Annotated in this window: 101 protein-coding genes and 1 riboswitch (2 of these 102 running past the window's edge); of the genes, 65 read left to right on the plus strand and 36 right to left on the minus strand. The window is 37.1% G+C overall.

Translation table 11 applies throughout. From position 1 onward, the window contains the following. The 5 genes in view from rpsM to rplQ are tightly spaced (at most 33 nt apart) and all read left to right on the plus strand, a layout consistent with a single transcriptional unit that may run on beyond the window. Positions 1-16: the final stretch of a 30S ribosomal protein S13 gene (gene rpsM / locus DRF61_RS11490; protein WP_040993540.1), read on the plus strand. Its footprint begins 362 nt before the window's first position; 16 of the gene's 378 nt are visible here — the last part of the coding sequence; its start codon lies off the left edge, out of view; its stop codon occupies positions 14-16. 12 nt (positions 17-28) lie between these two features. Beyond that, complete coding sequence (gene rpsK, locus DRF61_RS11495; protein WP_027387198.1) at positions 29-418, plus strand: 30S ribosomal protein S11; 390 nt, start codon at positions 29-31, stop codon at positions 416-418. Between the two features lie 19 nt (positions 419-437). Further along, positions 438-1046 (plus strand): 30S ribosomal protein S4, encoded by a 609-nt coding sequence (gene rpsD / locus DRF61_RS11500; RefSeq protein ID WP_111957101.1) that lies wholly within the window; start codon positions 438-440, stop codon positions 1044-1046. Positions 1047-1079: 33 nt separating this feature from the next. Continuing rightward, complete coding sequence (locus DRF61_RS11505) at positions 1080-2075, plus strand: DNA-directed RNA polymerase subunit alpha (protein ID WP_034725969.1); 996 nt, start codon at positions 1080-1082, stop codon at positions 2073-2075. A 6-nt stretch (positions 2076-2081) separates the two neighbouring features. Next, positions 2082-2609: a 50S ribosomal protein L17 gene (gene rplQ, locus DRF61_RS11510; protein WP_111957103.1), complete on the plus strand. Its 528-nt coding sequence runs from the start codon at positions 2082-2084 to the stop codon at positions 2607-2609. A gap of 179 nt (positions 2610-2788) precedes the next feature. On the opposite strand, the gene DRF61_RS11515 is transcribed toward rplQ, so the two are convergent. Continuing rightward, a complete protein-coding gene (locus DRF61_RS11515; protein ID WP_111957105.1) occupies positions 2789-3223 on the minus strand; it encodes a hypothetical protein in 435 nt (144 codons plus the stop codon). A gap of 176 nt (positions 3224-3399) precedes the next feature. Here DRF61_RS11515 and DRF61_RS11520 point away from each other — a divergent pair, with 176 nt between their 5' ends. From DRF61_RS11520 to DRF61_RS11545, 6 genes are all read left to right on the plus strand, one after another. Then, positions 3400-4032: a response regulator transcription factor gene (locus tag DRF61_RS11520; protein ID WP_111957107.1), complete on the plus strand. Its 633-nt coding sequence runs from the start codon at positions 3400-3402 to the stop codon at positions 4030-4032. A gap of 5 nt (positions 4033-4037) precedes the next feature. After that, positions 4038-4853, plus strand: coding sequence for a hypothetical protein (locus tag DRF61_RS11525; protein WP_111957109.1), 816 nt, complete (start codon positions 4038-4040; stop codon positions 4851-4853). Between the two features lie 128 nt (positions 4854-4981). Beyond that, the gene (locus DRF61_RS11530; RefSeq protein WP_111957111.1) at positions 4982-5428 is read left to right on the plus strand and encodes a hypothetical protein; all 447 of its coding nucleotides are present in this window, start codon (positions 4982-4984) and stop codon (positions 5426-5428) included. 26 nt (positions 5429-5454) lie between these two features. Next, positions 5455-6240: a sensor histidine kinase gene (locus tag DRF61_RS11535; protein WP_111957113.1), complete on the plus strand. Its 786-nt coding sequence runs from the start codon at positions 5455-5457 to the stop codon at positions 6238-6240. 290 nt (positions 6241-6530) lie between these two features. Next, complete coding sequence (eno, locus tag DRF61_RS11540; RefSeq protein ID WP_111957115.1) at positions 6531-7823, plus strand: phosphopyruvate hydratase; 1293 nt, start codon at positions 6531-6533, stop codon at positions 7821-7823. Between the two features lie 82 nt (positions 7824-7905). Continuing rightward, positions 7906-9192 carry a citrate synthase gene (locus DRF61_RS11545; RefSeq protein ID WP_111957117.1) on the plus strand — a complete coding sequence of 429 codons (1287 nt, stop codon included), beginning with the start codon at positions 7906-7908 and terminating at the stop codon, positions 9190-9192. Between the two features lie 70 nt (positions 9193-9262). On the opposite strand, the gene DRF61_RS11550 is transcribed toward DRF61_RS11545, so the two are convergent. Continuing rightward, a complete protein-coding gene (locus tag DRF61_RS11550; RefSeq protein ID WP_111957119.1) occupies positions 9263-9700 on the minus strand; it encodes a hypothetical protein in 438 nt (145 codons plus the stop codon). A gap of 168 nt (positions 9701-9868) precedes the next feature. Between DRF61_RS11550 and DRF61_RS11555 the strand changes: the two genes are divergently transcribed. Together DRF61_RS11555 and DRF61_RS11560 are read left to right on the plus strand one after the other, a co-directional pair. Beyond that, on the plus strand, positions 9869-10930 hold the full coding sequence (locus tag DRF61_RS11555; RefSeq protein WP_111957121.1) for a helix-turn-helix domain-containing protein: 1062 nt from the start codon (positions 9869-9871) through the stop codon (positions 10928-10930). Positions 10931-11009: 79 nt separating this feature from the next. Then, the gene (locus DRF61_RS11560; RefSeq protein WP_111957123.1) at positions 11010-13373 is read left to right on the plus strand and encodes a TonB-dependent receptor domain-containing protein; all 2364 of its coding nucleotides are present in this window, start codon (positions 11010-11012) and stop codon (positions 13371-13373) included. Positions 13374-13416: 43 nt separating this feature from the next. Here DRF61_RS11560 and DRF61_RS22640 read toward each other — a convergent pair whose 3' ends face one another. Continuing rightward, the gene (locus DRF61_RS22640; RefSeq protein ID WP_157963380.1) at positions 13417-13578 is read right to left on the minus strand and encodes a hypothetical protein; all 162 of its coding nucleotides are present in this window, start codon (positions 13576-13578) and stop codon (positions 13417-13419) included. Positions 13579-13890: 312 nt separating this feature from the next. Between DRF61_RS22640 and DRF61_RS11565 the strand changes: the two genes are divergently transcribed. From DRF61_RS11565 to DRF61_RS11610, 10 genes are all read left to right on the plus strand, one after another. Beyond that, positions 13891-14805, plus strand: coding sequence for a dimethylarginine dimethylaminohydrolase family protein (locus DRF61_RS11565; protein WP_111957125.1), 915 nt, complete (start codon positions 13891-13893; stop codon positions 14803-14805). 72 nt (positions 14806-14877) lie between these two features. After that, positions 14878-15801: a citrulline utilization hydrolase CtlX gene (gene ctlX, locus DRF61_RS11570; RefSeq protein ID WP_111957419.1), complete on the plus strand. Its 924-nt coding sequence runs from the start codon at positions 14878-14880 to the stop codon at positions 15799-15801. A 20-nt stretch (positions 15802-15821) separates the two neighbouring features. Continuing rightward, positions 15822-16181 (plus strand): S-adenosylmethionine decarboxylase family protein, encoded by a 360-nt coding sequence (locus DRF61_RS11575; RefSeq protein WP_111957127.1) that lies wholly within the window; start codon positions 15822-15824, stop codon positions 16179-16181. A gap of 3 nt (positions 16182-16184) precedes the next feature. Beyond that, on the plus strand, positions 16185-17648 hold the full coding sequence (locus DRF61_RS11580) for a DUF4178 domain-containing protein (protein WP_111957129.1): 1464 nt from the start codon (positions 16185-16187) through the stop codon (positions 17646-17648). Between the two features lie 3 nt (positions 17649-17651). Next, positions 17652-17846: a hypothetical protein gene (locus DRF61_RS11585; RefSeq protein ID WP_223558244.1), complete on the plus strand. Its 195-nt coding sequence runs from the start codon at positions 17652-17654 to the stop codon at positions 17844-17846. A 12-nt stretch (positions 17847-17858) separates the two neighbouring features. Beyond that, on the plus strand, positions 17859-18074 hold the full coding sequence (locus DRF61_RS11590; protein WP_111957131.1) for a DUF350 domain-containing protein: 216 nt from the start codon (positions 17859-17861) through the stop codon (positions 18072-18074). Next, positions 18067-19581: a polyamine aminopropyltransferase gene (locus DRF61_RS11595; RefSeq protein ID WP_111957133.1), complete on the plus strand. Its 1515-nt coding sequence runs from the start codon at positions 18067-18069 to the stop codon at positions 19579-19581. Before DRF61_RS11590 ends, DRF61_RS11595 begins: the two co-directional genes overlap by 8 nt. Then, a complete protein-coding gene (locus DRF61_RS11600; RefSeq protein WP_111957135.1) occupies positions 19556-21145 on the plus strand; it encodes an NAD(P)/FAD-dependent oxidoreductase in 1590 nt (529 codons plus the stop codon). The genes DRF61_RS11595 and DRF61_RS11600 overlap by 26 nt, the downstream gene beginning before the upstream one ends. Further along, complete coding sequence (locus tag DRF61_RS11605) at positions 21142-22167, plus strand: hypothetical protein (RefSeq protein WP_111957137.1); 1026 nt, start codon at positions 21142-21144, stop codon at positions 22165-22167. Before DRF61_RS11600 ends, DRF61_RS11605 begins: the two co-directional genes overlap by 4 nt. Positions 22168-22190: 23 nt before the next feature. Next, the gene (locus DRF61_RS11610; protein ID WP_111957139.1) at positions 22191-23951 is read left to right on the plus strand and encodes a discoidin domain-containing protein; all 1761 of its coding nucleotides are present in this window, start codon (positions 22191-22193) and stop codon (positions 23949-23951) included. Positions 23952-23982: 31 nt separating this feature from the next. Here DRF61_RS11610 and DRF61_RS11615 read toward each other — a convergent pair whose 3' ends face one another. The 3 genes from DRF61_RS11615 to DRF61_RS11625 all read right to left on the minus strand — a co-directional run bounded on the left by DRF61_RS11615 (position 23983) and on the right by DRF61_RS11625 (position 29550). Beyond that, the gene (locus tag DRF61_RS11615; RefSeq protein ID WP_228452653.1) at positions 23983-24789 is read right to left on the minus strand and encodes an alpha/beta hydrolase; all 807 of its coding nucleotides are present in this window, start codon (positions 24787-24789) and stop codon (positions 23983-23985) included. A 153-nt stretch (positions 24790-24942) separates the two neighbouring features. Next, positions 24943-27243: an outer membrane beta-barrel family protein gene (locus DRF61_RS11620; protein ID WP_111957144.1), complete on the minus strand. Its 2301-nt coding sequence runs from the start codon at positions 27241-27243 to the stop codon at positions 24943-24945. Between the two features lie 75 nt (positions 27244-27318). Further along, positions 27319-29550 carry an outer membrane beta-barrel family protein gene (locus tag DRF61_RS11625; protein ID WP_111957423.1) on the minus strand — a complete coding sequence of 744 codons (2232 nt, stop codon included), beginning with the start codon at positions 29548-29550 and terminating at the stop codon, positions 27319-27321. 326 nt (positions 29551-29876) lie between these two features. Between DRF61_RS11625 and DRF61_RS11630 the strand changes: the two genes are divergently transcribed. After that, positions 29877-31655 carry a carboxypeptidase-like regulatory domain-containing protein gene (locus DRF61_RS11630; protein ID WP_111957146.1) on the plus strand — a complete coding sequence of 593 codons (1779 nt, stop codon included), beginning with the start codon at positions 29877-29879 and terminating at the stop codon, positions 31653-31655. 60 nt (positions 31656-31715) lie between these two features. On the opposite strand, the gene DRF61_RS11635 is transcribed toward DRF61_RS11630, so the two are convergent. The 3 genes from DRF61_RS11635 to recJ all read right to left on the minus strand — a co-directional run bounded on the left by DRF61_RS11635 (position 31716) and on the right by recJ (position 34491). Further along, on the minus strand, positions 31716-32054 hold the full coding sequence (locus tag DRF61_RS11635) for a DUF3817 domain-containing protein (RefSeq protein WP_111957148.1): 339 nt from the start codon (positions 32052-32054) through the stop codon (positions 31716-31718). A 96-nt stretch (positions 32055-32150) separates the two neighbouring features. Then, positions 32151-32735 carry a nicotinate (nicotinamide) nucleotide adenylyltransferase gene (nadD, locus tag DRF61_RS11640; protein WP_111957150.1) on the minus strand — a complete coding sequence of 195 codons (585 nt, stop codon included), beginning with the start codon at positions 32733-32735 and terminating at the stop codon, positions 32151-32153. A gap of 43 nt (positions 32736-32778) precedes the next feature. After that, the gene (gene recJ, locus DRF61_RS11645) at positions 32779-34491 is read right to left on the minus strand and encodes a single-stranded-DNA-specific exonuclease RecJ (RefSeq protein ID WP_111957152.1); all 1713 of its coding nucleotides are present in this window, start codon (positions 34489-34491) and stop codon (positions 32779-32781) included. A 108-nt stretch (positions 34492-34599) separates the two neighbouring features. On the opposite strand from recJ, the gene DRF61_RS11650 reads away from it, so the two are divergent. Further along, positions 34600-35412 carry a M48 family metallopeptidase gene (locus tag DRF61_RS11650; RefSeq protein WP_111957154.1) on the plus strand — a complete coding sequence of 271 codons (813 nt, stop codon included), beginning with the start codon at positions 34600-34602 and terminating at the stop codon, positions 35410-35412. A gap of 85 nt (positions 35413-35497) precedes the next feature. Here DRF61_RS11650 and DRF61_RS11655 read toward each other — a convergent pair whose 3' ends face one another. Next, positions 35498-37120, minus strand: coding sequence for an ABC-F family ATP-binding cassette domain-containing protein (locus DRF61_RS11655; RefSeq protein ID WP_111957156.1), 1623 nt, complete (start codon positions 37118-37120; stop codon positions 35498-35500). Between the two features lie 191 nt (positions 37121-37311). On the opposite strand from DRF61_RS11655, the gene smpB reads away from it, so the two are divergent. From smpB to DRF61_RS11680, 5 genes are all read left to right on the plus strand, one after another. Continuing rightward, entirely contained in the window at positions 37312-37770 is a 459-nt protein-coding gene (smpB, locus tag DRF61_RS11660; protein ID WP_111957158.1) for an SsrA-binding protein SmpB, read from the plus strand. Between the two features lie 77 nt (positions 37771-37847). Further along, positions 37848-39335 carry an OmpA family protein gene (locus tag DRF61_RS11665; RefSeq protein WP_111957160.1) on the plus strand — a complete coding sequence of 496 codons (1488 nt, stop codon included), beginning with the start codon at positions 37848-37850 and terminating at the stop codon, positions 39333-39335. A gap of 93 nt (positions 39336-39428) precedes the next feature. After that, positions 39429-40169, plus strand: coding sequence for a YebC/PmpR family DNA-binding transcriptional regulator (locus tag DRF61_RS11670; protein WP_111957162.1), 741 nt, complete (start codon positions 39429-39431; stop codon positions 40167-40169). A 56-nt stretch (positions 40170-40225) separates the two neighbouring features. Then, positions 40226-41050 carry a UDP-2,3-diacylglucosamine diphosphatase gene (locus DRF61_RS11675; RefSeq protein WP_111957164.1) on the plus strand — a complete coding sequence of 275 codons (825 nt, stop codon included), beginning with the start codon at positions 40226-40228 and terminating at the stop codon, positions 41048-41050. After that, positions 41051-42022: a glycosyltransferase family protein gene (locus DRF61_RS11680; RefSeq protein ID WP_111957166.1), complete on the plus strand. Its 972-nt coding sequence runs from the start codon at positions 41051-41053 to the stop codon at positions 42020-42022. On the opposite strand, the gene DRF61_RS11685 is transcribed toward DRF61_RS11680, so the two are convergent. Next, positions 42011-42301 carry a GNAT family N-acetyltransferase gene (locus tag DRF61_RS11685; RefSeq protein ID WP_111957169.1) on the minus strand — a complete coding sequence of 97 codons (291 nt, stop codon included), beginning with the start codon at positions 42299-42301 and terminating at the stop codon, positions 42011-42013. The genes DRF61_RS11680 and DRF61_RS11685 overlap by 12 nt on opposite strands. A gap of 180 nt (positions 42302-42481) precedes the next feature. Further along, positions 42482-43231, minus strand: coding sequence for an RDD family protein (locus tag DRF61_RS11690; RefSeq protein ID WP_111957171.1), 750 nt, complete (start codon positions 43229-43231; stop codon positions 42482-42484). 27 nt (positions 43232-43258) lie between these two features. Here DRF61_RS11690 and DRF61_RS11695 point away from each other — a divergent pair, with 27 nt between their 5' ends. The 8 genes from DRF61_RS11695 to DRF61_RS11730 all read left to right on the plus strand — a co-directional run bounded on the left by DRF61_RS11695 (position 43259) and on the right by DRF61_RS11730 (position 51185). After that, positions 43259-44242: a stage II sporulation protein M gene (locus DRF61_RS11695; RefSeq protein WP_111957173.1), complete on the plus strand. Its 984-nt coding sequence runs from the start codon at positions 43259-43261 to the stop codon at positions 44240-44242. Further along, the gene (locus DRF61_RS11700) at positions 44226-45188 is read left to right on the plus strand and encodes a DUF4013 domain-containing protein (protein ID WP_111957175.1); all 963 of its coding nucleotides are present in this window, start codon (positions 44226-44228) and stop codon (positions 45186-45188) included. Before DRF61_RS11695 ends, DRF61_RS11700 begins: the two co-directional genes overlap by 17 nt. Then, complete coding sequence (locus DRF61_RS11705; protein WP_111957177.1) at positions 45181-45978, plus strand: DUF4129 domain-containing protein; 798 nt, start codon at positions 45181-45183, stop codon at positions 45976-45978. Before DRF61_RS11700 ends, DRF61_RS11705 begins: the two co-directional genes overlap by 8 nt. A 14-nt stretch (positions 45979-45992) precedes the next feature. Further along, a complete protein-coding gene (locus tag DRF61_RS11710) occupies positions 45993-47150 on the plus strand; it encodes a hypothetical protein (protein ID WP_111957179.1) in 1158 nt (385 codons plus the stop codon). A gap of 114 nt (positions 47151-47264) precedes the next feature. Then, entirely contained in the window at positions 47265-48296 is a 1032-nt protein-coding gene (locus DRF61_RS11715) for an AAA family ATPase (protein ID WP_373865968.1), read from the plus strand. 99 nt (positions 48297-48395) lie between these two features. Further along, the gene (locus DRF61_RS11720) at positions 48396-49718 is read left to right on the plus strand and encodes a DUF58 domain-containing protein (RefSeq protein WP_111957181.1); all 1323 of its coding nucleotides are present in this window, start codon (positions 48396-48398) and stop codon (positions 49716-49718) included. Between the two features lie 28 nt (positions 49719-49746). After that, positions 49747-50691, plus strand: a complete 945-nt coding sequence (locus DRF61_RS11725) for a proline dehydrogenase family protein (RefSeq protein ID WP_111957183.1) — start codon at positions 49747-49749, stop codon at positions 50689-50691. Between the two features lie 74 nt (positions 50692-50765). Continuing rightward, entirely contained in the window at positions 50766-51185 is a 420-nt protein-coding gene (locus DRF61_RS11730) for an OsmC family protein (protein ID WP_111957185.1), read from the plus strand. A gap of 53 nt (positions 51186-51238) precedes the next feature. Here DRF61_RS11730 and DRF61_RS11735 read toward each other — a convergent pair whose 3' ends face one another. After that, a complete protein-coding gene (locus DRF61_RS11735; protein ID WP_111957187.1) occupies positions 51239-53854 on the minus strand; it encodes an MGH1-like glycoside hydrolase domain-containing protein in 2616 nt (871 codons plus the stop codon). 187 nt (positions 53855-54041) lie between these two features. Continuing rightward, positions 54042-54148, plus strand: a riboswitch (SAM riboswitch). A 57-nt stretch (positions 54149-54205) separates the two neighbouring features. Between DRF61_RS11735 and DRF61_RS11740 the strand changes: the two genes are divergently transcribed. The 7 genes from DRF61_RS11740 to metF all read left to right on the plus strand — a co-directional run bounded on the left by DRF61_RS11740 (position 54206) and on the right by metF (position 63855). Further along, entirely contained in the window at positions 54206-55144 is a 939-nt protein-coding gene (locus tag DRF61_RS11740) for an alpha/beta fold hydrolase (RefSeq protein WP_111957189.1), read from the plus strand. A gap of 1 nt (position 55145) precedes the next feature. Continuing rightward, a complete protein-coding gene (locus DRF61_RS11745) occupies positions 55146-56684 on the plus strand; it encodes an ACT domain-containing protein (RefSeq protein WP_111957192.1) in 1539 nt (512 codons plus the stop codon). A gap of 92 nt (positions 56685-56776) precedes the next feature. Further along, positions 56777-57937 carry an O-succinylhomoserine sulfhydrylase gene (locus DRF61_RS11750; protein ID WP_111957194.1) on the plus strand — a complete coding sequence of 387 codons (1161 nt, stop codon included), beginning with the start codon at positions 56777-56779 and terminating at the stop codon, positions 57935-57937. A 53-nt stretch (positions 57938-57990) separates the two neighbouring features. Then, the gene (locus tag DRF61_RS11755) at positions 57991-59001 is read left to right on the plus strand and encodes a homocysteine S-methyltransferase family protein (protein WP_111957427.1); all 1011 of its coding nucleotides are present in this window, start codon (positions 57991-57993) and stop codon (positions 58999-59001) included. A gap of 83 nt (positions 59002-59084) precedes the next feature. Further along, the gene (locus DRF61_RS11760) at positions 59085-60176 is read left to right on the plus strand and encodes a fatty acid desaturase family protein (RefSeq protein WP_111957196.1); all 1092 of its coding nucleotides are present in this window, start codon (positions 59085-59087) and stop codon (positions 60174-60176) included. Between the two features lie 6 nt (positions 60177-60182). Then, positions 60183-62843 carry a methionine synthase gene (gene metH / locus DRF61_RS11765; protein ID WP_111957200.1) on the plus strand — a complete coding sequence of 887 codons (2661 nt, stop codon included), beginning with the start codon at positions 60183-60185 and terminating at the stop codon, positions 62841-62843. Between the two features lie 52 nt (positions 62844-62895). After that, positions 62896-63855, plus strand: coding sequence for a methylenetetrahydrofolate reductase [NAD(P)H] (gene metF / locus DRF61_RS11770; RefSeq protein WP_111957203.1), 960 nt, complete (start codon positions 62896-62898; stop codon positions 63853-63855). 51 nt (positions 63856-63906) lie between these two features. On the opposite strand, the gene DRF61_RS11775 is transcribed toward metF, so the two are convergent. Continuing rightward, positions 63907-65061, minus strand: a complete 1155-nt coding sequence (locus tag DRF61_RS11775) for a hypothetical protein (protein WP_111957206.1) — start codon at positions 65059-65061, stop codon at positions 63907-63909. Positions 65062-65151: 90 nt separating this feature from the next. On the opposite strand from DRF61_RS11775, the gene folE reads away from it, so the two are divergent. The 8 genes from folE to DRF61_RS11815 all read left to right on the plus strand — a co-directional run bounded on the left by folE (position 65152) and on the right by DRF61_RS11815 (position 74762). Further along, positions 65152-65820: a GTP cyclohydrolase I FolE gene (gene folE, locus DRF61_RS11780; protein ID WP_034725871.1), complete on the plus strand. Its 669-nt coding sequence runs from the start codon at positions 65152-65154 to the stop codon at positions 65818-65820. 3 nt (positions 65821-65823) lie between these two features. Beyond that, positions 65824-66255, plus strand: coding sequence for a DinB family protein (locus DRF61_RS11785; RefSeq protein WP_111957208.1), 432 nt, complete (start codon positions 65824-65826; stop codon positions 66253-66255). A gap of 121 nt (positions 66256-66376) precedes the next feature. Then, the gene (gene cysS / locus DRF61_RS11790; protein ID WP_111957211.1) at positions 66377-67843 is read left to right on the plus strand and encodes a cysteine--tRNA ligase; all 1467 of its coding nucleotides are present in this window, start codon (positions 66377-66379) and stop codon (positions 67841-67843) included. 488 nt (positions 67844-68331) lie between these two features. Further along, a complete protein-coding gene (locus DRF61_RS11795; protein ID WP_111957215.1) occupies positions 68332-69498 on the plus strand; it encodes a T9SS type A sorting domain-containing protein in 1167 nt (388 codons plus the stop codon). A 149-nt stretch (positions 69499-69647) separates the two neighbouring features. After that, positions 69648-72302, plus strand: a complete 2655-nt coding sequence (locus DRF61_RS11800) for a 4-alpha-glucanotransferase (protein ID WP_111957219.1) — start codon at positions 69648-69650, stop codon at positions 72300-72302. A gap of 137 nt (positions 72303-72439) precedes the next feature. Next, positions 72440-73498: a hypothetical protein gene (locus DRF61_RS11805; RefSeq protein WP_111957222.1), complete on the plus strand. Its 1059-nt coding sequence runs from the start codon at positions 72440-72442 to the stop codon at positions 73496-73498. A 175-nt stretch (positions 73499-73673) separates the two neighbouring features. Further along, complete coding sequence (locus DRF61_RS11810; RefSeq protein WP_111957225.1) at positions 73674-74126, plus strand: hypothetical protein; 453 nt, start codon at positions 73674-73676, stop codon at positions 74124-74126. Positions 74127-74252: 126 nt separating this feature from the next. Continuing rightward, positions 74253-74762, plus strand: coding sequence for a ferritin (locus DRF61_RS11815; RefSeq protein WP_111957429.1), 510 nt, complete (start codon positions 74253-74255; stop codon positions 74760-74762). A gap of 228 nt (positions 74763-74990) precedes the next feature. On the opposite strand, the gene DRF61_RS11820 is transcribed toward DRF61_RS11815, so the two are convergent. After that, entirely contained in the window at positions 74991-78146 is a 3156-nt protein-coding gene (locus tag DRF61_RS11820) for a UvrD-helicase domain-containing protein (protein ID WP_338065567.1), read from the minus strand. A 168-nt stretch (positions 78147-78314) separates the two neighbouring features. Between DRF61_RS11820 and DRF61_RS11825 the strand changes: the two genes are divergently transcribed. The 4 genes from DRF61_RS11825 to DRF61_RS11840 all read left to right on the plus strand — a co-directional run bounded on the left by DRF61_RS11825 (position 78315) and on the right by DRF61_RS11840 (position 81513). Beyond that, complete coding sequence (locus DRF61_RS11825; protein WP_111957231.1) at positions 78315-79061, plus strand: carboxypeptidase-like regulatory domain-containing protein; 747 nt, start codon at positions 78315-78317, stop codon at positions 79059-79061. A 6-nt stretch (positions 79062-79067) separates the two neighbouring features. Further along, complete coding sequence (locus DRF61_RS11830; RefSeq protein ID WP_111957234.1) at positions 79068-79874, plus strand: hypothetical protein; 807 nt, start codon at positions 79068-79070, stop codon at positions 79872-79874. Positions 79875-79891: 17 nt separating this feature from the next. Then, positions 79892-80707, plus strand: coding sequence for a carboxypeptidase regulatory-like domain-containing protein (locus tag DRF61_RS11835; RefSeq protein ID WP_111957237.1), 816 nt, complete (start codon positions 79892-79894; stop codon positions 80705-80707). 71 nt (positions 80708-80778) lie between these two features. Then, on the plus strand, positions 80779-81513 hold the full coding sequence (locus tag DRF61_RS11840; RefSeq protein ID WP_111957240.1) for an SIMPL domain-containing protein: 735 nt from the start codon (positions 80779-80781) through the stop codon (positions 81511-81513). 117 nt (positions 81514-81630) lie between these two features. On the opposite strand, the gene DRF61_RS11845 is transcribed toward DRF61_RS11840, so the two are convergent. The 5 genes from DRF61_RS11845 to DRF61_RS11865 are packed head-to-tail and all read right to left on the minus strand — an operon-like array spanning position 81631 to position 86537. Next, positions 81631-82143, minus strand: coding sequence for a GNAT family N-acetyltransferase (locus tag DRF61_RS11845; RefSeq protein ID WP_111957242.1), 513 nt, complete (start codon positions 82141-82143; stop codon positions 81631-81633). 2 nt (positions 82144-82145) lie between these two features. Beyond that, complete coding sequence (locus DRF61_RS11850) at positions 82146-82367, minus strand: PspC family transcriptional regulator (protein ID WP_034702977.1); 222 nt, start codon at positions 82365-82367, stop codon at positions 82146-82148. After that, complete coding sequence (locus DRF61_RS11855; protein ID WP_111957244.1) at positions 82360-83631, minus strand: DUF2851 family protein; 1272 nt, start codon at positions 83629-83631, stop codon at positions 82360-82362. Before DRF61_RS11855 ends, DRF61_RS11850 begins: the two co-directional genes overlap by 8 nt. 25 nt (positions 83632-83656) lie before the next feature. Further along, complete coding sequence (bshA, locus tag DRF61_RS11860; protein WP_111957246.1) at positions 83657-84805, minus strand: N-acetyl-alpha-D-glucosaminyl L-malate synthase BshA; 1149 nt, start codon at positions 84803-84805, stop codon at positions 83657-83659. A 4-nt stretch (positions 84806-84809) separates the two neighbouring features. Continuing rightward, the gene (locus DRF61_RS11865; RefSeq protein WP_111957248.1) at positions 84810-86537 is read right to left on the minus strand and encodes a glycoside hydrolase family 3 protein; all 1728 of its coding nucleotides are present in this window, start codon (positions 86535-86537) and stop codon (positions 84810-84812) included. 115 nt (positions 86538-86652) lie between these two features. Between DRF61_RS11865 and DRF61_RS11870 the strand changes: the two genes are divergently transcribed. Further along, complete coding sequence (locus DRF61_RS11870; protein ID WP_111957250.1) at positions 86653-87207, plus strand: hypothetical protein; 555 nt, start codon at positions 86653-86655, stop codon at positions 87205-87207. Positions 87208-87547: 340 nt separating this feature from the next. Here DRF61_RS11870 and ribA read toward each other — a convergent pair whose 3' ends face one another. The 8 genes from ribA to DRF61_RS11910 form a co-directional block, all read right to left on the minus strand. Continuing rightward, complete coding sequence (gene ribA / locus DRF61_RS11875) at positions 87548-88144, minus strand: GTP cyclohydrolase II (protein ID WP_111957252.1); 597 nt, start codon at positions 88142-88144, stop codon at positions 87548-87550. Between the two features lie 17 nt (positions 88145-88161). Further along, positions 88162-88620 (minus strand): hypothetical protein, encoded by a 459-nt coding sequence (locus tag DRF61_RS11880; RefSeq protein ID WP_111957253.1) that lies wholly within the window; start codon positions 88618-88620, stop codon positions 88162-88164. Then, entirely contained in the window at positions 88617-89231 is a 615-nt protein-coding gene (locus DRF61_RS11885) for a DUF4254 domain-containing protein (protein WP_111957254.1), read from the minus strand. The genes DRF61_RS11880 and DRF61_RS11885 overlap by 4 nt, the downstream gene beginning before the upstream one ends. A 15-nt stretch (positions 89232-89246) precedes the next feature. Further along, complete coding sequence (locus tag DRF61_RS11890) at positions 89247-89459, minus strand: twin-arginine translocase TatA/TatE family subunit (protein ID WP_111957255.1); 213 nt, start codon at positions 89457-89459, stop codon at positions 89247-89249. A 31-nt stretch (positions 89460-89490) separates the two neighbouring features. Beyond that, complete coding sequence (locus DRF61_RS11895) at positions 89491-91053, minus strand: peptidoglycan DD-metalloendopeptidase family protein (protein WP_111957256.1); 1563 nt, start codon at positions 91051-91053, stop codon at positions 89491-89493. Beyond that, a complete protein-coding gene (lolB1, locus tag DRF61_RS11900; RefSeq protein ID WP_111957257.1) occupies positions 91050-91892 on the minus strand; it encodes a lipoprotein insertase outer membrane protein LolB1 in 843 nt (280 codons plus the stop codon). Before lolB1 ends, DRF61_RS11895 begins: the two co-directional genes overlap by 4 nt. Before the next feature lie 109 nt (positions 91893-92001). Beyond that, positions 92002-93018, minus strand: a complete 1017-nt coding sequence (locus DRF61_RS11905; RefSeq protein WP_111957258.1) for a sugar phosphate nucleotidyltransferase — start codon at positions 93016-93018, stop codon at positions 92002-92004. Positions 93019-93172: 154 nt separating this feature from the next. Continuing rightward, positions 93173-94594: a lipopolysaccharide biosynthesis protein gene (locus DRF61_RS11910; protein ID WP_111957259.1), complete on the minus strand. Its 1422-nt coding sequence runs from the start codon at positions 94592-94594 to the stop codon at positions 93173-93175. A gap of 212 nt (positions 94595-94806) precedes the next feature. Between DRF61_RS11910 and DRF61_RS11915 the strand changes: the two genes are divergently transcribed. Further along, complete coding sequence (locus DRF61_RS11915) at positions 94807-96144, plus strand: dihydroorotase (RefSeq protein ID WP_111957260.1); 1338 nt, start codon at positions 94807-94809, stop codon at positions 96142-96144. Between the two features lie 228 nt (positions 96145-96372). On the opposite strand, the gene DRF61_RS11920 is transcribed toward DRF61_RS11915, so the two are convergent. The 5 genes from DRF61_RS11920 to DRF61_RS11940 form a co-directional block, all read right to left on the minus strand. Continuing rightward, positions 96373-97269 carry a helix-turn-helix domain-containing protein gene (locus tag DRF61_RS11920; protein ID WP_111957261.1) on the minus strand — a complete coding sequence of 299 codons (897 nt, stop codon included), beginning with the start codon at positions 97267-97269 and terminating at the stop codon, positions 96373-96375. Between the two features lie 16 nt (positions 97270-97285). Next, on the minus strand, positions 97286-98287 hold the full coding sequence (locus DRF61_RS11925) for an aldo/keto reductase (protein WP_111957263.1): 1002 nt from the start codon (positions 98285-98287) through the stop codon (positions 97286-97288). 131 nt (positions 98288-98418) lie between these two features. Continuing rightward, positions 98419-100716 carry a GH92 family glycosyl hydrolase gene (locus tag DRF61_RS11930; RefSeq protein ID WP_111957265.1) on the minus strand — a complete coding sequence of 766 codons (2298 nt, stop codon included), beginning with the start codon at positions 100714-100716 and terminating at the stop codon, positions 98419-98421. 180 nt (positions 100717-100896) lie between these two features. Continuing rightward, positions 100897-101577: a response regulator transcription factor gene (locus DRF61_RS11935; RefSeq protein ID WP_111957267.1), complete on the minus strand. Its 681-nt coding sequence runs from the start codon at positions 101575-101577 to the stop codon at positions 100897-100899. Then, positions 101564-102841, minus strand: coding sequence for a sensor histidine kinase (locus DRF61_RS11940; RefSeq protein WP_111957269.1), 1278 nt, complete (start codon positions 102839-102841; stop codon positions 101564-101566). The genes DRF61_RS11935 and DRF61_RS11940 overlap by 14 nt, the downstream gene beginning before the upstream one ends. Positions 102842-103011: 170 nt before the next feature. On the opposite strand from DRF61_RS11940, the gene DRF61_RS11945 reads away from it, so the two are divergent. From DRF61_RS11945 to DRF61_RS11960, 4 genes are all read left to right on the plus strand, one after another. Continuing rightward, positions 103012-103419, plus strand: coding sequence for a DUF1573 domain-containing protein (locus DRF61_RS11945; protein WP_111957271.1), 408 nt, complete (start codon positions 103012-103014; stop codon positions 103417-103419). A gap of 173 nt (positions 103420-103592) precedes the next feature. After that, positions 103593-104474: an SDR family oxidoreductase gene (locus DRF61_RS11950; protein WP_111957273.1), complete on the plus strand. Its 882-nt coding sequence runs from the start codon at positions 103593-103595 to the stop codon at positions 104472-104474. A gap of 85 nt (positions 104475-104559) precedes the next feature. After that, positions 104560-106758 carry a M1 family metallopeptidase gene (locus DRF61_RS11955; protein WP_111957275.1) on the plus strand — a complete coding sequence of 733 codons (2199 nt, stop codon included), beginning with the start codon at positions 104560-104562 and terminating at the stop codon, positions 106756-106758. Positions 106759-107046: 288 nt separating this feature from the next. Continuing rightward, positions 107047-107874, plus strand: a complete 828-nt coding sequence (locus DRF61_RS11960) for an endonuclease/exonuclease/phosphatase family protein (RefSeq protein ID WP_111957277.1) — start codon at positions 107047-107049, stop codon at positions 107872-107874. A 7-nt stretch (positions 107875-107881) separates the two neighbouring features. Here DRF61_RS11960 and DRF61_RS11965 read toward each other — a convergent pair whose 3' ends face one another. After that, on the minus strand, positions 107882-108565 hold the full coding sequence (locus DRF61_RS11965) for a response regulator transcription factor (RefSeq protein WP_111957279.1): 684 nt from the start codon (positions 108563-108565) through the stop codon (positions 107882-107884). Next, positions 108555-109871: a sensor histidine kinase gene (locus DRF61_RS11970; protein ID WP_111957281.1), complete on the minus strand. Its 1317-nt coding sequence runs from the start codon at positions 109869-109871 to the stop codon at positions 108555-108557. Before DRF61_RS11970 ends, DRF61_RS11965 begins: the two co-directional genes overlap by 11 nt. A 139-nt stretch (positions 109872-110010) precedes the next feature. Between DRF61_RS11970 and DRF61_RS11975 the strand changes: the two genes are divergently transcribed. Both DRF61_RS11975 and DRF61_RS11980 read left to right on the plus strand, forming a co-directional pair. Beyond that, positions 110011-112383, plus strand: coding sequence for an outer membrane beta-barrel family protein (locus DRF61_RS11975; protein ID WP_111957283.1), 2373 nt, complete (start codon positions 110011-110013; stop codon positions 112381-112383). 181 nt (positions 112384-112564) lie between these two features. Next, complete coding sequence (locus DRF61_RS11980; protein WP_111957285.1) at positions 112565-114430, plus strand: M1 family metallopeptidase; 1866 nt, start codon at positions 112565-112567, stop codon at positions 114428-114430. Between the two features lie 52 nt (positions 114431-114482). On the opposite strand, the gene DRF61_RS11985 is transcribed toward DRF61_RS11980, so the two are convergent. Beyond that, positions 114483-115343: the 3' portion of a zinc metalloprotease gene (locus DRF61_RS11985; RefSeq protein ID WP_111957287.1), read on the minus strand. The gene runs 129 nt beyond the window's last position; 861 of the gene's 990 nt are visible here — the last part of the coding sequence; the start codon falls outside the window, past its right edge — the gene reads right to left on this strand; it ends in the stop codon at positions 114483-114485.

Consider the following 115343-nt stretch of genomic DNA (forward strand, 5'->3'; position numbering starts at 1 on the left):
AAAGGCAAGTAAATAATCGTTAGGAATTATGGCAAAACAAACTAAAGTAGTTAAAAAAAGAAAAGTAAAAGTTGAAGCTATTGGTGAAGCGCACATTCAGGCTTCTTTCAATAACATCATCATTTCTTTAACAAATAAAAGCGGAGAAGTTATCTCTTGGGCTTCTGCCGGTAAAATGGGTTTCAGAGGTTCTAAAAAGAATACTCCATTTGCTGCTCAAATGGCGGCTGAAAATTGCTCTAATGTTGCTCACGAAGCTGGATTAAGAAGAGTAAAGGTGTATGTGAAAGGTCCTGGTGCAGGTAGAGAATCTGCAATCAGAACAATCCACAATTCAGGTATTGAAGTTAGCGAAATCATTGATGTGACTCCTATGCCGCACAATGGATGTAGACCACCGAAAAGAAGAAGAGTTTAATTTTTAGAATTTACCCATTATGGCAAGATATATTGGACCTAAAACTAAGATTGCTAGAAAGTTTGGTGCTGCAATCTACGGAGATGACAAAAACTTCGAAAGAAGAAAAAACCAACCGCCAGGACAACACGGTCCTAACAAAAGAAGAGGTGCTAAAAAATCTGAATATGCAATTCAGCTAGCTGAAAAGCAAAAAGCTAAATATACTTACGGTATTTTAGAAAAGCAGTTTGCTAACTTATTTGAAAAAGCACACAGAAGTAAAGGTGTAACAGGTGAAGTTCTATTACAGCTTTGTGAATCAAGATTGGATAACGTAGTATTCAGATTAGGTTTTGCTAAAACAAGATCTGCTGCTAGACAGTTAACTTCTCACAGACACATCACTGTGAATGGGGAGATCCTTAACATTCCTTCTTATTTAGTAAAAGCAGGTGATGTGATCGCTGTAAGAGAGAAATCTAAATCTCTTGAGGTTGTTACTGATTCATTAGCTTCTAAAGCTAATTATGAGTGGTTACAATTCAACGATGAGAAGAAAGAAGGTACTTTCGTTTCTGCTCCTGAAAGAATCCAGATTCCGGAGGACATCAAGGAACAGCTTATCGTCGAACTTTACTCTAAATAATTTTTTAATCAAATTTTTGCTCAACCCAATAATATGGCAATTTTACAATTCATAAAACCCGATAAAGTAATTTTACTTAACTCTGATGAATTTAAAGGTCAATTCGAATTCAGACCATTAGAACCAGGTTTCGGGCTTACAATCGGTAATGCTTTGAGAAGAGTGTTGCTTTCTTCTCTGGAAGGATATGCTATTTCATCTATCAAAATAGAAGGTGTAGAGCACGAATTTTCAACTATTCCAGGAGTAATCGAAGACGTTACCGAAATTATTCTTAACCTTAAGCAGGTAAGATTAAAAGCTTCAGCAGAAGGCCAGGCCAACGAGCAGGTAATTGCTAAAGTTTCAGGTCAAACAGTTATTACTGCTGGTGATTTAGGAAAGTCTATCAACGGATTTGAGGTGCTGAACCCGGACCTTTTGATCTGCAACCTAAACAGTGATGTAACTTTCGAAATTACTTTCAATATAGAAAAAGGAAGAGGGTATGTTCCTTCAGAACAGAATAAGTCAAACAATGCACCCGTAGGTACTATTGCTATTGACTCTATTTTCACGCCAATTAAGAAAGTACAATACAGCATTGAAAATTATCGTGTAGAGCAAAAAACAGACTACGAAAAACTTGTATTAGATATAGAAACTGATGGTTCCATCAGTCCTCAAAATGCTTTAACTGAAGCTTCTAAGATATTAATTTATCACTTCATGTTGTTCTCTGATGAGAGAATAACTCTTGAAACAGAAGCTGTAAAAGCATCTATCCAATATGACGAAGAAACACTTCATACAAGACAATTACTTAAGTCTAAATTAGCAGATATGGATCTTTCTGTAAGAGCCCTTAACTGTCTGAAAGCAGCTGAAGTAGAAACTCTTGGAGAACTGGTTTCTTACAGTAAGTCTGATTTGATGAAATTCAGAAATTTTGGTAAAAAATCTTTGACAGAACTAGAAGAATTAGTGCATTCAAAAGGTCTTAACTTCGGTTTCGACGTTGCAAAATATAAGTTAGACGCTGATAAATAATTAATAATGAGACACGGTAAAAAATTCAATCACTTAGGAAGAACAGCTTCTCATAGAAGTGCTTTACTTTCTAATATGGCTTGTTCTCTAATTGAGCATAAAAGAATCAACACTACTGTAGCTAAAGCTAAGGCTTTAAGAGTATATGTTGAACCTCTATTAACAAAGGCAAAAGAAGATACTACACACAATAGAAGAATTGTTTTTTCATATCTTCAAAGTAAAGAGGCGGTTGCTGAACTTTTCAGATCAGTAGCTCCTAAAATCGCAGAAAGAAACGGCGGTTATACAAGAATCATCAAGACTGGTTTCAGACAAGGTGATGCTGCTGACATGGCTCTTATTGAGCTGGTTGATTTCAACGAACTTTACAATCCTAATGCTGAGGAGAAAAAAGCTACAAGAAGAAGCAGAAGATCTGCAACTGCAAAAAAAGCTGAAGCTGTAGTAGCTGAAGCTCCAAAAGCAGAAGAGAAAACTGAAGAGCCTAAGGCTCAGGCAGCTGACTCTGCAGAAGAGAAAACTGAAGAATAATATTCATTCAGATATAATTGAAAAGCCATCCAGATTCTGGATGGCTTTTTTATTTGCCGGCTTCTGCGAAGAACAGTAAATTTATTTCAGCAATGAAGTGAGTTTAATATTCACCATTGACAATTCAGTATCACATTCACCATTATTTTCTAAACCCCGATTCCGGAATTTATCTCGGTTTAAATTTTCGTTCTCTTCAATTCAATCACATTATTTCCTTGTTCCAGATGAAGACTATCACCTTTTACCCTGGCAGTCATATCATCCTTTTTGTAGATGACCTCACCGTCTTTTGTGTCTGTTTTAGGTAATGTAAATGTCTTTTTGTTGCTGGTGATCGCTACAGTATTTTCCTTAGAATCATTTTTGAATACTACTTTTACTAATGTTCCGTCTGTAGCCTTGTAAACGAAATCTGTTTTCTCTGTCTTCTGACCGTTCACTTCAGTTGTTGAAGAACTTTGGGTTACAGAATCAATTTTCCCATTGTTGTCGGTGATCACCGTTTCTGAACTGTCAATTTTAATTACGCTTTTGTTTCCGCTTTCACTTTTTTTACAGCTGGTTAATAATAATGCCAGAGCTGAAACTGCTATTAAAAGGCTTTTTCTCATGATATTTATTTTTTTATTATGTAGGGTTAATTGTTTTTCTATTGTAATAGAATTTTAACTAAATTTAATAGAAACAAAAAACAAACCAATAACCCTGAACTCAAGCCACTAAATTACACAAAAGTGTAATTGATTCCGCCTTGTTTTCTTGCGAAATTTGTCTTAAACAAAAAACAATGAGCATTTCTATCGCCATAGTAGAAGACGAAAAGAACTACAACAACGCGTTGAAGAAGGTCATCAATTACCAGCAGGATATGCACGTGACTGCCCAGTTCTTTAATGGAAAGGAAGCCCTGAATAATCTTCCCGGTATTTCCCCAGATGTTGTTATGATGGATATCCAACTGCAGGATATGCTGGGTATCGAAATCATTGAAAAGCTCAGAAAAGAAATGACAAAGACACAGTTCATCATGTGTACCAGTTTTGAAGATGATGAAAAGATCTTTAATTCATTAAAAGCAGGAGCCATGGGATATCTCATCAAAGGTGAAAGCATGGACAAGATCCTTTCTTCCATCCGCGATGTATATAACGGCGGTGCCCCCATGAGCCTGTCCATCGCCCGCAGAGTCTTAAGTCATTTTGAAAAAAAACTTCCCGAAATTAAAGATTTTGATGACCTCACAGAACGTGAAAAAGAAATTCTCGAGCTCCTTTCACAGGGACTCCTTTACAAAGAAATTGCCGACAGAAAGTTCATCAGTATAGACACTGTAAAAAAACATGTAGGAAATATCTACAGAAAGCTGCACGTGAGCAATAAGGTAGAAGCAATAAATAAATTTAACCATTTTAAAAACTAAGAGACATGAGAACAATTAAACTATTAAGAATTATTTATCTAATAACTTTAATGTTGTTTTTGATAAGTTGCAGGAAGGATAAGACCGGAGAAATAAAGGATAGAGCTTTAGACCAGCCGGATCAAAAAGCTAATGCTGCTCCTGTTGATTCTAATGGAGATAGTATATATATAAAGAAATTCGATTTTCTAAGCTTACAAACCATATTAACAACAATACCGGATACGGATGTAGATAAGTATTATGGGAAATATTCAACTACATATAAACCACATTTAGGATTGGGAAAAAAATACCCATATTCTTTTGATATAGCTCCCAGTGTAGGAGAGGAAATGAAAAAGATGGTGAAGAATAATGACTCGATACGGCTAATTCTTACTACAAGAGAAAATCATTTGGAAATTCTTTTTGCCGACTCAAATAATAACAAATACATTATTACAGAAAATGCTATTAAGCAGGTTGATGAGAAAGTATTTAAAGAAATGGATAATGTCTTCAAAACCGGTATTTATGATGAAATGACAAAAGCTAAGATAGGATTGGTAGACTCTGAACAGTCAGGGGATAAAACGTATGGTAATACTACTGAAATATTAATACCGTATGCTGACTTTAGCCAATATGAGCCAACAAAACATACTTTATCTTTTTTACCTGGGGTATTAACGAATAACAATGTTAACAGCAATAAGAAAAGTAAAATGCACCATCTAACCTTAATTATGTGTTTGATGGAATTAAGTCCCAACAAAGCTCTTAAAAATCCTCCAATCGTTTTTTCTGATGATTTTTGTTTAAAGCCGCCAGGCTGCTAAATATGTATATATTCTATTTAATTCTAACTTTTCTTTGTCTTGCTTTTTCAGTTATAAATAAAGCAGCAAGACAAAGATTCTTGTATTTATACTTTGTGATTGTTTTTTTATCAGAAATTCTGATATTCATGGGAATATTTGATGGTGGCATTTATAAATACACTAAGATTTTTTATATTCTGTTCTTTATATTTTATTATAAAGAACTTTTTACATTACATTATAATAGATACATTCTTTTATTTATAGTCATTACCTGCCTGCTTATAAAGAATAGTATTGGAGATGAAAATTTATTACCGGTGATACAAAGTTTTGTTTATGTTTTTCTTAGCTTAGGATGGATGATGTGGCAAATTAAAAATCCTAATGAAATTTCAATCTACAATAAACAGAAATTCTGGTTTTGTGCTGGACTTTTATTGTGGAGTGCTGTATTTTTAATGCGAATTATCCCATCATTATTTTTTGCCGAAAAAGACAGTGTTTTTTTCCAAGGTATAAATTATTTTTATCAAGGAATTACTATTTTTTGCTATGCATTATTCCTGAGAGGTATTTTTTGCAGAAAATAAACGTTTGGAATTGAATTAAGATAGAAATGAATGATTTGGATAGAATAAAACTCACTTACATTATTGCAGTTATTGTAATAATGCTATTCATTGCTTTCATTATTTTTGTTGTTTTAATGTATAATAAAAAACAGCTTTTGTATCTTAAAGAACAGCAACTTAAAGAAGCAGAGCATCAAAACCAGCTTCTTCAAAAAGAACTCGAAAAGCAAAAATCTATAGAACAGGAAAGGGAACGTATTTCCCACGATATGCATGACGATCTCGGAGCCGGAATTTCAGCATTAAAACTTCAGGCAGAATTTCTGAAGCAGAAAGCGGAAGACGGAGATCTGCAGAATGATATCGATGAGCTGCTGAAAACCTCAGAAGAAATGAACCTATCCATGCGCGAAATGCTCTGGAGCCTGAACTCAGGAAATGATACTCTGGGAAGCTTTATAGACTATGCCATACAATATACTGGTAACTTTCTGAAAAAAACAAAAATTAAGCTTTCGTCAGAAAGCGAAGATATTATATCAGAAACACCAATTTCTACAGAACTGAGACGGAATATGTTTTTATGCTTAAAAGAGGCTCTGAATAACGCTTATAAACACAGTCAGTCCAATCAGCTGAAACTTTCTTTTGTTCAAAAAGATAAAGAATTTATCATGAAAATCTCTGATAACGGAGTCGGGATTAGTCATGAAAATGCAGAAGGAAACGGGCTTCGGAATATGAAACGGCGGATGCAGGAACAGAATGGCGAATGTCAAATTTTATCTGAAGGATCAGGAACACAGATACTTTTCAGAACTACAGTATAAGATCCGGAAAACATACATAGAACCTTTGTCTTCAAGAAGGCAAAAAAACAATAAAAAAAATATTGCAGAACAAAGAAAACATACTGTTTCTGACAGGTAAAATTTCATTTAAATGGAAAATTAAACTATAATTTCTCAATGTCATAAAAAACGTTGATAAATTTGGATGTATTACCAAATATTAAAGCCTACTTTTTTCATCAGGTTAGTTTTTTCATTAAATTTGTAATAAGTATAATTTTAATAATAAACAACTTGAAGCTTTTGCGGATGGTTCAAAACTAAACAATATGAGTGCAATTTCTTTCATAGAAGCGAGACAAATTTTGGATTCCAGAGGTAATCCTACCATTGAAGTAGATGTATTTACAGAAAGCGGGGCCATGGGACGTGCTGCCGTACCTTCAGGAGCATCTACAGGTGAACATGAGGCAGTGGAATTACGTGACGGTGGTTCAGATTATATGGGTAAAGGAGTCCTGAAAGCTGTTGAAAATGTAAAAGAAGTAATTGCAGAAAACTTAATCGGACAGCCGGTTTTTGAGCAGAACTTTATTGATCAGATCATGATTGATCTTGACGGAACCGCCAACAAAGGAAACCTTGGGGCCAATGCAATTTTAGGAGTTTCTTTGGCTGTAGCTAAAGCTGCTGCTGCTGAACTAAGAATACCGTTATACAAATATGTAGGAGGAGTTAATGCCAATACACTTCCTGTTCCAATGATGAATGTCATCAACGGAGGATCTCACTCCGATGCTCCTATCGCGTTCCAGGAATTTATGGTAATGCCGGTAAAAGCAGAATCTTTCTCTGATGCATTGAGAAAAGGAACTGAAATTTTCCACAACCTGAAATCTATTCTTCATTCAAGAGGTCTTTCTACAGCAGTAGGGGACGAAGGAGGTTTCGCACCTACTTTCAAAGGAACTGAAGATGCTTTGGATACATTGCTTCAGGCTATTGAAAAAGCAGGCTATAAGCCAGGTGACGATATCATGTTGGCGCTTGACTGTGCCGCTTCAGAATTTTACAAAGACGGAATTTATGACTACAGAAAATTCCAGACTCCGGATGCCGCTCAGTTCTCCAGCAGCGAGCAGGTTTCTTACCTTGCTGAATTAGCAGCTAAATATCCTATCATCTCCATCGAAGACGGAATGCAGGAAAACGACTGGGAAGGATGGAAAATGCTTACTGATAAAATCGGAGACAGAGTACAGCTTGTGGGTGACGATTTATTCGTAACCAATGTAGAAAGATTGTCAAGAGGAGTAAAAGAAGGTATTGCCAACTCAATCCTTGTAAAAGTAAACCAGATTGGTTCTCTTTCCGAAACAATGGATGCTGTACAAATGGCTCAGAATAACAAATTTACTTCAGTAATGTCTCACAGATCAGGAGAAACCGAAGATTCCACAATTGCTGATTTGGCAGTAGCTATGAATTGCGGACAGATCAAAACCGGATCTGCTTCAAGATCAGACAGAATGGCGAAGTATAACCAGCTTTTAAGAATTGAGGAAGCATTGGGTGATACGGCTTTTTTCCCAGGTTTAGATGCATTTAAAATTAAAAGATAATTGAATTTATAAATAACGGCAAGCGATAATTTTTGTTTGCCGTATTTTGTAATAAGTAGTATATTTAAAAAAAAATAAATAAATGTCAGACAACAAAGTAATATTGAATTATGACGGTAATTCATATGAATATCCAATTGTGGATAGTACTATCGGAGACAGAGGAATTGATATTTCAAAATTAAGAGACCAGACAGGTTTAATCACTCTGGATTTAGGGTACAAAAATACCGGAGCTACTATTAGCGACATCACTTACTTAGACGGAGATAAAGGAGAATTATTCTACAGAGGTTATCCAATCGAGCAGATTGCTGAGAAATCTAACTTTTCAGAGGTAATGTACCTTTTATTACATGGTGAATTACCTACTCAGGACCAATTTGTTTCCTTCAACAATAATATTAAAAAATATAATTTTATAGCAGATGAAATGAAAAAGATCATTGATGTTTTTCCTCGTTCTGCTCATCCTATGGGAGTTTTGTCTTCTTTAACTTCCGCTTTAACAGCTTTTAACCCTAAAGCCGTTAATGTAAACTCTAAAGAAGAAATGGACCACGCGGCAGAATTGATGATTGCTAAATTCTCTCACCTTTGCGCATGGACCTACAGAAAAACTCAGGGGCTTCCGCTTAACCACGGAGACAACAGTCTGAACTATGTAGAAAACTTCTATAAAATGGCATTCAGATTACCTAACGAGGAATTTGAAGTAAATCCAGTTATTGTAGACGCTCTTGATAAATTATTAATCCTTCATGCTGACCACGAACAAAACTGTTCTACTTCTACAGTAAGAATGGTAGGATCTGCTCATACAGGTCTTTTTGCTTCTATTTCTGCCGGTGTTTCTGCACTTTGGGGACCTCTTCACGGAGGTGCTAACCAGGCTGTTATCGAAATGCTTGAGTTGATCGACAAAGATGGAGGAGATGTTAATAAATGGGTAGCGAAAGCAAAAGATAAAAACGACAGCTTCCGTCTAATGGGCTTCGGACACAGAGTGTATAAAAACTTTGATCCAAGAGCGAAGATCATTAAAAAAGCTGCTGACGATATCCTTAATGCATTAGGTATCCAGGATAAAGCTCTTGACATTGCAATGCAGTTAGAAAAAGTAGCACTTGAAGATGAGTACTTCGTAGAAAGAAAACTATATCCAAACGTAGACTTCTATTCAGGTATTATCTACAGAGCACTAGGAATTCCTACAGAAATGTTCACCGTAATGTTTGCTTTGGGAAGACTTCCGGGATGGATTTCTCAGTGGAAAGAAATGAGACTGAAAGGAGATCCTATCGGAAGACCAAGACAGGTTTATCAGGGTGCTCAAAAAAGAGATTACATCGATATTACAAACAGATAACCCCTGTTTTTATCATAAACAAAATCCCAAAGCTTGCTTTGGGATTTTTATTTTAATCGCTGATTTGCTATTAAGGTTCCTTAGTAATATCTATTAAAGTATTTATGCCATAAATCATAATCATGGATGCTTTGTCTGTTTCTATAAAATAGGGTAATCTTTCGCCTGTCACTAGTTCCACTTCACCTAAAGCATATTGATCAGTTTTGCTTTTGAATTCTCCATACCATTTGTTTTTAGCGTTTATCAGGTTTCCGAATTCTATATTTCCTTTATTGTTTGTTACTAGTTTTCGTGTTGTTAAAATACTGTAGTTGTCAGAATCAATAATAACAGAACAAATGATTAGTTCTTCTTTCTCAAAATCAATTGGAAAATTTTGAAATAATAATTTTGGATTGGAATCTGAATCATAAAACTGAGCCCATTTGAAATCGTAAGGTTTTATTGTCTTTCTTTTTATTGAAGCAATACATATATTGTAAAGAGATTGATCAGATTTTTTCATTAATTTAAGAAGAGTTTAAAAATACAAAATTTAAAGTGAATCTTTTGTTATATATATCAATTTGAAGACAATATTTTTATTAAATTTACCTTCATAAAGTGATCACTTTCAATTAGTTTTGGTTTAAGCCGGAATGATAGGAATTTATCAAGAAAATAAATCAATACAATGACTTTCGGACAGCAGATGTTATTTTTCTTCAGTGCGGTAGGAGCCTTTAATGGGTTGCTGCTCGGGGTCTATCTTCTGTTTGTCAAAAAACTTAAAAACATTCCGGATTTCTTTTTAGGCTTGATTTTATTGACTTTAAGCATCAGAGTGGGGATTTCTGTTTGTATCTATTTCTATCCGGACTGGCCGCGAATCATTCCGCACCTTGGGATGTCTGCGCTATTTTTCACAGGGCCGGCTTTATATTATTACATCAGATCATCATTCCAGAAAGAAGAATTTGATTTAAAGCAATGCAGAGCGTTTTTCGGAGTATTGACATTGGTTCTTGGAGGTGTAGGATTGCTGTATTTGTTTTTTCCGGTTAGTTGGGATAAATATTTCGGAACCTTTATTTATACAGTTTGGTCAGTGTTTGTCTTGCTTGCTGTATATCAGTATTATATTTCTTCAAAACAGACAGCGAGAAATCCCAATAAATTTATCCTTCCGGTACTTATCAGCAATGTGATCATTTTCCTGGCGTATCAGTTAATTTCTACAGGTTGGGTACAGGTGTATTGTGCAGGCGGAAGTCTTGTATTCTCATTTGTGCTGTACGCGAATTTTTTAATTCTTTTCAGTAAAAAGAATAATGATAATTCTGTAAAAGAGATTCCTAAATATACCAATAAAAAGATTTCAGAAGAACTTGCAGACAGTTTTGTTTCAAAACTTGAACGGCTGATGAATTCCGAAGAATTATACAAAAATCCAAACCTGAAACTAAGCGATCTGGCGGCTAAAATGAATATGTCTGCCCATCAGCTTTCCCAATTGCTGAATGATAATCTCGGTAAAAGCTTTTCAACTTACATCAATGAATACAGGATCAACGAAGCCTGTCAAAAAATAGAAATCGGCTCCTTCCTCAAGATCGAAGAGATTGGTTATGAAGTTGGATTTAATTCTAAGTCTACTTTCTTTTCCACATTCAAAAAAATTAAAAATACCACACCGCTTTTATACAAGCAGTCACAAACCCCTTCTGAAGCTAGGTTTCAAAGTTCAGAATTATAATTTCGTACTGCGGAATTTAAACTTCAAAACCTTATTTTTTCAATAGCCTGCTACTTTTGGTTTCATAAAATTAAAATTTATGAATATCAGATTATGGTTTTTTCTGTTGCTATTATTCCTTTCCTTCTTTGGAAAAGCTCAGGAAACAATACAGGGGAAAATTTTGGATTCAGAGACCAAGACAGCTGTTTCTCAGGCTGAAGTTTCTATGTTAAATAAATCAGACCGGAGCATCATTCAAAAAGTTCAGACGGATTCCTTAGGTTTTTTCCGGCTTGATAATGTAGCTCCTGATGCTTACTTTGTGGTCCGGAAAAATGAATATGAAACGGAAGAATTTAAGACTGTAGAAGATATTTCTTTGATTGAATTGAAACCTGTTTCTGAAAATATTTCTGAAGTAGTGATCCGTTCAACGGCCAGAAGTATCAGGCTCAACGACGGAAATGTCGTAATGAGTGTTTCCGGAAATAAAGATTTCAAGACCTCTGCGAACCTTCTTGAGGTTTTAAGAAAAACACCGGGCGTTTCCATAGATCAGGAAGGCGGTATTTTTATTGGCGGAAGAATTACTCCTGCCATATTTATTGACGGGAAGCCAGTCACCATGAGCAGCCAGGAACTTCAGGCCTATCTTCGTTCATTACCGCCGGAAATGGTAGAATCTGTTGAAGTGAATGCCAATCCTTCTTCCAAATTTGATGCAGAGTTTAAAGGAATTATCGATATCAGACTAAAAAGAAACGGAAACCTTGGCTGGAAAGGAAATTACAGTGGAAATACCTATGCCAATAAGTTCAGTTATAGAGAAAACTCTTTAAACCTTTCTTATAATACAGAAAAGACAGCATACAGCTTGCAGGCCAGTTACAATAATGGTATTTCTACCTATCGCTATAATGCACTACAGAAGCTTGCCAATACCAATGTCATGCAAACCAATACGTACCAGGAAGATGAAGGGAAGGTATATGGCATTCAGACCGGAGCAGATTTCAGGGTCAATGATAAGAATAGATTAGGCATCAGTTTAAGAGGGAATTTCAGAACCAGTGACCGGGTTCGTTCAGGTTCACTATACACTACCAATAAAGAAGGTTCACAGCTGATCTTTAACACCGAAAGTGAAAACCCTACAAATTATTCCCAGGAAAATTATGGGGTAACTGCAGATTATTCATTTCAAAATAAAGGTTTTAAACTGAATTTTTTAGGTAATTATCTTTCCGTCAAGAACAAGCAGAAGGACGATTTTATCAATAAAGATAAACCAATCTCTCAACTCTTGTCCTACTGGAAATCTGACCTGCTTAATAAAATTGATATCCAGACCGCACAAATCGACATTTCCCAAAAGATAGGAAATGCTGACCTCGAGGCCGGAATGAAATACAGCTATTCCAATACCCATAATAATATCCGCTACGATACGCTGTCTGTTGATGACCGTTTTATCTTTGATCCGGAGCGTAGCAATATGTTTTCTTACAAAGAGCAAATATGGGCCGGCTATGTTTCATACAGACAGAAATTTGGAAAGCTTCAGGTGAATGCAGGACTAAGGTTTGAAAATACCGAGAGTATTTCGGATGCTGTTACCAAAGATTCTGTGGTGTCAAGAAATTATCTCGAATGGCTGCCGTCTTTTAGTACAACCTATACATTCAATAAATCTAATGAACTGTCACTTTCGTACAGCAGAAAAATAACACGACCTGTGTTTTCCCAGCTCAATCCGTTCCGGGTTTATTTCAGCCCGCTGAATTACTGGATCGGGAATCCTTATCTGCAGCCTTCTTTCACCAGCCAGATCAAACTTACATACCGCTATAAGAATTGGGTGACCAGTTTTTCAGCAGGAAAAGAAAAAGATGTGATGACCCGGTATCCGCTTTACAATCCGAAAACCAACGTTCTGGAATATCTTGGAACCAATCTTCCTTACCGCAAATTTGCTTCTATAGAAACCAGTTTTCCTGTGAAACTGACAAACTGGTGGAATATCACCAGCCAGCTTGCGGGATACTATAATGATGAGTTCAGACCGTATCTGGGTGAGGTGTTTGCTTTAAAAGTGTATAATTATGAAATACGGATAAATCAGGTTTTCTCATTGCCAAAAGGTTATACCGTTAATCTATTTGCAAATTATGAATCCAAAACCGGAAACAGCCTATACATTATCAAACCAAGGTATACAGTAGATCTGTCTGTGCAGAAGTCATGGTTTAACAACACATTGAATACAAAAATAAGCTATAACAATATTTTTGATTCTTATGATCAGCGTTTGGAATTCAGGCATAAGCAGATTATGGACAACCGTCTTACTCATTGGTGGGACAGCAGCCGTCTGATTTTTTCGGTAGGATACAGCTTTGGAAGTTCAAAATACCAAGCCAAAGAACTTCTGAAAACAGAAGAAGAAAACAGGACACGATAAAAAGAAACCCTGCTTATCAAAAGCAGGGTTGTTATTTCTTTAATTATGGACAAACACAGTTACCACACGTCCAAATGGTACAGTTTCCGTTGTCATCCCACTCGCAGCAGTATCTGGGTCTGGTTATCCCTCCTCCTGTGATTAATTTCTGCTCGTTTCTTCCTAATTTTTGTGCATTTTTAAGCACCGGGCTTTTCTTGTTCATGATTTTGATTTTTGATGTTAATAGTTAAATTTTAATTTTTATAATTCCATTGAAATTATATCACTAAGATATGAATTTATTTTATAAAATATATTGTTTTTTGTTTCTTATGTAGATGAAAAATAGTCAGTTGTAGATGAATTATGTTGGAAATATAAAGGGACTATTGGGTTGTATTTACAATTTAATACAGGAATATAAGGCATAAGGCTGAATATAAGTAGCATTAAAATCAAATTTGATGCATAAAACAAATCAAAAGTTTTCCAGATAGAGACCTTTACTTATATTTGTAGTATTGCATAAATCTTTATGAAACTAAACATTAAAAACGAAACGGGCAGGCTGAAATCAGTTGTTCTAGGACAGCCTAATTCAATGGGAGCCGTTCCCACACTGGAGGAGAGTTATGACGCCAAGTCATATTACTCCATCGAACACAATATGTATCCTAAAGAAAAGGATATTATCAACGAAATGAATGCTTTTGAAGCTGTATTGAAGAAATATGATGTAGAAGTCCTTCGTCCAAGCATTATCAAAGATTATAACCAGGTTTTCGCAAGAGATGTGGCTTTTGTGATTGACGATAAAATGATTATCTCAAATGTGATCGCTGACAGAGCTGATGAGCAGGATGCTTACAAGAAAGTTTTTGAAAAAGTAGCGTGGAGAAAAATTATCAATCTTCCAGAAACTGCACACATTGAAGGCGGTGACGTTATTGTATGGGATGATTTCCTTTTTATAGGAACCTGTTTCAGCGAAGATTACAGAAACTATAAAACAGCGAGAACCAATGAATATGCTATTGAAATTCTGAAAGAATATTTTCCGAAGAAAAGAATCATCGACCTGGAATTAAAGAAAAATGATAAAATTCCGTTTGAAGGGATCCTACATTTGGACTGCACATTCAATCCGGTGGGAAAAGATAAATGCCTGATCTATAAAAACGGATTCGTGGACGAAAGCGATTACCGCCTGATCATTGATATCTTCGGAGAAGAAAACTGTTTCCACCTTAATGATGAAGAAATGTTTGAAATGTTCCCGAATATCTTTTCTATTTCTCCCGAAGTTGTTGTCTCAGACAAAACATTTACAAGAATGAACAATCACCTGAGAAACGAGTGGGGAATGACCGTAGAAGAAATTCCTTACAGAGAGATTTCTAAAATGGGTGGCCTCTTGAGGTGCTCCACAATGCCACTGGTAAGAGAGTAGATTGATGTGAAGATTAGAATGGTTTCTGAATCTTTTAATCTTTTCAATGTTTTAATTTTTAAATCAAAAACAATGCAAACAACAGATACAGTATTAATGATAGAGCCGATTGCGTTCGGCTATAATGCGGAAACGGCAGAAAATAATTACTTTCAGGTTGAACAGAAAGGGGCTGATATTCAGTCTAAAGCTTTGGCAGAATTCAACACTTTTGTTGGAACACTGAGAAACAAAGGGATAAATGTGATCACTATAAAAGATACCCTGGATCCTCATACTCCCGATTCTATTTTTCCGAATAACTGGGTAAGCTTCCATAAAGATGGCAAAGTTGTCTTATATCCGATGTTCGCTTCAAACAGAAGAGTAGAGAGAAGGGAGGATATTATTGAGAGTATCAAAAATCAAGGCTTTGAAGTTGCTGAAATTGACGACTGGTCATTGCCTGAAACTCAGGGTCACTTCCTGGAAGGGACAGGAAGTATGATCTTTGACCACGATAATAAAATCGCTTATGGTTCGGTTTCTCTAAGACTTGACGAAAATTTATTCAGAGAATTTTGTGAGAAATATGGATTTACCCCTATAGTTTTCCATTCTTATCAAACTGTAGGCACAGAGAGGCTGCCAATTTACCATACCAATGTTATGATGTGTGTGGCAGATAAATTTGTAGTCATATGCCTTGATTGTATCGATAATGAGCTGGAAAGAGAAAAGGTTATTGAAACCATCAAAAATTCCGGAAAAGAGATCATCGAAATTTCAGAAGAGCAGATGCAGCAGTTTGCAGGAAATATGCTTCAGGTTCAGAATAAAGACGGCCAGAAGTTTTTGGTGATGAGCCAGACGGCCTATCAGTCCTTAACACCTGAACAGGTTGCTGCCATAGAAAAATACTGTGAGATCATTTACTCAGATTTGAATACCATCGAAGTGAATGGAGGAGGAAGTGCCAGATGTATGCTTGCTGAGGTTTTCCTTCCGAAAAAATAATATATTTACGAAAAAAATAATTGAAACCATTATCAAGCAAAGGTCTGCATATTCTTCTGACTTTGGAAACACAGTCAGAAGATTTGTTATTAGACTGCAGTCGCTTTTTGAAATATACAGAATCCATTTTAGAAACTAAAGAAGTGGAAATTGTTGGAATTACAGATCATGTCTTTGACAACCAGAGCTTCACTGCTGCCGTGTGTCTTAAGGAATCCCATCTCTGTATACATACCTGGCCAGAGTTTAAACAGCTTACATTTGATGTTTTTCTGTGCAACTATACCCAGGATAATACCCAGAAAGTAGAGCAGATCGCAGATGAAATTGTTCAGTATTTCAATGCTGATGTCATTCAAAAACACAAAATTCACCGTTAAAAAATGTATTACGTTTGTCCCGTCTGTGAAAAAAATAATGAACTGGCAATAGATTTTTCTGTTGAAGAATACATATGCCATTCATGTGCTTCCCTTATCGGAATAGAAAAAAATGCTTCTCGGAAAATCATTAAAAAGCCTGTAGAAAATGTAGTCCTGGAAGTCGGACAGAAAGGAACGATCTATGGGACAGAATACTATGTAATTAATATTGTTGTTAAAAAATATGGAGAAAATATTTTCTGGCGGGAATATGCACTGAAAGGTCCATCCGGAAATAATGTATACTTAAGCGAAAATGATGGACATTGGGTACTTCTCCACTTACTGGATTCAGCATTTAAAGACTTTAAGCATTATGCAGAAACTGCTGATGGGCGGAAATATAGATGGTATGAAACCACACCCTGCAGTATTCATTCCGCAGCTGGTTTTTTTGAAGATAAAATAGATTTTAAACTTGCCAAATATAAAGAATACGTAAACGGCACCGAGATGATCTCACGGGAAGAATGTGGAAATTCAGTACAGTTCTTTAAGGGAAATCATATCTCAAAATACACCATCAAAAAAGCTTTCGGCTTAAAAGAACTCCCCGATTATTCAGGGATAGGAATTGTAGAGCCTTTTTTCTTTGATGTAAGGCAAGGGATCAACATTATCGGAGTTTCAGCTTTACTAATCTGTCTGATCCAGCTGTATGTGGTGATGTCAAGAACTAATCAGACCCTTTTTGAACAGGAAATCAAATTTGCTGATTTAAATGAAAAAGAGCTGGTAAGCAAAAGTTTCAACCTTTCAGGAGCTTCCGCTCCGTTAGAAGTGAATGCCTACTCTGAAGTAGACAACTCCTGGGCAAATGTAGGCGTAAGCCTTGTTAATGAAAAGACTAATGAAATAGCTTATACCTCTAAAGATATAGAAAGATATTCCGGCTATGAAGACGGAGAAAGCTGGAGCGAAGGAAGCCAGAGTGAAGAATTTAATTTTTGCGGTGTAGCGCCCGGAAACTACCATTTCCTGATTTCTGCAGAAAAAGAAGGAGGAGCGGCAGATCCTTTCAAATCAGGCTATCAGCTACAGAATGGAGATTTTTCAGTGATTAAAAATGACCTGGGAAATTTCTATATGCGGAACAATAAAGACAAAAGCATCAGCATCTATACCGAAAAAGAAATACTGAAAAACGAAATTAGCGGAATAAATAAGCTGACAGAAAAGCCGTTGGAAATTAAAAAATTGGACTCTGTCCTTACCAATATGAGCCTGGAAACCGGCTACCCGGAAAAATATGAAAGAAACAGCTCTGTGAAAATCAAGGCCGCATGGCAACCGGTATCATTTTGGAATTTCGCTATTGTAATCATTTTGTCACTAACCTTCATAGCGGTCAGCTTTGTGGGAAGACGCATTTTTGAACTCAATAAATGGAAAAACAGTTCCAATTCACCTTATCCTACCCATTAAGACATGGACAAAATAACCCACTACATCAGGACCAATTGGATACTGTTACTTATCGGAGGCTTTTTTCTGAGCTGGTTTGTTTATCTTACTTTTACAGGAAATAAGTTCTGCGACTGTGCCAAAACAGAAACCTACCGGGACGGAACAACCAGAAATCACTCCACAGGAAGAGGATTTTACAGATACTACCACAAATAAAAAATATAAACTATGGATAACATTAATCTACTGCCGATATTCAACTCTGTGTTATACTCAATTTTAGGAATAGCCATTCTTTTGGTTTGCTATTTCATTATCGAAAAACTGACCCCGGAAAAAACATGGCATGAGATCTCACAAAATAAAAATATCGCGTTAGCGATTGTTTTCGGAGCATTTATCATAGGAATTTCAATGATCATAAGTGCTGCGATTCATGGATAAGAAGAGGATTCCTCTTGAGCTGCTTTTAATGTTCTCGGTTTTTGTCATTGCAACGTGCGGGCTCATCTATGAACTGGTGGCAGGGGCATTGGCAAGTTATCTTTTGGGAGATTCTGTCAAACAGTTTTCTTTCATTATTGGCGTTTATCTCTTTTCAATGGGGGTAGGGTCATATTTTGCCAAATTTATCAAAGGAAATCTCATCGATAAATTTGTAGAGATCGAAATCCTTGTGGGAATTGTCGGTGGGGTAAGTTCAGTTGTTTTATTTATCCTGTTTAATACCCTGGCCCATTTTGAGGCAGTGCTTTACCTTTTTGTTTTCTTTACCGGATGTCTGGTCGGGGTGGAAATTCCACTCTTGATGAATATCCTAAAAGACAGAATAGGGTTTAAAGACTTAGTATCAAACGTTTTTGCCTTTGATTATATTGGAGCATTACTGGCCTCAATACTGTTTCCTCTCGTGCTTATTCCGAACCTGGGAATTGTAAAAACACCTTTGTTTTTTGGATTGATTAATGTTTCTATCGCCATATTCTTATGTTTTTATATTAAAAAAGAACTTTCGAAACCACTTTCTTTAAAGATAAAATCCATTGGGGCTTTTACATTTCTTCTTGCCCTTTTTATCTTTTCAGATAAGATTTTGTCGTATTCAGAAGAAAAACTCTACGGTGAAAATGTGGTCTATACCAAAAGCTCGCCCTACCAGAGAATTGTTCTCACGAGAAATAACCATGAATTTCGGCTGTACCTGAATAATAACCTTCAGTTTTCCTCCACAGATGAATACCGTTATCATGAAGCGTTGGTGCACCCAGCGATGTCTATGGCAAAAAATATTGAGAATATCCTGATCTTGGGTGGTGGGGATGGGTTTGCTGCACGTGAAGTCCTGAAATATAGAGAAGTAAAAAATATTACCCTTGTTGACCTTGACGGAGAAATGACCGATTTCTTCCAAACCAATGAAACCATGCGTACCTTAAACCATAGTTCTTTATCTGATCCGAAAATCAAAATCATCAACAAAGATGCATACGTTTGGGTCAAAGAGAACAGACAGAAGTTCAATGTGATCATTATTGATTTTCCTGATCCTTCCAATTACAGTTTAGGAAAACTCTATTCATTGCAGTTTTACAAAGAACTGGAAAGACTGGCTGGTTCCGATACGAAAATTGTTGTCCAGACCACATCTCCATATTTTGCTCCGAAATCTTTCTGGTGTATAGAAAAAACGATCAATCAGATATTTCCATTTACTTCAGCATACCATACCTATGTGCCGTCATTTGGAGAATGGGGTTTTTCAATGGCTTCATTTGAACCTGTAAATAATAGGATCTATAGAAAGATTCCCAATTTAAAATATTACGATTATAATTTTTCCCAGCTTTCTTATTTCAGCAAAGACATGAAAGTGAATGATGTAGAAGTTAACCGTCTGGATAACCAGATATTAGTCCGTTATTTCGATGAAGAGTGGAGGAAAGTACAATAGGAAAGATTTTCTTACAACAGTTTTTCTAGGCAGCCTTATGCTTCCTTTTCTGCAGTACTGCGGAAAGAAAGGAAGATCTCTGATGCTTAAAATTACTGGAACCAATCATGTTCTCGGACACAAGCTGTGGGCCAAAGATTTTCCAAAATTTTCAGAAGAAATCTACACGAAATATCTCATCGTCGGAGGCGGAATCTCCGGGCTTTCTGCATGCCGGTTTTTAAGCCAGAACAATCAAAATGATTATCTTCTGCTTGAAATGGAGAACAGGTTGGGCGGAAATTCTTCAAACGGGCAGAATCAATTTTCAAAATTTCCTCTGGGTGCACATTATCTGCCCCTTCCCAATAAAGAAAATACTGAACTCATTGATTTTTTAAAGGACTGTGGAATCTACCAGGGAGATGACGAAAACGGAGACCCTGTTCTGGATGAATATCAGATGACTTTTCCACAGCAGGAAAGACTGTTTTACAAAAATGTATGGCAGAATGATATTGTTCCGCAGAAAGGAACTGATGCAGAAGTACAGAAAGAATTTGACCGTTTCTTTAAAACAATAGATGATTTCCGCCAGAAAAAAGATGCACATGGAAAATACTGGTTTGCTATTCCCGTCCATGACTCAAGCATAGAAAATGATGCTGTAAAACTAGAAAAGATCATTTTTAAAGACTGGCTGAAAGAGCATCATTATACATCGGAAGAATTGCTTTGGCTGTTGGATTATTCCTGCAGAGACGATTATGGATTAGGAATTGATTTTGTTTCTGCCTGGGCAGGAATCCATTATTTTGCGGGAAGAAAAAATAACTGGAGTAGAAAATATAAAGATCAGGTCTTTACATGGCCGGAGGGAAATGCAAGACTAGCCAAACATCTCTCAAAATTTACGGACGGGAAACATAAGTCCGGTCATTTGGTTTTTGAAGTCAATCTAAATGATAAAGTTGAGGTTTTAAGCTTTGATAACCTTAAAAAAAAGACAGTGAAAATCACTGCTGAAAAAGTACTGTTTACAGGCCCTCAGTTTATTGCTGAGAGAATTTTTAGCAGTAAAAAAGTAGCATCATTCAATTATGTTCCCTGGCTTTTGACGACCATTACGTTAAAGAATGAGTTTGGAGGTGATGAAGAACTGGCGTGGGATAATGTCATCTATGGTTCTGCGGGACTGGGCTATATTTTTGACCAGCATCAGAACGTTGAGCAGATCATAGGAGAGAAAGTGATCACCTATTACAGGAGTTTTTCCAGCAGCGACTGTAGAAAAGCAAGGCGTAAGCTGTATTCCATGAAAGAAAGTGAGCTTAAAAATTTAGTTTTAGATGATTTAAAGAAAGCCCATCCGCTGATTGAAGATTTTATTTTAGAAATGGATTTCCATAAAATAGGGCATGCTATGATAGCTCCGGTTCCGGGCCAGATTTTTGGTGAAGAAACCCAAAGGGCAAAAGAACCCATTGATGGGAAAATTTTCTTTGCCCATACAGATCTATCAGGGATTTCTATTTTTGAAGAAGCTTTTTATCAGGGACTAAGAACAGCACAACAGATGATATGAAACAGCCTTGGATACATAATGCAAAAACAGACTGGTGGTTCATTTTATCTCCGCCTTTCCTGATCCTGGTCGTTATTTTTCTCTTTCAGAAACAGATTCAGGGGCTTGAAAACAATCATTCCTTTTACACATGGCTTTTTCTTATTGTTTTTGTAGATGTAGCGCATGTTTATTCCACTTTGTTCAAAACCTATTTTGTAAAGGGAGAAGTGCAGAAGAGGAAACTTCTGTATTGGGGAATTCCTGTCCTGAGCTGGCTTTTGGGGGTGGCCCTGTTCCAGTTCGGCAGTCTGGTGTTCTGGTCTGGCCTTGCGTTGGCAGCTGTTTTTCATTTTATCCGTCAACAGTACGGTTTTATGAGGATTTACGCCCGTTTTGAACTTAATAACTGGAGCAAAAGGATAGATGAGGTCGCTGTTTATTCTGCTACAGTTTATCCTATGCTGTATTGGTTTAAGACTCCACGTGCTTTTACATGGTTTGTAGAAAATGAATTTGACTGGCTTAAAAATCTGCCGGATTATACCGAACCCATTACTATAATTTACGTTGTCATATTAATGGTTTGGATTTTAAAAACGGTTTTTGAAGTCTTTAAAACTGGAAATTTCAATATTCCTAAAATAGCTCTGATAGCGGGAACCTATCTTTCATGGTACTTTGGAATCGTCTATTTCAACAATGATTTGGTCTTTACTTTTCTGAACGTCATTTCGCATGGGATTCCATACATTGCACTGGTCTACATCCGGGAAATCCGGCAGAAAGAAAACCATCAGCTGGACAAGCTTTCTATTTTTAAATCGGTCCTCGGAATATTTCTATTTATTGGAGTAATCCTGGGATTTGCATTCTTCGAAGAATTTTTGTGGGAAGTGCTGGTCTGGAATGAACATTTTTCACTGGATTTCCGGGTTTCGGAAAATTTCCTTCAGTTTTTGGTTCCTATTCTGGTTATTCCTCAGCTGTCTCATTATCTCCTTGACGGTTTTATTTGGAGGAAACCAAAAAAAGTTACCTAAATTTGTCGCTTAAGCAAAAAGCTATGAAGATACAGCAGTACTTTTTATCATTCACTGTTCTGTTGGGAATATTCGTTGGTGCCCAGCAGAAAACATTCTGTAACCCCATTAACATTGATTATGGTTATACACCATTTGAAGCTTTCTCAAAACAGGGAAAACACCGTGCTACCGCTGATCCGGTGATTGTTAATTTTAAAAATAAGTTATTTCTTTTTTCTACCAACCAGGAAGGATACTGGTACAGCGATGATATGCTGGACTGGAAGTTTGTGAAGAGGAAATTCCTGAGAGACAATAAATATATTCATGACCTGAATGCTCCGGCTGTTTGGGCAATGAAAGACACTCTTTACGTTTACGGATCTACCTGGGAACAGGATTTCCCGATCTGGAAAAGTACCAATCCTACCAAAGACGACTGGAAAATTGCTGTAGATACTTTGAAAGTAGGCGCTTGGGATCCTGCATTCCATTATGATGAGGACAAAAATAAGCTGTATCTCTACTGGGGATCCAGCAACGAGTGGCCGCTTCTGGGGACTGAAGTGAAGGTTAAAAATCTGCAGTCAGAAGGCTTTGTAAAACCTATTATAAAACTGAAGCCTGAAGATCACGGTTGGGAAAGGTTCGGGGAATATAATGACAATGTTTTCCTGCAGCCATTTGTAGAAGGAGCATGGATGACTAAACACAACGGAAAATATTATATGCAGTATGGGGCTCCGGCTACCGAATTCAGCGGATATTCCGATGGCGTTTATGTCAGCAAAAACCCTCTGGAAGGCTTTGAGTACCAGCAGCACAATCCTTTTTCCTATAAACCCGGAGGTTTTGCAAGAGGAGCAGGACACGGAGCTACTTTTGAGGACAATTACAAAAATTGGTGGCATGTGTCAACCATCTTTATTTCCACTAAAAATAATTTTGAAAGGCGCCTAGGAATCTGGCCGGCAGGATTTGATAAGGATGATGTAATGTACACGAATACCGCTTACGGAGATTACCCAACCTATCTTCCGCAGTATGCGCAGGGTAAAGATTTCTCAAAGGGCCTTTTCGCAGGCTGGATGCTGCTGAATTATAATAAGCCAGTTCAGGTTTCATCTACTTTAGGCGGTTATCAGCCGAATCTAGCGGTAGATGAAGATATCAAGACGTATTGGAGTGCAAAAACAGGAAACTCCGGAGAATGGTTTCAGACAGATCTTGGTGAAGTTTCCACAATCAATGCGATCCAGATCAATTACGCAGATCAGGATGTTGAATTTTTAGGGAAAACATTGGGCAAAATGCATCAATATAAAATCTATGGCTCGCATGACGGAAAGAAGTGGAATGTTGTTGTAGATAAAAGTAAAAATACCAAGGATGTTCCCCACGATTATGTAGAGCTTGAAAAACCAGTTAAGGCAAGGTTCCTTAAAATGGAAAACCTGAAAATGCCTACCGGAAAATTTGCATTAAGTGGTTTCAGAGTATTTGGAAAAGGAGCAGGTGAAAGACCAAAGAAAGTGGAAGGATTTGTTCCTTTAAGAGCTGATCCTAAAAAATACGGTGAAAGAAGAAGTATCTGGATGAAATGGCAGCAGAATCAGGATGCAGACGGATATGTGATCTATTGGGGAAAATCTCCGGATAAATTGTATGGAAGCATTATGGTTTATGGAAAGAATGAATATTTCTTCACCGGAGCCGACCGGACCGATTCATATTATTTTCAGATCGAAGCTTTCAATTCGAATGGAGTTTCGGAAAGAACAGAAATTGTAAAGTCTGAATAGAAAAATAAACGCTTTGAAATTCTCAAAGCGTTTATTTTTTATCAGTTTGTTTAAGAAAAGCGGCAATTTTATTAATCAAGAACTCATCATTCGGAGCCTTGTCCCAGTCCAGATGACCGCCATTGAATTCATAAGTTTCATATTTTACTTTATTCTGAATCAAAGCAGAATCTAATTTTCTCTCTTGAGATATAGGAATGACCTGATCCCTGTTTCCATAATAAGAAATGGTAGGTGGAGAGGTTTCATTAATCCAGAAAATAGGATTCGGAATATCTTGATGGGTAATATCTGTTGGAGTTGGCTTTGAGGAATCTATCATATGTTTTTCGACAAAAGAATAGTCGGAATATTTCCTGAAATCTGCACTATTTAAATCTGCAGGTCCTACAATATTGACAATTGCCTTCACTTTTTTTCTATGTTTATGGTCGAAAATCCTATTGTAACCGTATAACATTGATAAATGGGCACCTGCGCTGTTTCCAAGCAAAATAAATTCAGGCGTAAACTTCATTTCCACAGATTTTTTAACTAATAAATCTAAGGCATTATCAATGTCTTTTGTTTGATTAGGAAGGATAAAGGAATGATTGTCTGCCAATCTGTAATTCATATTGGCAAAGGCATAATCAGGAAATTTTTTCATCATAGAAAGGGTAAAGAAAGTAAGCTGGGATTTATCTCCGCCTCGCCAGCCACCACCATGAATGATGACAAAGATCCCCTTTATTGAGCCTCTATTTTTAGGAGTATAAAGATCCAGCTTCTGTTCAGGATCATTTCCGTACCGGATATTTTCTTCTTTTTCAAAACTGATATCTTTAGCCAAAGTCACTGTTTTTTCTTTGCAGCCGGTCCAAAGAAGGGATATCGAAAAAAAATACAGAATAATCACAAAACTTTTATCCATAATCATAAAGATAGAAAAACCCGCCGGAAATTCCGACGGATCTTACCACAAAATAATTGATATGAAGAAATGATAGTTCTATCTTGTTCTGCTTTTAATGGCGTCAGAAGCTCCTTCGATGTCTCTTACCTTTTTCACTTTCTGGTTTCCGAAATTGTAGGTAATGCTTAACGTCATGCCTCTGTTGTATCGGTTCTGGTGGATATAGTTGTAGTTTCCGTTGTCCTGGTAATCTTCAATTTCAATGATATTTGTATTTAAGACATCATTTACATTCAGGGCAAATGTCCAGTCGTTCCAGATTTTTTTAAGACTCAAATCCAGGCTCATAAGATTTCGCAATACTCCAAGCTCGATCTGCTGCTTATCTACAAAGAAGTAATTAACTCCGGCAAACCATGTTTTCTTTTTATCCAGACGAATCGTGTTGTTGGTTTGAATAACAATGCTCGTTGATTTTCTTTTGTTTTCATAAGTTGGGAAAACATCTCCCGAAGTAGGATCTATACTTAAACTTCCGTTGTTGATATTATGCTGTACGCCAATATTAAAGTTAGTTGTCCAGTATTGTTTGAAAAGGGATTTTTGTATTCCCACCATTGCAGACATCTCCTGCTTATCTCCAAAATTGGTACGGATGTACCTCAATTGGGTGTAAGGATCCATAATTGGCTGTCCATTTGGGCCAGGGACAGGATTTCCCTGTGCGTCAATTCTCGGTTTCAGAATGTCTCTCTGCAGCGGAACCTGTGTAATTACATCTTTAAAGTAGGAATGATTTAAAATCAGGAAATATGAATTTTTATACATATACGTAAGTTCCTGGTTGTAAGTGGAAGATGCTTTTACAAAAGGATTGTTCTGTGTATAATTATCCTCAGTCAAAATATTCCTTACCGGGTTTATTTCCCAGAAGCTCGGTCTTCTCATTCTGCTTGAAAATGCATATGAAATATTGTTTTTATCATTGATGGCATAATTCAGGCTCAGATAAGGTAAAAGATTGTTGTAGTTTCTCTCAATTCTTTTCAGATCGGCAGTAGGAGCGTTATCAGAAGTTCCTAAACTGTGTGTGATTTCATATCTGGTTCCTACTTTTCCCGAAAACTTATCAGAGAACTTTTTTTCAAGTGTTAAATAAACACCGTAAATACTTTCATCATAGATAAAATGATTCGGTTCCGGTTTTTGTTTTACCAGTTGACCCTTTTTATCGAATTCGTAGGTGTAATTTTTAGTATCGTTGTCTGTTTTGGTTTTGTTATAATTACCTCCCACGGATACAGTGAAATCATTCTTGAACTTTTGAATATAATCGGCCATTCCCGAAAAATTATTAATAATCTGAGGCAGATCCTGGATCACCTGCTTGCCCGGCAAAGAATAATTTCCGGAAGCATCTGGAAGAAGAGTCCTGTTATTAGTATACTGGAATCTCTTATAATTCAGGTAGGCTGCATTAAGGTTTAACTTACTTCCCAAAGAATCTGTTTTAAGCTCATAGTTCAGATTTAATGAATTGTTATAAGAACGGGTATTCTCGTTATTTTTTGAATTGCTGTAATTAAAAATATAATCTTTGCTGTCTGCATCATAGGAACGAACCGTATTGTACAGATCTACAGTAGAATTATAGCTTCTGTTGGCCCAGGTATTCCATGTTAGTGCCAGATTGCTGTTTTCTGTAAGCTGATAATCAACGTTGAGGTAACCGCCTAAATTTTTATTCGGGTCATTGATGTCTCCTTTAGATTCGTTGGAAGAAAGGCTGTTTCCGTTTCTTAAAGTATAGGTCTGAGCCTCTATATTTTCACCGCCGTTAAGATTGGCGCTGATTCCCAGCTTATCCTTCCTGTAATTGATGGAAAAGGCTGCAGAGCTTGCATTGTATTTGTTTTGTGAATTGGCCATTCTCATATTTCCGCTCAAGCCGTCGCTCATTTTTTTCTTTAAAACGATATTGATGATCCCATCTGAAGATTCCACCTGAAACTCACTTCCGGGCACCGTAATCACTTCTATTTTCTGGATATTTTCTGCCGGCGTATTTTTCAGGAACTGAACCAGGGATTCAGAATCCATATTGGTTTTTCTTCCGTTGATATAGATCAGGGCATTGTTTTTTCCTGCAATCTTTAACGTCTTATCATCCGTTGAAGACAGAAGCGGAGTCTGCTTTAGCAGATCAAAAGTGGTGTTTCCTTTGGCAACCGGAGATGCTGCAACATCATATACAAAACGGTCACTCTGTTTCTTAAAAACCTGTTTTGTAAGTGTAATGCCTTCTATAGATTTCGTTTTTACCGTATCGGATTTCTTTTCCTGGGCAAAGACTATGCTTCCTGAGATAGCTGCTGCCAGTATAATGATCTTTTTCATGATTCTTCTATTTAAATACCGTTTTGAAACGGAGTGGTTGTGGTGGTTTGTGGTAATTGTAATTTTTTATAAAACTTAAGTTCTTGACTTTATCGCATCGTTGGCCGATTTCATTTCTCTTGCCTTTTTCAGTTTCTGGTTTCCGAAATTGTAGGTTACCCCGATGTTCAGGATTCTTGGATATTCGAAATTGACTACATTATTATAGCTGCCGTTAGGCTGTATTCCCTGTATGCTGTTATAGTTTTGGTTAAATACATCATACACTTCCGCTACGAAGGTCCAGTTGCCCATGATCTTTTTTAAGCTCACATCAAAGCTCTGTCTTACGCCTAATGTTCCGCTTTCAATTTTTACTTTGCTGCCGTAGTAATAATTAACTCCTAAAAACCAGTCCTTATTTGAAGAAAGACGTACCGTATTATTGATATTACCGGATATGTTGAAGTTTTTGAAATTGATTACATAAGGTTCAACTACTTCTGTCTGGCCTGCAACCGGAACCGAGGTAGGATCTTCCGTTACCGAGCCTTTATAGATGTTATATCCCAGGTTTACCGAATAATTGGTTGTCCAGATTTCCTTGAACCAGGATTTGTTCATTCCTAAGGTCAGTCCAAACTGTTTGTTGTCACCATAGTTCGTTCTTATATATCTTAAAAACCTTCTGGTAACAATTACCGTGTTTCCATTTTCATCCTTTTCCGGTCCGGTTACAGTTCCCTGCAGTGGTATTTGGTTGGAAGCATCTTTTACATAATTGAAGCTCAGGTTGGCAAAAAAAGCATTTTTGTACATATAGCTGAGTTCCTGATTGTAAAATTTAGAAGCCAGTACGAAAGGATTGTTCTGTGTATAGTTATTAGGCGTGAAATATGTTCTAGATGGATTCAGTTCCCAAAACCTTGGCCTTCTGATCCTGCTTGAAAAACTATAGGTAAGATTATGATCTGAACTGATGGCATAATTTAAATTAAGATAGGGAAGCAGATTGTTATAATTTCTGTCAAAACTTGTTTTACCAAGAATCTCGCCACTGCTTCTGGTCATTTCATAACGCGTTCCTATTTTCCCTGAAAATTTTTCGCTTAGCTTTCTTTCATACGTAAGATACGCACCCAGGATTCTTTCTTTATAAATGAAATGATTGGTCTGATTCTCATTATTGATGATCACTCCATTTTCAATATCATCCTGTCTCGTATCATTATCCGTATTGGTGTGGTTGTAGCTTACTCCCATCAGCCATGTGTTGCCTTTTGCCGTCTTTTTCAGGTAGTCGATGTTCGCAGCATAATTATTAATGATCTGAGGAACTGACTGCTGCAGTGCACTGTACTTATTCTTCTTATCATTATTGAGTGGGAAACTTTCATTTGTACTCATTTTGTCCCTGTTGAACCATAAATAAGAAACATTCGAAGTAAGTTTGCTTCCGATGGAATCCGTTTTGATTTCATAATTCAGATTGAAAGAGTGATTTCTTGTCTGTGCGTTCTCATTGTTGACGGTTCTGTTAACAAGTGCGCCGTTTTGCCAGTTCGTTACATCAAGAATTGAATTGAAACTCTTATTATATCTCATGTTGTAGGTAAAACCTAAACTGTGATTCTTATTGATCTCGTAATCGATATTCACACTTCCACCCACATTCTTATTCGGATCATCATTATATCCCAAAGATTCATTTCTGAAAGTGGAATCTCCGTTCGATAAAGTATACCTTTCGCGGTCTGTCCAGCTTCCCGTATTGAAATTTGAATTCACAGACCATTTGTTTTTTCTGAAATTGAAAGAAGCACCTGCAGAAGGATTATTGTAGTAAGCCTGTTCATTGTTCATTTTCAGGGTTCCGTTGTAGCCGTCATTTTTCTTCTTTTTCATCACAATATTGATCACCCCTTCATTGGATTCTACCTGGTATTCACTTCCCGGTGTTGTAATTACTTCAATTTTCTGGATATCTTCAGATGGAGTTCCCTTCAGCATTTCGATCAGAGCCTCAGCATCCATATTGGACTTTTTATTGTTGATGTAGATCACCACATCAGATTTTCCCATAATCTTAAGAGATTTTCCGTCAATGCTTGAGATCATTGGAGTTTGTTTCAAAAGATTGAACGTATTGGTTCCCTTTGCAATAGGAGAAGAAGCTACATCATATATGAAACGGTCACTTTGCTTTTTGAAAACCTGCTTCTTGATATTCACAGCTTCAATATTTTTTACTTTCAGAGTATCCTTTGATTGCTGGGCAGCTGCTAGTCCGCTGAAAAATAAGGCGGCAATTAGAATATGAGTTTTCATGGTCATTATTTTTTTTGTGGTTTAATAGCTTGTATCTGTTATTATTTAACATAGCAAAGATATATAATAAAAACAGTATCATGCAATACAAAGTACTTAAAATATCTTTAACTTACATTTAACTTATTGATTTACAGTGATTAAAATTTGAATTAAAATTTAAATACTTTTGAGTTTCTACATAATTAGACAATTCAATATGGAATTTTGTTACATCAGAGATTGAAAATTAATCAGATTTAAAAAAAAGTATGATGAAAAATTTAATAAAAGATGGATGTGTCTATTTTATGATTAATTTAGTGTAAACTAAAAATTAATAGCATATGAGAAAATTTTATCCTTTATTGTTGTTATTATTGTTGCTATTTTCATGTAAAAATGAAACATATATAGACGTTGATGACAACAACCCAACCCCTGAATCTAATTTTAATTTTGGAAGTACAGTACAGAGAAACTTTCAGGGAGTAGTGCTTGATACAGGCGGAAATCCTGTAAGCGGAGCAACGGTAACAATCGGATCGAGTACGGTTCAAACCAATTTCAAAGGTTTTTTTACTTTTAAAAATGCAGAGGTGAAGGAAAACTTTGCCCTGGTGAAAGTAACAAAATCCGGATTTGTAGACGGCTCAAGAGTAATGGTTCCTACGAGTGGAATAAACCGTGTAAATATTATGATGATCCCTGCAACCATAAAGGCAAGTATTAATTCAGGAACCACTTCTGCGGTTTCTTTACCTAACGGAACAAAAGTAAAATTCGACGGAAGTTTCAAAGATACGAACGGAAATGCTTACAGTGGAAGTGTAAATGTTGCATTGTATCATTTAGCATCATCCAATCAGTATCTGACCGAATTAATGCCCGGTTCTCTCCTGGCAACCAACTCCGGAGGAAATGCAAGAATCATGGAAACCTTTGGAATGGTGCATGTTCAGCTTACAGGAAGTTCAGGACAAAAATTACAGATTGCAAACGGGCATACTGCTGAAATGACAGTTCCCATTGATGCTTCACAAACTTCAATGTCTCCGAACACAATACCGCTATGGTCATACGATGAAAATACGGGAATGTGGAAGGAAGAAGGTTCTGCAACGAAGGTTGGGAATACTTATGTAGGAACAGTAAGTCATTTCTCCTGGTGGAATTGCGATGCGCAGTTTCCCCAGGCTATCCTGAAAGTAACGGTGAAAAATCCTGCGGGGTTGCCAATGGTTAATACAAAGGTGAGTTTAAAAAGAAGCAGCCAGACCTATGAAACCTATGGAATGACAGATAATTTAGGTACAGTTACAGGAATTATTCCTGCAAATGAAACTCTTATTCTTAAAGTGTATGATGTATGTAGCACGGTGGTTTATACTGCAAATGTAGCACCAGTAGTAGCGGGAAGTACCATGACGCTGCCTGATATTACAGTAACATCTACAGGAAATCAGTATATAATACAGGGAAATTTGAAAACCTGTGCCAATACTGATGTTACGGATGGTTATGTGCTTTTGAGACCTGCGGCCGGAACCAACTATTTTCAGTACACGTCAGTTCCGGTAAGCAGTACAGGTACTTTTTCATTTAATGTTTACTCATGTACAGCTAATCCACAATTTATTTTGGAAGGCTATGATTATACTAATTTGCAGACTTCAGGAGAAATTCCTTTTACAGCCAATTTACCGGTTATGAATTTTAGCAATCTTTCGGTTTGTAATTCGGTTAATGAATTTATCAGTTATAAAATTGATAATCAAAATGTGAGGTACGTTTTGGGAAGTATGTATGCTCAATGGTCTGGTCTTACTCCAACTTCTCCCAATATGCCGGCAAAACAATTACGAATTAATTCTGCATCACCTGCCGGAAATTCTTTCTATATGATTCAAAATAATATGCTTGGAGTTCCGGGAAGCTTTACTACAGATTATACTTTTGAGTTTTCAGGAGGATATTTCAATCCTACTACAGGAAATGTAGTGGTTCAGGTGACTAATTTCGGAGCAGTAGGAGCGTATATTGATTTTACGGTTAACGGAACTTATACGGATACGAACGGAAGCCATACTTTCATAGCAAACGGACATGTTCTAAGAGATCTTTAATCATCTAAAAGTAACTTAAATAAAAAAGGGCCATTTTGGTCCTTTTTTTATATCACACTGTTATTCTCTGTCAAAACGGGCTAGTTTTTTGTCTATCCAGATGGTAGCAAAAGGGAAAAACGCGGAAATTAATGCAAAGACACTGTCTTCGTCATCCCACGTGTATATTTTTCTTATTACAGGTAGAAAGATCAGGTAAAGTGTAAAAAATAATCCGTGAATACTACCAATAGTACTGATATATACGATTGGGACAACACCTTCAGGATCAATACGTATCCAGGTCATTGCGGTAAATAGAAAAAACCATGAAACGGCTTCTGCCAAACAGATTTGCTTAAACCATTTAATGACTTTTTCCTGAGGATATTTTGAGAAAAACTTTTCGATGAAATTCATATGGTAAGTATAAGGTAAGAATTAAAAGTCGAGAACTAGATTGTATTGTACCTAAATAACTTCTAAAGTCTGGCTTTTAACTTCTTAATTGCAAAATTACTTATAAAAACTGCTTCCGTCCAAATATTCAAACACTTCCGGAGGGAGCATTGGGCGTACATTTTTTCCCTCCTTGATCATATTTCTGATCTCAGTAGCAGAAAGTTCAATAACCGGAGCCTTAATAACCGAAATGTTTTCATGCTGAAGATATTCAGAATCTTTCTTTTCTCCTTCAAAAACCCTTGGATAAACAATAATATGGTGATTTTTGATCAAAATATCGGAATTTTTCCATTTATGAAGACTGTCCAGGTTATCTTCACCCATAATCAGGCTGAAGGAACAGTTTGGATACTTTTCATGAAGATAGGTAAGCGTATCTATGGTATAACTTGGCTTAGGAAGTGAAAACTCTACGTTTGAAGCCCTCATCTTCGGATAGCTTTTTACGGCAAGCTGCACCATATCCAGTCTGTTGTGATCTTTCAGCAGCGATTTTTTATCTTTAAAAGGATTCTGCGGACTTACAACGAACCACAGTTCATCCATGTCGGAATTTTCCAGAATGTAATTAGCCAGAATTAAATGTCCGATATGGATCGGATTGAAAGAACCAAAAAATAAGCCGATTTTTTTCATGGATTGCAGGTAGCAGATGGTAAGTAACAGATAGCAGCTGTGGCTAGTCCCTGAACTTTACATCTTTTATATTCAAATAATGGGTTACATTTCCTTTCCAATGGTTTTCTTCTAAGGTAAAGGCAAGATCAAACTTTTTATTTTTAAAATCTTCTACATATTGACCAAGCTTAAAGCCTACACATTCTATATTTCTACCCGTAGATTCCTGCTTGATGTAAAATTTCAGGTGATTGTTGTCTTTTCCCATTGTTTTTACATATCCGGACAGTTTTTGGTCAGTCAGGGTAAGAATAGGCTTCATATTGTGAGGGCCGAATGGTGCCAGTTTTCTATGGAAGTTGATGAATTCCCTGTTAATCTCATCCACTTTGATCTCAGAATCTATCGTGATAGAAGGTTCCTGCTGGTGTTCCTGAATCTTTTCAGAAACTATTTTCTCAAATTTTATTTTGAAAGCCTCAAATTTATCCTTTTCCATCGAAAGTCCTGCAGCGGCATGATGTCCACCGAATTTCAGGAAATATTCAGAACACATATCAAGCGCTTCATGAACATCAAAATCAGAAACCGATCTTGCAGACGCTACCATTTCCCCATTGTTGCCGTCAGTAAATACCAAAGTAGGCTTATAATAAGTCTCAATAAGTCTTGATGCCACAATACCGATCACACCTTTATTCCATTCAGGATGATAAACAATGGTGGAATATTTTGTTTGCTGCTGGGATTCAATAATCTGGTTCAAAGCAGAAAGCGTGGAATTCATATCAAGCTCACGTCTTTCGTCATTAAGGTCCATAATATCGCTGACGATCTGATTGGCATGTTTCAGGTTATCAGAAACCATCAACTCTACCGCAGCTTTTCCCTGGGAAATTCTTCCAGCAGCATTGATTTTCGGAGCAATTTCAAAGACAATATTTGAAATTTCAAAATGAGAAAGCTTATCTTCAGGAATCAATAATCTTAATCCAAGATTTCTTGTTTTTCTGAGAACTTTTAATCCCATTTTAGCTAAAACCCGGTTTTCTCCGGTCATTGAGACAATATCTGCTGCTATAGAAATAGCCAGAAGATCAGTTAGCTCAAACAGTTCGGCTTCAGGAATTTTATAGATGGTATTCAGTCCCTGGCAGAGCTTAAAGCCCACACCACATCCCGAAAGTTCTTTAAACGGATATCTGCAGTCGTTTCTTTTCGGATCCAGAACAGCTACTGCATTAGGGATCTCTTCACCAGGCAGGTGATGGTCACAGATGATAAAATCAATACCCTTATCCTGGGCATATTGTACCATATCGGTCGCTTTAATACCGCAGTCTAGAGCGATGATCAGGGAAAAACCGTTTTCTTTGGCGAAATCAATACCCTCGGTAGAAATTCCGTATCCTTCAGAATTCCTGTCGGGAATATAATAATCTAGATATTTCTTCTCAACAATTTTGCTGAGGTAAAGGTACATCAAAGCAACAGCCGTAGTTCCGTCTACATCATAATCTCCATACACCAGTATTTTCTCGCCATTTTCAATTGCAGTTGCGATACGTTCTACAGCTTTCTGCATATCTGCCATTAAAAATGGGCTGTGTATATCGTTGAGGTTGGGCTTAAAAAATTCTCTGGCCTTTTGATAATTGTCAATTCCCCTTAGAACGAGGAGTTTAGATTCAAAAGTACCAAAACCAAGTGACGAACTTAATCTGTCCACAACTTCCTCATCGGGTTCGGGCTTGTAAATCCATTTCTGACTCATTTCACAAAAATAAGGAAAAAAAATAGCATTTTGAAATGATTAAGGTTGAACTTGACTTACTGATTGTTGAAAAAAATATCTATCTTCGCGGTCCAAATTAAAATAATCATGAAAAAAATTACACTCTGCCTTTTATTCTTAGGCGCTATGAATGCTGTATCGGCACAGAAAATTAATCTTGGAAAGGCTGCAGGCGTTGTTTCTAAAGGAGCAAAAGCCCTTACCTTTACCAATGAAGACGCAGTAAAACTGTCAAAAGAATCGGTTGACTGGATGGATAAGAACAATCCGGTTGCAGGACCTAAAGATCCTTATACAGTAAGACTTAACAAGCTTTTCGGAAAACATAAATCTCAGGATGGACTTGCTTTAAACTATAAAGTTTATAAAGTAAAGGATATCAATGCTTTTGCCTGTGCAGACGGAAGTGTTCGTGTATTTTCTTCATTAATGGATATCATGACGGATGATGAATTATTAGCAGTGATCGGACATGAAATAGGACACGTAAAGAATCAGGACACCAAAGACGCTATTAAATCTGCCTACCTGAAGGCAGCAGCACTGGATGCGGCATCATCAGCATCAGGAGCTGTAGCAACGTTAAATGATAGTCAGATAGGGCAGATGGCCAACGCTTTTCTGGATGCTTCACACAGCAAGAAACAGGAATCAGAGGCAGATACTTACTCTTATGATTTTATGAAAACTAATAACTATAACGTAGTAGGGGCGTATTCAGCATTCAAAAAACTGGCTTTGCTTTCGGAAGGAAGTACTCAGACTGGTTTTCAGAAAATGTTCAACTCTCACCCTGACAGTGAAAAAAGAGCCCAGGCGATTAAGAAGAGAGCTGAAAAAGACGGTTTATGGAAGGATCCGGGAACAATTGCTATTCCTAAAACGAAGCTTACCAAATAATACAATCTTCAGTTAAAATAAAAATTCCTCAAAGACAACTTTGAGGAATTTTAATTATATTGAGTTTTAATATGGTCTTAAAGAATTAAGAATACATTTTTTCTCTGATTTCTTTTACTTTTTTGTCTGCAAGATATTCATCGTAAGTCATTTCTCTGTCAATAATTCCTGAAGGAGTCAGTTCAATGATTCTGTTACAGACTGTCTGAAGCATTTCGTGGTCATGGGATGCTAATAAAAGATTTCCTTTGAAGTTAGACAATGAGTTGTTCAAGGTCGTGATACTTTCAAGATCAAGGTGGTTGGTAGGTTCATCCAATAATAAAACATTGGCTTTCTGAAGCATCATTCTGCTGAACATACATCTCATTTTTTCCCCTCCTGAAAGTACTTTACAAGACTTTAAAGCTTCATCACCAGAGAAAAGCATTCTTCCTAAGAATCCTCTTACAAATTCTTCATGACGCTCTTCATCATTTTTGGTGAATTGTCTTAACCAGTCAACCAGGCTTAAATCTTCCTGGAAGAAATTGGTGTTATCTAAAGGCATATGAGATTGGTTTGTGGTAACTCCCCAAGCCACTGTTCCTTTATCTGCCTGAACATTTCCTGCAAGAATCTCAAAAAATTCTGTGATCGCTAAAGAGTTTTTAGACAACACAGCAACTTTATCACCTTTCTTAAGGTTTAAATCAATGTTTGAGAATAGAAGTTCTCCGTCTTTTGTTTTCTCAAGACCTTTTACATCTAGAATCTGATCACCTGCCTCTCTTTCCATTTCGAAAATAATGGCCGGATATCTTCTTGAAGAAGGTTTGATATCATCGATATTCAGTTTATCGATCATTTTCTTTCTGGCTGTAGCCTGTTTTGCCTTTGCAACGTTAGAGCTGAATCTTGCGATGAAGTCCTGAAGTTCTTTCTTCTTTTCTTCTGCTTTCTTATTAGCCTGAGCTCTCTGTCTTGTGGCAAGCTGAGAAGCCTGGTACCAGAAAGTATAGTTACCTGTATAAAGGTTAAGTTTTGCATAATCCAAATCTCCGATGTGCGTACAAACCGTATCCAGGAAGTGACGGTCGTGAGAAACAACGATTACCGTGTTCTCATAATCGGCAAGGAAATCTTCCAACCAAGAGATCGTATCAATGTCAAGGTCATTCGTAGGTTCATCCAGGATCAGTACATCCGGATTTCCGAAAAGAGCCTGAGCCAAAAGAACCTTTACCTTGTCCTTGTTCTCAAGTTCGCTCATCATCTGCCAGTGCATATCATCTTTAATCCCAACATTTGAAAGCATCGTCTGCGCATCAGATTCTGCAGTCCATCCACCCATTTCATCATAGATTACACCAAGCTCACCTGCTTTGATTCCGTCTTCATCAGAAAAGTCTTCTTTAGCATATAAAGAATCCATTTCTTCTTTTATTTCGTATAATTTCTTATTTCCTCTTAAAACAGCCTCAAGAACAGTAAATTGATCATAAGCAAAGTGATCCTGCTCCAAAACTGACATTCTTTTCCCCGGCTCCAAAGATACATGCCCTGTAGTAGGATCCTGCTTTCCTGTTAATATTTTAAGGAATGTAGATTTCCCCGCACCGTTTGCTCCGATAATCCCGTAGCAGTTTCCTTTGGTAAACATAATATTTACCTCGTCAAAAAGAACTCTTTTCCCGAATTGTAAAGATAAGTTAGATACTGTTAACATATAGTTTTGTAAATTTGGCGCAAAATTACGAAAAGAATTTGGGTATTTCGTAATAATGTAATAGTCAAGTTTTTAAATATGGGGTATTTTTTCTATATTTCATTAACAAAATAAATAGGGAGAAGTCCCAAAGGGGCGATTTAATGAGAAGATTGAACGTAACCCATCAGTATAATCACGAATTTTTTACAATGAAGATCGAAAAAACAGTAAGTATATTAAACAGAAGAGCCCGTTTTGAATACGAAATCCTTGAAGAATTTGAAGCAGGGATGGTTCTGACGGGTACAGAAATAAAATCTTTGCGCTCATCCAAAGCATCCATTACAGAATCTTTCTGTCAGTTTATTGATGGGGAATTATACATTATTAATATGATGATTGATGAGTATAAATTGGGAACTTTTTATAATCACAAAACAAAAAGGGAACGGAAATTGCTGTTGCACAAAAAAGAATTGCAGAAACTTGAAAAAAAGTTAAAGGATGCTGGTAACACAATTATACCTCTTAAGCTATATATCACAGACAAGGGTAAAGCAAAGGTGCTCATTGCGCTTGCTAGAGGAAAAAAACTCTTTGATAAAAGGGAGGCGATAAAAGATAGAGAAAATAAACGTAACCTGGACAGAATATTAAAGAAAAGTTAAAAATCATTCAAAAAACTTTGTATATAAAGAAAAATTATATTTATTTTGCATTATCAATTATTTAATCATTTAATTCTATGAAAAATCTAAAATTAGGAATTTCAGCATTGGCGCTTACTGTTGCCTCTACTGTCTTTGCCCAGACTACCAATAATCCGTGGTTGATCGGAGTTGGTGCTCATGCGGAAAACCATAAGGCACAGAGAAACAACTTTAGTAATACGTTCTCTGCTAATAATTTAACGAAGACGATGTTCAATATGAACAACTTCTCTATTACACCTCCATTATCTAAATTAACAGTTGCTAGAAACATCGGTAAAGGTTTAGTTATCGACTGGCAGACTTCCGTAGGTAATGTAGATAACAAGAGATTCAACATGGGAAAAGAATTTTTCCTAATGACAGGTCTTGGTTTCCAGGCTAAAGCAGCTGGTCTTCTATGGGATGAAGAATCTTGGTTCGATCCATATTTGAGAGTTGGTGCTAACTACCTAAGACATGACTACACTGCTCTTTCTTTCCCTAGATATGATTATAGAGGAGAGCTTGTTACTAACGGAGACGGTGGTAACGAAAGCGGTAAAGCTAACCACTTTACAGTTTCTACAGGTGCTGGTGCTAACTTCTGGGTAACTAAAAACTTCGGTCTTGGTATCCAAGGAGATTATGTATCAACTCCAGGAGATAAAGCTAATTATGCTAACTTCTGGCAAGCTTCCGCATCGATCTTATTCAGATTCGGTAACAGAGATAGAGATAAGGATGGTATCCTAGATAAAGATGACCTTTGTCCAGATACTCCTGGTTTACCAGAATTCCAAGGATGTCCTGATACTGACGGTGACGGAGTTCCAGATAAAGACGATCAATGTCCAGAAGTAGCTGGTCCAGTTGAAAACAACGGTTGTCCTTGGCCAGATACAGATGGTGATGGTGTTATCGATAAAGATGATGCTTGTCCTACAGTTGCAGGTCCTGCTGAAAACAACGGTTGTCCTTGGCCAGATACAGACGGTGACGGAATCTTAGATAAAGATGACGCTTGTCCTACAGTTCCAGGTCTTCCAGAATACAACGGATGTCCTAAGCCTAAGAAACAAACTGCTATTGAAACTACAGAAGCTCTTAAAGGAATCTTCTTTGACTTCAATAAAGCGACTATCAGACCAGAATCTAGCGCAAAACTAGATAACGCTGCTAAAATCATCAAGACTGACGGAGGTAACTACCTAGTTGAAGGTCAAACTGATGCTAAAGGTGCTGCTGAATACAACTTGAAACTTTCTAGACAAAGAGCTGCTTCTGTAGTTTCTGCTTTAGAAGCTAGAGGTGTAGATGCTACAGCTCTTAAATCAATCGGAGTTGGTGAAACTAAAGCTACAGTTTCTGAAAAAGCTTCTGATGCTGAAAGACAAGCTGATAGAAAAGTTATCGTAACTGCTATCGAAGATGCTAACGAGTGGAATGCAATCTCTAAGAAAGATTATGAAGATGCTCCAGTGAAAAAAGCGGTAGCTAAGAAAAAAACTACTAAGAAAAAAGTAGTTAAAAAGAAAAAATAATTAATTTTTCTAAATAATAAATACCTCCAATTTTTTGGGGGTATTTTTTTTTTGTTGACTTTTAGTTAATTTTGTTGAAATTTAAAAATTAAAATGGGAAGAGCATTTGAATATAGAAAAGCTTCTAAAATGGCCAGATGGGATAAAATGGCCAAAACATTCTCTAAAATCGGTAAAGATATTGCACTGGCAGTAAAAGCCGGAGGAACAGATCCTGAAGCCAACCCTGCTTTAAGAAGATGTATCCAGAATGCCAAGGGTGCGAATATGCCCAAAGACAACGTAGAAAGAGCCATCAAAAAAGCAAGTGGCGCTGATGCGGAAAACTACGAAGAAGTTACTTACGAAGGGTATGGACAAGGCGGTGTTGCTTTTTTTGTTGAGTGTACAACCAACAATACAACGAGAACTGTTGCCAATGTAAGAGCAATTTTCAACAAGTTTGATGGTAACCTTGGTAAGAATGGTGAATTAGCTTTTATCTTCGACAGAAAAGGAATTTTCAGCCTGGATTTGGCTCAGATTAAAATGGATTGGGATGATTTTGAAATGGAAATGATTGACGGAGGTGCTGAAGATGTGGAAAAAGATGAGGATGAAGTAATGATCACTACAGCTTTTGAAGATTTCGGTTCATTGTCTCATAAATTAGACGAATTGGGAATTGAGGCAAAGAGTGCAGAACTTCAGAGAATTCCGAATAACACCAAAGAAGTAAATGAAGAGCAGTTCAAAGCCAATATGAAAATGCTTGAGCGTTTCGAAGATGATGATGATGTGCAGAACGTTTATCACAATATGGAAATCACAGATGAGCTAATGAACTCACTGTAAAAATAATATAGCATTCATATACAGTTAACTTTCAATTAGTTTCTTTGTATAAAACTATGAAAAGAAACGTTGAATTAGTTGTTATATCGGATGTTCATTTGGGAACTTATGGATGTAAGGCTAAAGAACTGCTGCGGTATCTGAATTCCATTCAGCCTAAAACGTTAGTTTTGAATGGTGATATCATTGATATCTGGCAGTTTAAAAAGTCTTACTTCCCTAAACCTCATTTGAAAGTGATCAAAAAGATTCTTTCATTGGCTACTAAAAATACACAGGTCTACTATATCACGGGTAACCATGATGAGATGTTCCGCAAGTTTACTGATTTTGAACTGGGGAAACTGAAGGTCTGCAATAAAATTTGTCTTGATATTGATCAAAAGAAAACCTGGATATTTCACGGAGATGTTTTTGATGCCTCTGTCCAGCATTCCAAGTGGATCGCAAAGCTTGGCGGAAAAGGTTATGATCTACTGATTGTCATTAATAATGTTGTCAATTGGTTTTTAGAGAAAATGGGCAGAGAAAAATATTCATTTTCCAAGAAGATCAAAAACAATGTAAAAAAGGCAGTTAAATATATCGGCGACTTCGAATTGACTGCTTCCGAATTAGCCATTGACAATCATTATGATTATGTGATTTGCGGACATATCCATCAGCCTCAGATCCGTGAAGTCATCACTAAAAAAGGATCCTGTACTTATCTGAACTCAGGGGACTGGATTGAAAATCTCTCAGCTCTCGAATATCATGATAAGGAATGGAAAATATTCTATTATGACGACCACAAAGATTCACTTAAAGACGACGAAGTAGAAGAAATCCAGGACATGGACAGTTCCGAGCTTCTGAAAATAGTAACTAATTTTTCTTAAATGAAAGTACTGTATGCATTTCAAGGGACTGGGAACGGACATATTGCCAGAGCGCAGGAAATAATCCCCATTCTCAAAAAATATGCCTCGGTTGATACATTGATCAGTGGTCATCAGTCGCAGTTAAAGGCTGGTTTTGACATTAATTTCCAACATAGGGGGATTTCCCTTCTTTATAACAAAACAGGAGGCTTATCCTACCGCAAAACGTTTACCGAGAATAAGTTTCTTGAAGCTGCAAAAACAATCCATGAATTGGACCTTTCACAATATGATCTGATCATTAATGATTACGAACCTCTGACTGGTTGGGCCAGTAAATTGAAAAAGCTTCCAATGATTGAATTGAGTCATCAGGCTTCCATGAGCTTTCCTGAAACGCCTAAGCCTGAAAAAAAAGATTTTCTGGGTGAGCTGATCCTGAAATATTATGTTCCGAGTGAAAGGAAGATAGGGTTTCATTTTGAAAATTATCATCCACAAATTAAAAAACCGGTAATCAGACATAAAATCCGGAACCTCAATCCGGATAAAAAAGGATATTATCTTGTTTATCTTCCCAGCTTTGCAGATGAGAATATCATCAAAGTTCTAAAACAGATTCCTGTGCAGTGGAAAGTATTTTCCAAGCACAGCAAGGTACAGGTTAAAGTTAAAAATGTAGAAGTTTTTCCTATTGACGAGGTAGAGTATCTGAAATATTTTGAGAGCTGTGACGGCATTTTATGTAATGCCGGTTTTGAGACTCCTGCAGAAGCCCTTTTTCTGGATAAAAAACTGTTTGTGATCCCTATTCATAACCAGTATGAACAGGAATGTAATGCCAGTGCTTTAAATCTTATGGGAATTCCGAATTCTAAAGTCTTAAATCTTCAGGAAATTATGGAATGGGTGGCTTCAGATCATCATTTAAAAGTAGATTATCCTGATGATATTGAAGAAATCCTGGTCAATGAAGTTTTAATTCTTTAAAAAAACATCATCTACATCACTCATTCTTGTCATCACGGCTCTTGCGTAAGAACAGTGAGGGTATACTTTCCAATTATTTTCCCGGGCAAATTTTATAGCTTCTTCAACCAAGTATTTTCCCATTCCGCGACCTTCAAATTCCGGATGAACTAATACAAAAGAGATAATATACTTATTTTCTTCCGGAAAAATAGTATAGGTAAGCCTTCCGACTTCTTTTATTTCATTGTTCAATGTTAGAACACCGCCGTTTCCTGATTTATTGTTTTCAAATCTCATAATTCAAAGCTTTGTTTTAAAGATGCAAAAATTGCACCGACAGATAATTGTTGATGGTGAATTGACAATTGTGAATTTGCTTCGCGGTCAATTTTTAAACTTTATTAAGCACAGAAAGTATTTTTTTTAACATTACTAATTGGACTATTCACTTGCGAAGCAAAATTGACCATTGAAATATCAGTTGTCTTTCCCAGTATAGTAGTTATAGTCCTTAATCACCACGTTGATAAACTGTCTTTCCGTCATCTTTCTCGGATCTATTTCCAGTTTTAAAATACTTTTGATCTTATCCGAAAGCCGGCTGATGATTTGGCGGTCGTCTACCTTCAGAGCCTTGGTATAGTTATCCTTGATGATCCGCATATCATTATCGCTTAATGCAATGACCTGGGGGAATGACGGAATATAGCCTTCATGAATATTCTCTAAGATGGTATGGGAAATATTGATGTTATTCTTCAGTGAAATCACAGCAGTACCGGAAGCAATATCGCCCAGGCGCTGGTTGTTTTTAGAAACAATCATGGAGATCAGGCCGACAACACCGGCTGCTGAAGTATCGATCAGTCTGAAGACCCAACGGATCAGGTAATCCCCAAAACTAGCCTGGTAACCATCAATTTTTACGACCCGGATTTTCATCAGTTTTTTCCCGGGAGTCTGTCCTTCCATCAGGCTTTCTAAAACAACGGGATAAATATAAACCGGAAATGTAAGAACAATATAAACCGCCATGACAGACCATTGATCTAGCCCTGTCAATAAATACCCGAGATCAAAAATATTGAAGAAAAGATAAAATATAATGACTACATAAGCAACCTTTATCAGAAGATCGATAATGAAGGCAAGCATTCTTTCCCCAACGCTGGCAATATTAAAGTTAATATTTACATTTTGTGAGGTATTTATCGCAATTTGAGACATAATTTTTATTATTTTAGCCTTACAATTATGAGAGAAGTTTATTTCATTAAACAAAATAAAGAAAAATGGTTGGGAATTGAACAGGTTATTCAAGGGAAAATAAAAAAAAATCCTGATGACCTGTCTTCGCTGTACATCAACCTGATCAATGATCTTTCATTTGCACAGACCTATTATCCTAAAAGCAATACGACAGTATATCTGAATCATCTGTCTTCGCAGATATTTCAGAAGATCTATAAAACCAAAAGAGTAGAAGAAAACAGATTCATCTATTTTTTCAGGACAGAAGTTCCCTTACTGGTATACCATTACAGAAGATATCTTATGTATGCTTTTCTGTTTTTTATTCTGTTTACCTCAATCGGTGTGCTTTCCGGAGCGTATGATAAAGACTTTGCGAATATCATTCTTGGAGAAAATTATGTTAATGAGACTATAGAGAACATTAAAAAAGGTAATGCTGTAGGAGTCTACCAGAGTGGTTCTACATGGGGAAGCACAATTGGCATCATTTTCAACAACATTGGAGTAGGGGCAAAATTATATATCTATGGGATTATGGGAGGAGTAGGGACATTGTTTGCCCTGCTTTCCAACAGTGTTATGCTGGGATCCTTTCAGTATTTTTTCTATGATTACGGTGCTTTGAAAGACAGTGCAAGAGGAATCTGGCTTCATGGTGTTTTCGAGATCTTTGCAATGGTTGTAGAAGCCATGTGTGGTTTAATCCTGGGAGCGAGTATTCTGTTCCCGAGAACATTTTCAAGATTCAATTCCTTTAAAAAAGGATTTAAAGATTCCTTTAAGATCTTCCTCAGTACCATTCCGTTTACCATTTGTGCAGGAATTATCGAAGGTTATGTAACAAGACATGCTTTGAAAATGCCGCTGGGGGTAAATTTAGCCATAATAATCAGTTCACTTGCCATTATAGGATTTTACTACTTTGTTTATCCTTCGGTGGTCTATAAAAAAATTAATAATCATACCCATGATGCAGTTTTATAAAAAAAGAGAATTTGGAGCTTTCATTAGTGACAGCTTTAATTTTTTCAAATTATACGGGAAAAACTATTTCAAAAACTATATCCTGATCAACGGGCTGCTGTTAATCTTAACAGTTGCTGTAGTGATTTTTGGCTTTAGGGAAATTTTCGGACAGCTTATCGGCTCCAATATCAGTGGCGAAAGCTATTATTTTGAAAGGTATTTCTCAGAGAATGCAGGAATGCTGATCGTTGCCGGAATATTGGTTTTTGTACTGTTTGTCCTTTTGGGAATAGTCAATTATCTGTATCCGGTTTTCTATCTGAAAAGGATTACTGAAGGAGCCCAAAAGATAAAAACAGACGAAATCCTGGGTGATTTTAAACGAAATGCAGGAAGAATTGCTAAGATGTGCATAGGAATGCTGTTTATTGTACTTCCCATAATGATGATCGTGGTGGGTTTTTCTTATGTATTGATGCTCATTATCATTGGCTTTTTCCTGATGTTGCTTGTTTATCCTACAGCATTCAACGTTTCTGCGTTTCTGATGTATGATTATTTTAATACAAAAAGAGGCTTTATAGAAAGCCTGAGTTATTCCATAAGGTCCCAGTTTTCTTACCCGAACGGGAACGAAAAATCTCCATACTGGAAATATTGGGGAGCATCTATTATCATGTTTATTATTATGTACATGATAACGTCAGTATTTACACTTATTCCCATGTTCTTTATTTACGGATCACTTCTGACATCCGCTCCGAATGGAAGTTTTGAAGAAAATCCTTTTACAGGAGCATTAGGAATCATTTTCTTTATATTCTATGGATTCTCAATGCTTGCATCGTTACTCCTTTCCAATCTGATGTATATCAATGCTGGACTGATGTATTATGACAGCAGGACCGATCTTCACCAGAAAGTTGAACTTGAAGAAATAGAAACCATAGGTATTAATGAATAAACTTCTTTTTTTTCTGCTGCTTTTTTTCTCCATTGCTCCTGTTCATGCGCAGGATCACAGTGAGCCTGCAACGGTAGAAGATTATATAGTAGATTCTCTGGGAACCGGACATTACAGAAATATGCTCCGGGCAGACTCTGTACTGATCAGAAAACCGGTTTCAGAAAACCAGATTTATCCAAAGAAGTTCAAAGAGAATATTCAGTCCAGATATAAAGGAAAAGAATTTGATTATTCGGTTTCGAAGCCCAAAGAGTCTTTTTTCCAGAAGCTGATGAGGAGAATAGATAAGATACTACAAAGTATTTTTGGAGAAACCGTTTTTACCAATTCTGCAAAAATAACGACCATTCTTATTCGTCTTTTTGCGATTATTCTGGTAGGATTCCTTCTTTATTTTATCATTAAATATTTAATGGGCAAAGACGGAAACTTTTTCTTTGGCAAAAAAAATAAAAAAGTGGATATTAATGCACAGGAGCTTCATGAAAATATCCACGAGATCAATTTTCCCGAAAGCATTGCAAAATTTGAAAGTAAAGGTGATTACCGTTCAGCGGTTCGTTACCAGTTTCTCTTTATCCTGAAAAAACTAAGCGATAAAAAGCATATCAACTGGAATCCTGAAAAGACCAATAAGGATTATGTAATGGAACTTAAAACGGAACACCTAAAAAATGATTTCTCCGGACTGTCTTATATCTTTGATTATGTTTGGTATGGAGAATTCACCATTGATGAACAGGCTTACCTGAAATTTAAAGATCAATACCAGGCATTTAAGCCATAATTAAACAATTAACCATGAAAAAAACCTTCAAAATATATGCTGTGATATTCATCGTTGTGATGCTTATTCTGGCGTTGCTTGAAGTCAATAAAAAAGAAACAACAGACTGGCGTAAAAATTTTAATATCAATGAAAAGTCACCATTTGGCCTCTTTGTTTTTAATAATGAAGCCAAAGATTTGTTTAAAAATAACCTGAGAAAAACAGAAGAAACCCCTTACGATTATTATAACCAGAGAAAAAAGGCCCCACATAATATCATTGTCATAGAAAAAGATCTGGATAAAGAATCCTGGAAGAAAATCCTGGACCAGGTATCAAACGGTTCAGATGCAATGATTTTGATGAGCCGGGTTTCAAAAGATATTTCAGACAGTATTGGCTATCATAGCTCGGATATTTCTTTTGAAGAGGAAAATGTACTGAAGCTTACGGATAAAGAATATCAGAATGATTTTATTAAATTAGATAAATTTCCGTCGGGCAGAGGATTTTCATACATTAAGCCTAAAGTGGAAGTGCTGGGTAAAACAGTGGAAAAAAACAATTCGGACCAGGCAAATTTCATTAAGATAGGCTTTGGAAAAGGAACGATCTATGTACACAGTGAGCCGCTTTTCCTCACCAATTATTATCTTTTAAAACCTGGGAGCCTAAAATATACACAGGATGTTTTTTCGTATCTTCAGGATAGGGAAACCATCTGGTTTGTGGATAACGACACCAAAGTTTCACGTTTCTTCATGAGATTTGTTCTGTCCAATCCTGCATTGAAATATGCCTGGTGGGTCTTTTTAGGCGGGCTCGTATTGTTTATTTTCTTCAATGCAAAAAGAAAGCAGCGGATAGTCCCGGTTTTGGAGCCGCTGAGAAATACTTCGGTAGATTTTGTAAAAAGCATTGGAAATCTTTATCTTCAGGAAGGAAATTTTCATGATATGATGGCCAAAAAAGCCCAGTATTTCCTGAATAAAATAAGGATGGACCTGTTGATTGATACTCAGAATCTGGATGGTGAATTTGCTAAAAAACTTCATTTAAAGACAGGGAAACCAATAGAAATGATTGATGAAGCTATAGACCTGATCAGAAAAGGGCAGGATCCTTATGCAAGTGTCATGAAAGAAGATCTTGTGAGAATGAATAAACTTCTTGATGAAATACTTAAATAAATATAACAATTTAGTAATGTAATAATGTACGGTAGAGTATAGCAGAAATATCAGTCATGATAAAATTGCAGCGTTGTTAAACGGTTACATTGTTATCTTGAAAAAAATATAATTATGGAAAATTTTGAAAACCAGAATGTAGAGAATCAAAATTCTATTAATCTAAATAAAACAGAAGATCAGTTTCAGTCACGAATTGATATGATTGAGCTGCGTGCAAGTTTAGACAAAGTAAAAACTGAAATAGCCAAAGTTATTGTCGGACAGGAAAGTATGGTCGAACATCTTATTGCAGCCCTTTTATCAAACGGACACGTGTTGATTGAAGGTGTTCCCGGGGTGGCAAAGACCATTACAGCCAAGCTTCTGGCAAAAACTATTGATGTGGGCTTCAGCAGAATCCAGTTTACGCCCGATCTTATGCCTTCCGATATTCTGGGAACCTCTGTTTTCAATGTAAAAAACTCTGAATTTGAATTTAAAAAAGGGCCTATCTTTTCCAGTTTTATATTAATTGATGAGATCAACAGATCGCCGGCGAAAACCCAGGCGGCATTGTTCGAGGTGATGGAAGAAAGACAGATCACCATGGACGGAACCCGCTATATTATGGATGAGCCATTCCTGGTAGTGGCCACCCAGAACCCTATAGAGCATGAAGGGACCTACAGGCTTCCCGAAGCACAGTTGGACCGTTTTCTCTTCAAAATCAATGTTGGATATCCGAATCTCGAACAGGAAATCGCCATCATCAGAAACCAGCACGAAAGCAAAAAAGAAGATAAAACCGAAGGCATCAACCGTGTCATTACTGCTGAGCAGCTGAAAAGCTATCAGCACTTGGTAAAAGAGATCATCGTAGAATCTCAGCTTATGGAATATATTGCTAAAATTATAGTCAATACAAGAGAAAACCAGTTCCTGTATCTGGGTGCTTCTCCAAGAGCTTCATTGGCCCTGCTTACCGCTTCCAAATCTTTCGCAGCACTTAGGGGAAGAGACTTTGTAACCCCTGAAGATATCAAAGAGGCAAGCTATGCGGTATTAAGACATAGAGTAATCGTTTCCCCAGAAAGAGAGATGGAAGGTCTTACCGCAGATGAAATTATACGCCAGATCTTAGAGGGAATAGAGATTCCGAGGTAGATCGTAGGAATTAGGATTTAGGGATTAGGTCTAACAGGTAATTATTTATCACAGTTGATTCCCTAATCCCTAAATCTTATCCCCTAATCCCTTACAAAAATGAAAAACCTATACATCAATACACGATTTTTCTTTTCGCTCATCGGAGTGGGGATAGTGTATGTCCTTGCTTTTTTCTTTCCGGTTCTGATGTGGGCGGCTCATATTCTATTGCTGCTATGCTTTCTTGCGGCAATGGTAGATTATCTTTTACTGTTTAATCAGAAAAATGCCTTGCTTGCCCAAAGAATACTGCCGGAGAAGCTTTCTAACGGAGATGAAAATTTTGTAAAAATCGATATTAAAAATAATTACGGTTTTAAGATCAGCACGAAGATCATTGATGAAATTCCGTTCCAGTTCCAGAAACGGGACTTTTTGATTATAAAAAATATTGAATCAGGTAAGAATACCTATTTCCAGTATAGCCTGGAGCCTAAAGAAAGAGGAGAATACAGTTTCGGAAATCTGAATGTTTATGCTTCTTCACCATTAGGCTTTGTTGCCAGAAGGTTTAATTTCCAGAAAGATGCTGTGCTGCCCGCTTACCCATCTTTTGTTCATCTCAGAAAGTATGAGCTGATGGCGCTGCAAAGCGAATTTATGCTGGGAGGGATCAAAAAGATCAGAAAACTGGGACATACCATGGAATTTGAGCAGATCAAAGAATATGTTCCCGGCGATGATATCAGAACGATCAACTGGAAAGCCACCTCTAAAACGAACCGATTGATGGTCAATCAGTTTCAGGATGAAAAATCACAGCGTATCTTTATCCTGATTGATAAAGGAAGAACGATGAAAATGCCTTTTAATGGATTGAGTCTGCTTGATTACTCCATCAATGCAGCTATGGCTCTTTCCCATATTATCCTGAAGAAAGGCGATCGTGCCGGAATGATGACCTTCTCGAAAAAGACTGAAAATAAAATCGCTGCTGAAAACAAATCCGGACAGCTGAAAAAGATCTCAGAAGCACTGTATAATATTAAAACTGACTTTTTTGAAAGTGACTTTAACCGTCTGTATCAGGATGTAAAATATTCTCTGAACCAGAGAAGCCTTGTGTTGCTTTTTACTAATTTTGAAACCCTTGACGGATTAAACCGGCAACTGAAATACCTCCGTGGTATTGCTAAAAATCATCTGTTGGTTGTCGTATTTTTTAAAAATTCAGAACTCCAGACCCTTATTCATAAAAATCCTGAAAGCATGCAGGAAATTTATGACGAGATTATTGCTGAAAAGTTTGAGTTTGAAAAGAAGCTGATCATTCAGGAACTTCGGAAATATGGGATCTACACCGTTTATACTCTTCCTGAAAATTTAAATATTGACGTTATCAATAAATATCTTGAGATAAAAGCGAGAGGAATTTTATAAAAACAGTTTAAAGACAAATAAAAAAATAATGGAACTAAAGCCGAGAGAAAGAGCAGGTGCGCTGTTAAAAATAGCAGCATTAAATGAAGGTGCAAAAGAATATATTCTTAATAATCCTGAGCTCTTTAAATTACTGTTGAAAGCAGCTAAAAGATATATCGGAGGTGAGAAGATAGAAGAAGCTATAGCAACTGCTAAAAGAATTAATGAGAAAGGGCTTCCTACTTCACTAGAGTTTATGGGAGAAAGTACCCGTTCAGTGGAAGAATCAGAATCGGTAACTCAACATTTCCTTAATTTGATCAACCAAGTGAAAGAAGAGAACATTGATTCTATCATTTCTTTGGATTTATCACACATTGGGCTTTCCATTGATAAGGATCTGGCTTATAGTAATTTGGTATTACTAGCAGAATCAGCTCACAAAAAGGATATTGAAGTGGTGATCAGCGCAGAAGGAGTTGAAAGAACAGATGATATTATTAATACCTTTTGTAAAATATCTCCTGATTTTTCAAATGTGGGAATTACTCTTCAGGCTTATTTAAACCGCACTCCAAAAGACCTTGAACGAATATTAAATGAAACACAGGGGAAAATAAGAATTGTAAAAGGTGCGTTTGCTGTTCCTCCCGGACATGCTGTAGAGAGAGGAGAACACTTAGATGATCTATATATTAAATATATTGAAACTCTTTTCCTTAAAAATAGAAGATGCTCTATTGCTACACATCATGATAAAATTCAAAATAGAGTTAAAGAGCTCATTGTAAAATATGATGTTGCAAAATCTAAGTACGAATTTGAAATGTTACTGGGAATACAGGAACACCTATTGGATGAAATCCATAAAGAAGGCTACCCATGCAGACAATATATTGTGTATGGTGATGAATGGTATTTGTACATGTGTAACCGAATTGCGGAAAATCCGGATAATCTTTTTCAGGCTATAGTTGATATCATGTCTTAGCCTGGGGCTTAATGCATAAAGTTTTTTATATTTGAATAAGAATATTGAAAAATACTGAAATATAAATCCGTACAATGAAAATAACACTCAACAGAATAAACGACGACTTTTTATTTGAATGTACCAACTCCCAGGGGAATTCAATTCTTCTGGACAATACCTCACAGCCTGGAGCTAAAGGTGTTTCCCCAATGGAAAGTGTACTTATGGCCGTAGCCGGATGCAGTGGAATAGACGTAGTGGCTATCCTGAAAAAACAGCGTCAGGAAATCACAGGTTTCCAGGCAGAAGTAGAAGGAGAAAGAGTTCCTGTAGAAGATGCAAAGCCATTTAAATCTATCAAAGTAAAATTTCTTTTAGAAGGGAACATAGATCCTAAAAAGGCATTAAAAGCAGCCCAGCTGTCTTTTGAAAAATACTGTTCCGTATCAAAAACTCTGGAACCGAATGTAGAAATCGGATATGAAGTTTTGGTGAACGGAGAGAAAGTTTAACTATTTTTTAATTGATTATAAAGCGGCCGGCCCATTTGGGCCGGCCGCTACATTTATATAGTCATTCTTGGTTTCATAAGCTTGGCAACTGTTGCCGTCCATCCAGTCTGGTGGGAGGCTCCTACGCCCCGGCCATTGTCTCCATGGAAATATTCAAAGAAAGTAATATAATCTTTAAAATGTTCATCATAGTTAAACTTGGCATTACCTCCGTTAAAAGGTCTCTGTCCATCTTCATCCTTTAAAAACAGCGAACATAATCTTTTGCTGATATTCTGTGCCACTTCATCCAGGTTTTTTTTCTCACCACTTCCGGTAGGGAATTCTACCTTTAAGCTGTTGCCATAATAAAAATGAAAACGCTGTAAACTTTCCACGATCAGGAAATTGATTGGAAACCAGATAGGTCCTCTCCAGTTACTGTTGCCACCGAACATCCGGCTGTCACTTTCTGCAGGCGTATAATACACTACATTTTCCGTTCCGTGAACTGAGAATACAAACGGATTTTCCTCATATACTTTTGACATAGCACGGATTCCGTAAGAACTTAAAAATTCGTTCTCATCAAGCATTCTTTTTAAAACCTTTGTCAGCCTGTTCTTACGCAAAATGCTCATCAGGTGCTTTCTGCCTTGTCCTTCCTCGTCCCAGTGGGAAACCAGCTTCGTAAGTTCAGGTTTGTTTTTTAATACCCAGTCCATTCTTGCCTGAAAATTAGGCATTTTTTCCAGTAATTTATGATCTACAATTTCCACGGCAAACATCGGGATTAATCCTACGATGCTTCTCAATTTTAAAGAAACACTATCCCCGTTACCAAGCTGCAGCACGTCATAGAAAAAGCCGTCCTCTTCATTCCATAAACCTTCCTTGCCTTCACCCAGATTTTCCATAGCTTCTGCGATATACAGATAATGTTCAAAAAACTTGATGGCCATATCTTCGTATACCTGATAGTACTGAGCAAGCTCCATAGCAATCCGCATCATATTAAGAGCGTACATAGCCATCCAGCTTGTTCCGTCAGCCTGTTCAAGATGTTGCCCATCCTTCAGCTCCATATTACGGTCAAAAGCACCAATGTTATCCAGACCAAGGAATCCGCCGCCAAAAATATTGTTACCGCTTTTATCCTTTCGATTCACCCACCATGTAAAGTTCAGAAGAAGTTTCTGGAAAACCTTTTCAAGGAATAAAAGATCAGGTTTGCCATTTTGCTTTTCATCAATCTTAAAAACACGGAAGCATGACCATGCATGTACCGGTGGATTTACGTCGCTCAGGTTCCATTCATAAGCAGGAAGCTGCCCATTCGGATGCATATACCATTCCTTTGTTAAAAGCAGAAGCTGCCCTTTGGCAAACTCTCCGTCGATGATAGAAAAAGGAACGCAGTGAAACGCCAGATCCCACGTTGCATACCAAGGGTATTCCCATTTATCAGGCATGGAAATGATATCCTTATTGTGAAGATGGTTCCATTCTGTATTTCTAACATATTCATTGAAGTTTCTGGGAGCTTCGTAGTTTGGATCGCCCTTCAGCCACTTTCCTACATTATAATGATAGAACTGTTTGTTCCAAAGAAGCCCTGCAAATGCCTGCCGCTGAACATTCCTTTCATCTTCATTCGTCGTTTCGCTCTGAATCTCATTGTAGAACTCATCCGTCTCGGCAATTCTGGTATTGAAGATCTCATCAAATTGATCAAAAGGTTCATCTGTTTCATCGGGACATAGCCTGAAATCAAAAATTTTGGACTGTCCCGCTCCAATCATTTCATCAATAATAAAAGATGCTTTGGTACCCCTTTTTTCAGGATTTACCGTATTACTTCCATAAATGATATGATCATTTATTCCATCTTTAAAATAGGTGTTTCCCAGATAAGGAGCTCCATATAATTTTGGGGTATTGGTTTCATTTTCACAGAAAGCACTTTTAGCCGCAAGATTTCTTGAATAGAGTTTTTTAATCGAAATGCTGTCATGGTTAATATCAATACATCCGTCATAGGAAGCATTCATTTGGCCCTTATATGTATTGTAACCCCATTTCCAGTTATTTCGGAACCAGGCAGTTGGAGCTATAACGATGGGAGCATCCTGCCGGCTTCTGTTGTGAACTGTTACTCTTGCAAGAATATCATTGTGGTCTCCCTTACAATATTCAATGAAAATATCGAAATATTCATCGTTATTAAAAATTCCCGTATCAAATATCTCATATTCAGGTTCCTTTTTGCTTCTCCTGCCATTTTCAGCAACAAGATCATCGTAAGGAAATGCATTGATCGGATATTTATACACCATTTTCATATAGCTGTGGGTAGGTGTATTATCTAAGTAATAAAAGAGTTCTTTGATATCCTCTCCGTGATTACCCTGAGGATTGCTTAAGCCAAAAAAGCGCTCTTTTACAATTTTATCTTTTTTGTTCCAAAAGGAAAAGGCAAAACAGAAAATCTGCTTTACATCGGAGATTCCAGCGATCCCTTCTTCGCCCCATCGGTAGGCATAACTTTCTGCATTATTATGGTTGGCGTAATGCCAGGCATTTCCGTTCGGGCTGTAGTCTTCGCGTACATTTCCCCATTGCCGGTTGCTGACGTATGGACCCCAGTTTTTCCATTTAGAATCTTGTAATCTTTCTTTTTCAACAGTCATATTTCATCACTTTTCAAGTACGAAGTTAGTTTTTTTGAAAAATAATTCCAATTCCTTCCGCCTGAAGAATTATTAACATAGCCTTGAAACACTTATTATTACACGGTTTTTTAATATTAAATATTTTTTCTTTTAAAATTTAAAAGAAAAGACTTATCTTTGCCGAGCGTTCATTCAAATATTGAAAATGTTATCAAGAAAGGTTGAGGGATTAGACCCTATGAAACCTTAGCAACCCTTTGTGCAAGCAGAGAAGGTGCTACGTTCTACCAATTTATTTTGGACAGATAACTTACTGAAGTTCTTTTCAGCCATTCCTGTGGCATTTTCAATTGTATTAAAATAATAGAATTGAAAACAGAACTAAACTATATTAATCTTTCGTATCGTACCTTTTCCCAGAAGGAATACCATATCCCGTTGACTTATCAGATCTTCGGGAAAGACTTGTTTACAGCACCTGTTATATTGGTAAATCATGCTTTAACCGGAAATTCAAATGTTTCCGGTGAAAAAGGATGGTGGAAAAAGCTGATCGGTGAAAATCAGGTTATTGATACGACTCAATATACCGTTCTGTGTTTCAATATTCCCGGAAACGGATATGATCATTTTTTAATTGACGAATACGAAGACTTCACGCCTTCAGATATTGCAGAAATATTCCTGAAAGGCCTTGAAGCTTTACATATCAAAAACCTATATGCCATTATCGGAGGTTCACTCGGAGGAGGGATTGCATGGGAAATGCTTGCCAAGCAACCACAGTTGGCGGAGATCTTCATTCCTATTGCCTGCGATTTTAAAACGCACGACTGGCTTCATGCACAATGCCTGGTTCAGAAATTTCTGCTCAACGGAAATGATGAGCCTCTGCAGAAAGCAAGAATTCATGCTATGCTGTGTTACAGAACACCTCAGTCCTTAAATGACAGATTCCAAAATAGATACGATCAAAAAAATCAGCGGTTAGAGTCCGAAGATTGGTTGGTTTATCACGGAAATTCATTAAACGAAAGGTTTAGTTTAATATCCTATAAACTGATGAATCACTTGCTGATGAATATGAACACTGAAGAAGAGCAGTTAACAAAAATCAGTGCCCGAATGCACTTAATTGCAGTAGATACAGATTTATTTTTTCCCGCTTCAGAAATTCGAATGTGCTTTGAGCAGCTGAAAGAGAAAAAGAAAGAGGTTTTCTATCATGAAATACAGTCAATTCACGGGCATGATGCCTTCCTAATGGAATACGAACAATTAAATACTATCATAAAAAATATTTTGTAGAATGAGAAATGCTAACGAAATAAAGTTTTTAAAGAACAGATCAATCATCAAATTTGAAGGTGAAGATTTCCTGGGCGAAATCGGGATCGACGGAAGAATTTTTAAAGCGCTTACTTTGGCGCGCATCAGTGTAGGAGTGATCTCCCAACAGGCTATTGAAAACGGAATATCTATTCTGGTAAATGAGGCCGATGCAGAAAAAGCAGTGACCTGCCTGATCGATGAGTTTGAAGCAGAAAGAAAATCAGGAAAGGTTTCACAGATTTACAGCATCAATAATGTTTCCGTACTAGGATTTGTGGCGGAAGATTTCAATAAAGTACTTGCAGAATTAGCCAGAAATAATGTCTTTCCACTTCTTCTCAACCAGGTTGCGGCCGAAAAGAGAGTGAATATTGTCGTTACCTCTTCCCAGGATGAGAAAACGAAGAATATCATTGAATCCGAAATTTTCAAAAAGCCTAAAACCGTTCACTTGGCAATCATTGGTCACGGAAATGTAGGGAAGACTTTAATAGAGCAGGTTTTACAATCTTCTGAAGAAATCAAAAGACGTAAAAAGATAGATCTTAAAGTGGTTGCAGTAGCCAATTCAAGAAAAATTGCATTCAATAAAAAAGGTTTTAATACAGACTGGAATGATGAGATTTTAACAGCAGAACATCCATCAAATGTTGAGGAATTAATCAACTTCTCAAAAGAAAACCAGCTGGAGAACCTGATCGTGGTAGATAATACGGCAAGCAAAGATTTTGTGAAAAATTACCATGCACTGGCTGAAAACGGCTTTGACTTGGTTTCATCCAATAAAATATTCAACACACTTCCAATAGAAGAATACCGTAAACTAAGATATACGTTGAGCAAAAATAACAGACGTTATCTCTATGAAACCAATGTAGGAGCAGGCCTTCCATTGATTGATACCATAAAACTATTACACCTTTCAGGAGAAAATATTACAAGAATAAAAGGAGTATTCTCAGGATCGTTGAGCTATATTTTTAATAATTTCTCTGTGAGAAACGATAAATTCTCAACCATTATTGGAGAGGCGATGGAAAAAGGATATACAGAACCTGATCCGCGTGAAGACCTTTCCGGAAATGATGTCGCAAGGAAACTTCTGATTCTGGCCAGGGAATTAGATTTGATCAATGAATTCCAGGATATCAATATTCAAAATTTAATTCCTGAAAACCTTTTGTCCGTAGATAAAAACGAATTTATCTCAAGACTGAATGAGCTGGATGAAGAATATCGGAAAATTAAAGAGGGCCAGGAGCCAGGACATGTGCTTCGTTATGTGGGCGATCTTCATGGCGATCTTCAGAAAGACAAAGGTCAGCTTGATGTGAAATTGGTTTCTGTACCGGGTACCTCTGCATTAGGTCAGCTGAAAGGTTCAGATTCTATTTTTGAGATCTATACAGAAAGCTATGGCGAAAACCCAATCGTAATCATGGGAGCCGGAGCCGGAGCCCAGGTAACAGCAAGAGGAGTTTTTGGAGATATTTTAAGAGTAAGTGAAACGAAATAATAATTTAATATAACAATTTAACAATGTACTAATTTAACAATGAGATCATTGGTAAATTGTTAAACTGATACATTGCTACATTTTAAAACTATATGGAAAATTTTGAAACATCAGCGATAAGAACCCAGACTGAAAGAACCCAGTTTGATGAACATACAACACCATTATATCTTACATCCAGTTTTATATTTCAGGATGCAGAAGATATGAGAGCAAGCTTCGCTGAAGAAAAACCTAAAAACCTGTACAGCCGTTTTTCAAACCCGAATGTGACAGAGTTCACTGATAAGATTGCAATAATGGAAGGCGCAGAAGCCGGGTATGCATTTGCAACGGGAATGGCTGCCATTTATTCAACATTTGCGGCTTTATTGAATGCCGGTGATCATATTGTCAGCTGCCAGTCGGTGTTCGGATCTACACATACCTTGTTTACCAAGTATTTCCCGAAATGGAATATCGAAACCACTTATTTTAAAGCTGGAGATGCGGAAAATGTAGAGCAGTATATTAAGCCTAATACAAAAATTTTGTATCTCGAAACTCCAACCAATCCGGCTATTGAGATTCTGGATCTGGAGTTTTTTGGGCAGATTGCAAAAAAACATAACCTAATCTTTATTGTAGATAACTGCTTTGCAACGCCTTATCTGCAACAGCCCATTAAATACGGGGCAGATGTTGTTGTACATTCTGCAACAAAACTTATTGACGGCCAGGGAAGAGTATTAGGTGGAGTAGCTGTAGGAAAAGCCGACCTTATAAGAGAGATTTATCTTTTTGCAAGAAATACCGGACCGGCGATGTCACCTTTCAATGCGTGGGTATTGTCAAAAAGTCTTGAAACATTGGCTATCCGTGTTGAAAAACATTGTGAGAATGCCTTGAAGGTGGCTGAGTTTTTAGAGAGCCATCCCAATGTAGAATTGGTAAAATATCCTTTCCTGAAATCCCATCCAAGTTATGAAATTGCTAAAAAACAGATGAAGTTGGGTGGAAATATCGTAGCTTTTGAAATTAAAGGCGGAATAGAAGGGGGAAGAAACTTCCTGGATAAAATAAAATTGTGCTCGCTTTCTGCCAATTTAGGAGATACAAGAACGATTGTAACCCATCCGGCATCAACTACCCATTCAAAACTGACCGATGAGGAAAGAAACGAAGTAGGTATTACCGCAGGTCTGGTACGCTGTTCGGTAGGTCTTGAGCATGTGGATGATATCATAGCAGATTTAAAGCAGGCCCTGGATTAATTCAATATATGTTTAATGAAATAACTTAAATGGCTTCAGCCAAAATTTATACAATGAAAAATTCAGAACAACTATACCAGGCAATATCCGAGAGAATATTAATTCTTGACGGCGCCATGGGAACCATGCTTCAGCGTTACAAGTTTGAAGAAGAAGATTATCGTGGCGAACGTTTCAAAGACTGGGAACATCCGGTAAAAGGAAATAACGATCTGCTTTCTTTGACCCAGCCTCAGGCAATTGAAGAAGTTCACAAAAAATATCTGGAAGCAGGAGCTGATATTATCGAAACCAACACTTTCTCAGGAACAACAATCGCTATGGCAGATTATCATATGGAAGAATTGGTGTACGAACTGAATTACGAATCAGCAAAAATCGCAAGAAAAGCCTGTGATGAGTTTACTGCTAAGAACCCCGACAAACCAAGATTTGTAGCAGGGTCAATTGGTCCAACCAACAGAACGGCAAGCTTAAGTCCGGATGTAAATGATCCGGGATACAGAGCAATCACTTTTGAAGGATTAAGACTAGCCTACAAACAACAGTGTGAAGCTTTGCTTGATGGTGGTTCGGACATTCTTCTGGTAGAAACCATCTTCGATACCCTGAATGCAAAAGCAGCTCTTTTCGCGATTGATGAGATTCAGGAAGAAAGGAATATAAAAATTCCAATCATGGTTTCCGGTACCATTACAGATGCTTCAGGAAGAACTTTGAGTGGACAGACGGCAGAAGCATTCCTGATCTCAGTATCACATTTAAATTTACTGAGTGTAGGTTTCAACTGTGCCCTTGGTGCTGATCAGCTGACGCCGTATCTGGAAACATTAGCCCATAATTCAGAATTTTATGTTTCAGCCTATCCGAATGCCGGACTTCCGAATGCTTTCGGAAAATATGATGAGACACCGGAAGATATGGCAAGACAGATTAAAGAATATGTAGAGAAAGGATTGATCAATATTATAGGCGGATGCTGCGGAACCACGCCGGACCACATCAAAGCCATTGCAGATCTGGTAGCAGAATATGCTCCAAGAAAATTGAAAAAATTTGCATGATTTAATAGATTTTTTTAATTAAAATATGGAGTAAGTGCTTGATTATAAATGTTATCTTTAAATGAGTCACAAAATTTAACATTATGGAAAAGCCAAGTTACTTGAAAAATTCAGAGGATATAAGACTTTTTAATGAACTGAGAAAGAAAGTGAATCAGCGTTTAGAACAAATTCCCGAAAACAGGGACATCTATATTCAGATCAAAGCGGTTATCCTGCCTTTGGTCTATTTTGCGTTGTATTTCTTTGCTTTATTTAATGCTGACAAACCCTGGATATATATCGGAAGCTTTGTTTTAATGGGAATCTCCTTGGTACTCATTTATTTAAACCTGATCCATGAAGCAGCTCACAATAACATTTATAAAAGTAAAAGACTGAACTCGCTGGTACTGCATATTTTTGACTTTGTAGGAGCGAATTCATACATCTGGAAAAAGAGGCATATTGCCAGTCATCATGCCTACCCGAATGTGGATGGATGGGATACGGATATAGAGCAGAGCGGTCTGCTTTTAATAGTTCCATGGGTCAAGGCAAAAGGTGTGCAGAAATTCCAGCATAGGTTTTTCTTCCTGGTATACCCTCTTTACCTGTTCAATTGGATGTTTATCAGGGATTTCAGAGATTTTTTTGATAAAGAAAGAGTAATTTTAAAGACCCAGGGTTCCATTCCCTTCATTGAAAAAATAAAAATGGTCATTTACAAGCTGTTCTATTTCTTTTATCAGATCGTAGTGCCTATCCTGTTCTTTAAAGTATCCATAGGCTTGGCTTTAGGAGCATGGGGCCTTCAGATCATTGCGGCGAGCATTTTTGCGCTCTTTGTATTATTGCCTCTGCATCCGCTTCCTGATAATGCTTTCCCAAAACTGGATACAAAGAATGGGCTTCCGTTCAGCTGGCTCCGTCACCAGTTTGAGGTAACCAATGATTTAAAAGAAAATAACTGGCTGGTGAGAAATATTTTAGGGAATTTTAATTTTCATGTGGCTCATCATCTTTTTCCGAATTACAGCTATATGTATTATAACGAGATCACAGAAGAGATCGAAGAATTTGCAAAAGAACACAACTTAGCTTATAAAAGATTTCCAATTTTTACTGCTTTAGGCAAGCATGTAGATCTGCTGCGGCAGAATGCAAACAACGCCTATTATATTTTAGAAGAATAAAAATTAATGAAATATTTAAGATTGTCGGGCCTTGAGCCTCTTATTATAACGCCGGAAAGTAATTTCATCAATGTTGGTGAGAGAACCAATGTTGCCGGCTCCAAAAAATTTTTAAGACTGATCAAAGAGGAGAAATTCTCTGAAGCACTTGATATTGCCCGCCATCAGGTAGAAGGTGGCGCACAGATTCTTGATGTCAATTTCGATGACGGATTGATCGATGGAAAAGCTTCTATGATCAAATTTCTGAATTTAATTGCTTCAGAACCTGATATCTCAAGAATTCCCATCATGATTGACTCTTCCAAATGGGAGATCCTGGAAGCCGGCCTTCAGGTGGCACAGGGTAAATGTGTCGTCAATTCCATCAGTCTCAAGGGTGGTGAAGAAGAATTTATCAAGCAGGCCAAAGCCGTAAAAAGATACGGTGCTGCAGTCATTGTAATGGCATTTGATGAATCAGGACAGGCAGACAATTATGATCGCAGGCTTGAGATATCAAAACGGTCGTATGATATTTTGGTTAATCAAGTTGGTTTTCCTGCTGAAGACATTATTTTCGACCTGAATATTTTCCCTGTGGCAACAGGAATGGAAGAACATAGAAGAAACGCTATCGACTTCATTGAAGCCACCAGATGGGTAAGACAGAATCTTCCTTATGCTTCTGTAAGCGGTGGTGTAAGTAATGTTTCGTTTTCATTCCGTGGAAATGATACCGTAAGAGAAGCCATGCACTCCGTATTCCTTTACCATGCTATTCAGGCCGGAATGAATATTGGTATTGTGAACCCTTCCATGCTGGAAGTATATGATGAGATCAATAAAGAGCTTCTGGAGCTTGTGGAAGATGTGATCCTTGATAAAAGAGAGGATGCTACAGAAAGACTTCTGGAGTATTCCGAAAAAAATAAATCCGTCAAAAAAGAAATCGTTGAAGATCTCGAATGGCGAACAAGGCCTTTACAGGATAGAATTACCCATGCTTTGGTAAAAGGAATCGACCGTTTTATTGAAGAAGATGTAGAAGAGGCCAGAAAACAGGCCGCAAAACCATTGCATGTTATTGAGGTTAATCTTATGACCGGAATGGGCGTTGTGGGAGACCTTTTCGGAAGTGGGAAAATGTTCCTTCCACAGGTGGTAAAATCTGCAAGGGTAATGAAAAGAGCAGTAGCTTATCTGCAGCCTTTTATTGAAGCCGAAAAAGACGGCACAAGGCCAGCTAACGGAAAAATTCTGATGGCGACGGTAAAAGGTGATGTTCATGATATTGGAAAAAACATCGTAAGTGTGGTATTGGGTTGTAACAATTATGAAATTGTAGACCTTGGAGTTATGGTGCCTGCAGAGAAAATTATTCAGACGGCTATCGAACAGAAAGTTGATGTTATCGGATTAAGCGGATTGATCACACCAAGTCTTGATGAGATGGTATATATCGCTTCTGAATTGGAAAGACAAAACCTTAATTTTCCTCTGTTGATTGGCGGTGCAACCACATCAAAAGCCCACACCGCTGTGAAAATCGATTTAAAATATAAAAATGCAGTAGTTCACGTTAATGATGCCTCAAGGGCGGTAAACGTAGTGAGCTCCTTGTTAGGCGACAGAAACAAAGATTATGTTTCAGACCTGAAAGACGAATACTCTGATTTCCGTGAAAAGTTTCTGAACAGACAAATTGATAAAGACTATGTTTCCATTGAAGAAGCTAGAAAGAATCATTTCAGCATCGATTGGGAAAACGAGGATATTTTTACGCCGAATAATTTAGGTGTAACCGTAATAGAAGATCAGGACCTGAATGAGTTGCTTCCGTTTGTTGACTGGTCGCCATTCTTCAGAAGCTGGGACCTTCACGGGAAATATCCGAATATTTTAGAAGATGAGGTGGTAGGAGCCCAGGCTAAAGAATTGTTTAAAGATGCCCAAGTTATTTTAAAAAGAATCCTTGATGAAAAACTGCTGAAAGCAAAAGCCATCTTCGGAATTTTCAAGGCCAACTCCAATGATACTGATGATATCTTAATCTTTGACGAAAATAATGAAGAACAGGCCAGATTCTTAACCTTAAGACAACAGGCTCAACGTTCAAAAGGAAAAGAATATTTAGCGTTAAGTGACTTTATTGCCCCCCAGGCTTCCGGTAAAACAGATTATGTAGGAGCTTTCTGTGTAACTACAGGCTTCGGTACAGACGAACTTGCAGAAGAATATGAAAAAGCCAATGATGATTACAATGCCATCATGGTAAAAGCTTTGGCTGATAGATTTGCAGAAGCTTTTGCAGAATTTTTACATAAAAAAGTAAGAACAGAATATTGGGGCTATGCCAACCAGGAAAATTTAAGCAATGAAGATCTGATCGCAGAAAAATACAAAGGAGTCCGTCCCGCACCGGGTTATCCCGCATGTCCGGACCACCTGGAAAAGAAGACCATCTGGGATCTTTTAAAAGTAGAAGAGAACACCGGAGTTTTCCTTACCGAAAGCCTGGCAATGTTCCCAACGGCCTCCGTTTCCGGATATTATTTCGGAAGCCCGCATGCTAAATATTTTGGACTTGGAAAAATAACCGAAGACCAGCTAAAAGATTATGCAGAAAGAAGAGGCTGTAGCATTCAGGAAGCAAGAAAGTGGTTGTCCCCCAATTTAGCAGATTAAAAAATATCAACAGGCACTTCTTTAAAAGCTAAAAATATAACTAAACTATAAAATGAAGATCACTGAACACATAAAAAATGCAAATGGCAAAACCTTATTCTCTTTAGAAGTGGTTCCGCCCCAAAAGGGGATCGGAATTGAAGATCTGTATACCAACATAGATCCGCTTATGGAGTTTAAGCCCCCTTTTATAGATGTAACTACCTCAAGGGAAGAATATATTTATATTGATAAAGGAAATGGGCTGATGGAACGCCGGATCACCAGAATGCGTCCCGGAACCTTAGGTATTTGTGCCGCCATCCAGCATAAATATAATGTAGATACCGTTCCCCATCTCCTTTGCGGAGGCTTCACCAAAGAAGAAACCGAATATCTTCTGGTAGATTGTATGTACCTGGGAATAGACAATATAATGGCCCTGAGAGGCGATGCCATGAAAGGGCATCAATACTTTGAGCCAACACCGGGAGGTCATGCCAGTGCTATGGATCTCGTTCATCAGATTAATGATCTGGGAAGAGGGAAATACCTTCACAATGATGAAAAAGCCTGTGATGAACTTAATAAATTCTGCATAGGAGTAGCCGGTTATCCGGAAAAACATATGGAAGCACCTTCCATGAATTATGACCTGAAATGGCTGAAAGAAAAAGTAGATGCCGGAGCAGATTATATCGTTACTCAAATGTTTTTTGACAATAAAAGATTTATTGAATTTGTGACTAAGGCCAGAGAAATGGGAATTACCGTTCCTATTATCCCGGGAATTAAACCTATTGCGACCAAAAAGCACCTGAAGATCCTGCCGCAGGTTTTTAAAATAGACCTTCCTGAAGAGCTGATCAACGAAGTGGAAAATGCTAAAAATAATGAAGCGGTAAAACAGATCGGGATCGAGTGGGCTATTGCCCAATGCAAAGAATTGCTTGATTTTGGAGTTCCTGTGCTGCACTTTTACTCCATGGGAAAAAGTGACAATATTAAAAAAGTAGCCGGAGAGCTATTCTAATAGAGTATCAAAAATGAAAGGAGCCCTGCTATCAATAGCAGGGTTTTTTATTTAAAGGATAGGATGTCTTTCAAACTCTCTAGTGCGGTCAAATAAATACCGGTACGTAGCCAGTTTTCTGGTCACAGTCGTGTCAAGACTCTCAGCTATTTTTATCATTTTAGGATTAAAATCTCCGATCCACTGGAGCTCCGTAGTTTTAAAATCCGTATGCTTTCTCAGGTGCTGCGTTCCTTCCCAGATCATATAGCCGTCAATACCTTTCTTCTGCCATTCCGGAACAACACCAAATACCAGTCCCACCATTTTTTCATTCTTTTTGAATTGCTTTATCCACAAAAATTTAAGCTTTTCAACAATCCCGAATTTACCGTTCAGATATTTGAACCACTGGTTCACATCCGGAAGATTCATCCACATGGCAATAGGTTTTTCATTTTCATACACAAACCAGGAAATATGCTCATTGATAATAGGTTTCATGGTTCTGAACATTTTGAGGACCTTTGCTTCTTCCAGCTGCTTGCCTTCGCCATGGGCAGCCCATGCCTGATTATATATTTCTGTAAAATCTTTTGCAAACTTAGGCAGATCATTCTTTTTCATCGGTCTTGCAGAGATGGCCGGGTTTCTGCTGTGCTTGGTATGCATTAGGGTAAAGATCCTTGAAACCTCCGCAAAAATCGGTCTTGAAAAACAGAGCTGTTCAAAATATACTTTGAAGCCATAATTTTCAAACAAGTCTTTGTAATATGGAAAATTGTAATTCATTCCGAAAAGCGGTTCAGCAAAACCTTCCGTCAGAAGTCCCCAGAACTTATCCCGTTCCCCGAAATTAATAGGACCGTCCATAGCTTCCATGCCTCTTTCCTGAAGCCAGTGTTTGCAGTGGTCAAAAATAAAATCCGCTGTTTTCTGATCATTGATACAGTCGAAAAAACCTATTCCGCCGGTGGGTTGTTTCTGTTCATAAAGAGTAGACATGAACACGGCCACTTTCCCTACTATTTCATTCTCTTTGTTTTTAAATAAGAACCGGGCACATTCGCCATTCACGAAAGATTTATTCTTTTCAGGATCAAAAATCTCTTCGATGTCCTGATTTCTGGGTCTTATATAGCTTTTGTCATGCCGGTAAAGTTGGGCAGGAAATTCTAAAAATTTCTTTTTCTGGTTGTCACTCTGTACTTCTTCGACAATAATCATAAGGCTAAGTTGAGAAAGGATAATGTTTTTCGTTCAAAATGAAATTGATGAACAGATTTTATCCGTATTTTTGTTGCAAATTAAATAAAAATGGTTGATTTTACCGATAACGACGATGATATTTTCACAGGAAAAGAACATACGCCTATTAGGAAAGATGCTTTTGATAAATCGCCACAGGAAAAAATAGAAAAAATTACCGAACTTTTCGGTGAGATTATGGAAACACTGGGGATGGATATGACGGATGATTCTTTAAAAGATTCACCAAAGCGTGTTGCCAAAATGTATGTTAATGAAATTTTTGGAGGGCTCCTTCCTGAAAATAAGCCGGGAATTTCCACGTTCTCTAATAAATATAAATACCGCCAGATGCTGGTGGAAAAAGATATTACGGTATATTCTTTCTGCGAACACCACTTTCTGCCGATCATCGGAAGAGCCCATGTTGCCTATATTTCAAACGGTGAAGTGATTGGCCTTTCCAAGATCAACAGAATTGTGGATTATTATGCAAAAAGGCCACAGGTTCAGGAAAGACTGACCATGCAGATCGTAGATGCCCTGAAAGAAGCATTGGGTACAAAAGATGTAGCCTGTATTATTGATGCCAAGCATTTATGCGTCAACTGCAGAGGAATAAAAGATACAGCAAGTTCTACCATTACGGCAGAATTGAGTGGTATTTTCAGAACCAACCCGATCACCAGACAGGAATTCCTGCATTATGTGGGAAGTCATGCTAAACTTGATTATTAATAAATGGACTATCAGATTCTAAAAAATATTGTTAATGCCGAACTTCAGAGATTTGAAACAATTTCAGAAGAAGAATGGTCCTATAAAATTTCACCGGAAAAGTGGTCCAAAAAAGAAATTTTAGGCCATCTTTGCGATAGTGCTCTTACCAATATCAGAAGATTTGTGGTAACACAATACAAAGAAAATGATACTATTGTATATGATCAGGATTTTTGGGTAAAAGCGCAGAATTATCAGGATATTCCGGTTTCGGAAGTGATCAGCCTTTGGAAATCTTTGAATTTTCAGATTGTTCATACTGTGGAAAATATTCCTGACGAAGCTTTGAAAAGAATTTGTGATACAACAAAAACAGTTCCTCAAACCTTTACTTTGGAATACATTATTCAGGATTATATTGATCATCTGCAATATCACTTAAAAGCAATTTAATAATGGTAATATTTAAAAGAGTTTCAAATAAAATTTTTCTCACGACAATTATCTGTTGTGGTTAGAATTATTTTAACTAATTTTTAAATCCTTTAATCATTGAATCTTTTAACTTAAAAAAATGCAATTAAAACTATATAACTCCCTTACAGGAGAAAAAGAAATATTTAAACCAATTTTAGAAGGAAACGTCGGAATGTATGTCTGCGGACCTACCGTGTACAGCAATGTGCATTTGGGAAATGTAAGAACATTTCTTTCCTTTGATTTTATATACCGTACCCTGATGCATTTGGGGTATAAAGTAAGATATGTCAGGAATATTACAGATGCAGGCCATCTTACAGACGATGGGAACGTAGATAACGACAGATTCGTAAAACAGACGCGTCTTGAAAAGTTGGAACCCATGGAAATCGTACAGAAATATACGGTCGATTTTCACAAAGTGTTGGAAATGTTCAACCTGTTGCCTCCCAATATTGAACCGACAGCGACAGGTCACATCGTGGAGCAGATCGAATTGACCCAGAAACTTATTGAAAGAGGTTTTGCCTATGAAAGCAACGGTTCTGTATATTTTGATGTTCTGGAATACAATAAAAGAGGATTGAATTACGGTGAACTTTCAAAACGTAATATCGAAGAGCTTTTTGCCAATACCCGTGATCTTGACGGTCAGGGCGAAAAGAAGAATCCACAGGATTTTGCACTATGGAAAAAAGCATCTCCTGCTCACATTATGAGATGGAATTCCCCTTGGGGTGAAGGTTTCCCGGGATGGCACCTTGAATGTACTGCCATGAGCACGAAATATTTAGGTGAAAAATTCGATATCCATGGTGGTGGAATGGACTTGAAATTCCCGCACCATGAATGCGAAATCGCACAGGGGAAGGCTTGCAATGATACGGCTCCGGTTAATTACTGGATGCATGCCAATATGCTGACAATGAATTCTCAGCGTATGAGTAAATCGACGGGGAACTATATCCTTCCGATGCAGTTGGTTACAGGAGAAAATGATTTCTTTGAAAAACCTTTCCATCCTTCTATCGTACGTTTCTGTTTCCTGCAGGCACATTACAGAAGTGTGCTGGATATTTCAAACGATGCGATGATGGCCAGTGAAAAAGGTTTCATCAGATTAATGGAGGCTGTTAAAGTATTAAATTCGATTACTCCGGATAATGAAAAACGGTCTGAATTCAATCTTCAGGAATGGAAAAATAAATGTTACGATGCTTTAAATGATGATTTCAATTCTCCGATCCTGATTGCTCATTTATTTGAAGCTGTGAAATATATTTTTGCTTTAAATGATGGTAAAGAAACAATCTCTGCTGAGGATCTTGAAGATTTAAAGTCAACATTACATGCCTTTATATTTGACGTGTTAGGACTTCAGAGTATCGAAGAAAATAATAACGAAAAACTCGATCAAACTTTAAAAGTTTTAATAGAGCTGAGAAATCAGGCAAGAAAATCAAAAAACTTTGACCTTTCAGATCAGATCAGAGATAAGCTGCTTGCTGAAGGCATTGAATTAAAAGACGGAAGAGACGGAACAACTTACGTTCTGAATTAACCTAAAATACATAAACACAGCTCCCGCTGATGACGTGGATTCTGCAGATAAATCTGTTGCAATCCGTGTGATCGACGGGAGTTCTTTTTTTTGCTGAGGTCAGGCAATCCTACTTTTACGATTAACTGCTGGTATAATTTTTTGCAGATTTTACTTATTTGTGTTTTCTTGAAATTTAAATCACTGACTCTACTTATGTCAGCTAAGCTGGCAATCTTTGCTTCTTTAAAATATACAGCTTAATCATCAATCTTTACGTTAAAAAAACACTACTATCACAAATTGTTTTCACTAATACTACCATGCTACTGTCAGTGTTATTGGTGAAATTTGTGTTTAAAAGAAAAAAAATAATTTATCAAAACTTCAACGTTTAGATTAAATGATTGTAAATATTATGTAAATGATATTATTTTTTTATGATTCAATTTGTAAATTGTGTAACTTAGTTATAACTAAAATGATCACGAATCTAAATTCTACATTGTATGAAAAAACATTTATTCCCTCTTTTCCTGCTTGTGTTTGGTGCTAATGTCCAGGCGCAGCAGGACTTTTTTGCTATTGCCGGAAAAGATACTTCCAGCATAGTTTTCAGTGATTTCCGTGCCATGGATGCGGTAAGCGGTGCTTCCGGAGAAAAATTGTTTTCGGCGGATACTGCGGTAAACGTATTTTCTCAGGAAAGAAAAGGTCAGGTATCTGAGGATAAGAATTCCTACAGCCACTCTCAAGCAGTTACTATGGCGGCTCTGGCTTATGATCCTTTGAATAATAATTTGGTGTATATGCCGATGTTTTCATCAAATATTTATGTTTTGAATGCCAAGACTAAAGAAATTATTTTGGTAGAAAATACCGTGGCAAGAGTAACTTCCTGTGATATCAATTCCCACATCACAAGAATGACTACAGGATATGACGGAAATATTTATGCTCTTAATAACGCAGGAACACAGTTGCTTCAGATCAGCAGAAAAGGAAGTCAGTATACAGTCAGTGACCTTGGGATTATTAAGGATGATGCTTCCAATGGGAAAAATTCATTTACGGCTATTGAAACGGGTTTCGGAGGTGACATGATTGCAGATGCTGAAAATAATTTTTATGTTTTTTCAGCTTCAGGAAATGTTTTTAAGGTAATTACAAAAGAATTGAAAGCCAAATTTATAGGTAAAATATCCGGTATTCCTGAAAATTATTCAGTGAATGGATCTGCTGTCAATGCTAAAGGAAAAGTAATTATTGCAAGTGCCAAAGGAGACAGTTTATATGAAGTAGACCTGTTGACTCTTCAGGCAAAAGCTCTTCCGGGTGGAGGAAAACCTCATATTTATGATCTTGCAAGCAGATATTTTGCCAATGACAGAACTTCTTCGGTAAATACATTAGCTAATATTGATATCTATCCGACCAGAGTAGATGAACACTTTATCAACATTAGTGTAAATGATAAAGCTGTAAAAGGAAATTTAAAACTTAGTGTTTTTGATCTTTCCGGGAAAAATGTAACGGAACAGAATCTATCTGTAAAAGATGGCTCGCTCAATCAGCAGGTTTATCTCAAAAATTTAGTCAATGGAGCTTATATTGTAAGCATTACAAATGAATCCGGTAAAGTAATATTAAGTAAAAAAATTATTGTTACAGAATAAAAGCTTAGATAATTGATATAAATTCCATTTAACTCTAATAAAATATAAAGCCTTTTCAAGTTATTTTGGAAAGGTTTTTTAATGATTATTTGATCTTCAATAAGTTTTGTTTTTCGATATTAAAATGTATTTTTATAAAAAAAATATAGATGAAGCTATACTTTAATGTAGGATATAATGCAAAGGCAGGACAGAGTTTACTGCTCCTGATTGTGGATGAGGAAGGAGCTGTTGTCCAGACTCATGCCCTGTTTTATGCAGAAAACGGCATCTGGAAATGTGAAGTGGATTATTTTTCAAAATCAGTCTCATATAAATATCAGCTTACAGATGAAAAAGGCAATATTCTTAGAGAAGAATTTGTGCTGCACCATCTTAATTTCCCGCATAACTACAAAGAGTTTATTATTTTCGATGAATGGAATAATAAAAATTTCCCTGAGAACTATTTGAACAATAAGATCCTTTATAATAAGCTTAATCAGTTTGTTCCCGAAAAAGCTGCAGTTTTAAAAAAGCATACCCATTTATTCAGAATTGAAGCACCTGTTTACAATCCCGACTGGGAAATTGCCCTCTTCGGAAGTACAGCTTCTCTGGGGAACTGGAATTATGATAAAGCGATCCGTCTTTCACAGACAGATTTTGGAGTTTGGGAAGCTTCCGTTGAAATTCCTGAGAATGAATTTATCCAATTTAAATATTGTCTCTACAGCAAAAAAGAAGGAAAAATTATTGATGTCGAAACCGGTGAAAATAGATTTACGGTTGCTAATCAGTTGAAAGATGTGCTGCAGATTGTTTCCAATCATTATTTTAAATTCAAGTCTTACCAGATGTATCATGATGCTGGTGTGGCAGTTCCTGTGTTTTCTTTAAGAAGTGAGAACGGTTTTGGAGTAGGAGAATTTTCCGATCTTAAAAAGCTGGCCGACTGGACGAAGGAAACCAATCTGGGTATTATCCAGATCCTTCCGATAAATGATACTACTGCCAATTATTCCTGGACGGATTCTTATCCTTATGCGGCGGTTTCTGTCTATGCTTTGCATCCGCAGTATATTTGCCTGGAAAATCTTGACTTTGCTTTACCGGAAGAATTAGTTTCTGAGTATCAGTCTGAAAAAGAGGCATTGAATGCTCTTGACCTGATTGATTATGAAAAAATGATCGCAGGAAAATGGAAGTTTTTAAAAGCAGTTTTCAATGCAGGAAAAGAGAAAATTTATAAGGACAGGAACTTTAAAAAATTTATAAAAGACAACGATTACTGGCTGACTCCTTATGCCGCATTCTGTGTACTCAGGGATAAATATAAAACTCCGAACTTCAACGACTGGAAAACCCATAAAAAATATATTGCAGGAAAAATTTCACAGTTTTTCACCACAAAAAGCAAAGATTATGATGCTTCCATGCTTCATGCCTGGGTGCAGTACCAGCTTCATTTACAACTGAAAGATGCTGTAGATTACATCCACAGCTTAGGAGTATCCTTGAAAGGAGATCTTCCGATCGGTATTTATAGACATTCTGTGGAAGCATGGACAGAACCTGAGCTTTTCGGGATGGATTTCCAGGCCGGAGCACCGCCGGATCAGTTTACAGAGCTGGGTCAGAACTGGGAATTTCCAACATACAACTGGGAAGCCATGAAGGAAGATGATTACCGCTGGTGGAAAAACAGGTTTAAAGCACTTGAGCAGTATTTCGATGCTATGAGAATTGATCATATCTTAGGATTTTTCAGAATCTGGAGGATGCCAATTTCTGCTACACAAGGGATTTTAGGCTACTTTTATCCTGCGGTTCCTATTGTTCTGGATGAATTTAAAGCAAGGCATATTCCTTTTGATTTCAACAGATACTGTAAGCCTTTCATCAATGAAAGAATTTTGTGGGAATATTTCGGGGAAGACAGCAGTAAAGTTTTTGAATTTATTAACAGCAATAATGACGGAACATACTCCTTCAAAGAAGAATTTGATACCCAGAGAAAGCTGGCAGAATTTTTCAAAAAGAACCCAAAAGGCTCTGTAGAAGAAAAACTTATCTCTTTATGTGCCAATGTTTTGTTCCTTACTGAAGAAAGGAATGGCGAAACAGTATATCATCCAAGATTTAATGTGTTTAATACCCACTCCTATAAATATCTTTCAGAATGGGAAAGGAAGGCGATTTATGAGCTGTACCATGATTATTTCTTCAGAAGACAGGATCACCTATGGTACGAGAAAGCGATGGAGAAACTGCCGGTTATTCTTAATGCAACGAAAATGCTGATCTGTGGCGAAGACCTGGGAATGGTTCCTGCCTGCGTGCCTGTTGTAATGGATGAGCTGGCGATCATTGCTTTAAAAGTACAGCGAATGCCGTCAGACAATATTCCGTTTTACAATCCTAAAAAAGCTGATTATATGAATGTGGTAACGGCTTCCTCACATGACAGCTCAACGCTGAGACAATGGTGGAAGGAAGATCCTGCACTAACACAGAAATATTTTAATCAACAATTGGTGCAGTATGGAAAAGCTCCGGACGAAATGGATTCTCATCTTGCAGAAATCATTATGAAACAGCATCTTTACACTGATGCGATGCTTGCTGTTTTCCCAATCCAGGAATTTCTTGCAACGGAACCTGAGCTGACCAATCAGAACATGGATAATGAGAGGATTAATAACCCTGCAGTTTTCCCACATTACTGGCGCTACAGGATGCATTTAAAGCTCGAGGACTTAAAAGGTAAAAAATATTTCAATGAAAAAATAGCCTATTGGATAAAAGATAGCGGAAGATTATAAATTTAACATTTGATTATCAATTAGTTAAAAGTAAATTAAAAGAAGTTTCATCTTAGGATTTAACTTCTTTTTTTTATTTATATCCAAAAGATAGAATAGAGATATTCTGCTATATACTAACCAATTAACGATTAGAGATGAAAAAAATACTTTTGGGATTTGCTTTGGGACTGGCAGCTTTGTCTTCCGCCCAGCAGTATCCAAATAACGGATGGGGAGATGATGGATATTATCAGAATGGAGATGGCTATTATAATGATGAGGATGACAGAAATTATTTCCCGGACGATTATTACTATAACTATCCTCAGGATTATTATCCAAGCGATTATTACCAGGGATACTATAATGACTACAGAAACAGTGTTGTAAATATCAACTGGAATGTATTCTTCAGAGATAACAGATTGAACCGATGGCAGATTGATCAGATCTTAAGTCTTAATAACCTGTATGTGAATTTTTCTACATGGAATAATTTTTACAGATACAATCCTGACAGATGGTATTATGACAGATTCTATGCATTGGAAAGAATTTTAGGGCCAAGAGTATTTGTTGTTTTCCAAAACAATTATTACCGTGGAGCAAGCCCGATTGTTTACTTCCAGAATTACAGAAGAACCTATTATGCACCGAGATATGCAGTAATGCCGAGATACAGGAATGTAAACATCAATGTGTACAGAGTAGATAGAGCGAAGTTCCGAAGAATGGACAACCCTACTTTTAATGTAATCAGAAGCAGCAGATCTGATAATGGATTCAGAGGATCCAGAGATAATAATTCCGGAGGTTTCCGTAAGCAGGCTGATCAGAACAACGGTTTCCGCAATGAAAATAATGGGGTAAGAAATAACGGAGGATTCAGAGGGAATTCAGAAAATAACGGAACACGTGGAGGATTTGGAAATAATGGTGGTAACGGAGGTTTCAGAGGAAATAATGAACCGAACAGGGAAAGGGCTCCGCAAAGAGAAAATAACAGTGGAGGATTTGGAAATAATGGTGGTAACAGAGGCTTCAGAGGAAATAATGAAGCGAACAGGGAAAGAACTCCACAAAGAGAAAATAATAGTGGAGGGTTTAGAGGAAACAGTGGAGGTTCCAGATCTGAAAATTCACCGAGACCACAGAACGACCGCGGCAGTGAAAACAGAGGGGGTGGTTTCAGAGGCAGACTGGTAAACAGATAAAATAATAATTTTCATATATTATATTTAAGTGGTGTGAAGGGCAGATTTTAGGATCTGTCCTTTTTTTTATTATTTTAATATTAAAAATTAACATTTTTTATGAATATTTCAGTTTAACTTATCTTTTAACTAATAATCAAAAAGATGTATAACAATTAATTAAATATTTTTTAAGATGAAAAAATTAGTTTTAGCAATAGCATTTATTGGAATAGGAGGTTTTGCAATGGCACAACAGACCATAACGACTCCGCAGGACAAACAGGCAAGAAGAGCAGAGATGCAGCAAAAAATGCAGCAAAAGCATCAGGAGCACCTTGATCAGATGCAGAAAGATCTTAACCTGAACGCGTCTCAGGTTGCGCAGATTAAAAGCCTTCATGAAAAAAGAAAGTCTGAAATGAAAGCTGACTTTGATAAAAATAAAGAAGCAAGACAGGCTAAAATGGAAGACATGAAAGCCAAAAGAGCTCAGATGGATGCTGATATGAAAAAAATCCTGACTCCTGATCAGTATGATAAATGGCAGGCCGACAGAAAAGCTAAAATGGAGCAGAGAAAGGTGGCAATGAAGGACAGAAAAATGATGAGGAAACCTATGAATACTGCGGTTCAGGAAGCAAAATAACAGTTCATAATTTTGATTTTTTAATGTATGAAGGACGGGTTTTCTCTCGTCCTTTTTGTATTAATTTTCATTAAAACCTTTGATTTCGGGCTTTTATTCCTTATTTTTGACTATAAATTTATACTTATGATCAGCGAAAAAATTGCAACGTTAATTAACGAACAGATAGCTCACGAACAATATGCCGCACAATATTATCTTTCAATGTCTGCCTGGTTTTCAGGAAAAGATCTTGACGGGATTGCGAATTACTTCAGGGTTCAGAGCAAAGAAGAATTGATGCATGCGGATAAAATGTTTGATTTTTTAAATGACGTAGGAGGGGAGATTATCATCGGAGAGATTGCAAAACCTCCACATGAATTCGAAAACGCTACTGATATTTTCGAAAAAGCATTGGAACACGAGAAAAAAGTAACCAGAAGTATTTTCAACATTGTGAAAAATGCTAATGATGAAGGAGATTTTGCAACAACTTCTTTCCTACAGTGGTTCATTAATGAGCAGGTAGAAGAAGAGGCTAGCGCTTCACAGTATGTTACAAAGATCAAGATGGTGTGCGATAATCCATCCGCATTATATCTTTTTGATCAGGAATTGTCTCAGAGAGTTTTTGTATCGGCTACAACAGCCTAAGCAAATTATATGGTAAAACTCGCCCCGCCGTTCGGAGAACGGCGGGGCGAGTTATTTTCATTATCAGGTTATCCACAAAATATCTGGAAGATGTGCTTTCTATTGTGAATAATATTATTTTTTTAATTTATTATATTCTGTTGTTAATCAGTGTATTGATGCCTTGTTTTTAAACTTATCAACATCCTGGTGTGGAAAACTTTGTGGAAAAGATAATACAGATTCCTGCTATAGATAGATCAACTGTGTCTTTAGTACTTTTCTTCCCAGACTTTCCAGAATACGTTTATAATTCTCAATTTGCTGCTGATTCTTTTCCGTTTCTTCACCCGTTTTGAAATCTACAATTACATAGCCTTCTTCACTCTTCAGGATACGGTCAGGCCTGAAAATATGGCTTTGTCCTCTTTCTGAGATCATAATATCTTTTTCATTGATCACTTCCCATTTCTCGTCAAAAAATTCAGCGTATTTTCTGATGATCTGAACTAAAGTTTCCTGGATCTCATTTTTCTCTTCCAATGTGATCTGTCCGTCCAGAACGTAGCTTTCCAGGACTTTGGCTGTATCTTTTTCCGTATTGATTTTCGAAAGTAATTCATGGACAAAAAGCCCGATCCTTACCTTTTCGTTCCGCACCTGGTAATTTTTGGAGGGAGTCGCAATCTTGATGGACGCTCTGTTTTCATTGATATTTTTAAGGTTCTGAATATCCTTGGTCTTAAATAATGATGTTTTATCTTTAGAATACTTTTTCAGCATTTCCGGATGGACTTCATACAGATCGAATTCATCAGATTCTTCCGTATTTTTTCCGTTGAAAAATTCCAGCAGCTCAAGATTATTAGATGTTTTATTCGCTTTCTGAAGATAGAAAAACAGCTGTTCAACAGGACGGGTAGTCGCTACATACTGGAGACATAATCTGTCAATAAGGTTTTTGTAAGAATTTTTCTTATTAAATGCCTCTATTTCTTCATCATAAACCTCAAGGTTTTTGCTGAACTGATTGATGTTGACTGATTTCAAAGCATCATCGTTATTGGTGTCAAACCAGTTAGTGAATTCATTGTCCCTGTTTTTATTCATCATCGGGATAAATACAATCGGGAATTCCAGTCCTTTCGATTTATGAATGGTCATGATCTGCACAGCATCAATATTTTCTGAAGCCTGGATTGTATAAGCAGAAGCCTCTTCATCCCAGTATTTCAAAAATTCTTTCGTGCTGGCTCCGGCATTCTGTGTAAAGTTGAAAAGCATTTCAAGGAAATTCAGAAGAAAATCTGTTTCTTTGTTTTCCACAGCAAATTCATTGATGTAATATTCCACAAAATTATACAGATTGAACCTCGGAAAGTTGTCCTGTTTCAGCTTCAGGGAATAAGTATTCTGAATAAACTGAAGAATTTCCTCATGCGTTTCTATCTCCAGGATTTTGTTCATTTCCAATGTGAAATCTGCCATATGAATTCTTCCCAAAGCATTCAGATAATACATCATCATGATCAGATTGGGCTTGTTCTTAGGATTGATTTCCCACCGAAGAAATTCAATAACAGCCTTTAAGGTATTGGAAAGTTCCAGTGTCAGGCCTTTATCAGAAATTGTTTTAATATTCGTTTGTTCCCCATGGTAGTTCACTTTCAGATTTCCCAGTTTTTGAGAATAGCTGAAAATATCAAAATTACCGCGGCATAAGATTGTAATGTCAGAAAATTTAAAGCCATTATCCAGGCTTTCCTGAATGTCCTTCCGCATTCTTTCAGAAGTATCATTATAAAAATCCTCATTCGTAAGATTTTCGATCAGGCTGACTTTTACACGGCCTTCAATCTGAGATTTCGAGCTTTGTTCAGCATCTTCCCCGAAAATATTCCGATGTTCCTCCTCCAGACCTTCCGAATGATACCGGTACAGCTCATTATTGAACTGTACAATATTTTTAGCACTTCGCCAGTTGTCCTTTAAAACAAGAAGAGCTGCTTCCTTTGGCGAAAATTCTTTTTTGTTGATAATATCCAGCATCAGCTTACTTTCTCCACCCCGGAACCTATAGATACTCTGTTTGGGATCTCCTACAAGCGTAAAAGAAGTATTTTCTGTAGAAACACTGTGATCACGTAACGGAATAAAATTCTGCCACTGCAGTTCCGAAGTATCCTGAAATTCATCAAAGAAATAATGCTGAAACTGTGAACCTACCTTTTCATAAATAAAGGCTGATGGCTCATTTTTAAGATTTTCATTGATCAGAATATTAAATTTTGAAAGCAGAACAAGGTCATTCTCTTCCTCAATTTTTTTTAATTCATCCTGAATGTCTTTATTCACCTTTAACGGAAGAAGGGCAGATAGAATCTTTTCCTTCTTTTGGGTTTCAATGTATAAAAGGATCAGCTGCATTCTGTTGTCAAGAAGTTGGTCCAGAATCTCGAAGATCTCAGGTTCCTTACTTTTGGATTTAGAAGAAGCTCCCTTCCTGTAATTGTTGACTACAGATTCTTCCTGCGTTGTGGGAAATGGAAATCCCGGTCTTTTCTGATTGTAAAAATCCTGAACCTTAGTGAAAAATCCACCGATCCCGTTTTTTCCCTGTGCAAAATCTTCTATATCAATATTTCTGGACCGGAAAATCTCAATAGATTGGGCCGCAAGCTCGGCGGACCGTTTTTTATTCTGGACGATTTCTTTTCTGAGCGTATTTTTTATATTCTCGTAATTCGTGTCATCAAAGCTTTTGTTGCTTTTCAGATGTTCATAGTGAATATCCTTTACAAACTCTTTTGCAGAATCATAAAGATTTTTATTAAGATTGATCCTTTCATTATTTTCCAGACTGTAATCCACATAATCCATGAAAGAATTGGAAATGTTTTCATTCTCACCGATTTGGTCCAGCATTTTATCTACAGCTTCGATCAGAAACGGTTCAGCTTCAATTTCAAGATTAAAGTTTTTGGCTAAACCCAATTCGTAGGAAAAGCTTCTTACCAGTCTTGAATTAAAACGGTCAATTGTTCCGATGTTCAGCGTTGAATAATTGTGAAGCACATAATCCAGCAGTTTCTTGGAACGGTTATGGAGCTCGTCAATCGTAATTTTCAGTCCATCAGCTTCAAATGCTTTCTGAATGTTTTTCAGGTCACTGTTTTGTGCAAAATTATCCGCTGAAAAGTTTCCCAGCCAGGATAAAATTCTTTCCTTCATCTCATTGGCCGCTTTATTGGTAAAAGTAAGCGCGAGAATATTCCGGATCGACTGCTGTTGATTGGGGTAGCGGAGACAGATCATCAGAAGCCTCTGGACAAGGGCATATGTTTTCCCCGACCCGGCTGAAGCATTGATCACTGTATAAGAATTTTGCATTGCTGAATTTAGAATTGAGACTGCAAGTTAGCTAATTTTTAAGTGAAATTTTAACAATTCAGAGTGGCGATTTAACAGTTTCCCAAGCAAAAATCAAAAAGAAATCCTAAAACACGTTAACTGTGGTTAAACTTACCATTTAATTTAAAAATAATTTTAGATTTGCTCTATAAAAAACTGTCCGTGAAATTTAAACTACTCTTTTTTCTTACTACTCTTTTTTTCATAAACACCCATGCCCAAAATTATATTTTTGGAAAAGTAGTTTCTGAAGATAGTTCAGAAATCCCGGATGTAACTGTAATTAATATCAGGACTGATGAAAGAACGGTTACGAACCGGGACGGACACTTTATGGTTTCCGGAAGAGCAGGGGATGAACTTCGCTTTGTAAAGGCAGGCTACGAACGTCTCGTTAAAAAAGTTTCCAAGGAAAATATAGAATCTCCCATTAATATCACTTTAGAAAGAGCCACCATATTGATTCCCGAAGTAGAAATCAAGCAGGGAATTACCGGTGATCTTAAAATAGATGCAAAAAACCTGAACAGACCTAAAAAAGTTGAAAAGCTAATCAAAGATATTGACGGGTATATTGCACGGAAATCAGACCCAAGAATACTGGCAGCGAAACCCGGAGAATTTGTACAGCCAAAAGGGCAGGGATTTTCTATTGGGAAAGTGAAAAACAAATGGGATGATATTGATCTTGGCAGTTATCTGAAAACAGCTCTTGGTGAGGAATACTTCACGGATTTAAAAATTGAAAAGTCTCAGATAGATCATTTTATAAGCTATGTTCTGGCCGGTGGCTTTGAAAGGAAAGCTATCCTGAAATATGGTTTCTGCAGTGATGCTGATCTTTATAGATTTCAACGTTTTGTACTGACGAGAATTTCCTCTTACCGCGCTCCACAGACTCAAAGATAAACATAGATGAGAACTTATATTAAACAAAGCCTTTACGTAATTCCTTTTTTTGTTTCGGCAGAATATTTTTCCCAGCAGCAGATAACCGGAACAGTGACAGATAACAGCAAAAAAAATATAAACCCGGTTTTAATTATCAATGTTTCCAACAGGAAAAGCACATTGAGTGATACTTCGGGGAACTTTACGATAGAAGCATCGGAAAATGATGAACTTAGATTTGTAAAAGAAGGATATTGCCGTTTTGATAAAAAGCTGAGGAAGGAAGATTTCAGTTCTCCTTTAATGATAAGCCTTGACAAAACTGAAATAGAAATTCCTGAAGTAAAGATCACATATAAACCTACGGGTAATCTGGAAAGAGACAACAGGTATCTTAATGAATCCAGAAAAGTGGTGTCTTTAAGATCAGAGTTGGATGAGTATATGAAAAGCCCACTGAATGAAGCTTTACCGGATAATACGGTTTCAAAAACCTTTAAACCTGATTATAATGCCGGGCAGGTAAGTATTTTAGGAGTTTTGGATGCCGCTGTAGGTTTGTTCAAAAAAGCGACAGAACTTAAAATTACCAAAGCCAATTATACGGAAACACAGGATTTTATCAAAAGAGTAAAGGAAGAAATAGACTTACAGTTTCTGAGAAAATATGGCATGGATGAAGATCAGATAGATTATTTTTTAATCTATGCTAATGATACCCGGATGATGGCAAAAAAATACAGGAAAAACTTTAAGGCTGATATTGTAGAGTATGAATTAAAAGTAGCCTTTGCAGAATACAGAAAAACCCATAAACTGGACAGTATTTAATCTTAACGAATAAGAGGATGAGCTTTGCAGGTGGAAATATTGGCATTAATGACTGGAGAAAAGTTTCATTTCTTCTTGTATTCATGTTTAATAATTTCTTCTCACAGCAGACAGTTACGGGCCGTATTACCGATGATAGTGGCGAAAACCTAAGTTCAGTGATTATTATCAACATGTCTAATGACCAAAAAACCTATTCCAATTCTATGGGGCAGTTCTCTATTGAAGCTAATCCAAATGATGAGTTGAGATTTGTAAAAGCAGATTTCAGGAGGGTTTCTGCTACAGTTCCCGCTAATGGTTTCAGTTCTCAGCTTTTGGTTGTTCTGATTCCGATCCCAAAAGAAATTGAAGAAGTAAAGGTAGTTAAAAAACCGACCGGAGATCTTGAGACGGATTCAAGGCTGGCCTCAAAAGTAGATAAAGGTGAGATGGTACGCCAGGCAGTAGGCTTACCCCAACCCGTCGGGAAAATGAGGGAAAAGCCGGCAGAAGTGAAGCAGGTGCTTATTCCGATACTTTTAGGGAGCCTGGATGTACAGGGAGCTTATGATTTGATAAGCGGAAAAGCAAGGCGCCAGAAAAGACAATACAGGTATGATGATCTGCAGGAACATATTGCATGGGTAAGAAACAGAGTGGATAATGAATACTTTACCCAGGCGGGAATCCCGGAAGAAAGAATTTCAGAGTTTATACAGTATTCCTTTGAGGCTAAACCCCAGGTGCGCACTTATGTAAAAGCAAAAAATTTATCCGGAGTATTATTGAGAATGGAAGAAACCATGCCTGTTTACCTTGAAAGATTGAAACAGAAAAAAATACAGCAATAATGTTAAAAAAATCTTAAAATTCGGAATAGAAATTGATGTACTCTTACTTAAATTAATCAATCACAATTTCTATGAATAAAAATATTATTGCGGTAGCAGTCGGAGCACTGGGATTTGTCCTTGGGCTTGGCTTTTTAGGGAATGCTATTAAAAACAGAAATAAATCTGAAAATACCATTTCCGTAACAGGATTGGGCACCAAACAGTTTACTTCCGATCTGATCACATGGTCCGGAAGTTTTTCCAAAAATAATTCCGATTTAAAAGCGGCTTATGATGAGCTGGCCATAGACAGGAAGGTGATTAATGATTATCTCGTTTCAAAGGGCATTAAACAAAACGAAATCGTGTTTTCTTCTGTAGATATTCAAAAACAGTTCAGAAGTTATAATGATTCTAATGGGAATTATGTTCAGGGTGAATTCTCTGGCTATAATCTTACCCAAAAAGTATCTATTGAAAGTAAAGAAGTTGTAAAAATTGAGAATCTGTCCAGAAATATTACAGAGATCATCAATCGGGGTATAGAATTTACGTCCTCAGCACCATCTTATTTTTATACCAAACTGGCAACAGTAAAACAGGAAATGATCGCCAGCGCAACTAAAGATGCTAAAGAAAGAGCTGAGAAAATTGCAGAAAATTCAGGGAGCAGCCTGGGAAATCTTAAAAAGGCCACAATGGGTGTTATTCAGATTACCGAGCCCAACTCCAATGAAGATTATTCCTACGGTGGAACATTCAACACTTCTTCCAAAGAAAAAGAAGCCAATATTACCATAAAACTGGAATATGAAGTCAACTAAAAACCTCTGTAAATAACCGTCTATCTATTCCCCTCCTCCGGAGGGGTGGCAGATCGAAGATCTGACGGGGTGGTTAAAAAAATAAACCGCCGGAAATTCTCCGGCGGTTTTTATATTTTAATGATACACAACATCATAAATTTCATCTTTTACACGTTTCAGATCTTCGGGTGTATAATTGGCCAGCAGCCAAAGATCAAGAGACTTTTTCCCTTCACCATAACTCGGCTGTACATACATTTCATCGATCAGGGTAAATCCGTTTTTCTGATAAAAAGAATAGCGTCTTTTCGCATCGTCCCCCAAATGATCAGGTTCTATTTCTAAAATAATCCTCGGATAATTTTTAAACAGATACCCTGTAATATGTGATCCCAATTTCTGACTTCTGAATGCCTCGAAAACTTCGAAATGTTCTACAAAAACATAAGAACTCAGCTCCCAGATAATAAGATAGCCAATAGCCTGGGATTCATGAAGTACAGAAATTACTTTTACATGAGGATTTGAAAATAAGGCGGTAAATTGTTTCCAGTCCCTTTGCTCATCCGTAGGAAAAGTGCTGGAGTAAGATGTATAAATGTCCTGGACTCTATAGTCTTCGGCAGAAGTAATCGGTAAAAATTCCATAATTATAAATCAAAAACACTAGGTCTTCTTGTAATAAAAATATCTTTGATCCAAAGCGTAAATGCGAGCCCGAGATAGATCAGAAAGAAAAATCCGGCAGTTGCAAAAGTAGAATAGATGAAGAAGATCCTTAATTTGGATACAGGAATCCCCAGTTTAGCTCCCATTCTCGTAAGAACACCAAACCATTCTCGTTCCATTTTGTGGCGGATATTATCAAACATTTGAAGATTCTTTTAAAAGTTTAAATCCAATACCGCAATTTAAGCAATTTTTTTCTTCACACGAGGTTTTATGATGAAAAATAAGGCTCTGGCTTTCCAGTGCATTTTTAACCTTCAGTCCAAGGTTTCTCCATCCGGAGGTTACAGAATTTTTTTCAGCGGTCAAGTTTCTGTACAGCTCCAGTATCTCATCCGTTGTTTCATCATTATGGTATTTATGATAAGTATATTTTAAAGGAAGCACTGTATTTAAGATCACCAGTTCAATGAAATCCCTGCTCAATGTTTTTGGCTGGAATTTTGAAAGGGTCCCAAAATTAAAATGAAAATCCCAATATTCCGAAGCTTTTACCGGTTCAAAGACTTCGTAAAGTTTATCTATGTTATCAGCTTTAATGATCTTTGAAAACAGATTCTGATGCCTATAGTAAAGATCTGCCAGCTGGGAGAGACGGATCGTGGGGAAGTTCGGCGGACGGAGCCTTAAAAACTTAGGATGTAATGTCAGATCCGGCATGCTAAACTTTTTTCTGATGAATTCAAATTCCCTTTTCCACATTAGCATTTTTTCGTCTTTTGGATGCTCTAGCCATCCTGAAATACCAAATAATAAGGCTTCCAGCTGTGATTCATTCTGGCGGATTTTGTTAACAATACTGAAATCTATGGACTCAGCAATCTGTCTGAACATATGGGCATTTACTTTTAATCCGAAAGAATAGGCGAGACTGTGAAAAAGTACCGCTTCAAAATTGTTCTTATACTTTTCTAAGCTTTTTTCCAGTTCCTGAGACTTTTCATCCAGCTTTTTAAGAACATTGGTTTCATGAAAACTAAGAGGAATTTTATTGGGATCAAAAATATTTTCGCAGGGAATAAACTGAGTCCCATTGATCATTTTTTCGTATTTCCAGAGAATGTCCTGGTCAATATGGTCTTTCAGTTCCAGTGTGGGAACATTTTTAGAGATAAGGTCATCGATCTCAGCATCATTCTGGTAAACAACGTGGAGGATAATATTTTGGTAATTGGGGTCTTGAGAATGGTTATGGAAGACCCAGTCGGAGGCTCGAAGGTGCAATTCGATATTTCCGGCAATAACCAGATCTTTTGTTTTAATTTTTGCATCGAGGAAATCCGGACCCGCATTCGTGTTCCACTTTCCAAAGCTGATGATCTCAACGGAATGCCCTTCAATATCCTTGAAGTCGAAATGTTTGAAAACCTTATAGTTCCAAAGATATTGAAGCAGTTTTTCCGTCATAGTGACGATAAATATAACAGAAATATTATACTTTCGCCGGCTCTTTTTTGAAATTTTCTATAGTCGTTCTGTACATTTCTTCATATATAGGAAGAATGTTTTTCAAATCGAATTTTATAGCCTGATCTTTCGCATTTTTTTTCATTTTGGTTAAAAGCTCATCATTGCTTAGCAGCTTGATGGTGTAATTGCTCATAGCCTCTACATTTCCAATTTCAGCCAAAAATCCTGTTTCACCCTGTATATTTACTTCAGGAATTCCGCCCGCATTGGAGCTGATTACAGGGGTGTAAGCTGCCATTGCCTCAAGAGCTGCCAGACCGAAACTTTCCTGCTCGGAAGGAAGTAAAAATACATCAGACAGCTGCAGAATCTTATACAGATCATTCACTTTTCCTAATAAGCGGATTTTTGAAATAAGCTCAGGATTTTCTTCTAAAAACTGATTCACTTTTTCCATATCCGGTCCTTCACCGATGATGATCAGTTTTGATTTTACTTTTTTCTCAACGCTCTTAAATATCTGCAATACTTCCTCTACACGCTTTACAGGACGAAGATTGGAAACATGGATCAGAATTTTTTCGTCCGGATTGGCAAACTGGGTTCTCTGGCATTCTGTGCAGTCATCAAATTCAGAATTATCAATAAAATTGGTAATCACCTGTATTTCTTTCTTGATGTTGAAAAACTGCAGGGTGTCCTTTTTCAGGCTTTCAGAAACCGAAGTAATAGCGTCTGACTGGTTGATGGAAAATTCTACGGCATGTTTATAGCTTGGATGCTGTCCCACAAGAGTAATATCTGTTCCGTGCAGCGTAGTTACCAATGGAATATCATTATTATCCTCCTTCAGCATCTGCTTGGCAGTAAATGCAGCGTAGGCATATGGAATGGCATAATGAGCGTGTAACAGGTCAAGCTTATAAAGGTTCACTACACGATAGATCATCGAACTTAGCGCAATATCATAAGGCTGATACTGGAAAAGCGGATAGGTCTGTACATTCACTCTGTGAAAGAAAATGTTCGGGTTAGTAATGTCTAGTCTTGCAGGGAGCGCAGAACTTATAAAATGGACTTCATAGCCCTTATTGGCCAGGGACATTCCCAGTTCTGTTGCTACGATTCCGCTTCCCCCGTATGTTGGATAGCAAAGTATGCCTATTTTCATTAGATTATTGTTGTTTTGATGTTGTAAAAACTGTGGTATTTGAAGCTGAAGCTGGAACACTATCGATCCCCATGCCTGCTTTCAGCTGATCATTGACCAGAACAGGCAGCCTGCCCCATATTTTTGTTTTTCCGTTCAGAGCATTGGCTGCGGCCGTCATAGAGTCATCATTATTTTCATAGGCGACAAGAACGGTAGATACTTTTGTAATATCAATGTCTTTTAAAGCATAAGCGCTTCCGAAAACACTTAAAATAACTTTTTGATTTTTGGTGAGATCAGCAAGAACTGTCTTAGATTCTGCCGAAATTTTATAAGGTTTATACGCTGTTGAATTATCCTTGTGAAATCCTACGATTACGGTAGAACCTGCAGGAATTGTATTAATCTCATTTGCTTTTTTGATTATGACAGTTGATCCCAGCTGATTAGCGAAAGTCTGATAAGGTGCTTCTTCCAGCGGAACATAATAAATTTGTTTTCCAGTAACAGGAAGCAGTTTTTGATCATCTTTTAATAAAGTCAGTGCATTGGCATAAAGATTTTGTACCAATGTTTTGTGAGAATCATTGTTCAGGTCGTTGTTGATATTTGCGGGATTTTTCGGAGTGTATTGGTTAAGCCCCAAAAAATATTTTGTAAGTAAAATTTTCTTGACACTTTCTTCCACTCTTGATTGTGGAATTTCACCTTTTTCAATAGCTTTCTGAATTAATTTTTTTCCTTCCGAAACTCCCTGAGAGAAAAGCATGATGTCATTTCCAGCTTTAAAAGCAAGTGCATCCAGTTGCCCCGGCTTATATTTATTAGCTACAGCACCCATGTTCAGCGCATCGGTAATGATTAAACCCTTGTAGCCCAGCTTATCTTTTAATACGCCTGTAATAATATTTTTAGAAACAGAAGCAGGAATTCCTTTGCCGGATTCAAGGCTCGGCACATATAAGTGAGCTACCATCACACCACCGATTCCTTTGTCCATTAAAGCTTTAAAAGGAGCCAATTCAACAGTATTTAATCTTTCTAAGCTATGCGAAACTACAGGCAGATCCAAGTGAGAATCTGTACTGGTATCACCATGTCCCGGGAAATGTTTGATGGCGGCAAGAATCGTATTATCCTGAAGACCGTTAGAATAAGATAATGCAGAACTGATCACATTATCTACTTCTGAACCGAAACTTCTGTTTCCGATAATAGGATTATCCGGATTGGTATTTACATCAACAACCGGTGCGAAATCCCAGTTGATCCCCATTCTGTGGCAATCTTCTGCTATCTTGGCGGACATCTGGTAAATAAGGTTCTTATCCTGTATTGCTCCTAGGGTCATCGCCCATGGAAATTTATGTGCTGTGACAATTCTTTGGAACAAGCCCCATTCTGCATCCATCCCGATCATCATCGGAATTTTTGATTTCTGCTGGAATTCATTAACCAGGTTGATTTCTCTGGCAGCGTCGTCCTGCATTAAGATTAATCCTCCGATCTTATCATTAACCACAATATTTCTGATCTGGTTAATATAGTCTTCACCTTTATTCGTATAAAGAGCTACAATAAACAGCTGCCCCAACTTTTCATCCTGAGAAAGTGATCTGTAGGTTTTATTCACCCAGTGATGAGCTTTTTTCAGGTCTTCTTCGGAAATGTTTTTGGGCTGGTACTGAGCTTGGGCTGTAAAGCTTATTAATGAAAAAATAAATAGGGAAGTATATAACAATTTCTTCATGATCTTTTGAATAAGAACAAAAATACAATTAAAAAAATGATGAAAACAAAGTTTTTGCAATTTTTGGTATATGATTTGAATACGCTTTATAAATAATAACTAAACTTTTCTAAAAATGAAAAAAATACTTCTCTTTTTATTCCTGGGTGCTGTAGGTTTTACTGCTTATAGCTGCGACAATGATGATGATGTTGTACAGGCTGTTGATTATGATACAATTTCACAAATGAAAGATATTACAGGTTCTTTTTCAAGTAGTGGTAACTACACTATTTCTCAAGGACTTAATATTCCAAGTACAGATGTGGTTTTAGTCTATAGATTGGTTTCTGGCAATGTTTGGCAGCAAATTCCAAAATCTGTTTACATACCAGATGTAGCTGGTAAGCCGACAAATAGAGTATTTGATTACAATTTTGTTTTTAATGCTCAAAATGTAGAGATTAGAATTGATGACGAGAATTTTAATCTGCCAACAGATCTTACATCTGGCGAGATTGCTACCTATTTAAATAATCAGACTTTTAGAATTGTACTTGTTCCTGCTAGCGCGACAGGTGTTGGTGGTGCAAAAAATAAACAAGCGGCTGTAGATTACAGTGATTACAACGCAGTAGTTAAGTATTACAATCTTGATGACACTAAAGTGCAAACTATCAAAGTGAATTAATTTAAGAAATATCTTTTCAGTTTTTTATAATTATTAAAAAAGCTCCGGGAGAAATTCCGGAGCTTTTGTTGTATTTTAACCCGAGTTCAGGGTAAAGTTATTTTTTTAATGTTGTTAAGAAGTAAGCCTGAAGTATGAAATTGTTGAAGAGAAAACATAATATAGAATAGTTGTATTATTTAAACTACCTTGAGTTCGGGAAAGTATCCTTGTCAAGGTTTAAAACCTTGACAAGGATACTTTCCCGAACTCTTCATCTATCAGTTGTATTATTAATTTTCTTAACCAAAGGAATTTGTTATGAACAAAGCTTCAGAATTTTCTGAAGCTTTGTTTTTTATTAGTTATCATTGTCATCCAGAAGATGGCCAAAGAAATCTTTTTTTGTTTTTAAATAGCCCTTACTCATCTCATTGGCAGGAATCTGTAGAGGAATCCTGGAATTGAGGTTAATATTGCTGTTTACCACATATTTTACCTTTTCTGGGTTGTTGGTGAGAAGGTTAATATCTTTTACCTCTAAAAGGTTAAGGATTTCAATAGCTACTCCAAAGTTTCTGTCATCAGCGGGAAGTCCCAGTTGCAGATTAGCCTGTACTGTATCAAGACCTTTTTCCTGCAATGAATATGCTTTGAGTTTGTTGATGATCCCGATATTTCTTCCTTCCTGACGGAGATAAACAATAATCCCTCCGTGGTCATGGGTATATTTCATTGCGGCATCCAGTTGCTGTCCGCATTCACATTTTTTTGAATGGAAAACTTCTCCGGTAATGCATTCGGAATGGAAACGTACGTTCACCGGTTTTGAAAAATCTGTATTTTCTGCTACGATGGCCATATGTGGCATCCAGTCGTTTTCGTTTTCGGAGAAAGCGATCATTCGGAAAGAGCCGTGCTCCGTAGGAACATTGGCTTCTGCCTGAATTTTAATCATTAATAATGGTTCGTTTTTTAATTTCCTTTTAAAGAATCTTCGATTACAGAAATATTGGTTTTTAGACGGACTAGATATCTGTTAAGAACTTCATCATCATCTTTGCCAAGCTGCTGTCTAAGTTTCTGAATTTTCTTGTATGATTTTTCGAAGCTTTTAATGGCTCTGCTTTTTCCCGGCGAATTGTTGGCATCAATGGCATATAAATAATTCTGAAGGCTGTATTTCAAGCTTGTGACTTCATCATTCAAACTGTTATTCTTAAACTTTGGAAAAGTAGAAATCAGATTTGAAATTTCAGAAGCGTTTACATTTTCTTTGATATTAATATCAAAGCCTTTTTTTGCCCCTCTGTCGGAATCAGAACCCTTAGTTTCGCTATAAAAATTATTTGACAACGGGGAAAGATTAAGCTTCTCCGTTGCGCAGGAAGTTATGATTAATAGTAGTACTCCAAAAAAAAATAGTTTTCTCATTTCTGTTGCCCCTTTTGATAAAGGATCGGGTTAAGACTATCATCGTTATACATTTTCATTTGTTTGTATACTTTCATCTTAACATTACCGCATTCAATATCAGTAAGCAACTGATTAATAGAAGTTGACAGGTCTTCTTTCTGAGTAAGCAGTACATCCAGTTTAGCCTGGCAGTTGGCACGGTGCTCTTCAGAAGCGGATTCCCTATTGGCCTCTAATGACATATGATAAACCTTTAATGCAAGAATTGATAATCTGTCTACAGCCCAAGCGGGTGTTTCTGTATTGATTTTTGCATCAGGTTTGGGAGTTATATTTTCAAACTTTGTAAGGAACCAGCTGTCGATAAATTCTACCAGATCTGTTCTTTTCTGGTTGGATGCATCTATTGTTCTCTTCAGTTGAAGAGCTTCAGCAGGATCAATATTTTCATCTCTAATAATATCTTCCAAATGCCATTGAACGGTATCAATCCAGTTCTTTGCATACAAAATCCGTTCCAAACTGTCTTTTTCGAAAGGGTTATTAATTAGAGTGTTAACGTCATCGGACACGTGATAATCTTCAATAGATTGATTGAAGACTTTCCATGCAGTCTCAGTAAAATTCATTATTGCTGAAGAATTTTAGTTGCTGGGAGTATTATTGTTGGTAGAAGAGGTTTTGTTTTCAGAACCTGGTTTGTCTTCTTCCTTCACCGCATCTTTAAATTCTTTGATTCCTGAACCAACTCCTCTCATTAATTCCGGAATTTTCTTTCCTCCAAACAGCAATACCAAAAGTATAGCTACGATAAGGATGTGCTGCCAAGATAAGGCAAGTATTGTTAGTGTGTTCATCTCTTAAGATTTTTGCAAAGTTACGCTTTTTTTAATATGAAATCCAACCTAATGGATCAACTGGCGTATTTCCGTTCCATACCTGGAAGTCAAGGGTATAAGAACCGTCGAAATCCTGAGCTACCGTACCTACAGGAGTGCCGGAAGAAACCTGCTGTCCTTTGGATACACTTACGCTTCCCAAGTTGGAGTAGATCGTAAAATAGTTTCCGTGTTTTACCATTACAGTTTTGGTTCCGTCACTATTTGCCAATACTGAAGAGACTGATCCCGGATATACAGATTTTGCACGGGTGCCGGATGGAACTGATATTTTAATCCCTGTATTTTCCTCAACAATATTTTTGAAAACCGGGTGTGGCTGTCTTCCGAATCGGTGGGTAACCTGTCCCGCTCTGTCTGCAGGATATCCAAGTCTTCCTCTGCTGTCTGCAAAACTGCTTCCCGGAGTTGTAGTCACTCCATAGCTGGTCATTGCTTTAGTTTCAGCGGCCTTTTTCTCTTCTTCTTTTTTCTTGTTCAGTGCGGCTTCTGCAGCTCTTGCGGCAACAAGTTTATCTGTGGCTTCTTTTGCTCTTGCGTTAGCTTCATCAGATGCTTTTTTCGCGGCCACTCTTCTGGCTTCATCTTTTGCACTGGCTTCTGCTCTTGCAGCCTCTTCATTACGTTTTTTCTCTTCTTCAGCTCTTTTAGCGGCTAGATCTGCGGCTTTTTTGGCTTCAATTTCTGCCAGTTTTCTTTCTCTTTCAAGAGCTTCAGCTCTGGCTTTTGCCTCTGCTTCAATTCTGGCTTTTTCTCTTTCCGCAATTATTTTAGCCATACGAATTTTTTCAGCTTCCGCTTTTCTTCTGGCTTCTTCTTCCGCTTTTGCTATTCTGATTTCTTCTGCGATGATAGCTCTGATCTGCCCTTCTAATGCCTTAGACTGAACCTGCTTCTGCTTAAGTTCCACGGTAAGCTTGGCTTCGTTTTTCTTGAAATCTGCCAGCAATTGTTCTTTCTGTGCTCTTTCTGCATTAATGGTTGCCAGATCTTTCTGCTGGTTGGCCAGAAGATTTTCTTTCTCTCTTGCAGAATTCTGCTTCTGTGCGATTGATTTTTTAATCTGTGCGGCTGCATTGCTTATTTCTGCAGCTTTTTTATCCTGATAGTCCGCGTACTGTTTCAGGTACTGAACTCTTCTGATAGCTTCACCCAAGTTTTTGGATGAAAGAATAAAGGTTACTTTGTTCTGTACCCCTTTGTTTTTGTATGCATTGACAAGAACTTCAGCATAATTTTTTCTGAGAACTGCCAGTTCTTTATTTTGACGGTTGATTTCCAGCTGACGCAGATAGATCTCATCTTCAATAAATCTTTTTTCTTTCTGAGTGTTGGTATATACCTTCTCTCTTAAAGTTAGTTTTTTATTGACATTATTAAGATAGGCGACTGAAAGTTTAGATTCAGTTCTGGTTTTTGCCAGGTCTGTATTTATCTGTACAATTTGTTTTTTAAGATCGGCATTCTGTTTCTGAAGCTGTTCCTTGTTCTGCTGTCCCTGATGCAGGCCGAACAGTAGAATACCTATTAAAAAGCTAAATTTTTTAATCATTTAATCTCAATTTTCTTATAACTGGATGGTACAGAATAAGCTGTTTCCATCCTCGAAAAGTCAAATTTCGTGTTTTCCAGTAAAATTTGGCTAGATTTTGAACCTTTTATAATTATTTTAACATTTTTTGGAAGGCGGATTCCATTGTATTCATCCCAGTTGCTATAAGAGATTTCCAATTCATCAGGAGATAAAACATCCTTTAAATTCACACTCAGCAGATCATAATTGGTATCATACTGAAGCTCAATTTTGTACTCTCTGGTTTTTTGGTCCGTGACAATTTTCTGATTGGTATTGGAAACCATTTTAAAGCCCTGCATATTTTTGGTAAGGGTAAATTGGGAATCACTGATCTTTACAAAGGTTCTTCCCATCAGTATTTTTTCCAGCGATTTGTAATCGATGAAATTTACATTCAGCAAATTATTTAAATAATCAAAATCTGAATCGATGTAAGTCTTGCTGGTTTTGTCTTGCCCTTTGATCCCTTCAGGCGTAGCGATACCTCTTGCTACGGTAAATAAAAATGCCTGAAGATTCATCCATACTTTTTTATCATTTTCAATATAAATGACAGCATCAAGGGTTGGGATAAAGTTTCCGGTTTCCACATTTACTTTACTGTTGATTTTGATCTGATCAAATTTCGGCGGAAGAAGGACATGCTCATAGAAAGTAAGTTTGTCTCTCACCGGCTCATTGGCATCTTTGGGATTTCTGTTGTCTTCTGCTATGACGGTACTATCCTGATTGCTGCCATTGTTTTTAGCTGCATTTCTTGTTTTACAGGATGATAGGGTAAGCAACAGGAGAAGTATCGGGATCCAGTTTTTCATGTATTTTGTCTTTCGATTAAAAAAAATACGCTGCAATATTAACGCCAAACCACACAACAGATGTTATGTGGTTTGGATGTATCTTATTTTATATTAATTATTTCTGATCTTATTTAGATAAAAAATCTAAAACTGAGTAGTCACCCAAAGAGATCTCTCTGGAAACTCCAAAGTACTGCGCAGAATTTCCAATCATTGAGTTGGAAAGATTCCCGTGGTTGATTCTTGTGTTTTCCTGGATCAGAGAATTTTCAATATTGGAATTGACGATGATCGTATTATTTCCCAGTGAAACGCCAGGGCCAATCTTTGAATTGGAAATTTGTACGTTTTCACCGATAAAACAAGGCTGAATGATTAATGAATTCTCAATAACTGCTGATGCAGGATGGTTAAGCATTGCTTCTCTTTCATACTCAAGGATTTTGCTGTTGGTTTCTACGGTAGCATTTTTGTTTCCGCAGTCCATCCAGTCATTCACTTTTCCTAAAGTGAATTTTGCTCCTTTTGCTCTAAGGTTTTCCAATGCTGTTGTCAACTGGTATTCGCCACCGTTTTTTATATTATTATCCATAATATAATTGATCTCGTTCATCAGTTTTTCAGCACTGTTGAAGTAATAAATACCGATAATAGCAAGATCTGAAACGAAAGTTTGAGGTTTTTCAACAAAGTCGGTAATAAAACCGTAATTATCTAATTTTACCACTCCGAAAGCTGAAGGATCTTCTACGCTTTTTACCCAGATCACCCCATCCGAATTTTTATCCAGCTGGAAATCTGCACGGAAAAGAGTATCTGCAAAAGCAATTACCACATCTCCCTGCATAGAGTCCTCTGCACATTTAATAGCATGTGCTGTTCCAAGTGGGTCATTCTGGTAATATATACTGCCTTTTGCTCCCAGTTTTTCGGCTATCTGAAGAAGAGATTTTTCAATCTCCGGCCCGAAATCCCCGATGATAAATGCTACTTCTTCAATTTTTTCACCTGCCACCTTAGCAATATCTTCTACCAGTCTTTGTACGATGGGTTTCCCAGCAATCGGGATAAGAGGTTTTGGAACTGTCAGTGTATGTGGACGTAATCTGGAACCACGTCCAGCCATAGGAACAATTATTTTCATAAATGATATGACAATGTTTATTTATTATTTTGTTATTTTGATTAGGCTAAAGATAATCATTAAAATCATTGCTGATCGTAATAATTATCATCTTTATTAATCTTCTGTTTAATTTTTTTAAAGAACTCAATAGTATCAAATTAGAGGCCATAAATTAGTTTTTCCTGATTCTTGATAACAGCAGATCTTTTTCTGAATATATCAGGATACCTGCATAAATAAGGAATAAAAGGTTTCCGATCCAGAAATTGTAATCGAATAATTCCACAATTATATAACTGAAAACCGCTAACAGGATAATGAAAAATGATATTTTTTTCATTCTGTAAGGAATAGGGTAGTATTTTTGACCTAAAAAATAGGAAAGAACCATCATGATAAAATAAGCGGCCAGAGTTACCCAGGCAGATACCATGAAACCATATTTTTTTAGAAATAAAAAATTTAAAGCAATAGTAATAACTGCACCGGTCCAGGAAATATAAGTTCCAACTCTTGTTCTGTCCGTTACTTTATACCAAGTAGAAAGATTATAATAAATTCCGAAGAATAAATTGGCAATTACAATGATGGGAATGATATTGATAGCAATCCAATAACTGCTATTGGGAACTAATAAAAGTTTTATCCATGAAACATTGGCAATAATTCCTAAAGCAACTACGGACGCAAAAAACGAAAAGTATTCAGTGACTTTTGCATACGTGAGTTTAGCATTTTCATTCTGCATTTGTTTAAAGAAGAAAGGCTCAATTCCCATTCTGTAGGCCGTAACAAAAAGAGTCATAAGAACAGCCATTTTATAGCAGCCTCCATAAGCTCCCGCTTCAGCATCATTAATGATAAATTTCTGAATAAACTTATCAAAGTTTTCATTCACCATGAAGGCTAACCCTGCTATCATTACCGGCCAGGAATACTTAATCATTTGCAGGAATAGATCTCTTGAAAACTGAAACTTCACCTTTAAAATAATGGGTAATACAAGTAAAAATCCTAAACCACTTGCAGCTAAATTACTGAAGAAGGGGTAGGCAACTTTTTCTTTTAAACCTAATTTAAATGAAAATTCCTGCGGAATATAAAGGAATAACGCAATTGCGAAAATACTCTGGAAAACAGCTTGTATCACTCGGATAGCAGTATATTTTATGGGTTTATTATGAAACCTGAACCACGCCAGAGGAATAACGAGAAGGTTATCAAAGAAAGCAATCCATGCAAACCATTTGATAAATTCAGGCGTTTTTTCATATCCGAAAACATTGGCAATTGGTTGATTAAACAGTAAAACGAGGATTAAAAAAACAGTTGATAGTCCTGTCAAAAACCAAAATGATGTGTTGAAAACTTTCTGCTCATTATCCTTATCAGATGAGAATCTGAAATAGGCAGTTTCAAAGCCAAAGGAAAGAACAATGTTTACAAATGAAATTAATGCGTAAAGATTGGTAAATATTGCAAAATCGCTGTTGTTGATATTTTTAATGAACAAATAATTAAGCAATACTACAATTATCCTCGGCATAATGGCCCCAATTCCATATATAATTGTCTCGTTGAGAAGTTTTTTCAATGTGTGAAATTTTTATGCAAATGTAAATATTTAGAAATTGATTTATAATCAGCGACATTAAAATTCATTCATAAACCTTAATTTTGTTTTTTGTAGATGTTAGATATTAGAAGTTAGAAATTAGTGATTGCAGTTTACCAATCACTTATAATTTTCTGACTTAAAAATTTTCTGACATCCCTAACTTCTAACATCTAATTTCTAAACTAAAAATGAAGACCCTAATCAAGAATGTAAAGATTGTGAACGAAGGTAAGATCTTCGAAAGCGATATCTTAATAGAAAATGACCTGATTTCTAAAATAAACCCCAATATTTCTGAGGAAGCAGATCAGATCATTGACGGTTCCGGAAAATATCTTCTGCCAGGCGTAATAGACGATCAGGTTCATTTCAGGGATCCGGGACTGACGCACAAAGGAGATATTGAAACTGAATCCAGAGCTGCCATTGCCGGAGGAGTTACAAGTTTTATAGACCAGCCCAATACAGTTCCTAATGCTGTTACTCAGAAATTATTGGCAGATAAGTATGAAATCGGGGCTCAAAAAGCATACGCTAACTACGGTTTTATGATGGGCGGAACAAATGATAACCTGGAGGAAGTTTTAAAAACAAATCCGAGAAATGTTCCGGGGATTAAATTATTTTTAGGTTCTTCTACGGGGAATATGCTCGTAGACAATCCTGAAACACTGGAGAATATCTTTGGAAGCACAAAAATGCTGATTGCTGTTCACTGTGAAGATGAAGCGACAATCAAAGCCAATACCCAGAAATATATTGACGAATATGGAGAGGATATTCCTGTAAAATTCCATCACCTGATCAGAAGTGAGGAAGCGTGTTATAAATCTTCTTCCAAAGCAATTGAATTGGCGGAAAAAACAGGAGCAAGACTTCACGTATTCCATCTTTCAACAGCAAAAGAGATGGAGCTGTTCAGAAATGATATTCCTTTAAAAGATAAAAAAATTACGGCTGAGGTGTGTGTCCATCACCTTACATTTACCAATGAAGATTATGAAACAAAAGGGGGATTAATTAAATGGAACCCGGCAGTAAAAACTCAAAAAGATAAAGACGGACTTTGGGAAGCATTGCTGGATGACAGAATAGATGTCATTGCCACGGATCACGCCCCTCATACCTGGGAAGAAAAACAGAATGTATATACAAAATGTCCTTCCGGTGCACCTTTGGTACAGCATTCGTTACCGGTAATGCTGGAAAATTATCACTCCGGAAAAATTTCTTTGGAAAAGATTGTTGAAAAGATGTGCCACAATCCGGCAATACTTTTCAGAATCGAGAAAAGAGGTTTTGTAAGAGAAGGATATAAAGCAGATCTTGTTTTGGTTGATTTAAATGCGGACTGGACTGTAGCTAAAGACAATCTTCTTTACAAATGTGGTTGGAGCCCGCTGGAAGGAATGAATTTACACTCTAAAGTGACGCAGACTTTTGTTAATGGGCATCTTGCCTATGATTATGGAAAGATCACGGAAGAAAAGTTCGGGGAGCGATTGCTTTTTGAAGTTCAGGAATAAATTGAAATAAAATTTTCACAATAATTATAAATAGGAACGGGCTTTAGCCCGTTTTTTTAATTTGAAAAGTCAAAGTGGCTTTAGCCAAAACTTATTCATAAAAAGACTGCAAACCAGCAGTCTTTTTATGTTTTTTTCTCTCGCAGATTTTGCAGATAAAGTAGATTTCTTAATGCAATCATCTGCTGAATTCGTTTATCTGTGAGAGGTTATTCCTTGAAATTAAATTTAATTAAAAGATTGTCTGAATTCCAAAGGCGACATCTTGGTTTTCTTTTTAAAAAGTGTACTAAAAGATTGAGAATGTTCAAAACCTAAAATATAAGCAATCTCACTTACAGAAAGATCGGTGTTTGAAAGCTTTTCTTTTGCTTTATTAATCAGCTTTTCATGAATATGCTGCTGTGTATTCTGTCCGGTATGAATTCTCAGAAAATCACTCAGATAATTGGGAGAAAGATTCATCGATTCTGCAATCTGATGTACAGTTAAAAGTCCCTTTTCTGCTGATTGTTCATCATCAAAATAATTATTCAGAAAACGCTCAAATTTTACCAATAACTGATGATTATTGTTTTTCCGGGTGATAAACTGTCGCTCGTAAAAACGGTTGGAATAGCTGAGAAGCAGCTCAATTTGAGATAAAATAATTTCCTGTGTATGTCTGTCGATATACTGACATTCTTCATCGATTTTCTGTAAAATTTCGATCAAATTATTTTCTTCATCTTCAGATAAATGTAAGGCTTCATTCACAGCATAAGAGAAAAAGCCGAAACCTGAAATTGTATTTGCCAAAGGATGTTTCAGTAAAAAATCTTCATGGAAAATTAATAAGTATCCAGAACCACATTCCATATTCTGCAAATCTAAATAATGGACTTGATTGGGCGCTGTAAAGCTTAAGACTCCCTTGTCATAATCATAATGCTGCTGTCCGTATCTTATTTTTCCTTTCACTTCTCTTTTTAAAGCCACACAATAAAATCTGTTAACAAAACCCTTCCAGACTTCATCTTCCAAAAAAATACTTTCGGATAAATTGATAACACTTACTAAAGGATGCTTTGGTTCAGGCAACGAAAGTAACCGGTGAAATGCTGAAATCGAAGAAATTGTATTCATCAGTGTAAATTATAGTTTAATAATCTAAAAGTCCCATACTGAATTCGTCATAAGGAGCACCTGTATCTGTTCCTAAAGGTACGATGTTTTCTATTTTTTGAAGTTCGGCTTCATTTAAAACAATTGTACCGGCTTCAATATTTTGCTCAAGATATTTTCTGCGCTTAGTTCCCGGAATCGGTACAATCCCTTTGCTGATGATCCATGCCAATGCCAATTGTGTTGATGTAATATTCTTTTCTTTCGCAAGGTTTTCAATGGCTTCCACCAATTCAAGATTTTTATGAAAATGTTGCTCCTGAAAACGGGGAATTCCTCTACGGAAATCATTTTCAGGTAAATCATCAACAGAACGGATCTGTCCGGATAAAAAACCTCGTCCCAAAGGCGAATATGCCACAAAACCGATGGCCAATTCATTTAAAGTTTTGATTACACCTTTTTCTTCTACTGTTCTTTCAAATAAAGAAAATTCACTCTGTACAGCAGTAATCGGATGAACTGCATGCGCTTTTTTTACCGTTTCTGAAGATACTTCCGACAAACCGATATAGCCAACTTTTCCTTCTTTCACAAGATCGCTCATTGCCCCCACCGTTTCCTCGATCGGAGTATTTTTATCCAAACGGTGCATGTAATAAAGATCTATATAATCTGTTTTAAGATTTTTAAGTGAGCGCTCGACTGCTTTTTTTACATAATTTTTGCTTCCGTTGATCGCCCAGGTCACCTTATCATTATCATCGATTTCCCATCCAAATTTTGTGGCAATGATGTATTTGTTACGATCTGTTCCAATGGCTTTTGCAATAAGCTGTTCATTTTTAAACGGGCCATACAAATCAGCCGTGTCCAGAAAATTTCCACCTAATTCCAAAGAACGGTGAATGGTTGCAATTGCTTCCTTTTCATCGGCCTTACCATACATATTGGCATCTTCAAAACCTGTCATGCCCATACATCCCAAACCGATATTCGGAACGTGTAGCCCTTGATTTCCTAATTTTATTTTGTTCATATTCTGTTGATTTTTAACATGACAAAATTCAGCAGAAATTAGCAGGCCGATGTATGCAAAATGATGATTATCGTATGCAAATTACGGATTACACTTTTATTAATCCTTAAAGGTTCAAAATTTTGCAAGGATTATTTTCCAGCCTTAGCACTCATATAAAAACTCAACTTTCCACCATTCATAATTTCAGAATGTTTCAGTGTGAAGTTTTTTATTTCTTTGCCATTGAGCAGAATTTTTTCAACATACACGTTTTTCGAACTCTGATTAACGGCTTCAATTTCAAACGTTTTATCGTTTTCCAAATTCAGAACTGCATGGTCTACAGCCGGACTTCCAATCGCATAATCTTCAGAACCGGGTGCTACAGGGTAAAATCCGAGCGAGCTTAAAATATACCATGCACTCATCTGTCCTGCATCATCATTTCCACCAAGTCCATCCGGTGTAGCTTTGTATTGCATTTCTAGAATACGGCGGATCTGAGCCTGGGTTTTCCAGGGCTGTCCTGCCCAGTTGTAAAAATAGGCAACGTGATGAGCCGGCTCGTTTCCGTGAACATAACCGCCGATAATTCCTTCTCTTGTAATATCTTCCGTGTCTGCAAAAAATTCGTCGGGAAGATGCATTGTGAACAGCTCATCTAATTTTGAAGCGAATTTTTTCTTCCCGCCCATCATTTTCATTAATTCATCCGGATTTTGAGGAACAAAAAAGCTGTAATTCCAGGAATTCCCTTCAATGAAACCCTGCCCGTGAGTACTCAGCGCATTAAAATCTTTTTTGAAGCTGCCGTCTGCTAACCGGGGACGCATGAAACCTGCTTTAGGATCGAAATTATTTTTCCAGTTTTCAGAACGTTTGATGAATTGATTATAAATTCCTGTTTCGCCTACATGTTTTGCGAGTTGGGCAATCGCCCAGTCATCATAAGCATATTCCAGGGTATTGGAAACTGAAGTTCCGTTTTTTTCAGCCGGAATATACCCCATATCTATATAATATCCGATGCCTTCATAATCTCTTTTATTAGCTGTTGCAATGCATGCTTTCAATACATCTTTGGGATCGCCGTTATAATTTCCTTTGATCACTGCATCGGCTGCTACACTTACACTGTGATAGCCACTCATACACCAGTTGTCGTTGGCATAATGGGACCATATCGGAAGCATTTTCATGGAGAACTGATCATAATGAGCCATCATCGATTTTACCATATCATTATTCCGTTTAGGCTGGATGATATTAAAGAAGGGATGAAGAGCGCGATACGTATCCCAGATGGAGAAAGTGGTGTAGTTGGTAAAGCCTTCTGCCTTATGGATATTCTGATCTAAACCTTTATATTCCCCATTGATATCCATGTAAGTGGTAGGGCTGATAAAAGTGTGATACATTGCCGTATAAAAGTTCATTTTTTCTGTTTCGGAACCTTTGATGACAATTTTATTAAGTTCTTTATTCCAGTTTTCCTGGGCTTTTGCCTTTACCTGATCAAATGACAGGTTTCCGGTTTCTTTTTCAAGGTTTTCTAATGCATTGGTCTGGCTTACGGGAGAAATGGCCAGCTTTACTTCGACAGCTTCGTTCTCTTGAGTATCGAAATCAAAATACATTTTCAGGTTTTTGCCGGCAATCTCAGGAAAGTTTTTATTCTGATCGAATTTTCTCCAGAAGCCTTTGTACACCTGTGGCCCGTCAAAGTTTTTCTGCCCGTATGATTTAAAAGGCTTTGAAAATTTCATCGCGAAATAAACCGTTCTGGTTCTTGCCCAGCCATTGGTCTGGCGGTATCCCGTCACCGTGCCGTTATTTTCTACACGTACGTAGGTCCATACATTTTTGCCTTCATAATTATAAATTCCTGCGGTAAGGTCTAAAATGATATGCGCCTGATCAGATTTTGGGAAGGTATACCGGTGAACTCCGGTTCTTGTGGAGGCGGTCAGTTCTGCAAGAATATTATGATCATCCAGCTTTACTTTGTAATATCCGGCTTCAGCTTTTTCGTTTTGATGGGAGAATCTACTTCGGTAGCCATTTTCAGGATTGGAGGCTGTTCCAGGGTTTAGCTGCAGTTTCCCAACGGTTGGCATGATTAGAAAATCTCCGAGGTCAGAATGTCCGGTTCCGCTGAAATGGGTAGAACTGAAACCTACAATGGTTTTGTCTTCATAACGGTATCCCGCGCAGTATTTATAAACCTCGCCGTTGTACTTTCCATTGAGCTCATACGAAATCGTATCAGTTTCCGGACTCAGCTGTACGGCTCCGAAAGGAACGGTAGCTCCGGGGTAGGTATGACCCATTTTTTCGGTTCCTATTAATGGATTTATATATTGATAGAGCTTTTCGAATTGTTGAGCTTTAAAATTTAAACTAAATAATAAAAATAATAGAAAAACAGAAGTTCCCGAATTTTTCATGAATAAGTAAATTTTCGAATGATAAAAGTAATCAAAATCAAAGAATAATTTACAAATCTTTGTATTGCTTTGCGTTTAATTATCAATAAGGATAGACCAATATTTTTGGAAAGCAATCTGCTTAATTAAAGATAAATAAAGGCACTTGGTTTACATAGGTAAGACAAATGTATATTTAATTTATTTTTCAGAAAACCGGAAACCAATTCCATGTAGATTTTCAATGATTATATTGTGTTCGTCAGCAAATACCTTTCGTAATCTGGAAATAAATACATCCAGACTCCGACCCATAAAATAGTCATCATCTCCCCAGATTGCTTTCAGTATGTCCTGTCTTTTAACAACTGTATTTTTGTGAAGGATAAAATATAAGAGCAGATCAGATTCTCTTTGTGTAAGGGTAATGGTATTTCCTGTATCCTGCAGAGTGTAATTCTTAGGGTCAAAATAATATTTTCCCACCTTGTGTTTTAGCGGAGAGATATCAGCTTTTCTGCTGCGTTTCAGGAAAACTTCAATCTTTAAAATTAATTCTTCTATACTGAACGGTTTTACCAGATAATCATCAGCGCCTATCTTGAGTCCTTTGATTCTATCTTCTTTCAAGGCTTTTGCAGAAATAAAAATAATAGGAATTTCAGAGTTGTTAGTACGAATGTGCTGTGCCAGCTCAAATCCGTTGAGCTCAGGCATCATAATATCCAGCAGGCAGATGTCAAAATTTTGGCTGTTGAAGGCTTCAAGAGCGGATTTTCCATCCGGATAATGATCTATGTCATAATAGCTTTCCAGGCTGTCCTGGATGAGGAAGGCTATAGTTTTATCATCTTCTGCATATAAAATTTTAGATTTTTCCATTACTTACATTATTAAAATTAAACGGAAAAAACAGAGTGACGGTAATTCCCTTGTCCGGATTATTCTCAACAGAAATTTTCCATTGATGCTGCTGGACAATTTTTTTTACATAAAATAGGCCTAGCCCAAAACCGTTGACCTCATCACTTTTTTTTGTGCTGACCCTGTAAAACTTATCAAAAATATGAGGGATATTTTTAGCAGGAATCCCCATTCCGTTATCTTTAAACTTTAAATATAAACCTTTTGAATCTTTATTCGATGAAATGGTAATATCGGGCTTTGTATCACAATATTTAACAGAGTTATCCAAAATGTTATAAATGATATTTGTAAAGTGAAATTCGTCTGCAATAATTGAAGGGTTATCTTCAATTTCTATATGAAGTGTGAGGTTTTCATTCTTTTGCTGTAGGGTATCAGCAATTTCCCGGATAAATGGGAGCAGTACTATTTTCTGAGGCTTTAATGACAGTCCTGAAGCATCATTTTTTGCAATATTTAATATTTTTTCAATGTGATTATTGAGTTTGTAGCTTTGATTGATAATGATAGAAGTGTAGGCTTCCAGTTTGGGATTTTCCTGTATCATATTATGCTTATTCAAGGCTTCTGATGCTAAGAGTATTGAAGATAAAGGGGTTTTGAATTCATGGGTCATATTATTGATGAAATCCCTCTGCAGTTCTGAGAATTTTTTTTGCTGAATAATCGTGTATATAGAATAAACATAAACAAGAAGGATGATGAAAAGTGCCAGTGTAAGCAAGTACCAAAACCGCAATGAACTGATCAGATAGGTTGTTTTGTCAGGAAAACGGATTGAAAAATAATAGATCAGGTTTTTATGTTTTGGAAAATTAATAACCTTATCACTAGGGGCTTCCTGGTTTTTCGACATATATTTTCCGTAAATCATTTTGTCGCTGTGGCAATTGTACAGGGCATACACATAATCTGTATTGATTTGGAAACGGGTAAATTCTGTTCTCAGATAATGCTCGAGAACTGCAGGATGAAATTCATTATTAATATTAACTACATAATAATCATTAGAAATGTTCTGTACAGGATTTTCGGTAAAAGAAGTTTTTCCTCCGGATAGTTTTTCCACAACTTCCAGTAGAGCGATATTAACCTTCTGGTTAAATTTTTTATCTTCAAGATTATAAGCCTGCCGGGTCCATAAAAGCTGTGCCGTCATAATTCCGATGATAGCAAAGAACCCGAGCGTTATAATAATATTGAGTTTTTTAATTTCCATTTCCTGGAGCAATATTATCCAAAAATATCTATTAATTTTTTATCATTAACAACTCGTTAACAAATGTTTGATAGCAATTAACAAGTTGTATGGTCAATCCGCTTTACATTTGCTATATCAAAAGATAATAACAGATTATTTTAATTTTATAACTCTTAAAATTTATACTCATGAAAAAATTAAAAATTACAGCCCTTTTAGCAGTTTTGGCATTCTCCCCATTTTATGCCAATGTATTTCCTGTTGAAAGCACTTCTATAGTAAAGACTATTGCAGATGCTATTAAATGGAAATCAGAATCTATAGACGTAGGAACTATTCCTCAGGGAAAACCTAAGCTGATCAGATTTGAATTTACCAATACCTCTTCAAAGCCTATAGTTATTGAAAATGTAGCTCCTTCATGCGGATGCACAACAGCAGATTATACTAAAACACCCATTCTTCCTGGAAAAAAAGGATTTGTAGAAGCAAGTTATAATGCAGCGAGCAAAGGGGCATTTATGAAAACAGTGAGTGTTACCACAAGCGATAGCAAAGCTCCGAAAACACTTTCTTTCAAAGGAGTAGTTTCATAATAAAAATTTTACAGCCAGTCATTATAGAAATAACCATGTAATTCTTTACATGGTTATTTTTTTATGATTTTGAACATAGCAGTATAATAACTATTTATAACATTATTATTTATCCCATTATTTTCAATGGCATCCATTCAATATTTAGTATTTTTAGGAAAAAATAAGATCATATGAATTTATATACACAGCCAATGTTGCGCGAAGGCGCATTACAGGATAAAGTAGCGATTGTAACCGGAGGCGGAAGCGGCCTTGGAAAAGCAATGACCAAATATTTTCTGGAACTGGGAGCAAAAGTGGTGATCACTTCCCGTAATCTGGAAAAATTACAGGGAACGGCAAAAGAACTGGAAGAGGAGACTGGCGGAAAAGTCCTGTGTGTTGCTTGTGACGTGAGAAACTGGGATGAGGTGGAAGCTATGAAAGAAGCTGCGTTGAAAGAATTCGGAAGAATTGATATTCTGTTGAACAATGCAGCCGGAAACTTCATTTCTCCGACGGAAAGATTAACACATTCAGCTTTTGATTCTATTTTGGATATTGTTTTAAAAGGAACGAAGAACTGTACTCTTTCTATCGGAAAGCATTGGATCGATTCCAAAAGTCCGGGAACTGTTTTAAATATTGTAACAACCTATGCATGGACTGGATCTGCTTACGTGGTTCCTTCAGCATGTGCCAAAGCAGGAGTTCTGGCAATGACCAGATCTTTAGCGGTAGAGTGGGCGAAATACGGGATCCGCTTCAACGCAATTGCGCCGGGACCTTTTCCAACTAAGGGAGCATGGGACAGACTTCTTCCTGGAGATCTTCAGGAAAAATTCGATATGAGAAAAAAAGTTCCTTTAAGAAGAGTAGGAGAGCATCAGGAGCTGGCTAACCTGGCTGCTTATCTGGCTTCAGATTATTCTGCTTATATGAATGGGGAAGTGGTGACCATAGATGGTGGAGAATGGCTTCAGGGAGCTGGAGAATTTAATATGCTTGAGGATATTCCAAAAGAAATGTGGGATGCACTGGAAGCGATGATTAAAGCAAAAAAAACAAACTAATTAAAATTTTTATAAAAATGGCCCGGATTTGTAACGATTCCGGGTTTTTTTATAACTTATCACAGAAATAGTATAACTTATTCCAATGAATTATAAACTTCCAAGCCTTATCGCAGCAGCGGCAGTCTTCTTGTTCTCAGGATCTGCTTTAGCACAGGAGAGTCCGAAATACAGTTATGTAGAAGCATTCAAGCCTTTCTTTTATCCCCAAACCGGTACAGAAACCCGTTCTGCAAGCGGACAGCCGGGGCATGCTTACTGGCAGAACTCGGCAGATTATGATCTGAATGTAAGTCTTAACGATGTAAAAAATGAAATTATCGGGACGGCTGAAATTACCTATACCAACAATAGTCCCGACCAGTTAGGTTTCTTATGGCTGCAGCTTGACCAGAATTTATTCTCAAAAGATTCCCGCGGTAATGCAGTTGTTCCGCCATCAGGAAGCAGAAACGGGGCCCACGGTGAAGAACTGGATGGAGGCTATAAAATTAAATCTGTAAAGCTTGATGGTAAAGATGTAAAATACACGATTACCGATACCAGAATGCAGATCGATCTTCCTAAAGAACTGAAAGCTAAAGGCGGTATTGCTAAAATAAAAATTGAATATTCCTTTACTTCCCCGGAATACGGGTCAGACAGAATGGGAGTTCAAAATACTAAAAACGGTAAAATATTTACGGTCGCTCAATGGTATCCAAGGATGTGTGTGTACGATGATGTAATGGGCTGGAATACTCTTCCTTATATTGGAGCGTCAGAATTTTATCTGGAATATGGTCATATTTCCGCCAACATTACAGTTCCTGCCAATCATTATGTAGTGGCATCCGGAGAGCTTCTGAACTATAAAGAAGTATACAGCAAAGAAGAAAATAACCGTTGGGAGCAGGCGAGGAACAGTGATAAAACAGTTATGATCCGTCCGGAATCCGAAATCGGGAAAAATCAGGCTTCAGGGACAAAAACATGGAAATTTAAAATTGACCAGACCCGCGATTTTGCATGGGCTTCGTCACCGGCATTTATTCTGGATGCTGCAAAAATAAACCTTCCGAGTGGTAAAAAATCTGTTGCCATATCAGCTTATCCTGCAGAAAGTGCAGGGGAAAAAGCGTGGGGGAGATCTACGGAATATACAAAAGCAGCTATTGAACATTATTCCCAGAAATGGTATGAATATACCTATCCGGCAGCAACCAATGTGGCAGGAAATGAAGGCGGAATGGAGTATCCCGGAATTGTATTCTGTCATATGGATTCCGCAGGTGAAGACCTTTGGGGAGTTACGGATCACGAATTCGGGCACAACTGGTTCCCGATGATTGTAGGTTCCAATGAAAGACTGTTTGCATGGATGGATGAGGGATTCAATACCTTTATCAATGATTTATCTACAAAAGCTTTTAACAACGGAGAATACTACAGGAAGAAAGATATTGCCAGAAGTGGAGCCTTTATGATGGGCGATAATATTGAACCCGTTATGGTAGGTCCGGATAATATGAAGGAAAGGAGCATAGGAGTTTTGGCTTACTTCAAGCCGGGGATGGGGCTGCAGATTTTAAGAGAGACAATTTTAGGTCCTGAAAAATTTGATAAAGCATTCAAAACCTATATTAACCGGTGGGCTTTCAAGCATCCTACGCCCTGGGATTTCTTCCACACCATGGAAAATGTTTCCGGAGAAGAACTGAACTGGTTCTGGAGAGGATGGTTTATCAATAAATGGAAGATCGATCAGTCTGTAAAAGATGTACAATACATTAACGGAGATTTTAAAAACGGTGCCCAGATCACTGTTGAAAATCTTGGTCAGCTTCCGATGCCTACAACAGTTCAGGTGAAATTTAAAGACGGTACCAAACAGGTCGTAAAAATTCCTGTTGAGGTTTGGAAGCGCAATACAGAATGGCTGTTCAACATCAATTCAAATAAAGAAATTAGTGAAGTAATGCTTGATCCGGATTCTATAGTTCCCGATGTTAATATGAAAAATAATATCTGGCCTACAGCACAGACTAAACCAGTTGAAAAAATCAATACGAAAGAGTTTGCAGGAACATATGGGACTACAAGTGATCCTATCAAGCTGGTCTTTACAGATAAAAACGGCCAGCTGTATGCCAAAGCAGGAAACCAGCCGGAATTCCCTCTCGAATATGCAGGAAACAACCAGTTTACTTTTGATGAAGCCGGAATAACGCTGGTATTTAGCAAAGATAAAAAAGGACTTGTTTTTAAACAGGCCGGAAGAGAATATAAATTTACCAAAGAATAAATGGTATATTGATCTTATAAAAACCGAAACTTCATAAATCTGAAGTTTCGGTTTTTTTGTTTGGAAAAGAGCTGGAAGGAAGAGGGAAGTCTGAAGATGGAAGCTCTATTGGTTCTTCGTTCGAGAATTAGGTTCATTGATAAGAATGATTAAATTTAAATAGGTATAAAACAGCCTTTAATTACTTTTTCCGGCTTCCCTCCAAAAATTAACAATAATATATCCCCAACTTTTATTATCTCTAATCAGGATATTCTATTTTTGTGATTCTAATTTAAAAATAAGATTATGAATTTCAGATTTTCAATCGTATCCCTGTTGTTCTTTGTACTGGGATTTTCGCAGAATCTTAAAGTGATGAGTTTCAATATCAGGCTGCAGGTTACATCAGATAAGGAAAATGCATGGACAGAAAGAAAACAGGATGTTGTAGATCTGTTAAATTATTATCATCCCGATTATTTCGGCGTTCAGGAAGCACTTCCCGAGCAGATGAAAGATATTAAAGCCGGCCTTAAGAATTACGATTATGTTGGAGTAGGAAGAGATGACGGAAAGGAAAAAGGGGAGTTCTCAGCTATTTTTTATGATACGAATAGGCTTCAGGTGATAAATTCCGGGACATTCTGGCTTTCGGAAACACCGGAAATACCTTCCAGAGGATGGGATGCAGCTCTTAATAGAATCTGTACCTATGCTTTTTTTAGAGATAAAAAATCCAAGAAAGAATTCCTGGCCATGAATCTACACTTTGATCATATCGGAAATGTGGCAAGAGTGAAATCTTCCGAACTTATTTTGAAGAAGATCAAAGAGATGAATCCTAAAAATCTTCCCGTAACCTTAAGCGGTGATTTTAACTTAACAGAGGATTCGGAGCCGATAAAAATCCTTTCCCAGAATTTGAACGACAGCTTTTATCATTCGGAAACAAAACCTTACGGGCCGAAAGGAACCTTTACCGCTTTCAATGTAAATGAAATCCCTAAAGACAGAATCGATTATATTTTCGTAAAAGGATTCAAAATAAAATCCCAAAGACATATTAATGACAGAAGAGAAAATCTGCTGTATCCATCGGATCACTTTCCGGTCTTGGCGGAACTTTCTTATTAATTCCTGATCAGTTTACCGGAAAATCAACTTCAAATCCAATTCCTCTCAGGGATTGGATTTTTATTTGAGGATCATTCATGAAATATTTTCTCAGGCGGCTGATGAAAACATCAAGGCTTCTTCCGGTAAAATAGTCATTGGTTTCCCAGAGATTATCCAGAATGTCATCCCTTTTGATCATCGTGCCATTGTATTTCAGAAGATACAGAAGAAGTTCACGTTCCCGGATCGTAAGGCGAACGTTTCCCTCAGGATGGGAAAGCAGAAGTTTTTCAGTATCTAAAAAATAGTTTCCGATCTTTATTTGTGGTGAAACGGCCGGCTGCGTTCTTTTAAGGATATTTTTGATCCTTAAAACCAGCTCTTCCGGATCGCATGGTTTGGCAATATAATCATCTGCACCAATCTTTAGTCCCATCAGGCGGTCTATTTTCTGGTTCTTGGCGGTCAGGAAAAGTAAGGGAAAAGTGTTTTTCTTCTTAAGGATCATTTTCGCTAAGGAAAAACCGTCGATGGAAGGCATCATGATGTCCAGAATACCAATGTGAAAAGGGAAATCTGTACATAAAAGGCTGACAATGTCTTCCGGGTTCTGAAACCACGCCACTTCAAAATCTTCCAGTTCCAGGTACTGCTTCAGGATCATCCCAAAATCCGGATCGTCTTCGGCTAAAAGGATCTTAGTTTTCATACGGAATAGATATTTTAAAGGTGGTTCCGGCTTTAAGGCGGCTGGAAACATCTATGTGACCATGATATTTTGCAATGATATTTTTTACAAAATAAAGTCCTAGCCCCAAGCCTTTAGTATTATGGATATTATTTGACTGGATTCTGTAAAACTTTTCAAAAATATGAATCAGCTCATTTTTCTCTATACCACAACCGTTGTCACTCACTTCTATTTTAAGATCTTGAGAACTTTTGCTGAGGTTTACTTTTACCTGAGAAGCTCCATATTTTACACTGTTTTCACACAGGTTTTTGATAATGGTTTCCATGAAATTTTTATCAAAGAGAAGTTCTTCCGAAACCTGGTTGGTCAATTCAAAATTTGTCTCAGGATAAGTGAAAGCGAGATCTTGCACAAAAAAGTTCCAATCTTCAGGTTTTATGGAGAAAACCTCTTCAGAGGTCTCATCTTTATGAAGCTGGAACATCAGGTTTTCAAGGCGGCTGATCTGGCGGTCGATGAGTGGCAGGGTTTCAGGATTCCATTCCTTTTTCAAAGCTTTCGACGCGATCTTTAAAGTGGCAATCGGAGTTTTGAATTCGTGCGAAATATTATCCACAACTGTGTGGAGAACTTCGACCTGTTTCTGCTGGCGGGCTAAATTTTTTACGGTAAAGATATAAAGCAAAAGAACACTTAGAAGAATGGCTGCACAGCAGATCGTAAGTAAAGCAAGTTCTTTAAATATGATCGTTTTGATGTTTAAGATCTCAAATCCCGTGTTGCTTTTGACCAAAAAAGAATCATTTCTGCCGGGTTTACCGTCTTTAGCAGAGAAGGTTGAAGTAGTTTCCCATGTCCCTGTATTGGAGATTCTCGGATTGACCACTTTATTGGTGGTTTCATAAAGAACCAGTGGACGGTCGATAAGGTGTGAACCGTCCGGAAGATACACAATAGAGGTATATTCAATTTTTGTAGCAATTTTGTAGCCTTCTTTCTTAAAGCTGTTGTCCACATAGTCATTTAAACGTGCCTCATTTTCTTTCCTATTCCTTCTAAAATATTCCAGAAAATCTTTTTTACTGACTTTTTTGTCATGATAATTAATCAGAATTTTCTGGATGCTATCATCTGTTTTGTTTTTGATACCACCCAAATCTTCCAGCTTATCGGTGTAACTCGATATTTTTTCATGAACTGTTCTGTAAATTTCACGCTCTTTTACCTGATAGGTCTTGTACATAAAGTATACCTGTATTCCCAGCAGGAAGAGGAATAGAGCTGCAAAAAGGGGGATGAGGTATTTGCTTTTGGTGATCATGAAAACAAAGATAAAACTTTAGTCTTTCCTTTTGCTGGCATTAACCCATCATTAACCTTCCATTAACCGAAATTCTCTTTGTAAATACTGAATTTTGAGCCGTCAAGCAGAGTAACATCCATGCTTTTCAGAATCAATTATGTATAAAATTTTTCTTTTCCTGTTTTTTCCAATGCTCTTGTCCGCACAGGTGCAGATTATCAAAGGTTCAGTGACGGACACTGAGAATGGAAAGCCAGCCTCTGCGGATATCGGAATTTATAATTTAAAAAATGAGCTGATCAAAACACTGAAAACAGATACAGACGGGCAATTCCATTTAGAAGGCATAGCCGTTGATTCGGTGAAAATAACAGTCAAAAAAACAGATTATACTCCTTTTGAAAAGATAATAAGTTTACAAAAGGATAATGGACTTTTAAAGATCTTTCTTAAGAAAGAAACCCGGGAAATAGAAGCTGTCGTTATGACCAAACAGAAACCGATGGTCACCAGAAAAGTAGACAGACTGGAATTCAATGTAGAAAACAGCAATATTTCTTCTCTTAATGCCTGGGAGATTTTAAAGAAAACGCCGAGTGTTACAATAAACAATGATGTGATCGCCATCAAAGGAGGAACGGGAATTTTGGTAACCATTAATGATAAAAAGGTAATGCTGACTGGTGATGAGCTCAAAAATTTTCTTGAAAACACACAGGGAGACGAAATAAAATCGGTAGAAGTCATCACCAATCCACCAGCAAAATATGAAGCATCCGGCAGCGCAGTCCTGAATATTGTGATGAAAAAAAATAAGATCGAAGGCTACCGCGGAATTGTTTCCTCCAAATATGTTCAGACCCAATATGCAAAAGGAGTTGTAGGGGTCTCCCAATATTATAAGAAAGACAAGCTTTCATTGATGGGAAGTTATTACAGAGGTTTTGGAACGTACTATCGTGAGGGAACAGATTATGTGAATTACCAGGAAAGCCAGAAGAGATGGGTGAGTACGATGAACAGAAAGGACAAGAACAGAGCGCAGAATACCCTCAACTTCAATGCTGAATATGAAATTGACAGCCTGACAAATATGAGTCTGAATTATTCAGGATACTTTAGTCCGAAGTCTTTTGGAACTTACGTCGTTCCTACATTCATCTACAACAGTCAGGATATTGCAGAGTCTGATTATACAACGGTTAATGATCATCAGTCCCGGACGATCAATAATTCATTAAGCTTTCAGGTTGACAGAAAACTTAATAAGAAGAGCAGCCTTTCATGGATCAGTTATTTTACCGGAAACAACGTGGATAAATATCAAAATGTACTGACTCACCTGAATTTTGCAGGGGAAGCACCAAAGGATGATAATTTTTTCACCCAAAATAAAACAGATGTCCAGCTGTATTCCACACAGGCTGATTATCAGTGGAAAGATAAAAAGCTTGAGATAGAGTCCGGACTGAAGTACAGTTTTGTGAAAACAATGAGCGGACTGGATTTTTCCGACAACGAAAACGGCTCTCTTCAATTGCGTCCGGAGAAAAGCAGCCTGTTTGATTACAAGGAACATAATTTTGCGGCCTATTCGTCATTGGCTTACAATCTTGGAAAATGGAATTTTAAAGGTGGTCTTCGCGCTGAAATGACGGATCTGGAAGGGGTAGTATCCGAACCTTATGAACGCAACAAAAATAAGTACTGGAGTCTTTTTCCGACTTTTTATGTTCAGTATTCCACGGAAAGTAAGCATGAATTCGGGTTTTCCTACGGGAAAAGAATCATCAGGCCTTCTTATTCCTGGCTAAATCCTGCGAAGTCATATTATAATTTATTCTCCTATTACCAGGGAGACCCGCAACTGAAAGCTACCATTATTCATAACCTCAATCTGACGTATTCCTGGAAAGGTTGGAATCTGGATTTATACTATAGAAAAGAGATCTATCCGTCTATGGAAATTTCATTCCAGGAACCCAGTACGAATAATCTGATCTATTATTTTACCAATATTGAAAAAGGTCAGGCTTTTGGAGCCAGCATGTACAAGAGCTTTCAGATCAAACCGTGGTGGACATTGATCGTTTCTGAAAACCTGGAGCACAACGAAAATTATTTCAAAGGACTTGATGGACTTCTGTATAAAAATAAGGTCTGGAACTGGGTGTCCAATGTTTCAACAGCAATTACTTTAGATAAAAGTAATGACTGGAAAATGGAGATTGGGCACAAGTATTATTCACCTGGGATACAAGGAACTTTTACGATCTCCAGCGCATGGTCTGCTTATCTTGCAATGAACCGTAAATTCTTTGATAAAAAACTGGAAGCCTCATTTATTTTCAATGATATTTTCAGGAGCATGGGGCAGAAGGTAAGTACAAAATATGCCAATCAGGACAATTATTTTCTGGATTACGGAGATACTCAGGGATTCACACTCTCTCTTAAATTCAATTTTGGAAACCAGTCCGTGAAGAATGCAAGAACTATTAAGAAAACAGATGAAGAGGATAGATTATAGAAGATTGCTGTTACTTATTGATTACAGAAATTATATAACATGTTCAATACCTTTCGTCCCTCGGCATCAGCCTTTATAAAAAATAAAGAACTGGTATCCATAAAAACATTATTATAGAAGAAATTCCTTTTCTGTGTGACATTTTCGCTAATTTTGATATTTATTTTTTAAAATTAGAGATATGAAACAATTTCTTTATGCTCTGGTAGCTACTGTTTCGATGCAGCAGATCGCTGCCCAGGAGCTGTATATGCCAAGAAATATTAAGAAAGCCTATGAAAAAGGAACCCGTGATATTTCTGGTGCTCCGGGCAAAAACTATTGGCAGAATAAAGGGATTTATAATGTTGAGGTAAAAGTGGATGCGGGAAGCAAAACAGTTTCCGGAAAAGAAACGATCACATACAGCAATAACAGCCCTGATGTACTTCATGAACTGGCAATCAGATTTGTAAATAACCTTCATAAGCCACAGTCGCCGAGATCTGGTTCTGTGTCCAAAGATTTCCTGTCTTCAGGTCTTCATATTAAATCTATGATCATCAATGGTGAGAAATATATGGTAAACAGCGATGATTGGGGAACCGTAGAAAAAGTAAAGCTGAATAAAGCACTCAAGGCCGGAGCTAAAGCTGAAGTGAAAATAGAATGGGAATATCCGCTTTCCATACAAAGCGGAAGAGAAGGGCAGATAGATCCTGAAACTTTTTATGTAGCCTATTCTTTCCCGAGGATTTCCGTTTATGATGATTACAATGGCTGGGATATGCTTCCCCATTCAGACAGACAGGAGTTTTATAATGATTTTAATGATTACAGTTTTACCATTTTAGCACCAAAGAATTTTGTAGTATGGGCTACCGGTGATTTTCTGAATCCTGAAGCAGTACTTCAGCAGGAATATTTAAAAAGATATAAAACTTCTCTTAAAAGCGACAAAGTGATCCATATTGCTTCTGAGGAGGAAATGAAATCCGGAAAAGTAACCAGGCAGAACAAATGGAATGTCTGGAAATTCAAAGCCAATCATATTACGGATTTTTGCTTTGCATTAAGCAGTCATTATGTTTGGGATGCAGCAAGCGTTCAGTTAAAAACAAAAAGAGCAAGTGTCCAGGCAGGATATAAAGCCGGAGCAAAAGACTTTGAGCAATATGTAGACTGGATGCGTTATAATCTGGATTGGTTCTCAAAAAAATGGCCGGGCGTGGAATATCCTTATAATGTTATGACTGCGATTCAGGGATATGCGGATATGGAATACCCAATGATGATTAATGATACAAGTATTCCTGATGATCTTCGCGATGCAAGGCTTACCGCAGATCACGAGATTGCCCATACCTATTTCCCTTTTTATATGGGAATCAATGAAACCCGGTATGCTTTTATGGATGAAGGTTGGGCAACTACCCTTGAATACCTGATCGGAATTGATGAAAACGGTGAAGCCGCGGCAAAAGAATTCTATAAAAATTTCCGTGTCAAAAAATGGATCAACGATCCTTCTGCAGAACAGGACCAGCCGGTTATTACCATGAGTACACAGGTAAGCGGAGCCGGATACGGAAACAATTCCTATGTAAAAGCATCCCTGTCTTATCTTGCATTGAAAGATTATTTAGGAGATGAACTGTTTAAAAAAGCGTTTCTGCATTATATGAACAACTGGAATGGAAAACACCCGGTACCTTGGGATTATTTTAATTCAATGAACGCAGGTTCCGGGAAAAACCTGAACTGGTTCTTCCAAAACTGGTTCTATACCAATAATTATATTGATCTGAAAATAACCGACATTATACAGCTTAACGATCTTCTTACAGTCAACGTAGATAATGTTGGAGGCTTTGCAATTCCTTTTGATGCTGTCTTAAATTATGAAGACGGATCGGTGGAAAAGCTTCATTTTTCACCTTCCTTATGGGAAAAAAACCAGATACATGCAGCCCTTGCGATCCCTATTAAAAAGAAAGTAAAATCGGTGACGCTGGATGGAGATATTTTTATGGATTATACCCCTGATAATAATACGATATCATTATAAAAGAAAAGCCTGAACAGAAAATTCAGGCTTTTTATTGAAATCAATTTAAATTTTAATAAAGTCTTAGTCCAGCTCTTGCTCCTGTAGAAGCTACTACAGATTGCATTCTGGTTTTTTGTCCGGAAGAGAACATGAACATTGCTGCGTCATCCACATAATCCATATAATTCATAAACATTACAGATCTTTGAACTCCAGTACAAGTGTTGTATAATGGATAAGTAGGTTTTCCATAATTAGCACCTGTTTGTGTAGGAGTATCTGTTACCAAATCATTTCCACAATTAGCGTCTCCCCAAATGTGTCTAAGATTCAAATAATGTCCTACTTCATGAGTAGCAGTTCTTCCTAAGTCATAAGGTGCAGACGATGTATTTCCGAAATATTTAGCTGCAATTACTACCCCGTCATTCCAAAGTCCTGCAGATTCCGGAAACGTTGCATAGCCAAGTATTCCTCCCATATCACTAACTACCCATATATTAAAATAATGTGTAGGATCGGTAGCGTCTATTCCTTTAGTTGATGTTTTTTTCATCGCATCATTTGTTCTCCAGCTTCTTACAGTTGTGGATTTTCTGTTAACCGTTACCAATCGGAATTTAACACCGATATTACCTGCTGCAGTAGAAGCGAATTCTGCCGGAATTTTATTAATATCACTATTAGTAGCAGAGTAATCTGCATTTAATGTATTGATTTGGGATTGAATCTGGGCATCAGAAATATTTTCTGCAGAAGTTCTATACAATACATTAACAATAACAGGGATTTCTATGGTTCCGTCTGCCAGAACTTTTCCCATTTTTAAATCATTGGCAAATTTTTCGGTATTTGCTTCCAGTTTAACGAATCTTTGTCTGAGTTCCGCGTTGTTTTTTAATGCTTCCTGTCTTACTTCTTCAGATGCGCA

The sequence above is a fragment of the Chryseobacterium lathyri genome, from assembly GCF_003290185.1.
Lineage (GTDB): Bacteria > Bacteroidota > Bacteroidia > Flavobacteriales > Weeksellaceae > Chryseobacterium > Chryseobacterium lathyri.

Bases quoted from the DNA above. Each gene is read 5' to 3' on its own strand.
- rpsK (WP_027387198.1), top strand. From the start codon at position 29: ATGGCAAAACAAACTAAAGTAGTTAAAAAAAGAAAAGTAAAAGTTGAA.
- rpsD (WP_111957101.1), top strand. From the start codon at position 438: ATGGCAAGATATATTGGACCTAAAACTAAGATTGCTAGAAAGTTTGGT.
- DRF61_RS11505 (WP_034725969.1), top strand. From the start codon at position 1,080: ATGGCAATTTTACAATTCATAAAACCCGATAAAGTAATTTTACTTAAC.
- rplQ (WP_111957103.1), top strand. From the start codon at position 2,082: ATGAGACACGGTAAAAAATTCAATCACTTAGGAAGAACAGCTTCTCAT.
- DRF61_RS11515 (WP_111957105.1), bottom strand. From the start codon at position 3,223: ATGAGAAAAAGCCTTTTAATAGCAGTTTCAGCTCTGGCATTATTATTA.
- DRF61_RS11520 (WP_111957107.1), top strand. From the start codon at position 3,400: ATGAGCATTTCTATCGCCATAGTAGAAGACGAAAAGAACTACAACAAC.
- DRF61_RS11525 (WP_111957109.1), top strand. From the start codon at position 4,038: ATGAGAACAATTAAACTATTAAGAATTATTTATCTAATAACTTTAATG.
- DRF61_RS11530 (WP_111957111.1), top strand. From the start codon at position 4,982: ATGGGAATATTTGATGGTGGCATTTATAAATACACTAAGATTTTTTAT.
- DRF61_RS11535 (WP_111957113.1), top strand. From the start codon at position 5,455: ATGAATGATTTGGATAGAATAAAACTCACTTACATTATTGCAGTTATT.
- eno (WP_111957115.1), top strand. From the start codon at position 6,531: ATGAGTGCAATTTCTTTCATAGAAGCGAGACAAATTTTGGATTCCAGA.
- DRF61_RS11545 (WP_111957117.1), top strand. From the start codon at position 7,906: ATGTCAGACAACAAAGTAATATTGAATTATGACGGTAATTCATATGAA.
- DRF61_RS11550 (WP_111957119.1), bottom strand. From the start codon at position 9,700: ATGAAAAAATCTGATCAATCTCTTTACAATATATGTATTGCTTCAATA.
- DRF61_RS11555 (WP_111957121.1), top strand. From the start codon at position 9,869: ATGACTTTCGGACAGCAGATGTTATTTTTCTTCAGTGCGGTAGGAGCC.
- DRF61_RS11560 (WP_111957123.1), top strand. From the start codon at position 11,010: ATGAATATCAGATTATGGTTTTTTCTGTTGCTATTATTCCTTTCCTTC.
- DRF61_RS22640 (WP_157963380.1), bottom strand. From the start codon at position 13,578: ATGAACAAGAAAAGCCCGGTGCTTAAAAATGCACAAAAATTAGGAAGA.
- DRF61_RS11565 (WP_111957125.1), top strand. From the start codon at position 13,891: ATGAAACTAAACATTAAAAACGAAACGGGCAGGCTGAAATCAGTTGTT.
- ctlX (WP_111957419.1), top strand. From the start codon at position 14,878: ATGCAAACAACAGATACAGTATTAATGATAGAGCCGATTGCGTTCGGC.
- DRF61_RS11580 (WP_111957129.1), top strand. From the start codon at position 16,185: ATGTATTACGTTTGTCCCGTCTGTGAAAAAAATAATGAACTGGCAATA.
- DRF61_RS11585 (WP_223558244.1), top strand. From the start codon at position 17,652: ATGGACAAAATAACCCACTACATCAGGACCAATTGGATACTGTTACTT.
- DRF61_RS11590 (WP_111957131.1), top strand. From the start codon at position 17,859: ATGGATAACATTAATCTACTGCCGATATTCAACTCTGTGTTATACTCA.
- DRF61_RS11595 (WP_111957133.1), top strand. From the start codon at position 18,067: ATGGATAAGAAGAGGATTCCTCTTGAGCTGCTTTTAATGTTCTCGGTT.
- DRF61_RS11600 (WP_111957135.1), top strand. From the start codon at position 19,556: ATGAAGAGTGGAGGAAAGTACAATAGGAAAGATTTTCTTACAACAGTT.
- DRF61_RS11605 (WP_111957137.1), top strand. From the start codon at position 21,142: ATGAAACAGCCTTGGATACATAATGCAAAAACAGACTGGTGGTTCATT.
- DRF61_RS11610 (WP_111957139.1), top strand. From the start codon at position 22,191: ATGAAGATACAGCAGTACTTTTTATCATTCACTGTTCTGTTGGGAATA.
- DRF61_RS11620 (WP_111957144.1), bottom strand. From the start codon at position 27,243: ATGAAAAAGATCATTATACTGGCAGCAGCTATCTCAGGAAGCATAGTC.
- DRF61_RS11625 (WP_111957423.1), bottom strand. From the start codon at position 29,550: ATGAAAACTCATATTCTAATTGCCGCCTTATTTTTCAGCGGACTAGCA.
- DRF61_RS11630 (WP_111957146.1), top strand. From the start codon at position 29,877: ATGAGAAAATTTTATCCTTTATTGTTGTTATTATTGTTGCTATTTTCA.
- DRF61_RS11635 (WP_111957148.1), bottom strand. From the start codon at position 32,054: ATGAATTTCATCGAAAAGTTTTTCTCAAAATATCCTCAGGAAAAAGTC.
- nadD (WP_111957150.1), bottom strand. From the start codon at position 32,735: ATGAAAAAAATCGGCTTATTTTTTGGTTCTTTCAATCCGATCCATATC.
- recJ (WP_111957152.1), bottom strand. From the start codon at position 34,491: ATGAGTCAGAAATGGATTTACAAGCCCGAACCCGATGAGGAAGTTGTG.
- DRF61_RS11650 (WP_111957154.1), top strand. From the start codon at position 34,600: ATGAAAAAAATTACACTCTGCCTTTTATTCTTAGGCGCTATGAATGCT.
- DRF61_RS11655 (WP_111957156.1), bottom strand. From the start codon at position 37,120: ATGTTAACAGTATCTAACTTATCTTTACAATTCGGGAAAAGAGTTCTT.
- smpB (WP_111957158.1), top strand. From the start codon at position 37,312: ATGAAGATCGAAAAAACAGTAAGTATATTAAACAGAAGAGCCCGTTTT.
- DRF61_RS11665 (WP_111957160.1), top strand. From the start codon at position 37,848: ATGAAAAATCTAAAATTAGGAATTTCAGCATTGGCGCTTACTGTTGCC.
- DRF61_RS11670 (WP_111957162.1), top strand. From the start codon at position 39,429: ATGGGAAGAGCATTTGAATATAGAAAAGCTTCTAAAATGGCCAGATGG.
- DRF61_RS11675 (WP_111957164.1), top strand. From the start codon at position 40,226: ATGAAAAGAAACGTTGAATTAGTTGTTATATCGGATGTTCATTTGGGA.
- DRF61_RS11680 (WP_111957166.1), top strand. From the start codon at position 41,051: ATGAAAGTACTGTATGCATTTCAAGGGACTGGGAACGGACATATTGCC.
- DRF61_RS11685 (WP_111957169.1), bottom strand. From the start codon at position 42,301: ATGAGATTTGAAAACAATAAATCAGGAAACGGCGGTGTTCTAACATTG.
- DRF61_RS11690 (WP_111957171.1), bottom strand. From the start codon at position 43,231: ATGTCTCAAATTGCGATAAATACCTCACAAAATGTAAATATTAACTTT.
- DRF61_RS11695 (WP_111957173.1), top strand. From the start codon at position 43,259: ATGAGAGAAGTTTATTTCATTAAACAAAATAAAGAAAAATGGTTGGGA.
- DRF61_RS11700 (WP_111957175.1), top strand. From the start codon at position 44,226: ATGATGCAGTTTTATAAAAAAAGAGAATTTGGAGCTTTCATTAGTGAC.
- DRF61_RS11705 (WP_111957177.1), top strand. From the start codon at position 45,181: ATGAATAAACTTCTTTTTTTTCTGCTGCTTTTTTTCTCCATTGCTCCT.
- DRF61_RS11710 (WP_111957179.1), top strand. From the start codon at position 45,993: ATGAAAAAAACCTTCAAAATATATGCTGTGATATTCATCGTTGTGATG.
- DRF61_RS11715 (WP_373865968.1), top strand. From the start codon at position 47,265: ATGGAAAATTTTGAAAACCAGAATGTAGAGAATCAAAATTCTATTAAT.
- DRF61_RS11720 (WP_111957181.1), top strand. From the start codon at position 48,396: ATGAAAAACCTATACATCAATACACGATTTTTCTTTTCGCTCATCGGA.
- DRF61_RS11725 (WP_111957183.1), top strand. From the start codon at position 49,747: ATGGAACTAAAGCCGAGAGAAAGAGCAGGTGCGCTGTTAAAAATAGCA.
- DRF61_RS11730 (WP_111957185.1), top strand. From the start codon at position 50,766: ATGAAAATAACACTCAACAGAATAAACGACGACTTTTTATTTGAATGT.
- DRF61_RS11735 (WP_111957187.1), bottom strand. From the start codon at position 53,854: ATGACTGTTGAAAAAGAAAGATTACAAGATTCTAAATGGAAAAACTGG.
- DRF61_RS11745 (WP_111957192.1), top strand. From the start codon at position 55,146: ATGAGAAATGCTAACGAAATAAAGTTTTTAAAGAACAGATCAATCATC.
- DRF61_RS11750 (WP_111957194.1), top strand. From the start codon at position 56,777: ATGGAAAATTTTGAAACATCAGCGATAAGAACCCAGACTGAAAGAACC.
- DRF61_RS11755 (WP_111957427.1), top strand. From the start codon at position 57,991: ATGAAAAATTCAGAACAACTATACCAGGCAATATCCGAGAGAATATTA.
- DRF61_RS11760 (WP_111957196.1), top strand. From the start codon at position 59,085: ATGGAAAAGCCAAGTTACTTGAAAAATTCAGAGGATATAAGACTTTTT.
- metH (WP_111957200.1), top strand. From the start codon at position 60,183: ATGAAATATTTAAGATTGTCGGGCCTTGAGCCTCTTATTATAACGCCG.
- metF (WP_111957203.1), top strand. From the start codon at position 62,896: ATGAAGATCACTGAACACATAAAAAATGCAAATGGCAAAACCTTATTC.
- DRF61_RS11775 (WP_111957206.1), bottom strand. From the start codon at position 65,061: ATGATTATTGTCGAAGAAGTACAGAGTGACAACCAGAAAAAGAAATTT.
- folE (WP_034725871.1), top strand. From the start codon at position 65,152: ATGGTTGATTTTACCGATAACGACGATGATATTTTCACAGGAAAAGAA.
- DRF61_RS11785 (WP_111957208.1), top strand. From the start codon at position 65,824: ATGGACTATCAGATTCTAAAAAATATTGTTAATGCCGAACTTCAGAGA.
- cysS (WP_111957211.1), top strand. From the start codon at position 66,377: ATGCAATTAAAACTATATAACTCCCTTACAGGAGAAAAAGAAATATTT.
- DRF61_RS11795 (WP_111957215.1), top strand. From the start codon at position 68,332: ATGAAAAAACATTTATTCCCTCTTTTCCTGCTTGTGTTTGGTGCTAAT.
- DRF61_RS11800 (WP_111957219.1), top strand. From the start codon at position 69,648: ATGAAGCTATACTTTAATGTAGGATATAATGCAAAGGCAGGACAGAGT.
- DRF61_RS11805 (WP_111957222.1), top strand. From the start codon at position 72,440: ATGAAAAAAATACTTTTGGGATTTGCTTTGGGACTGGCAGCTTTGTCT.
- DRF61_RS11810 (WP_111957225.1), top strand. From the start codon at position 73,674: ATGAAAAAATTAGTTTTAGCAATAGCATTTATTGGAATAGGAGGTTTT.
- DRF61_RS11815 (WP_111957429.1), top strand. From the start codon at position 74,253: ATGATCAGCGAAAAAATTGCAACGTTAATTAACGAACAGATAGCTCAC.
- DRF61_RS11830 (WP_111957234.1), top strand. From the start codon at position 79,068: ATGAGAACTTATATTAAACAAAGCCTTTACGTAATTCCTTTTTTTGTT.
- DRF61_RS11835 (WP_111957237.1), top strand. From the start codon at position 79,892: ATGAGCTTTGCAGGTGGAAATATTGGCATTAATGACTGGAGAAAAGTT.
- DRF61_RS11840 (WP_111957240.1), top strand. From the start codon at position 80,779: ATGAATAAAAATATTATTGCGGTAGCAGTCGGAGCACTGGGATTTGTC.
- DRF61_RS11845 (WP_111957242.1), bottom strand. From the start codon at position 82,143: ATGGAATTTTTACCGATTACTTCTGCCGAAGACTATAGAGTCCAGGAC.
- DRF61_RS11850 (WP_034702977.1), bottom strand. From the start codon at position 82,367: ATGTTTGATAATATCCGCCACAAAATGGAACGAGAATGGTTTGGTGTT.
- DRF61_RS11855 (WP_111957244.1), bottom strand. From the start codon at position 83,631: ATGACGGAAAAACTGCTTCAATATCTTTGGAACTATAAGGTTTTCAAA.
- bshA (WP_111957246.1), bottom strand. From the start codon at position 84,805: ATGAAAATAGGCATACTTTGCTATCCAACATACGGGGGAAGCGGAATC.
- DRF61_RS11865 (WP_111957248.1), bottom strand. From the start codon at position 86,537: ATGAAGAAATTGTTATATACTTCCCTATTTATTTTTTCATTAATAAGC.
- DRF61_RS11870 (WP_111957250.1), top strand. From the start codon at position 86,653: ATGAAAAAAATACTTCTCTTTTTATTCCTGGGTGCTGTAGGTTTTACT.
- ribA (WP_111957252.1), bottom strand. From the start codon at position 88,144: ATGATTAAAATTCAGGCAGAAGCCAATGTTCCTACGGAGCACGGCTCT.
- DRF61_RS11880 (WP_111957253.1), bottom strand. From the start codon at position 88,620: ATGAGAAAACTATTTTTTTTTGGAGTACTACTATTAATCATAACTTCC.
- DRF61_RS11885 (WP_111957254.1), bottom strand. From the start codon at position 89,231: ATGAATTTTACTGAGACTGCATGGAAAGTCTTCAATCAATCTATTGAA.
- DRF61_RS11890 (WP_111957255.1), bottom strand. From the start codon at position 89,459: ATGAACACACTAACAATACTTGCCTTATCTTGGCAGCACATCCTTATC.
- DRF61_RS11895 (WP_111957256.1), bottom strand. From the start codon at position 91,053: ATGATTAAAAAATTTAGCTTTTTAATAGGTATTCTACTGTTCGGCCTG.
- lolB1 (WP_111957257.1), bottom strand. From the start codon at position 91,892: ATGAAAAACTGGATCCCGATACTTCTCCTGTTGCTTACCCTATCATCC.
- DRF61_RS11905 (WP_111957258.1), bottom strand. From the start codon at position 93,018: ATGAAAATAATTGTTCCTATGGCTGGACGTGGTTCCAGATTACGTCCA.
- DRF61_RS11915 (WP_111957260.1), top strand. From the start codon at position 94,807: ATGAAGACCCTAATCAAGAATGTAAAGATTGTGAACGAAGGTAAGATC.
- DRF61_RS11920 (WP_111957261.1), bottom strand. From the start codon at position 97,269: ATGAATACAATTTCTTCGATTTCAGCATTTCACCGGTTACTTTCGTTG.
- DRF61_RS11925 (WP_111957263.1), bottom strand. From the start codon at position 98,287: ATGAACAAAATAAAATTAGGAAATCAAGGGCTACACGTTCCGAATATC.
- DRF61_RS11930 (WP_111957265.1), bottom strand. From the start codon at position 100,716: ATGAAAAATTCGGGAACTTCTGTTTTTCTATTATTTTTATTATTTAGT.
- DRF61_RS11935 (WP_111957267.1), bottom strand. From the start codon at position 101,577: ATGGAAAAATCTAAAATTTTATATGCAGAAGATGATAAAACTATAGCC.
- DRF61_RS11940 (WP_111957269.1), bottom strand. From the start codon at position 102,841: ATGGAAATTAAAAAACTCAATATTATTATAACGCTCGGGTTCTTTGCT.
- DRF61_RS11945 (WP_111957271.1), top strand. From the start codon at position 103,012: ATGAAAAAATTAAAAATTACAGCCCTTTTAGCAGTTTTGGCATTCTCC.
- DRF61_RS11950 (WP_111957273.1), top strand. From the start codon at position 103,593: ATGAATTTATATACACAGCCAATGTTGCGCGAAGGCGCATTACAGGAT.
- DRF61_RS11955 (WP_111957275.1), top strand. From the start codon at position 104,560: ATGAATTATAAACTTCCAAGCCTTATCGCAGCAGCGGCAGTCTTCTTG.
- DRF61_RS11960 (WP_111957277.1), top strand. From the start codon at position 107,047: ATGAATTTCAGATTTTCAATCGTATCCCTGTTGTTCTTTGTACTGGGA.
- DRF61_RS11965 (WP_111957279.1), bottom strand. From the start codon at position 108,565: ATGAAAACTAAGATCCTTTTAGCCGAAGACGATCCGGATTTTGGGATG.
- DRF61_RS11970 (WP_111957281.1), bottom strand. From the start codon at position 109,871: ATGATCACCAAAAGCAAATACCTCATCCCCCTTTTTGCAGCTCTATTC.
- DRF61_RS11975 (WP_111957283.1), top strand. From the start codon at position 110,011: ATGTATAAAATTTTTCTTTTCCTGTTTTTTCCAATGCTCTTGTCCGCA.
- DRF61_RS11980 (WP_111957285.1), top strand. From the start codon at position 112,565: ATGAAACAATTTCTTTATGCTCTGGTAGCTACTGTTTCGATGCAGCAG.